The organism is Ornithinimicrobium sp. F0845 (assembly GCF_023015765.1).
GTDB lineage: Bacteria > Actinomycetota > Actinomycetes > Actinomycetales > Dermatophilaceae > Ornithinicoccus.
In genome coordinates this window covers 1-115,343 of the sequence record NZ_JALKAL010000010.1, presented here as the reverse complement: position 1 = coordinate 115,343, position 115,343 = coordinate 1, and the positions used below count along the sequence as shown (strand labels likewise).

Here is a 115,343-nt window from a genome sequence, read left to right as displayed (position 1 = left end):
AAGGAGCTGCTGGCCCATCTGCCGCAGAACAACCTCGAGGAGGCCCCGGTCTTCGAGGCGGACCCGGAGCTGGAGGTGACCGACACCGACCGGGAGCTGGACACCCTGGTGCCGGACTCGGCCAACATGCCCTACGACATACAGACCGTGATCAGGCACGTCCTGGACGACGGCGAGTTCCTGGAGGTCCAGGCGCTGTACGCCCCCAACATCGTCTGCGGGTTCGGTCGCGTCGAGGGCCGCTCGGTCGGCATCGTGGCCAACCAGCCGATCCAGCTGGCTGGGACGCTGGACATCAACGCCTCCGAGAAGGCGGCGCGGTTCGTGCGCACCTGCGACGCGTTCAACGTCCCGATCCTCACCTTCGTCGACGTGCCCGGCTTCCTGCCCGGCACCGACCAGGAGTTCGGCGGCATCATCCGGCGCGGTGCCAAGCTGCTCTACGCCTACGCCGAGGCGACCGTGCCGCTGGTCACCGTGATCACCCGGAAGGCCTACGGCGGGGCGTATGACGTGATGGGGTCCAAGCACCTCGGCGCCGACATCAACCTGGCCTGGCCCACCGCGCAGATCGCCGTGATGGGCGCCCAGGGGGCGGCCAACATCCTCTATCGCAAGCAGCTGGGGGCCGCCGCGGCGGAGGGACGTGACGTGGACGCCGAGCGTGCCCGGCGGATCCAGGAGTATGAGGACACGCTGGCCAACCCGTACATCGCCGCCGAGCGGGGCTACGTGGACGCGGTGATCGCCCCCTCGGAGACGCGGGTCGAGGTCATCAAGGCGCTGCGCACCCTGGCCACCAAGCGGGACACCCGACCCCCGCGCAAGCACGGGAACATCCCGCTGTGAGCACGCCGGAGAAGGATGCGGACACCGGCACGGGTGCCGCGGCAGCCGACGCGGGTGCCGCGGCAGCCGACGCGGGTGCCGCGGCAGCCGACGCGGACGGGACCGCCGCACACCCCGTGCTGCGCGTCGTCTCCGGCAACCCGACCGCCGTGGAGATCGCGGTGCTCACCGCAGTGGTGGCGGCCGTGTCCGGCGGTGGGGACGAGCCGTCACCCCCGGCTCCGACCTCCCTGTGGAGTCGCACCTCCCGCGTCCCCGGTCACCGTCTGCCGCCGGGGCCCGGTGCCTGGCGCGCCTCCGGGCTGCCCCACTGACGAGCTACACGGCCCCTGCGTCACCGCGCCCACGTCATCGCGCCCAGCGCATCCCCCGTCGCCTGCGTCACCGCGCCCACGTCGTCGCGCCCAGCCCATCCCCGTCACCCGCGTCATGCCCGCTCAGCGGAGGCACGCACGCGGCTGGGGCATTGCGTGGGATTGAGTCCCCCAGATGGAACGATTCCCACGCAGTGACACCCGCGCAGCTGGCATTGCGTGGGATCGAGTCCCCCTGGTGGAACGATTCCCACGCAGTGACGGTGGGGCACCGGCCGGCAGGCGACGCCACTGTCCGTCTCGGACTTGACGGTCCAACTCCGGACTTCACGGTCCAACTTCGGACGGTCAAACACCTTCACGGTCCAGCCCCGGACTTCACGGTCCAGCTTCGGCAGGGACGGGCCTGTGGACAGTTCGGGCGGTGCCTGCTCTAAATCGTGCACGCTGGCCCGATGGACCCGACGATCGTGCAGGCAGTGAAGCGCGTGGCCAAGGCACAGCACGGTGTCATCAGCAGAGCGCAGGCGCTGGAGTGCCAGTTGTCACCCAAGCAGATCGCGCACGCCGTCCGCAGCGGACGCTGGAAGAGGATCCACCCTGGCGTCTACCTGACTCACTCGGGCAGTGCCAACTGGAATGCTCGTGCGTGGGCGGCGCTTCTCCGTGCCGGGACCGGAGCAGTACTGTCGCTCGGTGCCGCGGCCTACCTGTGGGGTCTGGAGCCCAAGGCGCCCAGCATGCTGCACGTCGCGATTCCTGAAGAGCGCACGATCGTCCGACCCACGGGCACCCGGGTGACGCGACGACGAGCCATCGAGGTGGTCAAGCGTAAGAACTTTCCAGTCACCAGCGTCCGACAGACGGTTCTCGACCTCACCGCAGAGCCGGGTTTCACCCTTGACGAGACAGCAGCACTTCTGGGGCGAGCCGCGCAGCGGCAGTTGCTCCTGCCGGACCAGTTGCTGGATGCGCTCGATGCCTATTGGAACCACCCGCTGGCCGACGTGCTGCGACGTGCCTGCGCAGATGCGGCCGACGGCGTCGAGAGCTCCCTCGAGTCGAGAATCCTCCGCACCGTCATCCGTGCCCATGGCCTCCCAGGTTTCGCGCTGCAGGTGCCTCACGACGACGAAGGGGTCGCCGCGACCCACGGGGCGGCACCAAACTCGGGCGCGCACACCACGGACGTTGGAGTCATCTCGAGGAACATCACAGGCTCACGACCTCGGGTGGAGCGCAGCGATCTGCGCAACGCTGCCCACGGCATCAGGATCGAGGGAGACGGCCTGGAGTGGCACCGCGACACCTTCCACGAGGACCGACGCCGGGACCTCAAGGCCGCCGCAGCTGGCGATCTCACTCTCAGGATCACCTGGGCCGCGGCAGAACAACCGTGCGAGGTGGCCCTCGACCTCGCCCTGACGATGACACACCGGGGCTGGACCGGGGTGCCGACCGCATGCGGGCCGTCGTGCGATGTCGTCGATCGGTGGGCTGCCGAGACAGGACGGGCGGCCAGCTGAGGAGGAGGCGACCGCGCCGTCCGCACTGTCGGCAGGCACTGTGGGATTCGAGCACTCTGATGGCCAAAACCCCACAGCACCCAAGGGCTTGACGGTCGGGAGATGCGCCCCGCCCGCACGCGGGCTGAGGAGGAGGCTGCGACGGAGTTCAGGGCAGCGTGCGGGCCCGCGCCGACATCCTGCCGGGCACGCACTGCACTGTGGGATTCGAGCACCCTGATGGCCCAAACCCCACAGCACCCAGGGGCTCGACGGTAGCCAGATGGGCCCCGCCCGCCGGTTCGGGCGTGCCCGCACGACGGCTCGGGCGTGCCCCGCACGCGCGTCGGGCCGTGAGGAACGTCGCGTCGCGCGAGCGATCCACAGGAAGATCATCGTCAAACCGGCGCCTCGACAGGAAAAACATCACCATTAGGGCGGTTCGGCAGGATCTGCCGTGCGTTGCGGACCGGTGCTGAGGTACTGTCCGAAGCAGAGCCGTCCACACCCACCCGCACTCACGGAGGAATGACAATGGCGTCCCGCTTCCGGGTCACGTACGCGACCCTGTCCGCCGACAACGAGGACCTGCACACCTGGTACGAGGAGGGGCTGGAGACTGCCCGCGGCTGGTTGGGCCGGCACATCACCCCCTTCGTCAACGGCGAGGAGCGCCCCGGCGGGCAGACCTTCGAGGTGCACAGCCCGGTCGACACCTCGGTGACCCTGTGCACGGTCGCGTCGGCCACCACCGACGACATCGCCGACGCCGTGGCCGCGGCCAAGGCGGGCCGCAGCAGCTGGGGCAACACCGACTGGCAGGAGCGAGTCCGCATCCTCCGTGCGGCCGCCGAGATGATCAGCGACCGGTGCGCCGAGTTCGCCGCGGTGATGACCATGGAGGTCGGCAAGAACCGCCTCGAGGCGCTGGGTGACGTGGAGGAGGCAGCGGACCTGATCCGCTACTACTGCACCCAGATGGAGCAGAACGACGGCTTTGCCAAGGACATGGACAAGCTCCTCGAGAAGGAGAACACCCGCAGCGTCATGCGCCCCTACGGCGTGTGGGGCGTCATCGTGCCCTTCAACTACCCGATGGCCCTGGCCGCAGGTCCCGCCGGCGGCGCCCTCGTCGCGGGCAACACGGTCGTCCTCAAGCCGGCGCCCCAGGGCACCTTCTCATCCGCCCTGCTCACCGACTGCCTGCGCGAGGCCGGTGTGCCCGCCGACGCCTTCCACATGCTCCCCGGCGGCGACGAGGTCGGCCAGGCCATCGTGTCCAACCCGGATGTCGACGGCATCACGTTCACCGGCTCCTACGCGGTCGGCATGTCGATCTACCGCGACTTCGCCAGCGCCTACCCCAAGCCGGTCATCTGCGAGATGGGCGGCAAGAACCCCACGATCGTCACGGCCAAGGCCGACCTGGACCTCGCGGCCCAGGGGATCGCCCGCTCCGCCTTCAGCTTCTCGGGCCAGAAGTGCTCGGCGAACTCCCGCGTCTATGTCGAGAGGGAGGTGTATGACGAGCTGCTGGGCAAGATCGTCGAGCGCGCCCAGTCGCTGGTCCTGGACGACCCGACCAAGCGGGACACCTTCCTCGGCCCGGTGATCGAGGAGGAGTCGGTGCGCCGCTACGAGAAGGCGGTCGCCCACGCCAAGGAGGCGGGCACCGTCGTCCTCGGCGGCGAGGTCATCGGGGCGACCCCCGACGGCACGCAGGGCTACTACGTCTCCCCCACGATCGTCACCGACCTGCCGGTCGATGACCAGCTGTTCCGCGACGAGCTGTTCCTTCCCTTCCTGGCGATCGCGCCGGTCGACTCCCTCGAGCAGGGCCTGGAGCTGGCCAACGACTCCGACCTTGGCCTGACCGCCGGCTTCTTCTCCACCGACGAGGCGGAGATCCAGCAGTTCTTCGACGGCATCGAGGCCGGCGTCGTCTACGTCAACCGCCCTGCCGGGGCCACGACCGGTGCGTGGCCGGGCGTCCAGCCGTTCGGTGGTTGGAAGGGCTCGGGCACCTACGGCAACGCCGGCGGCGGTCTCTACTACCTGCAGCAGTTCATGCGCGAGCAGTCCCGCACCGTGGTCTCCTGACGGCCAGGTGACCACCCCACACACCGTGACCACACCCGACACACCGTGACCACCCGACATACCAATGCAGTGAGCAGAACGAGAGGACCCCTCAGCAGATGAGCGCCACGATCACCGAGACCGACCAGCAGGGCATCGACACCAGCCGTCCCGTGCCGGACATCCGCACGGCCCTGCCCGGTCCGGAGGGGCAGAAGGTGCTGGACCGCGACGGCGCCGTGACCAGCCCGTCCCTGCCCCGGGCCTACCCCCTGGTCCCCCAGCGGGCCCACGGGTCGACGATGGAGGACGTCGACGGCAACCTGTTCCTCGACCTCAACGCCGGCATCGCGGTGAACTCCACCGGGCACACCCACCCGGCCGTGGTTGCGGCGGTCAAGGAGCAGGCGGAGAAGCTGCTGCACTACTCCGCCAGCGACTTCTACCTGCCGATCTACTCGGAGATGTGCGAGGCGCTGGCGCAGACCCTGCCGATCGAGGGCCCGACCCGCGTGTTCCTCACCAACTCCGGCGCCGAGGCGGTCGAGGGCGCGATCAAGCTGGCCCGATACGCCACCGGTCGCCAGCACCTGATCAGCTTCTTCGGTGCCTTCCACGGCCGGACCTACGGCGCGGTCAGCCTGACCGCGTCGAAGGCGAAGTACCACAAGGGCTTCGGCCCGCTGCTGCCCGGCGTGCACCACGTGCCCTACGCCTTCGCCGAGATCGACGAGTCCGGTCACCGCAGCCACGACGAGGAGGCCACGTTCACCGAGCTGGAGCGGCTGTTCGAGACCGAGGTCGCGCCGAGTGAGGTCGCCGCGATCTTCCTGGAGCCGGTGCAGGGCGAGGGCGGCTACATCATCCCGCCGGCGTCCTGGGTGCAGCGGCTGCGCGCGCTCTGCGACGAGCACGGCATCCTCCTCGTCGCCGACGAGGTGCAGTCCGGCATGGGCCGCACCGGCAAGATGTGGGCCATCGAGCTGGCCGACGTCCAGCCCGACATCCTGATCAGCGCCAAGGGTCTGGCCTCCGGGCTCCCGCTCGGCGCGTTCGCGGCCCGCGCCGACCTGATGGAGACGTGGGGCGCGGGCGCCCACGGCTCCACCTACGGCGGCAGCCCGATACCCTGCGCCGCAGGGTTGGCCACGCTGCGCACGATCCAGGAGGAGGGCCTGCTGGCCAACGCCACCACCGTCGGTGAGCAGCTGCTGACCGGGCTGCGCGAGCTGCAGGCCAAGCATCCTGAGGTGATCACCGACGTGCGCGGGGTCGGGCTGATGATCGGCGTGGAGTTCCGCGACGCGGAGACCGCCGCCGAGGCCCAGAACCAGGCCTTCCGCCGCGGTCTGCTGGTGCTCGACTGCGGGGTCCGGACCATTCGCATGTCCCCGCCGCTGGTCTTCACCGCCGACGAGGCGAGCACCGCACTGCGCGTCCTGGGCGAGGCGCTCGCCGCGCTCGAGGCCTGAGCGACGGCGCGTGGGCGGACACGTCTTCGCCCGCGGCCGTGACCTGCCGGTCGCGGTCCGCGGGCAGGGTTGCGAGATCGTCGACGCCGACGGCCGCACCTACCTCGACGGCTCCGGCGGCGCGATCGTGGTCGGCATCGGCCACGGCGTCACCGAGGTCGGCGAGGCGATCGCCGCCCAGTCCGCGCGCCTCGCCTACGCCCACGGCAGCGCCTTCACCACCGACACCCTGGAGCAGTATGCCGACCGGCTGGCCGGCATACTGCCCGTCACCGACGCCCGGGTCTATCCGGTCTCGGGTGGCAGCGAGGCGGTGGAGACGGCGCTGAAGATGGCGCGCGCCTACCACCTGGCTCGCGGCGAGGACCGGCACGTGGTGATCGGGCGGTCCGGTTCCTACCACGGCAACACCCGCGGGGCGCTGGACGTCGGGGCCCGCGACGGACTGCGGGCCCCCTACCTGCCCTGGCTCGGGCAGGCGGCCCACACCGGCACGCCCTACGAGTACCGCTGCGCCGCCCCCGCCCACCCGCACGGCTGCGGGCAGTGGCACGCGGATCGGCTCGACGCGCTGATCGAGCAGATCGGTCCGCAGCAGGTGGCGGCCTTCATCGCCGAGCCGGTGTCGGGTGCCGCGCTGGGTGCGTGCGTGCCGCCGGAGGACTACTGGCCGGCGATGCAGGCAGTATGCCGCCACCACGGCCTGCTCGTCGTGGCGGACGAGGTGATGACCGGCTTCGGCCGCACCGGGGCGTGGTTCGCCAGCGAGCACTTCGGGCTCGTGCCGGACCTGCTGGTCGCGGCCAAGGGCGCCGCCTCGGGCTACTGGCCGCTGGGGCTGGCCGTGGCCAGCGGTCAGGTGCACGACACGATCGGCGAGGCCTCGCTGACGCACGGGTTCACCTACTCCCACCACCACGTCGGAGCTGCTGCCGGCCTAGCGGTGCTGGACTACCTCACCGAGCACGACCTGGTCGCGGCCTCCGCCGAGCGCGGTGTGCAGCTGGGCACGGCGCTCTCCGCGCGGCTGGGTGACCATCAGCACGTCGGCGACGTGCGGGGACTGGGCCTGCTTCAGGCGGTCGAGCTGGTCGCAGACCGCGGCACCAAGGCTCCCTTCCCGCGGGCCGAGCGGGTGACCGAGCGGATCCTCGCCGCCGGCAAGGCCGCAGGCGTCCTGATCTATCCCGGCACCGGCTGCGCCAACGGCACCGACGGTGACCTGCTCGTCCTCGGGCCGCCGCTGGTCATCACACCGAAGCAGGTGGATCGGCTTGCCGACCTCGTCGCCGCTGCCGTGCACGAGGTCCTGCCCGCCTGATCCTGAGGTCCGTTCTCCCCCTCGCTCCCCGCGCGGCCGCCGATACCCATCGCTGGGCCACCGCCCGCCCCGACCACGCAAATCGGGACGGGCGCTCACCCTGCGCACTTGACAACGACCACACGCACTCCGACCCGCGGTGCAATAGTCGCGCCACCAGACGATTGGGGGCACAGTAGTGAGCGTGGTGTCGACCTCGCACGCAGGTCCGTTGACACGGGCGGACCTTGACGCGCTGCGCCCCCTGGAGGGGTCGGAGCGCTATGAACTGTTGGACGGGTCGATCATCGTGACGCCCGGACCTGGCCGGTGGCACCAAGCGGCTGTTGTCGAGCTGACCGTGCTGCTGCGCACGCACAGACCCGAGGGACTGGTGGTCAAGACCGCGCCCTTCGACGTCGCGCTGTCAGAGGACACCGTGCTCCAGCCCGACCTCCTCGTCACCCGCGCCAAGGACCTCACGGACAAGGAGCTGCCGACCGCGCCACTGCTCGCGGTGGAGGTCCTCTCGCCGAGCACCCGGCGCATCGACCTCCTGCTCAAGCGTGATCGCTTCGCCGCTGCGGGGGTCGCCTCCTAGTGGCTCATCGACCCCCTCGAGCCGTCGGTGCAGGTCCTGGAACTCGAGGACGGCGCCTACCGCGAGGTGCAGGTCCGGCGAGGCACCGAACGCGTCAAGGTGACTGCCCCGTTCCCGCTGGACTTCACCCCGGCCGACTTGCTCCTGGAATAGCAGGCGCACATCGTCGACCTGCGCATTGGGCAGACCGTCTATCGCGGCGATCTCCTCACCTGCTGGCACCGGATGGACTCCTGGACCTCCGGCCAACTCACCGGCGGGTCCGACGCGGACGGAGCCTGGCATAGAGGAGGGCCGCGGGCACCTGGATCGCAGCGGCCAGCAGCAGCGCGGTCTGCACTCCTGCCCTGTTGGCGACCAGACCCAGCGCGGGCCCGCCGGCGATCTGTCCGACGGCGTCGGCCTGGCCCATCATCGACAGGGTGGTCGCCCGAGAGCCGGGGTTGGTGATGCTCCGGTTGAGCCAGGCGTGGGCCACCGGCCAGCTCACGGACTGAGCCGCGTCGCGGGTCCACTTGCCGGCCAGGGCGGCCCCGAGGTTGCCGGACAGCGCGAACAGGGCCACCCCGGCCACCTCGACCAGGACGAGCGTCGCCATGACCCTGGTCGGGTGCTCGGCGTTCAGTGCGGCCGGTGCCAGGCGGTTGGCGAGCACGGAGGCCACCAGGCCGACCAGCGCGGCAGCGAGCGCGAACAGCGTGAACCACGTGGCGACGTCGTCACCGGTCCCCAGCTCGGGCAGGCCGATGTGGTTGATGATCCGGTCGACCCAGAGACGGTCCAGGACCTCGCTGGTCAGGCCGGCGAGCAACCCGACCAGGAGGAAGGTGCGGATGACGCGGTGGCGTGTTGCGGCATACAGGCCCTCTCTGGTGGTTGCCCACAGGTGCCCCCAGGTGTCCCGGTCCCCGCGCGGGGTCGGGGCGAAGTTGTCCTCACGCATCAGGACGGCCATGACCGCACCGAGCAGGACGAAGCCGACACCACCGGCGACGATCGGCCAGGCCAGGGCGGCCTGGCCGAGGAAGCCCGCGGCGAGGATGCCCGCGATCGTCATCCCGAGGCTGACCTGGTGACCACGGGTGAACACGGGCTGGACGGCGTCCTGGCCGACCTCGTCGGTGACCCACGCCTCGGCGGCACCGGAGACGAAGGTGTAGCCCAGGCCCCAGACGACCTGTGCGGCCAGGATGACCCAGAACTCGGGAACGGCCATCAGGCACACGCCCGCACCGATCGTGACCAGGCCGATGATGACCGACACCTTGCGTGAGTGGAGGTCGGCGACCACGCCCGTCGGGATCTCACCGAGGAAGCAGGTCGTCTCCAGGACGGTGCCGATGACGATGAGCTGGAAGGGGGTCAGCCCGACGACGTCGACCTGGTAGACGAGCGAGAGGGTGAAGGCCACGGCCCAGAGGAAGGCCCACCCGCCCTTGAGGACGAGGTAGGTCCGGGCGGGGTGTGAGAGACGTCCGGGTGGCAGCACGTGGAGTCCTTTGTGCAGGGCGGCCGTCGGCCGCGGTCATCGGCGAAGGGCTTCGCGACGCGACGGCTCGACACCTCTGTGGTGTGCCGTCGTCATGACCGGTGCCCACGTGGCCGCCCGCGCGAGAGCGACCACACGATCGGGGAGCACCGACCTGCTCAGAACGTGATGTGCATGGCGTGGAGGATACGGGCCAACCCGGTGCTCGACAACCGGTTTGCGGGAGGTGCCGTGCCGACTCCGCGACCACCTGGCCAGGTCAGAGACGCTCGGCGACGCGCCGGGCGGCGACCGAGAGCACCTCCCAGGACGTGGCGAACGGCGGCGCGTAGGCCAGGTCCATCCACGCCAGGTCGTCGACCGTCCCGCCCGACCAGAGCACCGCGGCAGCAGCGTCGACGCGCTTGCCCGCCCCGTGCCCGCCGACGATCTGGACCCCGAGCAACCGGCGGGTGCCGCGCTCGGCGACGACCCGGATCGCGATCGGCTCGGCCTCCGGCATGTAGCCCGAGGCTGTGGTCCCCTCGAGGGTCGAGGCGAGGACGTCCAGCCCGGCCTCGACCGCGACCTCCTCGGTGAGACCGGTCATCGCGATCTCGAGGTACTCCTCGCCCCCGACGAATCGGGTGATCGACGTGCCGAGGGCGCCGTCAAATGTGAGCTGGCTGGCGGGGTCCCCGAGGTTGTCCCCGAGCGCGCGACCCAGCTTGTTGGCGTGCGTGCCCAGCGGCAGGAAGCGCGGCTCGCCCAACAGCCGGTGCCGCACCTCGCAGCAGTCACCGGCGGCCCATACGCTGCGGTCTGCGTCTGCCCGACCCCGGGCGTCGGGCAAGAGCCCGCGGTGCTGGCCGAGGGGCAGTTGGTCGGCCACCATCTCGGTGCGGGGCGACAGGCCGAGTGCGAGCACGACCAGGTCGGCCGGAACTCGCTGGCCGTCCGCGGTCCGTGCTCCGGCGACGCGACCGGCCTCGACGTCCAGCCCGATCACCTCAGCGTCCTCGCGGACGTCAACCCCTGCCCTGCGCATCGCGTCCACGACCCGCCGGCCCATCTCGGGGTCGAGGCTGTGCATGAACCTGCCGCGCGTCAGGAGGGTGCACCGGTGCCCGCGCGCCAGCGCCGCCTCGACCATCTCCAGGCCGATGTAGCCGCCGCCGGCGACGAGCACGTCGCCCCGGGTCTTGAGCCGCTCCACCCACTCCCTGCCCTCGTCGAGCGTCGTCACGGCACCCGACCCGACTATCGGGGCGGAGTCCTCGCCCCGGGCCCAGTCCGGCACGACCGGTGCGGCGCCGGTGGCGATGACGACGTCGTCGTAGCCGAACTCCTCGACACCGGCGGGACCCTCTGCCGTCACGGTCCGAGCCTCCAGGTCGACCGCGGTGACCCGGGTGCCCATCCGCAGCTCGATGCCGGCCGCGCGATGCTCCTCGACGGTCCGGGCGACCAGGTCCTCCGGGGAGTCGACGTGGCCAGCCACCCAGTAGGGCAGGCCGCACGCGCTGTAGGAGGTGTGCGACGTCGCCTCGAAGGCGAGGACCGAGATCTCCCGACCGACCCGGCGCGCGGCCCGCAGCGCCTGGTGCGCCGCGGACATCCCGGCGGCGTCGGCGCCGATCACCACGATCCGGTGCGTCATGGGGTCGACCCTCCCACAGCGGTCCACACCGGGCACCGCGTGGTGGGCACCGCCCCACCGGAGTGTGGTGCCTGAGAGACTGGCTCCATGACTCCCGCACCGAAGGGCGATGCTGAGAAGACCGCGGCCCGGCGGGCCGCGAACAATGCCCGGCTCGCCAGGATGCCACTCGCGTCGGTGTACCCCCACTACGTGACCAAGGTCGAGCGGAAGGGCCGGACCCGCGGCGAGCTGGACGAGGTCATCGGCTGGCTCACCGGCCTGGACGAGACCGAGCTCCGAGGGCACCTTGACGCGGAGACCTCGTTGGAGGACCTCTTCGACCACGTGACCATGAACCCCAACGCCTCCCTGATCTCGGGGGTCGTGTGCGGGATCCGGGTCGAGGACATCCAGGACCCGCTGCTGCAGAAGATCCGGTATCTCGACAAGCTGGTCGACGAGCTGGCCAAGGGCAAGGCGATGGGCAAAATCCTGCGCGCATAGGTCCGCGGCACGCGCGGCCGACCGGTCAGCTAGGTCAGGCCGGCGCGCGGCCGGTGCGGCGCTCGAAGGACTCGGCCAGCTGCGCGAACTCCTCCCCGGCGAGCACGCCGGAGGCGAGCACCCGCTCGACCAGCTCCAGGTCACCGGTGAGCGCCCGGAACATCTGCGGCACGGTCAGCCCATGCGCCGGGACGTCGTGGACGGTCAGCGCGTCGTCGGCGCGGATCGCCCCCGGTGCGGCCACCGCGCAGTATGCACCCGTCAGCCCGCGGTGGGAGAACCGCTTGATCCACTGCCGCTCCCCCAGGTGCCCGGCGAAGGTGCGGCACGGGATCCTCGGTCCAGCCACCCGCAGCACCACGCCGGGTGCCTCAGGGCCGCCGACCGCGATCAGCGAGCCCACGACGAGGTCATCGACGGCGAGACCGGTGGTGGTGAGGTTCTCGCCGAAGATTCCCGAGCGCAGCGGCCGGTCCAGCTCGGTCTCCCACCAGTCGAGTTCCTCGCGGGCGAACAGGTAGACCGCCTTGTTGTCCCCACCGTGGAAGCGCTGGTCACCGACGTGGTCCCCCACCACCCCACTGCCCAGGCCGCCGACCTTCGGGCCGGGCGCGCGCACGCTCAGCGAGCTCACGGCATACTTGTCGATCCCGGTGGTGCCGGTGGGGGCGCTCGTGTGGTCGGTGGGCACCGCCTTCCCGACGTTCACGGACAGGACGCGGGCGGGGTGAGGCATGCGCCTACGGTACGGGGCCGGGTCGGCGGATCAGGAGGGGAGTATGCCGTAGGCGTGCGTGGCCGTCACCGTCAGCACCAGGCGCTGCTCGGCCACCATCGCCGCGCGGTACTCCTCCCAGTCCGGGTGCTCCCCCGCCTGGGTGCGGTAGAGGTCGACGAGGGCGTCGCCGGCGGCGTCGTGCGGGTCGGTGGTGATCTCGCCGAGGGTGGCGTCGCCGTCGACCACGACGTACTCCCAGCGACCGCCCGCCACCAGGAACGTCGCCCGCGGGTCGCGCCGCAGGTTCGTGAACTTGGCCCGGGTGCCCGTGATCGAGACGCGGAAGGTGTCGGTGGCGGGGTCGAAGTGGTAGCCGACCTGGGACAGCTGCGGGCGTCCGTCCCGCTTGATGGTGGCCAGGCTCGCCAGGCCGTGGGCGGACAGGAACTCGCGGTGCGCGTCGGTGAGAGCCATGGCCCCAAGGTAGCCAAAGTCGGTGTCACTCCGGCCGCCTGCTGGGATAGCGTCGCCTCCGTGACTGAGACCACGAGCCGTCCCCAGACCGACATCGACCGCATCGCCGAGGCGCACCTGCAGGCGACGGTCGACCTGAGCCCGATGACCGCCACCTACCTGGGCGTGCCCGGGCGTGAGGACGAGCTCGACGACCTCTCGGTGGAGGGATACCGGGCCTACCTCGCGCTGGATCAGCAGACCCTGGCCGAGCTGGACGGGGCGACCCCGGCCGACGATGTCGACAAGGTCACCGTGGCGGCGATGCGCGAGCGGCTGTCGCTGGAGATCGAGGGGCTGCAGCGCACCCTGGACGGCCGGGACCCGGTGGAGCTCAACGTGATCGCCTGCCCGGTGCAGTCGGTCCGCGACATCTTCGACATCATGACCAAGGAGAGCGCGGAGGACTGGGGCACCATCACCCGTCGCCTCAGGGCGGTGGGTCCGGCGCTGCAGCAGTATGCCGGTGCGCTGGCCTACTCGGCCGAGCGCGGGTCGGTCTCCCCTCGCCGGCAGGTGGAGAAGGTCGCCGAGCAGTGCGCCGACCAGGCGGGCGACGCCTCCACCTACTGGGCGCTGCTGACCGAGGCGCAGGAGCAGCCCGAGGAGGTGCGCCGTGACCTGGCGGCCGCCGTCGAGGAGGCCAAGGCGGCCTTCGGCACCCTCGGTCGCTACCTGACCGAGGAGATCCTGCCGCAGGCGCCGGAGTCCGACGCTTCGGGGGTCGAGCGGTATCGCCTGGCCTCGCGACAGTTCCTGGGGGCGGAGATCGACCTGGCGGAGACCTATGCCTGGGGCCTGGAGGAGGTCGCGCGGATCGATGCCCTGATGCTGGAGACCGCGCAGGCCATCCGGGCCGGATCCACGGTGAAGGAGGCCATCGAGGTCCTGGACGCCGACCCCGCCTATCAGCTCAACGGCACCGACGCGCTGCGCGAGTGGATGCAGGAGAAGGCCGACGAGGTGGTCCGCGACCTGGCCGACAGCCACTTCGACATCCCCGAGCCGGTGCGCCGCATCGAGTGCATGATCGCGCCGAGCCAGACCGGCGGCGTCTACTACACCGGGCCGAGCGAGGACTTCTCCCGCCCCGGTCGCATGTGGTGGTCGGTCCCCAAGGGCGTCACTGAGTTCACCACCTGGCGCGAGCTGACGACCGTCTATCACGAGGGCGTCCCGGGCCACCACCTGCAGATCGGGCAGACGGTCTATCGCGGCGAACTGCTCAACCGGTGGCGCCGGATGGCCTCCTGGACCTCCGGTCACGGCGAGGGCTGGGCGCTGTATGCCGAGTGGCTGATGGCCGACCTGGGCTACATGGACGACCCGGGCAACCGGATGGGGCTGCTGGACGGCCAGGCGCTGCGCGCCACCCGGGTGGTGCTCGACATCGGCATCCACTGCGGCTTCGAGGCGCCGTTGGAGGTCGGGGGCGGCGACTGGACCTACGACAAGGCGTGGGAGTTCCTCAACAACCACACCAACATGGAGGAGGGGTTCGCGCGGTTCGAGCTGGACCGCTATCTCGGCTGGCCGGGCCAGGCGCCGGCCTACAAGATCGGCGAGCGCCTGTGGCTGCAGCTGCGCGACCAGGTGCGCGAGGCCGAGGGCGAGGCCTTCGACCTCAAGGCCTTCCACCGGCGCGCGCTCGACATCGGGGGCGTCGGCCTGGACACGCTCCGCCAGGCGGTGCTCGGCGAGCTCTGAGCGGGCACCGAGGAGCCGTGCGACCAGATGTGCGCCAGGCGAGTGCCATGACGTCGCAGCGCGCCCATCCGGTCGCATGGCTCCGGCTAGCGGTCAGTCCGGCTCAGCCCAGCCAGTGGTTGAGCAGGAATCCCAGCGGCACCAGCACGACCGACGAGGCGCCGATCCCGGCGACGATCAGCGCGCCCTTGGCCTCAGCACCCCAGGCCGGCTTGTCCCAGCCGGCGCGCTGGAGCACGGCCGCCAGGGGACGATCCAGATCCTCGGTGCTGAAGGTGTACTCCACCGCCCTGGTCAGGCCGTCCCGGTCGGTGCCGAGCTCGATGCGCTTCTCGTAGCGCCACACGCGCCCACCCGAGGTCTGTGACCGCACCGAACCGAGCACCGGCACGCCTGCCTGCCAGTCCAGAGAGTGCCAGTGGTCCGTACGGGTGACCTTGCCGGGGCCGGCAAGCACCAGCCGGGTCTCGAAGGCCCGGCGGGTCCCGTTGCGCTGGGCGAGGACCCACCAGGACCTGTCGCCCAGGTCCCACGTCACCCGGATCAGCCGGTCGTTGTGCTCGACGACGTAGGGCGTGCCCTGCAGCTCGTGGGCCAGCGCGCCGGCCAGCACGGGAACCGGCCAGGGCCTGCCGAGGGTGTCGGCACCCGGTTTCGGCTCAGCACGCACCAGGTCGGCGGCGACCTTGCGCCCGGTCTCGCGCCTGGCTCGCGGGGCATACGCCAAGGGAGCGACGCCCACGACGAGGACCAGCACGCCGACCACGATCAGCACCCAGCGCACGAAGGTGTCGTCGACGAGCAACGCCCCCACCAGGACCCCGAGACCGCCCAGGGTGAAGATCACCCCGATGACGATCATGGCGATCCACGTCTGGTGCGCCTTGATCTGCCAGCTCCACACGATGTCCGCTCCTCCGCTCGATCCCCGGGCACGCCGTTCCCCGCCGGTGCCGGTCGATGACACTACCCCGCGCACGCCACCGTGAGAGAGCGGCTGGCCACGGCGCCCTGCGGCCATAACCGGTTGACGCCATCCCTCGCGCAGCGGACCCTCGACGCATGGCCCTCCGACTCGACCGGCACACGGCGTACAGCGACCCCGGCCCGTGGGCCGACCTCCTGACGGCGGTCGAGCCAGACCCGGCGGTGCTGTCCGCGGTGGCCCGCAACGTCATCGTGCACTACCGCGACGACGCGGTGGCCACCCCTCCACACACCCGTGACGACATCCACGCCCGATGGCTCGTCCGGTCCCTCGAGCGGGACCAGCAGCGCCACGGCTCCGCCGCCCTGGACGTGGCACGCGCACCCGAGGAGCGGGTCCAGGGCTGCTGCCGGGACCACACCCTGTTCGCCTGCGCGGTCCTGCGCCAGCACGGCATCGCGGCGCGGGGCCGCCTGGGCTTCGCCGGCTACCTCAACCCCGGTTTCCACCACGACCACGTCGTCGTCGAGGCGCGGCTCGATGGTCCCGACGGCCGGTGGGTGCGTTTCGACCCCGAGCTCAGCGGCCCGCAGGGCGGGCTGGACACGCCGATGGACATGCCGACGGGGCCAGACTCGCCATTCCCGACCGCTGCCGAGGTGTGGCGTTCCTGGCGTGCGGGGCAGATCGACCCCCAGCAGTACGGCGTCGCACCCGGTCATCCTGAGGGTGGGCCCACGATGATCCAGCAGTATGTGCTGCGCGACCTCGCCCACCGCTTCGGGGAGGAGCTGCTCCTGTGGGATGCGTGGGGAGCGATGGCACCCCCTGGACGGGACGTCCCCGAGGACCTGGTGACCCTCACCGACCGGGTCGCTGCCCAGGTGGTGGCGGCGGACGCGGGGAACTCGGTGGCGGAGGAGGCACTGCGGTGCTGGTTCCTGTCCGACCCCCGGCTGCACCCCGGCGACCGCGTGCACAGGTTCGACCCGGACGGCGGCCCGCCCGTGGAGGAGTCACTGGCCCGGGCGGATCACTCCTGAGGGACCTCCTCCTCGAAGGTCATCCCCGCGTCGCGCGCCATCGTCATCGTCGTGTTCTCGCCGTCCAGCTCCTCCCGGATGATGTCCGCGTGCCCGCTGTGGTGGGCCGTCTCGCGGAACATGTGCAGCAGGATCCGCCGCACGCTCTGGTGGCCGGGCTGGGGGTCCCAGGGGGCACGGGGCAGCGGGATCATCGCGTCCAGGTCGGGCACCTCCCGGATGAAGCTGTTGGTCCGCTCGGCCTGCGCCGCGAACTCCTCCAACCACTGCGCGAAGGTCTCATCGGCGGTCAGCTCGTAGGCGTGGGCGACGGCCTCCATGTCGAACTCCGCGTCGGGGTCCGCCCGGGTGATGGTGTCGATCCAGCCGCGTTCGTTGAGCGTGACGTGCTTGAGCAGCCCGCCCAGCGTCAACTGGCTCGCCGTGCTGCGGGTGCGTGCCTGCTCCTCGGTCAACCCGTTCATCGCGATCAGGAGATTGTGTCGCTGGTCGTCATAGATCTCGATGAGCGTCTCTCGCTCGGTCGAACCTGTCGTCGTGGCGGGCCACGCCGCGGCCGTTGACCGTCATCGCCGACGGTTACCGTAGGTCCCGTGCCGACCCGACTCGTCCTCGCCTCCGCCTCCCCGGCCCGACTGTCCACCCTGCGATCGGCGGGCGTCGAGCCGGTCGTCGTCATCTCCACGGTCGACGAGACCGCGGTCCAGGCCGCGGCGGAGACGGCGGCCGACGGTGCCCTGGAGCCGTCCGACATCGCGCTGCTCCTCGCCCGGGCGAAGTGCGAGGACGTCGCCGCCGGCGACCTCGACACCGACCTGGTGCTCGGGTGCGATTCGGTCCTGGAGCTGGACGGTGAGGTCCACGGCAAGCCCGCCGACCCGGCCGAGGCGGTCAGCCGCTGGCGCAGGATGCGGGGGCGCTCCGGCATACTGCACACCGGCCACTGGCTCATCGACCTGCGCGAGGCCGACGAGGGCGGGACCGGCGGCACGGTCGGCGCCACGTCCTCCACACTCGTGCACTTCGCCGACCTGAGCGATGCCGAGATCGAGGACTATGTCGCCACCGGGGAGCCGCTGCGGGTGGCCGGGGCGTTCACCGTCGACGGCCTCGGCGGGCCCTACGTGACCGGGATCGAGGGCGACTTCCACACGGTCGTCGGTCTGTCCCTGCCCGTCCTGCGGACGCTGCTCGGCGACCTCGGGATCCCCTGGCACACCCTGCGATCGGCAGTATGACGACCGGCCGGCCCAGCGGACCGCCCCGGGGAGCACACCCGCGGGTCCTGCTGGCCTCGGCCGCCGAGGTCCTCGGCGAGGACACCGTGGCCGACTGGTGCGTGCGGCTCGTGCTGGGGCAGGAACGCGCCGACGACCCGGACCTGGCGTGGCTGGGCGGCACGGAGGACTGGGCGGCCTACTGGCGGCGCGTGTGGGGAGCGCGAGGACTGCTCTACGTCTGGGACGACAGCGCGCTCGCGGCGGTCTCCGTGGCGCTGCGTGACGAGCACTGGCGGGTGCGTGAGATGGGCCTGAAGGTGGTCCGTGCCCACGGGCTCTCCGAGCTCACCGGTGAGGTGGCCGACCTGCGGAAGGACGACAACGCGCGGGTGCGTGCGGCTGCCGAGCGCGCCCTGCGCTCGACGTAGGTAGCGTGGCGCCATGGACGGTGACCTGCCCGACAACGACCACCGCACCCCTCCCGATGTCGACGAGCTGACCGTGGAGGCGCTGGGCAAGCTGAGTGAGGCGCTGGAGAAGGTCGAGATCGCCCGGGGCGACCTGTACCGGTTCCACCAGATGACCGGGTCGGCGGACTTCGCCCTGGGCGACGCCGTAGGACTGCTCCGCCGGGCAGGGCACGACCGGCTGGCGGACCGCATCGACACCGAGCTCGTGGGCCGCAACGTGCTCCCCGGCCGGTGGACCTTCCAGATCGTGGAGGACTACGACGACACCTACTGGTCGGTGTTCCGAGCCCTGGAGAAGGAGGCTCGCGAGACCCTGGTCGGCGGCACCCGACACCTGCACGAGGCGCGGCTCAAGCAGGAGCGGCGCTCGGCCGGCCTCCCCGGGCACGAGGCGACGCCCGCAGAGACAGCCGCAAGACCGTCACAGAACTCTCAGCAGACTCCCTGAATCCTCCCAGTCCCAAGTGCCTTGATGGCAGTGGTGCACACTCACGCGCACCACGAAGGCAGGGAAGACATCATGGATCGAAGGAGCACCACCACCGCCATCATCGCGACCAGCGCACTCGTCGCGCTGCTGTCAGGCTGTTCGGGAGACAACGACCAGCCCACGCCGACCAGCACCGGCTCCGTGGTGCCGCCGGACGACTCGCAGGCCACCGCCCCCAGCACCCCGGGTGAGACCGCCTCGGGTGACGCTGCCTCGGGGAGCACGAGCGCGCTGCCAACCGTGCCGACGGACTACGCCGACCACTTCGTCCGAGCCTGGGGATCAGACGACCAGACCACCATGGCACGCCTGGCGACCGACGAGGTCGTCCAGAGCCTTGACGACCGGGGCGGCCCCCACTGGGACCAGACCAGCGCAGAAGGAGCCGCCGGGTCCACCATCGTGACCTACACCAACACGGAGACCGGCGACACGCTCGCCCTGCGCCTCGAGAACGAGTTGGTCGGTCAGGGGGCCGGGCAGGCCGTCGTCGAGGCGCAGTACACCACCGCCGATGACAGCCAGGACGCGCTGCCGACCGCGCCGGAGGACTATGCCGACACCCTGGTCGTGGCCTGGGGTGAGGGTGACCGGGCCGCCATGCAGCGTCTGGCCACCGACGAGGTCGTGCACACCCTGGGCGACCGTGGCAGCCCGCACTGGGAGCGGATCAGCACCGAGGGAGCCGCCGGCTCCACGATTGTGACCTACACCGAGACGCAGACCGGCGAGGTCCTGACCCTGCGCGTGGACAACGCCCAGGCCGACCATTGCGCCGAGCACTCGGTCGTCGAGGCACGCTTCGAGGACGACTGACCCGCGTCACCGACCAGGTCTGACGATCGGCTCCGCGACCGCGACTCGGCCTGGCCCGTGGTCACCGGCACCGGCCAGTGGCCAGCAGGGGCCTAGTGTCCGCCGCCCAGCTGTCCGGTCAGCAGGTCGTGACGGGCGGCCGAGGACCAGTTGAGCCCGGTGATCTCGACCTCCTTCCCGAGGCGCTCGTACTTGGTCCGCACGGCGTCCAGTGCCGCCACCGTCGAGGCATCCCAGATGTGGCTGTCCGACAGGTCGATGACGATCCGGGGCGGGTCGCCGGCATAGTCGAACTGGTAGACCAGATCGTTGCTGGTGGCAAAGAACAGCTCGCCCGACACCTTGTAGGTGCGCACGTCAGACTCTCGGACGTCGTCGTCACCGCCGTCACCGTTGACGCTCTCGGTGACGGGCGCGACCGAGGCGAAGTGCGCCACCCGCCGTGCGAAGAGGATGATCGCGGCGTTCACCCCGACGATGACGCCGTAGGCCAGGTTGTCGGTCAGGACCGTCACCAGGACCGTGAGGAGCATCACCAGGTTCTCACTGTGCGGCATGCGCCGCAGGGTCGCCGGGTGGATGCTGTGCCAGTCGAAGGTGGCGGCGGAGACCATGACCATCACCGCGACCAGGGCCGCCATCGGGATCATCCCGACCACCGGTCCCGCGCCGACCACGAGGGCGAGCAGGAAGACGCCGGCCAGGAAGGTCGAGATGCGGGTGCGCGCTCCGGACACCTTCACGTTGATCATGGTCTGGCCGATCATCGCGCAGCCACCCATGCCGCCGAACAGTCCGGAGGCCACGTTGGCGACGCCCTGCCCCCAGCTCTCGCGGGTCTTGTTTGAGTGTGTGTCGGTGATGCCGTCGACGAGCTTGGCGGTCATCAGCGACTCCAACAGCCCGACCAGGGCCATCGCCAGGGCGACGGGCCCGATAATCTGCAGGGTCTCCAGGGTCAGCGGCACGATCGGCACCAGCAGCTCGGGCAGCGACGTCGGCAGCTCGCCCTGGTCGGACACGTCCGGCAGCTCCCAGCCTGCTGCCCACACCAGGGCGGTGATCACGACGATCGCGACGAGCGGAGCCGGCACCACCGTGGTCAGGCGGGGCAGCGCCACCAGGATGAGCAGGCCGAGCGCGACCATCGGGTAGACCAGCCAGGGCACGCCGACCAGATGGGGGAGCTGAGCCATGAAGATGAGGATGGCCAGAGCGTTGACGAAGCCGACCATGACCATGCGCGGGATGAACCGCATCAGCTTGGCCACGCCGAGCACCGCGAGCAGGATCTGCAGGATCCCCGCGAGGATGACCGTGGCGAGGAAGTAGTCGAGCCCGTACTCCCGGGCGACGGGTGCGATGACGAGCGCCACCGCGCCGGTGGCGGCGGAGATCATCGCCGGACGCCCACCGACGACGGCGATCGTGACGGCCATGACGAAGCTGGAGAACAGCCCCACGCGGGGGTCAACGCCGGCGATGATCGAGAAGGAGATCGCCTCCGGGATCAGGGCGAGCGCCACGACCAGGCCGGCAAGGACCTCGGTGCGCAGCCGCCGCGGGTTGCGGAGCGCGGCGCGGGTGGAGGTGTCTCGCTCTCCTGCCTCGGGGACGACAGCGGTCGGACGGTCAGCGGGCACGGTGGTGGTCGGCTCGGCCATCTGGCTCCTTGCAGGCAGGGATGCGGCAACGTGGGACCCGCGGGCTCACGGCGACGTTGTCCGCAGGTGTCGTTGCGCAGCACCGGAGGCCACACAGGCACACGAAAGCGACGGCGGTGCGCCGTCGCTGCGCACGACTCTATCGCAGCCCCGGCTCGACCTCCCCTCAGGCTCAGGCCCTGCTATCGACCCACCCTCACGTCGTGGGCTGGGGAAGGTCGAGGTCGGCCTTGAGCCACTCCACGATCTCGCCGGCCCTGGCCTCCGCGTCGAAGCCCTTCTCGCGGGCCTCGTCGACCAGTTGCCCAGGGGTGTCAGACCCGTCTTCTCGGCACAGCGAAGGGTGGGCCGATCAGACCGGCGGGACCGCCCGGTGCCGGCTCGAGAAGTGCCGGTCCCGCCGCGCGGCATACCTCAGCCGGTGCAGGAGCTCCTCACGCAGCGCGTCCGCCTCGATCACCCCGTCGATCACCAGGTCAGCGGCGAGGCGCTCGAGGTCGACGTCCTCCTCGTACTCCGCACGCCGCGCCGCGATGAACGCCGCCTGCTCGTCGGGGTCGGCGATCTCGGCGATCTTGTTGGCGTAGACCGCGTTGACGGCCGCCTCGGGCCCCATGACCGCGATCTTGGCGGTGGGCAGCGCGAGCGTGGCGTCCGGCATGAAGCCCGGGCCACCCATCGCATAGAGCCCGGCCCCGTAGGCCTTGCGCACCACGACGCAGAACTGCGGGACGGTCGCCTCGGAAACGGCCGAGACCATCTTGGCGCCGTGCCGGATGATGCCGCCGCGCTCGACCTCCGAGCCGATCATGAATCCCGGCACGTCCGCCAGGTAGATCAGCGGGATCCCGAACGCGTCGCACAGCCAGATGAAGCGGGTCGCCTTGTCCGCGGAGTCGGTGAAGAGCACGCCGCCCTTGACCGCGGAGTTGTTCGCGACGATGCCGACGGTCTCCCCCGCCATCCGGCCGAAGCCGACGACCAGCTCGGCGGCGAACAGCGGCTTGATCTCGAAGAAGCTGTCGTCGTCGACCAGCCCGTCGATCACCTCTCGGATGTCGAACGGGAGTGACTCCGCCTCGGGGACGGTATGCCGGGTGAGCGGCACCGCGGGCGCCTCCGCCTCGTAGCGGGGGCCGGGGGTGCGCCAGTTGTCGGGCACGTAGGAGAAGTACAGCTTGGCCAGCTCGATCGCCTCGGTGTCGTCGGTGGCCAGCAGGTCGCCCACCCCGGAGACGGTGCAGTGCATCCGGGCACCGCCCATCTCCTCCAGGGAGACCTTCTCGCCGACGACCATCTCGGCCATCCGGGGGCTGCCCAGATACATCGAGGCGTTGCCCTCGACCATGATGATCAGGTCGGTGAAGCTGGGGATGTAGGCGCCACCGGCGGCCGACGGCCCGAACAGGCAGCAGATCTGCGGGACCTTGCCGGACAGCGCGACCTGGTTGTGGAAGATCCGCCCCGCTCCGCGACGCCCCGGGAAGAGCTCGACCTGGTCGGTGATCCGGGCTCCGGCGGAGTCCACGAACCAGAAGATCGGCAGCTCCTCGCGCAGCGCCATCTCGGTGGCCCGGATGATCTTCTCCACGGTCCGCGCCCCCCACGAGCCGGCCTTCACCGTCGGGTCGTTGGCGACCACGATCGCCGCACGGCCGTCGACCTCGCCGCGACCGGTCACCACGCCGTCGGCGGGCAGCCCGGCCGCCATGGCGTTGGCGTAGCGCCCGTCCTCGACGAAGGTGCCCTCGTCGAAGAGGAGCGCGATCCGCTCGCGGACATAGAGCTTGTTCTGCGAGTCGAGCTTGGCGCGCGCCTTCTCGCTCGGCGCGTCGGAGGCGGAGTATGCCGTGGCGAACCGGCCGCGGAGGTCGCCCACCCGGGCGTCGGTCCCCTCCGAGGGGTCGGCGAACGGGGCCTCGCCGGGAACTGACTGCGGTGTCATGCCGCTCATGGTGTCAGGTGCCGCCGCTCAGGCGGCGGGCAGGCCGAGGCCGCGCGCGATGAGCATGCGCTGCACCTCGGAGGTGCCCTCGCCGATCTCCAGGATCTTGGCGTCGCGATAGAAGCGGGCGACGGGGTACTCCTCCATGAAGCCGTTGCCGCCGAAGACCTGGGTGCCGATGCGCGTCGCGGTGACCGCCGACTCGGTGGCGTAGAGCTTGGCGATCGAGGCCGCCTGCTTGACCTGGGCCATCGAGCGCTTGCCGGCGGCGTGCTGCTCGCGCAGCCACGCGGCCTTGTAGACCAGCGCCCGGGCGGCCTCGGTCATCACCGCGATGTCGGCGACCTGGAACGAGACACCCTGGTAGGTCGCGATCGGCTTGCCGAAGGCCAGACGCTCCTGGCTGTAGCGGGTGGTCTCCTCGAGCATCCGCTGCAGGCAGCCGACGGCGAGCGCGGCGATGGCGATCCGGCCGTCGTCGAGGGTCTTGAGGAACTGCTTGAACCCGTGCCCGCGCTCACCGAGCAGGTTGGCCTCGGGGACCCGGGCACCGTCGAAGGTCAGACCGTGGGTGTCGGAGATGTGCCAGCCGAGCTTGCGGTAGGGCGGCTCGACGGTGAAGCCGTCGGTGCCGGTGGGCACGATGATCGCGCTGATCTCGGGCTTCCCGTCGGCGGTCTCCCCGGTCTTGGCCGTGACGGTGACGACCGAGGTGATGTCGGTGCCGGAGTTGGTGATGAACGACTTGGCGCCGTTGATGACCCACTCGCCGTCCTCGAGCACCGCGCGCGTGCGGGTGGCCCCGGCGTCGGACCCGGCCTCGGGCTCGGTCAGGCCGAAGCCCGCCAGGGCCTTGCCGGCGAGCAGGTCCGGGAGCCAGCGCTCCTTCTGCTCCTGGGAGCCGTAGGTCTGGATCGGGTTGATGCCCAGACCGACGCCGGCCTCCAGGGTGATGCCCATGGCCTGGTCGACCCGGCCGAGCTCCTCGATCGCGACGCACAGGTAGGAGAAGCCCTCGTGGCCCATCCCGGCACCACCGAACTCCTCGGGCGCCTCGAGGCCGAACAGCCCGAGCTCGCCCATCTTGGGCACCAGGTGGACCGGGAAGTGGCTGTCTCTGTCCCACTCCTCCACGTGGGGGCCGATCTCGGCCTCCGCGAAGTCACGGACGAGTCGACGGAAGTCCTCGTGGTCGCTGCTGAGCTCAAACATCGGGGGCTGGCCTCTCGGGTAGGCACGCTCAAGCGTGCTTGACGTTAACGTAAACGTAAAGCATCATGGGGTGCCATGACAAGTGCGCAGGCCGCGACCCCGGAGAACGCGACCACCGACAACGCGACCGACAACGCGACCTGGACGATCGCGGAGGTCGCCGAGGAGTTCGGCGTGACCCACCGGGCGGTCCGTCACTACGAGGACCTCGGCCTGCTCTCCCCCGAGCGACGCGGCACCCAGCGCGTCTTCCACCCCCGCGACCGCATCCGCCTCGCGCTGATCCTCCGGGGTCGCCGGATCGGCTTCCCGCTGGAGGAGATCCGCACGATCATCAACATGTATGACGAGCAGCCCGGCGAGGCCGGACAGCTGCGCTACCTGCTGGCCCAGATCGACGACCGCCGCGCCGACCTGGAGAGCCGCCGCCGCGACATCGAGCAGTCCCTCGCCGAGCTGGACACCCTGGAACGCCGCTGCCACGAGGACCTCGCCCAATTTTCGTAGTGGTTTTGCTGGTCCACCCCGGCTTTTCGTAGTGGTTTTGCTGGTCCGCCCCGGCCGCGTTCTTGGCGAGGTTTTGCACGCCCGCCCGCTCACCCTTGCCGGGGACTACCGATCGGTCCGCCCACCGACGGCAGATCGTCGGGGTAGACCACATCGATCTCGGTGATCGTCTGCGGGAAGTCCTTGCGGTTGTTGGTGAGAAATCGATCGGCTCCCGCAGCGACCGCCGTCGCGAGGTGTGCCGCATCTGCTGCACGCAGGCCGTGCCTGACCGCCAGGGCCAGCGCCAGCCTGCCGGTGGCCTCATCGAGAGCCCTCAGCTCCAGTCGGCTCAACAGACCAAGCAGGCCCGCGACCTCCTCCGACTCCGGGTCATCCCGCATCGGCTTTGCGAGCACCTCCGGCAGCAGCAACACCGATCCGGTGCCCGCCACGCCGGCCTCGTCAGGGTCGGCGAAGAGTGCGGCGACGCGCGATCCCAGCTCATGATCCGCGGCTGCGGCATAGATGAGCACATCGGCGTCGAACGCCGTCAGCGGCGTCATCCCCCAGCCCGACCCTCGCGCACCGCGTCGACCAACGCCTCCGCACGCTCCCGCACTATCGCGGGTCGCCCCAGCGGCTCCCGTCGCGCACTCTCCAGGCGCGCACCGATGGCCTCCGCGTCGGCCCAGGCCTCAGGCGCTCTGCGTGCAGCGAGTGCGTCTGGGTGCACCAGCACAGCGACCACCCGACCGTGTCGGGTGATGGCGACCTCCTCGCCCGCCTGCACCCGGTCGAGCTGGGCGGGCAACGTCTGACGGGCAGTGCTCACGCTAATGCTGGCCATGACGTAAATGTACATCTATGTACATTTACGTACAACTCTCACTACTTTGGCACTTGACCCGGAGTTCAGCCGCCCTCGGTGGCCGCCCGCGTCTGGACGTCCACCCGGTTGAAGCGCGTCAGCTGCGTGACGTGCGCGGGGGTGAGCTCCTCGACGGTGCGGACCTGCAGCAGCTGCATGGTGCGCCGGACCTGGTCGGCCAGGATCGCGATCGCCCGGTCCACGCCCTCGCGACCGCCGGCCATCAGGCCATACAGATAGGCGCGCCCGACGAGCGTGAACCGGGCACCCAGCGCCAGGGAGGCCACCACGTCGGCACCGTTGCGGATGCCGGTGTCCACCATGACCTCGGTGTCCGCGCCGACCTCGCGCACCACCTCGGGCAGCAGGTGGAAGGGGACGGGCGCACGGTCCAGCTGGCGGCCGCCGTGGTTGGACAGCAGGATCGCGTCCACGCCGAGGTCGGTGAGCGTCTTGGCGTCCTGCACCGTCTGCACTCCCTTGACCGCCAGCTTGCCCGGCCACATTGCCCGGATCTCGGCCAGGTCGTCGAAGTTGATCGAGGGGTCCATCGCCGAGTTGAGCAGCTCCCCGACGGTGCCGCCGGTCTCGGACAGGGAGGCGAACTCCAGCTTCGGCGTGGTCAGGAAGTCCCACCACCACCAGGGCCGGAGCGAGGCGTTGGCGACGGTGCGCAGCGCGAGCTGCGGCGGGATCGAGAAGCCGTTGCGGGTGTCCCGCAGCCGGGCCCCGGCCACCGGCGTGTCGACGGTGAAGAACAGGGTGTCGAACCCAGCGGCAGCCGCCCGCTCGACCAGGCCGTAGGAGATCTCCCGCTGCCGCATGACGTACAGCTGGAACCAGTTGCGCCCGTGCGGGTTCGCCGCCCTCACGTCCTCGATCGAGGTCGTCCCCAGCGTGGACAGTGTGAACGGGATCCCCGCCGCCCCGGCCGACCCCGCACCCGCCACCTCTCCCTCGGTCTGCATCAGCCGGGTGAACCCGGTCGGCGCGATCCCGAACGGTAGCGCCGAGGGACCACCGAGCACCGTCGTGGACGTGTCGACCTCCGAGACGTCGTTAAGGATCGCCGGGTGGAACTCCACGTCCTCGAAGGCCTGCACCGCGCGCTGCAGCGAGATCTCCGCCTCGGCCGCGCCGTCGGTGTAGTCGAAGGCCGCCGCCGGCGTGCGGCGCTTGGCGATCCGGCGCAGGTCCTCGATGGTCTGCGCCGACTGGAGGCGCCGTGTCCTCCCGTTGCGCTCGAACCTGCGCAAGCGCATCAGCTCAAAGACCTCGGCCGCCCGGGGCACCTGTCGCTGGACCACGTGGCCTCCTTCGTATGACGTGTCCCCCAAGGATGCCGGGTGGTCCCGTCCCGCGCGGTCCGACCCCCCTGAACCTGACCGGGGGCGACGGGGCAGGATCAGCTCATGCAGTATGACGTGGCCTCCGTCCGTGCCCAGTTCCCCGCCCTCACCGAGGGGGCCGCCCACTTCGACGGCCCGGGCGGCACCCAGACGCCCGAACGGGTGGCGCGGGCCGTCGCGGCCACCCTGACCGCAGCCGTGGCCAACCGCGGCACGGTCACGGCGGCCGAGCGCCGGGCCGAGCAGATCGTGGCCGAGGCCCGGGAGGCGATGGGCGACCTGCTGGCGGCCGACCCACGCGGCATCGTCTTCGGTCGGTCGGCCACCGAGCTGACCTTCCAGTTCAGCCGCACCCTGGCCGCCGACTGGGGTCCGGGCGACGAGATCGTGGTGAGCCGCCTCGACCACGACTGCAACGTGCGGCCGTGGGTCTACGCCGCTGAGCAGTCCGGCGCCACGCTGCGCTGGCTCGACTTCGACCCCGCGACGGGCGAGCTCACGACCGACCACCTCGCGAGGGTGCTCTCGGACCGGACCCGGCTCGTGGCCCTGACGGCCGCCTCGAACCTCATCGGCACCCGCCCGGACCTGCCGGTCCTCGCCGAGATGGTGCACGAGGAGGGTGCCCAGGTCTACGTCGACGGGGTGCACGCGACGGCGCACGTGCTGCCCGATCTGGAGGCCTCGGGCGCGGACTTCTGGGTCAGCTCCCCCTACAAGTTTCTCGGGCCGCACTGCGGTGTGCTGGCAGCCCGGCCCGAGACGCTGGAGCCGCTGCGCCCGGCCAAGCTGCTGCCCTCCCCCGACGTCGTGCCCGAGCGTTTCGAGCTGGGCACCCTCCCCTACGAGCTGATGGCCGGGACCACGGCCGCGGTCGACGTCCTCGCCGACCTGGTCCCGGGACGGACCGGCACGCGCAGGGAGCGGCTCGTGACGTCATACTCCGCGCTGGAGGAGCACGAGGAGGAGCTGCTCGCACGGCTCGAGGGACCGCTCCGCGAGCTGCCGGGGGTCCGGGTCTACAGCAATGCCGTGCGCCGCACCCCCACGGTGCTGTTCACCGTCGACGGCGTCGACAGCCAGGTCGTCCGGCAGCACCTGGCCGACCACGGCGTCAACGCCCCCGCGAGCCACTTCTACGCCTGGGAGACCAGTCAGCGCCTGGGGCTGGGCGCCGAGGGTGGGGTGCGCGTCGGGCTGGCGCCCTACAACGACGCCTCCGATGTCGACCGGCTGCTGGAGGCGCTGCGCACCCTGCCACGGTGAAGGGGCGCTGACCCCTGCCATTACAGTGACCCCATGCCGATCAGCAAGGTCCTTATCGCCAACCGCGGCGAGATCGCCGTCCGCATCGCCCGCGCCTGCAAGGACGCCGGCCTCGGGTCCGTCGCCGTGTATGCCGAGCCCGACCGGGACGCGTTGCACGTCAAGGTGGCTGACGAGGCCTACGCGCTGGGCGGCAGCACCCCCGGCGACTCCTACCTGGTGCAGGAGAAGCTGATCGACGTCGCGCGCCAGGCGGGCGCCGACGCGGTGCACCCCGGCTACGGCTTCCTCGCCGAGAACGCCTCCTTCGCCCAAGCGGTGATCGACGCGGGCCTGACCTGGATCGGGCCCGGCCCCGAGGCGATCGACTCCCTCGGTGACAAGGTCAAGGCGCGGCACATCGCGACCGCGGCCGGCGCGCCGCTGGTGCCCGGCACCAATGACCCGGTCGCCGACGCCGACGAGGTCGTGGCGTTCGCCCAGGAGCACGGTCTGCCGGTCGCGATCAAGGCGGCCTACGGCGGTGGCGGCCGCGGCCTGAAGGTGGCCCGCACCATCGAGGAGATCCCCGAGCTGTTCGACTCGGCGGTCCGCGAGGCGGTCTCCGCCTTCGGGCGCGGCGAGTGCTTCGTGGAGCGCTATCTCGACAAGCCGCGGCACGTGGAGACCCAGTGCCTGGCCGACCAGCACGGCAACGTCGTCGTGGTGTCCACGCGCGACTGCTCCCTGCAGCGCCGCCACCAGAAGCTGGTCGAGGAGGCCCCCGCGCCGTTCCTGTCCTCGGAGCAGCAGGCCGAGCTGGACCGCGCCTCCAAGGCGATCCTGACGGAGGCCGGCTACGTCGGGGCCGGCACCTGCGAGTTCCTCGTCGGCCAGGACGGCACCATCTCCTTCCTCGAGGTCAACACCCGCCTGCAGGTTGAGCACCCGGTCACCGAGGAGGTCACCGGCATCGACCTGGTCCGCGAGCAGTTCCGGATCGCCGACGGCGAGGAGCTGGGATACGACGCCACGCAGGTCCGCGGGCACTCCATCGAGTTCCGCATCAACGGCGAGGACCCGGGCCGTGGCTTCCTGCCGGCGCCGGGCAGCGTGCTGACCTACAAGGTGCCCAGCGGGCCGGGTGTCCGCCTGGACTCCGGCGTCGAGGAGGGTGACGTGGTCGCCGGCGCCTTCGACTCCATGCTGGCCAAGCTGATCGTCACCGGCCGGGACCGCCAGGAGGCGCTGGCCCGCTCCCGCCGCGCGCTCGCCGAGTTCGTCGTGGAGGGGATGCCGACCGCGCTCACCTTCCACCGCGCCGTCGTGGAGGACCCGGCCTTCGCCCCGGAGGACCCCGAGCAGCCGTTCTCGGTTCACACCCGCTGGATGGAGACCGAGTTCGACAACCAGATCGAGCCGTATGCCGGGCCAACGGCAGACGCCGACGACCAGCCCGCGGAGCGCCAGAACCTCGTGGTCGAGGTCGGCGGTAAGCGCATCGAGGTCTCCCTGCCGGGCGGCCTGGCCCTGGGTGGCGGCAGCGGCGGCGGCGCGCGGAAGAAGGCCCCGAAGCGCTCCCGCTCCGGCGGCGGTGCCGCCGCGGCCTCGGGCGACGCCGTGACCGCGCCGATGCAGGGCACGATCGTCAAGATCGCTGTCGAGGAGGGCCAACAGGTCGCCGAGGGTGACCTGGTCGTGGTGCTCGAGGCGATGAAGATGGAGCAGCCGATCAACGCCCACAAGGCCGGCACCGTCACCGGCCTGTCCGCCGAGGTCGGCCAGACCGTCGGCAACGGCGCTGCCATCTGCGAGCTCAAGGACTGACGCCCGCCCGCAGACGGGTAGCGGCCGTGGCCTGACAGTGGTTGGCTCGGACCCACCACTTGAGCGGAGGGCGTGCCATGGTCGACGACTACCCCATCCTGACGGTCCTGCCGCCGGTCATCGCGATCGCGCTGGTGCTCATCACCAAACGGGTCCTGCTCAGCCTGGGCTCCGGCGTGGTGGCCAGCGCGCTGCTGGTGGCCGGCTTCAATCCGCTGGAGACCCTCAGCCTGGTGTGGAACGCCTTCCGCGTGATCTTCTGGGACGAGGGCGCGGTGAACACCTACTACGTCTTCATCCTGGTCTTCACCCTGCTCCTGGGGATCATCGCGGCCCTGATCATGATGTCCGGGGGCACGCGAGCCTTCTCGGACTGGGCGGTCGAGCGCATCCACACGCGGCGCGGCGCCAAGATCCTCCCGGCCGTCCTCGGCATCGTCATCTTCATCGACGACTACTTCAACGCCCTGGCCGTCGGGCAGGTGGCCCGTCCGGTGACCGACAAGCACAACGTGTCCCGGGCCAAGCTCGCCTACGTCGTCGACTCCACCTCGGCGCCGGTCGCCGTGCTGGCACCGTTCTCCAGCTGGGGCGCCAGCATCATCGGCATCATGGCGCCCATCGTCGCCAGCTCCGCGCTGGTGGTCAGCGATGTGGAGGCGTTCCTGGGCGCCGCCGCCATGAACTACTACGCCATCGTGGCCGTCCTGATGGTCTGGGTCACCGTCATGCTGCACGTCGAGATCGGCCCGATGCGCACCGAGGAGCGGCGAGCTATCACCGCCGGCAGGACCTTCAACCCCGACGAGATCATCCCCGGTGAGCTGGCCGAGGACCTGCCCGTGCACCACCCCGGCTCCAAGCGCGCCCTGATCATCCCGTTCGTCCTCCTGGTCGTCGGCGTCCTCGGGGGCATCATCTGGACCGGCTACCAGGGTGGTGGCAGCTGGGACGTGCTCTCGATCTTCGCCAACACCGACGTCAGCCTGTCGCTCCTCTGGGGCGGCGGACTCGGTCTGGCCGCGGCCCTCTACTACTACCTCCGCTACACCACGGCCAACCCGAAGTTCAGCCCCTCAACCCTCGGGCTCGGCTTCTGGGAAGGCATCAAGTCGATGATGCCCGCGGTGTCGATCCTGCTGCTCGCGTGGATGCTCGGCGACCTGATCGGCCAGCTCGGCACCGGCCAGTACCTCGGCGACCTGGTCAACCACGCCGCGGTGCCCCCCGCCTGGCTGATCCCCCTGATGTTCTGCCTGGCCGGGGCGATGGCCTTCTCCACCGGCACCTCGTGGGGCTCGTTCGGTCTGCTGCTGCCCATCGCAGGGCAGATCATGAACAGCGTCGACGGCGGCGCCGAGCTCCTGCTCCCGGCCTTCGGCGCGGTGCTCGCTGGCGCTGTCTTCGGCGACCACTGCTCCCCCATCAGCGACACGACCATCCTGTCCAGCACCGGATCCGGGGCCAACGTCATGACGCACGTGACCACCCAGCTGCCCTATGCCCTCGTCAGCGCAGCCATCGCCCTGCTGGGTTATGTCGTGTTCGCCCTGACAATCAACGGGTTGGTCGGCCTGCTGGCCACGCTCGGCTTCCTGGCGCTGGGAGCCCTCGCGGCCAAGACCCTGCTCACGCCGCTGGAGGAGGAGATCCCGACCGAGGAGCAGGCAGAACGCGTCCAGGCCTAGCCGTTGCCACACCAGTCACACTGCTCACTGCGCGGCATTCGGCCTAGCCGAGCACCAACCCCGCATTCACGCCTCACCGGGCACCAGTCCCGGTGAGCGCCGGGGGGAGACCAGACGCCGCGATCAGTCGGTCTCCGTGCTGTGCAGCTGCCGGGCCGCCTCGGCGATGGAGCCGGACATCGAGGGATACACGGTGAACGTCGAGGCGAACTGGTCGACGTTGAGCCGGTTGGCCACGGCCAGCGTGATCGGGAAGATCAGCTCGCTGGCCCGGGGGGCCACGACGACGCCGCCCAGGATCGTGTCGCTGCCCTTGCGCGCGAAGATCTTGACGAACCCGTGCTTGGTGTTCTGCATCTTGGCGCGCGGGTTGCCGGTCAGCGGCAGCATCACCGAGCGTGCGTCGACCTTGCCGGAGTCCACATCGGCCTGGGAGACACCGACGGTGGCGATCTCGGGGTCGGTGAAGATGTTGGAGCTGACCCGCCCGAGGTTGAGCGGCGCGACCGCGTCGCCCAGGGCGTGCGCGACCGCGATCCGACCCTGCATCGCCGCCACGGAAGCCAGGGGCAGGACGCCCGTGCAGTCCCCTGCGGCATAGATCCCGGGCACCGAGGTCCGCGAGACCCGGTCGACCACGACGTGGCCCGACTCCGAGAGCACGACGCCCGACTCCTCCAGCCCCAGGTCCTGGGTGTTCGGGATGGAACCGACGGCCAGCAGCGCGTGGGAGCCCCGGACCTCGCGCCCGTCCACGAGGGTCACCACCACCTCGTCGCCGTCGCGGACGACCCCACCTGCGCGGGACCGGTTGAGCACCTCCATGCCGCGGCCGCGGAAGACCTCCTCCAGCACGGTCGCGGCGTCTTGGTCCTCGCCGGGCAGGACACGGTCCCGGGAGGAGACCAGCGTGACGCGGCACCCGAGACCGAGATAGGCGTGGGCGAGCTCGGCACCGGTCACACCGGACCCGATGACGATCAGGTGCTCGGGCAGTTCGGTCAGGTCATAGATCTGCTGCCAGGTCAGGATGCGCTCGCCGTCGGGCACCGCCGTGTCCAGCACCCGGGGGCGGGCCCCGGTGGCGACCAGGATCATGTCGGCCTCGAGGCTCCTGGTCTGGCCGGCCCGCTCGGCGCCGGACGGCGCCGGCTCCTCACCCGACTCGACGCTCCCCACGCCGGTCGCCACCTCGACCAGTCCGGGGCGGACGATGCGGCCGGCGCCCTGGACGACCTCGACGCCCGCGGCGACCAGCTTGCCCCGGATGTCCTGGCTCTGCGCCCCGGCCAGGCCCATGATGCGCTCGTTGACCTCGGGCAGGTGCGCGGTCACCCCCTGGTCGCCCGGCGCGTCGTCGAAGTGGACACCGATCCGCTCGGCCGCGCTGAAGCGGTCCATGAAGTCGGCGGTCGCGATCAGCGCCTTGCTGGGAACGCAGTCGGTGAGCACGGCGGCGCCCCCCACACCCTCGCGCTCGACCACGGTGACCCTGGCTCCCAGGTGCGCAGCGGGCAGGGCAGCCTCATATCCGCCCGGGCCGCCTCCGACGATGACCACTGATGTCTGCGTTCCACTCACGGGACCCATCCAACCATCGGTACGCTGCCCCGGTGACCACCGAAACCCCTGCAGAGGTGGCCCGCGCCGCGGCCACCGTCATCGCCGAGCGCACCGGCGCCGCCACCCACGACATCGCCCTGGTCCTCGGATCCGGGTGGGGACCGACCGCCGATCTCATCGGTGAGACGGTCGCCACCGTCGACAACACAGCGGTACCGGGCTTCACCGGCGCAGCCGTCGCCGGCCACACCGGCACCATGCGCTCGGTCGCCGTGTCCGGCAGCCGCAAGCGCGCCCTGGTCTTCGGCACCCGCACCCACTTCTACGAGGGCCGCGGCGTCCGCGCGGTCGTGCACGCCGTGCGCACGGCGGCCGCGGCGGGTTGCCGGACGATCGTGCTCACCAACGGCTGCGGCGGCCTCAACCCGGCCTGGGCTCCCGGCACGCCCGTGCTCATCCGGGACCACATCAACCTGACGGGCGAGTCGCCCGTCGAGGGCGCCAACTTCGTCGACCTCACCGACCTCTACACCCCGCGGCTGCGCGACCTGGCACGCGAGGTCGACCCGAGCCTCGACGAGGGTGTCTACGTCCAGTTCCGCGGGCCGCACTACGAGACACCGGCCGAGGTCCAGATGGCCAAGATCCTGGGTGGCGACCTCGTCGGGATGTCCACGACGCTGGAGGCGATCGCGGCGCGCGAGGCCGGGATGGACGTCCTGGGCGTGTCCCTGGTCACCAACGCCGCGGCCGGCATCAGCGAGACCGCGCTGTCCCACGAGGAGGTCATGCAGGCAGGTCAGGCCGCGGCCCAGCGCTGCGGCGAGCTGCTCTCCCAGATCGTGGCGAGGATCTGAGTATGCCGTCACCCACCGACCTCGTCTCCCTCGCCGAGGCGTGGCTCGCCGACGACCCCGACCCGGACACCCGCGCCGAGCTGTCCGGCGTCCTGGAGGCGGCCCGCTCCTCCGACGAGGAGGCGCTCGCCGACCTGGCGGACCGGTTCTCCGGGTTCCTGGAGTTCGGCACGGCCGGCCTGCGCGGGGCACTGGGTGCCGGGCCCAACCGGATGAACCGGGTGGTGGTGATCCGTGCGGCAGCCGGCCTCACGACATACTTGAGGGAGCGGGTCGATCCCGAGCCGACCGTGGTGATCGGCTTCGACGCGCGCTACAACTCCGACGTGTTCGCCCGGGACACCGCGGCCGTGGTGACCGCGGCCGGCGGGCGGGCGCTGGTGCTGCCCCGCCCGCTGCCGACGCCCGTGCTCGCCTTCGCGATCGGGCACCTGGGCGCCGACGCGGGCGTGATGGTGACGGCCAGCCACAACCCGCCGCAGGACAACGGTTACAAGGTCTATCTCGGCGACGGCTCGCAGATCGTGCCCCCGGTCGACAGCGACATCGCCGCGCACATCGCCGCCGTGACCCGCGCCGCGGACGTGCCTCTGGCCAGGACCGGCTGGGAGACCCTGGACGACCGGCTGCTCGATGAGTATGTCGCGACCGCCGCCTCCGTCGTGGCTCCCGACAGCCCCCGTGACGTCTCGGTGGTCCACACCGCGCTGCACGGGGTGGGCTCAGACACCGTGCTGCGTGCCTTCGCCGCGGCCGGGTTCCCGGAGCCGCAGGCCGTGCTCACCCAGTCCGCTCCGGACCCCGAGTTCCCGACGGTCTCCTTCCCCAACCCCGAGGAGCCGGGCGCGATCGATGCCGCTCTGGCGCAGGCCGAGAAGGTCCGGCCCGATCTCGTGATCGCCAACGACCCGGACGCCGACCGGTGCGCTGTCGCCGTCGAGGACGGCCAGGGGTGGCGCATGCTGCGCGGCGACGAGGTCGGCGCCCTGCTGGGGCAGCACATCATCAACCGCGGCGTGGACCCTGAGGGCGAGCACACCGTCCTGGCGCGGTCCATCGTCTCCTCGCGGTTGCTCGCCGCGATGGCTCGTGCCGCGGGACTGCCCGCGCAGGAGACGCTCACCGGCTTCAAGTGGATCGGCCGCGTCGAGGGTCTGCGGTTCGGTTATGAGGAGGCGCTCGGCTACTGCGTCGACCCCGCCAACGTGCCGGACAAGGACGGGATCACCGCGGCCCTGCTGGTCGCCGAGCTCGCGGCGACACTCAAGGCTGACGGTCGTCGGCTGACGGACGTGCTGGACGACCTGGCCCTGGCCCACGGCGTCCACCAGACCGACGCGTTCTCGGTGCGGGTCACCGACCTCGCGCTCATCGCCCCGGTCATGGACCGGCTCCGCGCCGCGCCGCCGACCGAGCTGGGTGGCTCGGCCGTGACCAGCGTCGAGGACCTCGCCCTGGGCGCCGGCGGCCTGCCGCCTACCGAGGGCCTGCGGTACCTCCTGGCCGACGACACCCGCGTGATCGTGCGACCGAGCGGCACCGAGCCCAAGCTCAAGGTCTACCTCGAGGCGATCGTGCCCGTGGAGGGTGTGGGTCTGGCGGAGCCCGCGGAGGCTGCCCGTGCTCTGGCGAACGCCCGTGCCGAGGCTGCACGCGCTCTCGCGAACGCCCGTGCCGAGGCTGCCCGCCGCCTGGCCGCTGTCCGGGCCACCATGGAGGAGCTCACCCGGGCCTGACCTGCCGCCACGGGCTCTCCCGTGTGGCATCCGTTCCCGTAGTGACGTTCCCGTGTGTGGCATCCGTTCCCGTGTGTGGCTATTGACCCCTCCAGCGGGGTCAGATCCCACACAGGGGCACATTTTCCACACACCCCGCCGGGCCGTGCCACCCCACCGCCCGCGCCACCCACCGCCCGTGCCGCGCCCCGCTCGTGCCCGCGTTCGTCGCCCGCACGCACAGGCCGGGGCTGTGGATAGTTCCTGCGGCCGACCTGGGTCGTCCGGCAGGCTGCGGCGATGGATCACCAGACCGAGCAAACCGTGCGGAGTCTCGCGGGCCAGCAACACTGGGCGATCAGCAGAAAGCAGGCGCTGGCCGCCGGCATGACCGCCAAGGAAGTTGCGTTGCAGGTGCGGACGAAGAAGTGGCAGAACATCCACCCCGGCGTTTACGCGACGCACAATGCGAAGGTCGACTGGTGGACCCGTGCCTGGGCCGCAGTCCTGTACGCCGGCAAGGGTGCAGCACTCTCGCACTACGCTGCGGCCTACGTCTGGGGGCTTGAGAAGTCACAGCCCGCCATGCTCACCGTGTCAGTCCCGGCGGAGCGCACGGTGAAGCGTCAACCAGGCTTTCGCGTCATGCGGAGACGGCGAGTCGAGGTCGTCCGACGAAAGAGGCTTCCGGTGACCAGCATCCGGCAGACCGTGCTCGATCTGACCGCCCAAGCAGGGTTCACGCTCGACGACACCGCGGCCCTCCTCGGTCGTGCAGCCCAGAAGAATCTGCTCGAGCCCTCCGCACTGCTCGAATTGTTGGACGCACAGCATGGGCACCCGATGTCGAACAGACTGCGCGCTGCCTGCGCCGACGCAGCGGAGGGCGTCGAGAGTTCACTGGAGTCCCGGATACTCCGACACGTGATCAGGGCACACGGCCTGCCCGGCTTCCGGTTGCAGGACCCGCTCGACGTGCAGGACCAGCTCGACGACGACAGCCGCACACCCAGCACTTCTACGGACGTCAGGCCCCCCGATGCGACGGAGAACCGCTCCGCCCCTGGAGGTGCACCGGACGATGGCGTCAGCGCTGGTGGACGCCGAGTCCGGCGCTGCGACCTGCGCAACCGGGCACTCGGCATCCGCATCGAGGGTGACGGTGTGGCCTGGCACGGTGGCGACCGCTTCCACGAGGACCGGCGCCGGGACCGGCAAGCGGCTGCGAGGGGCGAGATGACCCTGCGGGTGACCTGGGACGCGGCGGAGGACCCGTGCCAGGTCGCGTTGGACGTAGCCTCCACGATGGCCCACCGGGGCTGGGACGGGGTACCGACACCGTGCAGCCCGGCTTGCGACATCCTCGAGCAGTGGAGTGCACGCACTCAACCTGCAGGGAAGGCTGCCTCCTCATCGGTGACGTCGACGTGAGGAACTCGGCGTGCATCTCCAGGCGCCCGTGCGCCTGGGCCTATCTCACGCTCTCGCGTGTGGACTTTGTTCCCGTGTGTGGGAAAAAGCCCCCAGAGGGGACCAAAAGCCACACACGGGCACAGATCCCACACGCAACGCGCGGATACCCGACGAGAGGCGGCCGCGACCGTCAGACCGAGGTTCTGCGGACAGAGTCACCCGAACGTGAGCACGACCACCAGGAAGACCACCGAGACCAGCAGCGGCAGGATCGCGCTGCGCGCCCAGGTGCGGTGCGCCCCCTCGCCCGGTTCGTCGACCCCGCCCGCCAGCTTCCACCGCTGCACCTCGCGCTCGACGTGACCGGAGATGACCTCGGCGTTGTTGCCCTCGGCGGTCTTGCCGCGGGTCGTCGCCTCCGCATAGCTGTCGATGTCCTTGCGCGGGCGCAGCTCGCGCCGGATCGGGATGGCCCACGAGCTGTGCTTGGTCCCGGCGTTGTCGACCAACTCGAGGGCCCACTTGCGCTCGACGGAGGCCAGCCGGGAGAAGGGCACGACCACGTCGGTCACCAGGTTGCGCAGCTCCACGCGGTCGGGGCCGAGGACCACGCGCGGTCGCAGCAGCAGCACCCAGGCGATCGCAGCGATGACCCCCATGAACGCGATCGGCGACAGCGGGTTGTTGCCGAGGTTGCCCTCGATCGCCCCCATCACGGCCGCGAGGACGAGGGCAGCCACCACGATCGCGGTCCCGGTGATCCGTGCCGGCAGCGTGCGATAGGTCGTCGTCTCAGCGGTAGCCATGGTGCGGTCAGTCTAGAGCGCCGGCCTGTCCGGGCCGGGGCACGCGGACCCTGCGCGACTGGGCACACGGGACCCTGCGCGATTGGTCACGCGGAGCCCCGCGCGACAGGGCACGCGGAACCCTGCGCGACAGGGCACGCCGGGCCCGGGGGCGACACGTAAACTCGGCCCCCATGAGCACCGATCCCTCCCGCCCCGCCCGGGTGCTGGTGCTCGCCGGCCCCAGCGGTGCCGGCAAGTCGCGGCTGGCGAAGCGGCTGCACGCCGCGCACGCCTGGCCGGTGGTGCAGCTCGACGACTTCTATCGCGACGGCGACGACCCCGGCCTGCCGATGAGCCCGCAGGCGGGCCTGCCGGACTGGGACGACGTGCGCTCCTGGCGGCTGGACGACGCGCTCGACGCGCTGGAGACGCTGTGCCGCGAGGGCGCCGTCGAGGTCCCGGTCTACGACATCTCGACCTCCCGCGCGACCGGCACCCAGCAGCTCGAGCGCGGGGGGCACCCGATCGTCATCGCCGAGGGCATCTTCGCCGCCGACACGGTGCCTGGCCTGTCCGAGCGCGGACTGCTGGCCGCGGCCTGGTGCATCCGCAACCACCCGACCAAGACCTTCGCCCGGCGCCTCGTGCGCGATCTCTCCGAGCGCCGCAAGCCGCCCCTGACGCTGGTGCGGCGCGGGCTGGCGTTGCGTCGCCTCGAGCCGGGTATCGTCAGGGCACAGCAGGCACTGGGCGCCGAGCCGATGACCGCGCGCGAGGCCGAGGCCAGGGTCCGGCAACTGACCGTGCACGACGAGCAGGAGGGGTGGCGACGTGGGACAGCCTCCTGACGAGAACCGCTGGTCCGCGCCCGGCGCGGACGACGCTGACTCCTCCGACGGGCAGGACTACTGGCAGCCCGGTCGCTATGTCCGACCCGAGGACGGTGGCCTGCAGCCGCCTGCCGAGGAGACTGATCAGCCGCAGTATGACGTGGGGCAGGCGGGTCAGGTCCCTCCCCCGCCCACGGGGCCGGTTCAGCAGCCGCCGCAGACGTCGCCGATCCCGCAGGCTCCCCAGACCTCGCCGATCCCGCAGCCTCCGCAGACCTCGGCGTTCCCGCCGCCGTACGGCAACCAGCCGCCCGCCTACGGCCAGGGCTACGGCGCTCAGTCCCCGTACGGCGAACAACCGCCCGCCTACGGCCAGCAACCTCCCGCGTACGGCCAGGGCTACGGCCAGCAGCCCCCCGCGTACGGCCAGGGCTACGGCCAGCAGCCCCCCGCCTATGGCCAGGGCTACGGCCAGCAGCCCCCCGCCTATGGCCAACACCCCGCCTACGGACAGCAGACCCCGTGGCACAACCTCCCGCCGGAGGACCTGGTCCGGATGCACCAGCCCGGGGTCATCCCGCTGCGGCGCCTGACGCTGGGCGACATGTTCGAGGGCTCGCTGAAGACGATGCGGCGCAACCCCGAGGCCACGATCGGGATGGCCGTGCTGGTGCTCGCCGTGATGCTCGTGCCCTCGCTCGCGTTCACGATGGTGATCCCCACGCTCTTCCCGAACCTCGGGCTCATCGACCAGATCGCGATCGCCAGCCTGGTCCCGACGCTCCTCAACTCGCTGGCCACGCTGGCGCTCAGCGGCTTCGTGATCTACGTCGTCAGCGAGGCGGCGCTCGGCGACCGGGTCGGGATCGGGCAGACCTGGCAGGCCGTCAAGGGCCGGATCCCGGCGCTCATCGGCATCTCCATCCTGTCCTTCCTGGCGATCTTCGGGCTCGGTCTCGTGGTGATCCTCGGCGGCCTCGCCCTGACCTTCGCCATCGGTCCGATCGGGGCGATCCTGATGGTGCTGGGGATGCTGGCGTTCATCCCGCTGATGCTCTGGCTCTACGCACGGCTCTCCCTGGGCCCGGCCGCGGTCGTCCTGGAGAAGGCCGGGCCGGTCACCGGGTTGAAGCGCAGCTGGGCGCTCACCCAGGGCGGGCAGGCCTGGCGCGTGCTGGGCATCACGCTGCTCGCCGGGATCGTGGCCCTGCTGTTCTCCGCGATGGTCGGCGGGCTCCTGGGGGTGCTGATCGGGATGCTGATCGAGCTGTTCTCCGGCGACGTCAGCACGCAGTACTACCTGCAGGTCATCATCGACCACCTGAGCACCTTCCTGATCGGCGCCATCGTGACCCCGTTCACCGCAGGTGTGACGGCCCTGCTCTACCTCGACCAGCGGATCCGCCGCGAGGGCCTCGACGTCGGTCTGGTCCGGGCCGCGCAGGAGCGCGCCGCCGCCCGACGGGACTGACCGTGCTGGATCCGGACCGGGACGAGGCCCGGGAGCTGCTGCAGCGCGAGCTCGCGGGCGCCGAGTACAACCGCCCCGAGTCCTTCATCGTCAAGGCACTCAACTGGCTGCTCGAACGCCTCAACAGCCTCATCGAGATCATGCCCGGGTCCAATGCCCTGTCCACCCTGCTGCTCGGGGTGGTGCTCGCGCTCGTGGGCGTCGCCATCTACTTCGCGGTCCGGGGCACGCGCCGCACCCGCAAGCTCACTGACCGGTCCTCCGGGCCGGTGCTGGCGGAGACCGGACTGACCGCCGAGGACTACCGCGCCCGGGCTGCGGCGGCCGCACGCGCCGGGCACTGGGACGCGGTGCTGCTCGACTCCTACCGCGCGATCGCGGCCGCCACCGACGAGCGGGCGCTGCTGGACGAGCTGCCCGGCACCACCGCGCACGAGATCGCCGTCGGACTCCGCGCCCCCTTCCCGGGCCACGCCGACCCCCTGCTGGCTGCGGCCGACCGGTTCGACGCGGTCTGCTACGGCGACCAGCACGCCACCCGCGAGGAGGCCGAGCGGGTCCGTGAGCTGGACCGGGTGCTGGCCCGGACCCGACCGGCGCGGGTGCGGGTCGGATGACCGCGCGCACGGCACGGCGGCTGGCCCTGTGGGGTCTGCTCGTGCTCCTCATCGCGGTCGGTGCGGCCGTCCTCAACGGCATGCGCACCGCCAACCAGCTGCCGTTCGACCCGGACAATCCCGAGGACAACGGGATGCAGGCGCTGGCCCGGGTGCTGGAGCAGGAGGGCGTAGACGTCACCGTCGCCCGCGGCCTGCCCCAGCTGCTGCGCACCGACGTCTCCTCCGACACCACGGTCCTCGTCGCGGGGACAGCCCTGATCGGCCAGGACGCTGGTCAGGACCTGATGCAGTATGCCGGGCGCGCCGGTCGGCTGGTCGTCCTCAGTCCCGAGGGCAACAGCGAGGACGTCCTGGGGCTCCCCGTGGAGGGCACCAGCCACCCGCAGGTGGGCGCCGCGGCACCGGGTTGCGAGGCCACCCTGGTCAACTGGCGCGACGGAGACGAGCTCAGCCACGCCAACCGGCTCGTCGAGGTGACCGGCGCGCGCGGCTCGGCCCTGCCGTGCTTCCCCCCGACGCCGGGCTACAACGCGGGCGGCGCCCAGGCCGGGTTCGTCGTCGAGCTCCCCGCCGACGGGAGCCGCCCGGACACGGTGGTGGCCGGCATCGCCGGGTCGCTGACCAACGAGCGCATCCTGGACGACGCCAACGCCGCCGCGGGGCTGCGGCTCCTCGGGGCCCACCCGCGCCTGGTCTGGTATGTCCCAGCCGTGGCCGACGCCGGCGACGACGCCGCGCCGCAGTCCCTCATGGACGTGCTGCCCGACGCCTTCCTGCCCTCGGTGTGGCTGCTGGCGCTGGCCCTGCTAGCCACCATGATCTGGCGCGGCCGGCGGCTGGGGCCGGTCGTGACCGAGCCCCTGCCAGCCGTGATCCGCTCGGTGGAGACGACGCAGAGTCGCAGCCGAATGTACCGCCGTGCAGAGGACCGCGAGCGCGCCCTCGCGGCGCTACAGCTTGCGGCGCGCCGACGGCTCGCGGTCCGGCTCGGCCTGAGCGCCCACGCCCAGCCACAACAGGTCGTGCGGTTGCTCGCGGAGGCGACCGGACGGCATACCGACGAGCTCCACCGGCTGCTGGTCGACCCGGCAGCACCCGATGACGAGACACTGGTCCGGATCGCCCGCGAGGTGCGGTCCCTCGAGGAAGGGATGATCGGATGACGACGCAGGACGAGCAGGGACGCGACGGACAGGGACACGTCGGACAGGGGCACGTAGGGCAGGGCGAGCGCAGCCCGGAGCAGGCCCGGGAGTCGCTGCACCGGGTCCGGGTCGAGGTGGGCAAGGCCCTCGTCGGGCAGGACCAGGCGGTCACCGGGCTGATCGTGGCGCTGCTGGCCCGTGGGCACATCCTGCTCGAGGGGGTGCCCGGTGTGGCCAAGACGCTCATGGTCCGCACCCTCGCCGCGGCGCTGGACGTGGACACCAAGCGGGTGCAGTTCACCCCTGACCTGATGCCCGGCGACGTGACCGGATCCCTGGTCTATGACTCGCGCACCAGCGACTTCGAGTTCCGCGAGGGACCGGTCTTCACCAACCTGCTGCTCGCCGACGAGATCAACCGGACGCCCCCGAAGACCCAGTCCTCGCTGCTGGAGGCGATGGAGGAGCGACAGGTGACGATCGACGGGACGCCGCGGCCGCTGCCCGATCCCTTCCTCGTCGCGGCGACGCAGAACCCGGTGGAGTACGAGGGCACCTATCCCCTCCCCGAGGCCCAGCTGGACCGGTTCCTGCTCAAGGTGGTGCTGCCGATCCCGCCTCGCGAGGACGAGATGCAGGTGCTGCAGCGGCACGCCGCCGGGTTCAACCCGCGCGACCTGGCCGGGGCCGGGGTGCGACCGGTCGCCGGGCCTGCGGACCTGCGCGCCGGGGCCGCGGCGATGCGTCAGGTGCAGGTGGCGCCGGAGGTCGTGGCCTACATCGTGGACATCGCCCGGGCCACCCGGCAGTCCCCCTCGCTGCAGCTGGGCGTCAGCCCCCGTGGCGCGACCGCCCTGATGAGCACGAGCCGGGCCTGGGCCTGGCTCAACGGTCGCTCGTTCGTCACGCCCGACGACGTCAAGGCCCTGGCGCACGGCACGCTGGGCCACCGGCTCGCGCTGCGGCCCGAGGCCGAGCTCGAGGGCGTGTCGGTGACCTCCGTGCTGGACAGCGCGCTGAACTCCGTGCCGGTCCCCCGCTGAGGTGGGCCGATGATCCCCGCTCCCCCGCCCCGGGCGGCAGTATGGCGTTGAGCTGGCGGGCCGTGGCCCTGGTGCTCCTGGGCCTGGTCCCGATCCTGCAGTGGCCGTCGATGACGACGGTCCGCTGGTGGCTGCTCGGCGTCCTGGTCGTCATCGGGCTGGACCTGCTGCTGGCCCCCTCGCCCAGGAGGCTCGGCTGGAGCCGGTCGGAGGACCAGCAGGTCCGCCTCGGCGAGCCCGCCACCTCGACGCTCACGGTGACCAACCCGACCCGCCGCCGGATGCGCGGCCAGGTGCGCGACGCCTGGGTGCCGTCCGCGGGGGCCTCGAGCGCACGGCATACTCTCGACGTGCCGGGCGGCGAGCGACGCCGGCTGACCACGCACCTGCTGCCGACCCGCCGGGGCGACCGGCCGACCGACCGGCTGACCGTGCGGGTGTGGGGACCGCTGGGGGTCGCGGCGCGGCAGCGCTCGGTGCAGGTGGCGGGGTCGGTGCGTGCCCTGCCGCCGTTCAACTCCCGGCGCCACCTGCCCAGCCGTCTGGCGCAGCTGCGGCAGCTCGACGGGCGCTCCGCGGTGCGGACCCGGGGGCAGGGGACGGAGTTCGACTCGCTGCGCGACTACGTCGAGGGTGACGACGTGCGCTCGATCGACTGGCGGGCGACGGCGCGGCGGCAGCACGTCGTGGTGCGGACCTGGCAGCCGGAGCGGGACCGGCGCGTGATCCTGGTGCTGGACACCTCCCGCACCAGCGCCGCCCGGATCGACGACCAGCCGCGGCTGGACGCCGCCATGGACGCGGCGCTGCTGCTGGCGGCACTGGCCTCGCGGGCCGGTGACCGGATCGACCTGATCGCCGGCGACCGTCGGGTCCGGGGGCGGGTCACACCCAACACCGACCGGAAGGCGCTGCTGCACCAGCTGGTGACGGCGATGGCACCGATCGAGCCGGTGCTGGTCGAGGCCGACTGGACGATGCTGGCCGGCAAGGTCACCGGGCTGACCCGGCGCCGCGCGCTCGTGGTGCTGCTCACGGCGATGGAGCCGGCCGCCGTCGAGGAGGGGCTGATCCCGGTCCTGCCGGCGCTGACCGCGCACCACCGCGTCGTGGTCGCCTCCGTGGCCGACCCCGAGCTGGGCAGGATGCGCGAGGACCTCGGGGACCTTGACTCGGTCTACGACGCGGCCGCCGCCGAGCGCACGGTCTCGCTGCGCCAGCGCACCGCCGACGCGCTCGAGCGCATGGGCGTGCACGTCATCGACGCCGACCCCGAGGAGCTGCCGCCGCGGCTGGCCGACCACTACCTGGCGCTGAAGGCCCAGGGGCTTCTGTAGCGGGTGCGCCAGCAGCCGGGCGCCGTCAGGTGACTACGCGCCCGGCCGGATCGGTCCGTGGTGCTGCGTCAGCCGTTGAACGCCCGGTTGAGCGCCCCGAGGAAGTCCCGGTAGTAGGCGTTCGTCACCCGCGCCTCGGCGACCATGTCGTAGGCGTGGTAGCCACCCGGGTAGACGTGCAGCTCGGTGGCTACGCCGGCGGCGATGAGTCGCCGGGCGTAGTCGAGGTCCTCCTCGAGGAAGAGGTCGAGAGCCCCCACGCTGATGAAGGTCGCAGGGAGCCCGGTCACGTCCTCCACGCGCGCGGCCGCGGTGTACGGCGAGACCCCGTCACCACCCGGCTCGTGGCCGAGGATCGAGGCCCAGCCGAAGCGGTTGTCACCGGGGGTCCAGATGAACTCCCCGGCATAGGGGTGGGCGTCCCGCGAGCTGGAGGTGCGGTCGTCCAACATCGGGTAGATGAGCAGTTGGTAGCCGACGGGGAACTCACCGCGGTCCCGGGCCAGGATCGCGAGGCACGCTGCCAGCCCACCACCGGCGCTGGCACCGCCGACCGCGACACGGGCGGGGTCCACGCCCAGCTCGGCGGCGTTTTCGTGCACCCACCGCAGCGCGGCGTAGCAGTCCTCCACGAGACCGGGCGCGCTGGTCTCCGGCGCCAGACGGTAGTCGACCGAGGCGATGACGGCGCCGGTCTCGGTGGCGATCCGCCGGCACAGGATCTCGTCACTGTCGGCCGTCCCGAGGACGTAGCCGCCTCCGTGGATCCACACCAGTGCCGGGCTGGTCGTCGCCCTGTTCTTGGGCTCGTAGTACAGGATCCGCACGTCTGGGTCGCCCACCGCCCCTGGCACGTGGTGCTCGGTGGTGGTCACGTCCGGGTAGAGCTCCTCGGGGTCCGGTGCGCCCTCGACCGGCATCGCCAGCATCTCCCGGACGGTCGCGAGCGACTACGGGCTGAGGTTGAGCGGAGGGAAGACCTCCAGCATGGCCAGCGTCTCCGGGTCGACCAGGTGTCGCGTGCTGACGGAGGGAGGTGCGGTCTGGGTCATGATGTCCTTCTTACGTCTGTCGTGTGATGGGTCGGTGCCCGGTGTGCCACGAAGTATGCCGCCGCCTCCGCCCGTGAGCCCGTGCCGGTCTTGCCGAAGATCGCCGACACGTGCACGCTCACCGTCTTGGGGCTGATGAAGAGTTGCCTGCCGATCTCCGGGTTGGACAGACCCTCTGCCAGCAGCGCGAGGACCTGCTGCTCGCGAGCCGTCAGCGAGTCGATCCCGGTCGGATGACTCGACGTGCCGGCCCTGGTGTGCCCGGCGGGGGTCATCGTCAGGCCCGCACGTGCTGCGAGCTCGCGCGCCCACCGGCTGACGATGGCCACGCCCCGTTCCGCCGGGAACTCTGCCGCGAACTGCAACGAGCCCACCGCGGCGTCACGGTCACCATGTGCGATCAGGGCCTCGGCCAGGCGGTAGTGGGCGTAGGGCAGGTACCAGACCGGCGCCCTGACCTCCTCGAGTGCCGCGACCGCGGCCTGCCACCCGGGCACGGCCTCCGGCGCCGCAGGGTCGGCACCGCCCAGCTCGGCCCCGGCCAGGGCCGTCCACGCCGTGGCGATCGGGTAGTCGGGCAGCGAGGCCAGCAGGTCCGCCAGTCCTGCCTCCAGCGCGGGATCGACGGGGACGTGGTGTCGCCGGCCTGCTCCGACGGCGCGAGCAGCCGCGGGGATGATCGGCAGCAGGTAGAACCACATCTCCGTCTCGGGCCGGGTGAGCAGGGCGACCGCCGACAGCGCCTGCGCGGTCAGCTGGTTGCGGTCCTGGGCCGAGGCAGCGTCGATGGCCTCGCCGAGCAGACGCTCGGCATCGACCCGTGCCCATCCGGCCCGCTCCTCGGCGTCGGCCGCCCGTACCTCGGCCGGGCCGAGCGCCCGCATCTCGGCGGCCCCGTCCACGTTGTCGTTCCAGGCGTGGTGGGCAGCCATCAACCGCCCGAGGTAGGAGATCCAGGGTGCGCCACGGGTCAGCTGGAGCGAGCGCGGCAGCAGCTCCAGTGCTCGCGCCGGACGCCCCGCGGCGATCGTCGCCTCGATCAGGTTCGCGGCCACCTCGGCCCCGATCGACCGTTCCAGCCCCGCCTCCTTCAGTTCCTCGATCGCGGCCTCGCCGCGATCGATCGAGCGGTCGTACTCGCCGAGGTAGCACCAGGAGTCCATCTCGTAGGTGACGGCCGTGAACTTGGCGAGCGGACCCACCGGCAGGCTCGCCACCTGGGACTGCACCTCCACCCCCTCGAGGACGCGGCCCTCCTGGATCAGGTTGCTGGCGTGCGCCATGATCACGCGCACCACGTCGTCGGCGGAGCCGGACCGGTGCACCATCTCCAGGGCTCGTTGCATGACGGCGGCGGCATCCTGCCCAGTGCCCTCCCCGAAGGCGATGGTGTGTGACAGCACCTGGGCCAGCAGCGCTTCATCCGCCTGCTCGTCGCTGTCGGCCAGCAGGTCCGCGGCCTCCCGGAGGAGTGCCGGGTCACCCTCGATCCCTGCGTTGTACTGCTGCATCCGTTTCAGCAGGAGCAGCCGTGCCCTCGTCCTGCGCGCCGTCACAGGGCAGAGCGCCAACCCCTCGTCGGCCAGCCTGACGCCCCGCACAGGATCATCCCCGCGCAGACTGGCGGCAGTGGCCTCCGCAAGCACCTCCCACAGGCCCCGCCCCGCGACGTCGTCGGCGTCCGGCACCTGGGGCCACAGGTCAGCGAGGCTGTCTGCCAGCTTCAGGATCGTGAAGACGTCGTCCCGGGCACGAGCCTCGTCGAAGGCGGCCACCGTGGCCGCGAGGGCACGGCGCGGATCCCTGGCCAGACGCCAGTGGAAGGCGATCTCCGCGGACTCCACCGAGCCGCCCCCTGACCGGCTCCGCTCGAGCGCTTCGCCGTAGGCCGTGTGGAACCTGATCCGCTCGCTGGCGAGCAGGTCGTCGTGGACACCCTCCTGGGTGAGCGCGTGCCGGAAGGCGTAGCCGTCGCCGTCGCTCACCAGCACCCGCGCCTCGATGGCCTCGCGCAGCGCGTCGTCGAGGACCTCGGCCGACTCCCCGGAGACCTCGAGCAGCACGTCGTGTTCCACATGGACACCACCGGCTGAGGCGACCCGCACCACGGTCCGGGCGGCGTCGGAGAGCCGTTCGTAGCGCGAGAGCAGCAGGTCGCGCAGCGTGTCTGGCAGCTCGCCGTCACCGAGGCCCAGGAGTTCCTCGACCAGGAACGGGATGCCGCCGCTGCGGTCGGCCAGATCCGGGCCGACCTGCGAGGAGGCTGAGCTGGCGATCCCCCCGGCGAGCTCCATCACCTCTGCGGGGTTGAGTCGCTCCAGCTCCACCCGGAGCACGGCGCGGTTGCGCTCGAGCTCGGCGATGACCGGGCGCAGGGGGTGGAACCGGTCGACGTCGTCGCTGCGATAGGTCAGCACGACGATGACGTCACCACCACGCAGGGTCGTCGCCAGGGTCTTCAGCAGCGCCAGGGTGGAGGCATCCGCCCAGTGCAGGTCCTCGAGCACCAGCACGAGCTGGTGGTCTGCGCTGAGGTTCTCCACCAGCGTCTCGATGGCCTCGGTCACGAACTCGGACCCGCCGGTCACCGCTCCGTCCGGGACCACGACCTCGGGCACCAGCGTGCCGAGCGTGGCCAGGATCGCCGGCGACTGCGCCGCAGCGACGAAGGCGTCCGGCCCCACCTCGGCCCACACGTCCCGCAGGAGGCGGCGCACCGGTCCGAACGCCGCGCCCACCGGGCCGAGGTCCAGGCACTGCCCCGTCGCGGTCACCACCGGCTTGTCCCAGGAACGCTCGGCGACCGCCGCGTGGAACTCCTGCAGCAGGCGGGTCTTGCCGATCCCCGCCTCACCGCGCACGAGGATCGTCACCGGCTGACCGTTGCTGCTGGACTCCAGGGCCGCGAGCATCGCAGCAAGGTCGTGATCTCGACCCACCATCCTCGGACTGCTGGCCACGGTCGCCATGCGGGCATCCTGCCAGTCCGGACCAGCAGGGGAAAGGGTCTCCCCAGGGGCGACCGGACGATCGAAGACCGCCTCACCTGGTGGCGGGGCGGTCAACGACGGTGGCCGGCGGGTGTGCCCGGTGGGGGTGGCCAGCGGGTCTGCCGGGCAAGACTCACGCCGACGGGACCATGCGAGCGGGACCGGCCGACAGGTGGGTGACGCGCGCCAGCAGCGTCGGCACGCGGCGGGTGCGGCCATCCAGCCGGAGGCCGGGACCACGCAGCGCTGCGCGCCGGTCGATCTCCAGGTTGCGGACCAGAGCAGCCTCACGCTCGGCGGCCACGGACTGTGCGACGGTGATGTTCTGGAAAGTCATGGTTCCTGCTCCCTCGTGGTGTCGGTGCCCTGCTGGGCTGATGACACCAACAGTCGTCCCTAAGGACGGGTGAGCACATCGGGCAGGTGCCCTAACTTTCGGTCCGGCCTCGCCTTAGTGCACAGGGCTGCGCCTTACCCCACAGGGCAACGCCTTAGACGGCAGGCACGCGGGCACGAGGCAGTCCGGGGCAACGCTCAGCCGCGCAGGCGGGCCATCCAGGCCTCCACGTCGCGTCGGCTCGTGAGCCGCACACCGGCCAGCTGCGGATGCTCCGCCAGGACAGCCGGCACGCGCCGGTCCAGGTTGTGCCGGCCGGAGATGGCCCAGCGCACCACGTGCTCGCGGTCGGTGAGCACGGTGTGCAGCGGCGGCTCCACGTTGCCGTTCCAGAGCACCTCCCGGCGCACGCGGCGCCGCACCGTGCGCCGCACCACCCGGCTGAGGGTCAGGGGGAAGGGCAGGTCCAACCAGACCAGCAGCTCCGCCCGCGCGGCCAGGAGGGGGCGCGCCCCGGCATACTGCCACTCGGTCACCCACGTCTCACGGGCGGCCAGCGACCTGACGTCGTCCAGGAACTCCGGCCTGGGGATCCAGCCGGCGCCGTGGTGCAACCCGTCGAGCTCGGTGTGCGGGATGTCGAGTTCCTCCGCGATGCGCCCCGCGAGCGTGGTCTTGCCGCTGCCGCTGATGCCGGCCACGAGGACCCGGCGCGGCCGGTGCGGCAACGGGTCCCTGGCGGTGAGCACCGGCAGAGTCTAGGGGTCGGAGCTCAGCCCGCCGTCGGGGCCGAGGCCGCCGTCAGGCTCTCGTCCACGTCACCGCTGATGCCGCGCCGGACCGCGGAGCGGCCGAGGGTGAAGACGTAGAGCACGAACAGCCCCAGCGCGAGCACGCCGATGCCCACGCGCGCCCAGGTCGGCAGCGGCGAGGGCGTCACGAACGCCTCGATGAGCCCCGAGATGAGCAGCACCACGATGAGCCCGAGCGACACGCCGGCCGCGGTCCGCCCCTCCTGCGCCAGCGACGACAGCCGGGTGCGCGGCCCGGGCGCCACCCACGCCCAGAACAGCCGGAGCCCCACCCCACCGGCGACGAACACCGCGGTCAGCTCGAGCAGCCCGTGCGGGGTGATCAGCCCCCAGAACACGTCCGCCCGACCGTGCTGGTGCATCAGCGACCCGATCACAGCGACGTTGGAGATGTTCTGCCAGAGGACATAGATCACCGGCAGCCCGAGCGCGCCGAAGACGATGCACTGCGCCGCGACCCACGCGTTGTTGATCCACACCAGGGTCGCGAAGCTGCTGGCGGCGTTCTCGGAGTAGTAGGACTCGAAGTCGCTCTGCACCAGCTGCTGGACCTGCGCCGAGGAGAGCAGCGAGTTCTCCACGACGGGGTTGTGATAGAGCCAGATGCCGAGCGCGAACCCCACGACGACGTTGGCCAGCGCCGTGAGGATCCACCACCACCGCAGCCGGTAGAGCGCGGCCGGGAAGTCCTCGACGAAGAAGCGCCCGACCATGTCCCAGGAGAACGTCCGGGTGCCCGCGGACCGCAGCCGGGCCCCGGCCAGCAGCCCGGACAGGTGGGTGACCAGGGAGGGGTCCGGCGCGGTCGAGCGCACGGTCGACAGGTCGGTCGCCACCCGCTGGTATCCGTCCAGCAGCTCATCCGCCTCCGCGCCCCCGAGCCGCCGCTGCCTGGACAGCACGCGCAGGCGCTCCCACCCCGGCCGGCGCCGGGTCACCAGTGCGTCAAGGTCCACGCGGCAAGGATAGGCGCAGGCAGTATGCCGTGTGCTCACCGCAGCGTGCCCGGCCAGTAGTCTGGCGGCACCATGGCGACCCGGGGCATCTTCGACAGCGACGGCTTCGTCACGTCCGAGGCCGTGCAGATCGACCTGCCGGCCGCCAGCCTGCCGATGCGGATGGCGTCCGGGGCCATCGACCTCGCGGTCGTGGTGATCATCCTGCTGGTGGCCCTGTGGGCCGCGCCGTGGAGCCTGGTCGGCGAGGACTTCGCGCTCGTCCAGGCGCTGGTGATCCTGCTGCTGGTCGGCGCGCTCGTGGCGGTCCCGGTCGCGAGCGAGACCTTCAGCCAGGGCCGCACCCTCGGCAAGCTGATCTTCGGGCTGCGGACGGTCCGCGACGACACCGGACCGATCGGCTTCCGGCACGCCCTGATCCGCGGCCTGACCGCCTGGTTCGAGGTCTGGCTGACCGCGGGCAGCCTGGCGCTGCTCATCGCCGCGACCAACGAGAAGGCCAAGCGGCTGGGCGACTTCCTCGCCGGCACCTACGTGGTCCGCGAGCGGGTCCGCCTCACGCTGCCCGAGCCGCCGGCGATGCCCGTCGAGCTCGCCCCCTGGGCCATCGGCACGGACATCGGCGTGATCCCCGACGGGCTCGCGGTGGCGATCCGGCAGTTCCTGGCCCGCAGGGACGAGCTGACCCCGCCGAGCCGGGGCGCGACCGGGTCATCGCTCTACGCCGACCTGATGGCCTACGTGTCGCCCGCGCCGCCGCCCTTCGCCCACCCGGAGGCCGTGATGTCTGCCGTGATGGCCGAGCGCCGCCGCCGCGACCTGCTCCGCCTCGAGCGCGACGACCGCCTGCGCGCCCGGGTCCTCGGCCCGGACCCACTCGGTCGCTGACCGGGGACAGCCCGCGGGCCATGCGACAAAAGCCCGCGGGCCATGCGACAAAAGGTGCGCCGCGCCGCCAAGACGTCCCTCGGCGCACATTTTGTCGCATGGCCGGGAGGTGTCGCGTGGCCGGGCGGCGTGGCATGGCCCGGCCGCGTGGCATGGCCCCCAGCATGGCCGGGGCGTGAGGATCAGTCGTCATAGAAGGGTTTGATGACGCCCTCGATGATCTCCAGCCGCTCATCGAACGGCAGGAAGGCCGACTTCATCGCGTTGACGGTGACCCGGCGCAGCTGGCGCCAGCCCCAGCCGGCCTCGTCGACCAGCAGCTGCATCTCCCGTGACATCGAGGTGCCGCTCATCAGCCGGTTGTCGGTGTTGAGCGTGACCCGGAAGCGCAGCCGGTCCAGCAGGGTGATCGGGTGCGCCGCGATTGTCGGGGAGGCCCCGGTCTGCAGGTTGCTCGACGGACACATCTCCAGCGGGATCCGCCGGTCCCTGACGTATGCCGCGAGTCGCCCCAGGTGCACCGAGCCCAGTTGATCCTCGGACCAGTCGGCGTAGGGCACCTGGTCGTCCAGCTGCGCCACCGGCACCCCGTGCAGGGTGAGGTCGTCGACCAGTCGCACGCCGTGGCCCAGCCGCTCGGCGCCGCACCACTGGATCGCCTCCCAGATCGAGGGCAGCCCGAAGGCCTCACCGGCGTGGATGGTGAAGTGGAAGTTCTCGCGACGGAGGTACTCGAAGGCGTCCAGGTGCCGCGTCGGGGGGAAGCCTGCCTCCGCACCGGCGATGTCGAAGCCGGCCACCCCGTCGTCCCGGTGCCGCACCGCGAGCTCGGCGATCTCCCGGGACTTGGCGGCGTGGCGCATCGCGGTGACCAGGGTGTCGACCCGGATGGTCCGGCCGGCCTCGGCGGCGAGGGCCTCACCCTCCCGGATCCCCTCCTCGACGGCGGACACCACCTCGTCGAGGCGCAGTCCGGCCGTCAGGTGCTGCTCGGGGGCGTAGCGCGACTCGGCGTAGACCACCCCGTCGGCCGCCAGGTCCTCCACGCACTCCCGCGCGACCCGGCGCAGCCCCTCGGCGGTCTGCATCACCGCGATCGTGTGGTCGAAGGTCTCCAGGTAGCGCACCAGGGAGCCGGAGTCCGCACTCGCGCGGAACCACTCGGCCAGCCCGTCCACGTCATCGGCGGGCAGCTCGTGGCCGATCTCCCGCGACAGCTCCAGCACGGTCGACGCACGCAGCCCGCCGTCGAGGTGGTCGTGCAGGAGCGCCTTGGGGGCGGCGCGGATCAGCTCGGGCGTCGGCGTGGCGCCCTGCTCGGGCACGCCGCGCGACTCGGACCCGCCGGTCTGCTCAGGCACGTCGGGCCCCCTCCTCGGAGAAGGCCGGCACGCAGACGGCGACGTAGTCGGCGCCCTCCGGACCGGCCTCGTAGCGGACCCGCTCCCCCGCCCGGGTGAGGATCCCGGCACCGGCGCTCACCCGCTGCTCACCGTCCTCGGTGTGCACGATGATCTCGCCGGAGATCACATAGGTCACCTCGTCGAAGACCGGGGTCTGCGCGGGCTCGTCCCACCCAGCGGGCGCACTCATGCGGGCCACCGAGTAGTTGTTGTGCCCGGTGGCGACGCGGCCGGCGAACTCCTCGATGACCTTGCCGCCGGGGACGGGGATGCGGACCGGTTCCAGGTGTAGTGCCATCCCCCGATCCTAGGTGTCCCGGCGGGGCGCCGGGCTAGACTCGACGGGTGAGCACAGACACCGCCGTCCCTGCGACGACAGCGACCGACGCGGCCGAGCGGGCCCGCGAGATCCTCGGCGTGTCGCGCCTGACGAACCGGGCCCTGACCTCCTGGCTGCACGGTCTGCCGGGCGTGGACCAGGTCGGTGCCGAGGCCCGCGCCGCGTCCCTGGGCACCCGGTCGATCAAGACCACCTCCAAGGCCTGGGCCATCGACACGGCCATCTCGATGATCGACCTGACCACGCTCGAGGGTGCTGACACCCCGGGGCGGGTCCGCGGCCTGGCCACCAGGGCGCTGACCCCCGACCCGAGCGACCTGAGCACGCCCCGCCCCGCCGCGGTCTGCGTCTACGGCGACATGGTCGGCCACGCCAAGGACGTCCTGGGTGACAGCGGGGTCAAGGTGGCCGCGGTCGCCACCGCGTTCCCGTCAGGACGAGCCAGTATGGCGGTCAAGCTGGCCGACACGGCCGATGCGGTGAGTGCTGGGGCCGACGAGATCGACATGGTGATCGACCGCGGCGCGTTCCTGTCCGGTGACTACCTCACCGTGTTCGACCAGATCGTGGCGGTCAAGGAGGCCTGCGGCGGGGCACGGCTGAAGGTGATCATGGAGACCGGTGAGCTGGTCACCTACGACAACGTCCGGCGCGCGTCCTACCTGTCGATGCTCGCCGGCGGTGACTTCATCAAGACCTCCACCGGCAAGGTCCAGCCCGCGGCGACGCTGCCGGTGACACTGATCATGCTGCAGGCCGTGCGCGACTGGCGGGCGCTGACCGGCCAGATGGTGGGGGTCAAGCCGGCTGGCGGGATCCGCACCAGCAAGGACGCGATCAAGTTCCTGGTGACCGTGCACGAGGTGGCCGGTGAGGACTGGCTCGACAACCACTGGTTCCGGTTCGGCGCCTCCAGCCTGCTCAACGACCTGCTGCTGCAGCGCCAGAAGGTCAGCACCGGCGCCTACTCCGGCGCCGACTACATCGCCGACGACTCCCCCAGCCTCTACTAGGACACCCGGGGGCTCCGCCCCCGTGCACCCCCGGAACGACAAGGACGAGATATGCCGACCTTCGAGTACGCACCGGCGCCGGAGTCCCGCTCCGTCGTCGACATCAAGAGCTCCTACGGGCTCTTCATCGACGGGGAGTTCGTCGACTCCCGCGGCGGCACGCCGTTCAAGACGATCAGCCCCGCCACCGAGGAGGTCCTGGCCGAGGTCTCGGAGGCGAGCGAGGACGACGTGGACCGGGCCGTCGCCGCCGCGCGCACGGCATACCGCTCCTGGTCCCGCCTCACCGGTGCGGACCGCGGCAAGTACCTCTTCCGGATCGCCCGCATCATGCAGGAGCGAGCCCGGGAGTTCGCGGTGCTGGAGTCCCTGGACAACGGCAAGCCGATCAAGGAGTCCCGTGACGTCGACGTGCCGATCGCGGCGGCGCACTTCTTCTACCACGCGGGGTGGGCCGACAAGCTGGCCTACGCCTCGCTCGGGGACAACCCGCGTCCGCACGGTGTGGTCGGGCAGGTCATCCCGTGGAACTTCCCGCTGCTGATGCTGGCCTGGAAGATCGCCCCGGCCCTGGCGACCGGCAACACCGTGGTGCTCAAGCCGGCCGAGACCACACCGCTGACCGCGCTGCTGTTCGCCGAGGTCTGCCAGCAGGCCGACCTGCCGCCCGGCGTGGTCAACATCATCACCGGTGCCGGGACGACGGGGCAGGCGCTGGTCGGGCACGAGGGCGTGGACAAGGTGGCCTTCACGGGCTCCACGGCCGTCGGCAAGGCCATCGCCCGCACCATCGCCGGCAGCCGCAAGAAGGCCACCCTGGAGCTGGGCGGCAAGGCCGCCAACATCGTCTTCGACGACGCCCCGCTCGACCAGGCGGTCGAGGGCATCGTCAACGGCATCTTCTTCAACCAGGGCCACGTCTGCTGCGCCGGGTCGCGACTGCTGGTGCAGGAGTCGATCGCCGAGGAGGTCGAGGCCAAGCTCAAGGCCCGCCTGGCCACGCTGCGCGTCGGCGACCCGCTCGACAAGAACACCGACATCGGCGCCATCAACTCCCGTGAGCAGCTGGACCGCATCAACACCCTGGTCAAGGTCGGCGAGGAGGAGGGCGCGGTGCGCTGGGCCCCGGAGTGCGAGCTGCCGGCCAACGGTTTCTGGTTCCGCCCCACCGTCTTCACCGGCGTCAGCCAGACCCACCGGATCGCCCAGGAGGAGATCTTCGGGCCGGTCCTGTCGGTGCTGACCTTCCGCACCCCCGGTGAGGCCGTCGCCAAGGCCAACAACACGCCATACGGCCTCTCGGCGGGGATCTGGACCGAGAAGGGTTCGCGCATCCTCTGGATGGCCGACCAGCTCAAGGCCGGCGTGGTCTGGGCCAACACGTTCAACAAGTTCGACCCGGCCAGCCCGTTCGGGGGCTACAAGGAGTCGGGCTACGGTCGCGAGGGCGGTCGGCACGGTCTGTCCGCCTACGTCACGACGGGAGCCACGAAGTGAGCACCACGACCCGCAAGCCGGCCAAGTCCGCCGCCCCCTCCCGGGTGGACGTCCGCAAGACCTACAAGCTCTACATCGGCGGCAAGTTCCCCCGCTCGGAGTCCGGCCGCTCCTACGAGGTCTTCTCCACCGGCCGGTCGCCGAAGTTCCTGGCCAACGCCGCCCAGGGGTCCCGCAAGGACGCCCGCGACGCCGTCGTCGCAGCCCGGAAGGCGCAGTCCGGCTGGGCCGGCGCGACCGCCTACAACCGCGGGCAGGTGCTCTATCGCGTCGCGGAGGTGATGGAGTCCCGCCGGTCCCAGTTCGTCGCCGAGGTGCAGGCCGCGGAGGGACTGACCGCGGCGCGGGCCGAGGCCAACGTCTCCGCCGCCATCGACCGGTGGGTCTGGTATGCCGGGTGGTCCGACAAGTTCGCGCAGGTCCTGGGCGGTGCCAACCCGGTCGCGGGGCCTTTCTTCAACCTCTCCTCACCCGAGCCGACCGGGGTGGTCGCCGCCCTGGCCCCGCAGGGCTCCTCGCTGCTCGGCCTGGTCTCGGTGGTCGCGCCGATCATCGTCTCGGGCAACACCGCTGTGGTGCTCGCCTCGCAGGAGCGACCGGTCCCGGCCATCACCCTCGCCGAGGCGCTGGCCACCTCCGACGTGCCCGGTGGCGTGGTCAACCTGATCACCGGGGTCACCTCCGAGGTCGCGCCGTGGCTCGCCTCGCACCGCGACGTCAACGCGATCGATCTCACCGGCGCCGCCGACGCGCCCGACGTGGTCTGGGGCGACCTGGAGAGGGCCGCGGCCGACAACCTCAAGCGGGTGCTGCGCCCGGCCGGCTCCGGTGTGACGGCCGTCGAGCCCGACTTCACGGCCGAGCCCGGCCTGGAGCGCCTCGAGGCCTTCCTGGAGACCAAGACCGTCTGGCACCCCAAGGGCATCTGAGGGATGCGCAACCCGCTGAGCCGATCCCGCCTGCGCAGACTCCGCCCCACCCGCCTGCGCGCGTCGCTGCGCAAGCGCGAGACCCTCGACCTGTTCGCCATGCCCGTGCCCGGGCCGGGTCCGACGGCCGACCCCGCGCGGTCCCTGGAGGACGCGACGGCCGAGGTGTTGCGGCAGATGCGCCGGGACTACCCCAAGGACCTCAACGAGCGCAAGATCGGGATCCTGCTGGCCCGGCTCGACGACCCTGCCGACCAGACGCTGATCATCCGGGACGAGCACGGCGAGCCGTGCGGCTACTGCCACATCACCAGGGGTGACACGGTGAACGCCCGGATCCGCTTCCCGCTCCGGGTCAGGCCCCACCAGGCCTACCTGTGGGATGACCATGTGTTCATCGCGCACCGACGCCGCGGACTCCACGCCTTCTCCATCGCCCGACGTATCGAGTTGCTGGAGCAGGAGGGGCGCACCGAGGCGCTGACCATCATCTCCCGGCCGAACGTGGCCTCGCGGACGTCCTACGCGGCGTTCGGGATGGTGCGCCGACGCGAGCTGGTCTACGTGCCGGATCTGAAGCGCACCTTCGCCCTGCCGACCTCCCGGAAGGTGCCCGGGGTCTGATGGACGTCGCGGTCGTCACCGGTTCGGAGGGGCTCGCGGGCCTGCGGACGGAGTGGGAGGAGCTGGAGCGCGCCCCCGGCACCCCCTACTACGTGACGCACCGGTTCGTCACCGCCTGGTGGGAGAGCTACCGCTCGGCCGACGGGTATCGACTCCACGTGGTGACCGTCCGGCAGGACGGCCGGCTGGTCGCGATCGCGCCGTGCTCGATCCGTCCGGAACAACGCGCCGGCAAGGATGTCCGGGTGCTGAGGTGGGCGAGCCACGGCGACTATCTGGCCGTGCTGTATGCCGAGGCGCAGGACGGCGCGACCGCCCGGCCCGAGACCCTGACCAGGCTGGTGATGGAGCACCTCAGCGGGTTGGTCGAGGAGGGCGCGGTCGCCAGCGTGCACCTGACCGGGATCCCCTCGGAGTCGCAGTTCGCCTGGCAGGTCCGCAAGTCCCAGGACCACCACCGGCACCTGGCCTTCCTCATCGAGAACCCGTACCTGGATCTCGGCAGCGGGTACTCCCGCCCCTCGCACACCACCAAGTACCGCAACAAGCTGCTGCGCGACCACCAGCTGAGGTTTGCCGTCTTCCAGGGTGCCGAGCACGACATCCTCGACCGGATCGCTGCGGTCCACGTCGCCGAGAAGGAGCACCTCCATGCGCAGGGGCGCCCCGAGCGGCACTCATTGTTCGAGGACGACCGGCGCGTGGCACACATCCGGGGTGTCTTCGAGCACACCGACGACGCGATCACCTTCGCGCTGGTCGAGGGCGACGACCCGCACAGCGGCAGGATCGCTGCCTACCGCACGGTGTTCAACGACGGTGGGCGGCTCCTCTCGTGGAACAGCGCCTACCTGCCGGCCTACGAGCCCTACCGGATGGGCAAGGTGCTGCAGCTGCAGATCCTCGAACACCTCGAGTCGCCCGAGGGGCGAGGCATCGGAGCCACCGAGTTCGACTTCGGCGCGGGCAAGTACCCCTGGAAGTTCGAGTGGACGCCCACGATGCGGCCGACCTACCGGTTGCTGATCAAGGCCACGGAACAGCCGGCCGCCGCCAGACCCGCGGAGCCGCGGGCCACCGAGCCCGCACCCGCCCCGAAGCCAGCTGCCCCCGCGACGGCCACCGCACAGGCCACCCCGACGGCACGGAAGCCAGCCAGTCTGACCACCCGGGTGAGGCGACGCGCCGTGCGCCTGGCCCGCGACGTCGCCCCGCACCTGCCGGCGGTCATCGTCGAGCCGGCACGCCGCGCGGTGCGGGCGCGGCGGGACCGCACCACGCCTGTCGTGATCTGGTACATCCCGCACCCGGACGACGAGACCATCTTCATGGGCGGTTCCATCGCGAGCCAACGGGAGCGGCGCAACGTCGTCGTGCTCCTCACGGACGGCGAGGCCTCCCAGGCCATCATCGGCACCAACCGCAAGCTGGAGGAGCCGATCACGCTCCAGGAGTTCGTCGCGTCCCGCGGGCGCGAGCTGGCGGCGGCGGTCGTTCAGCTCGGGGTCCGCGAGCGCGACATCATCCGGGTGGGTCTGCCGGACGGCTCCGTGACCAGCGACGAGGTGCTGCGCGTGGTCCGGGACCAGGCCAGACGGTTCCCGCTCGCTGCGCACCGGACGATGAGCTACCTCGACGTCCACGGCGACCACGCCGCCGCCGGTGCGGGACTGCGCGAGGCGCACCGCCGAGGCATCGTCCAGGACGTGCAGTTCCACCTGCCCGTCCCCCAGGTGATCGACGAGCGAGCCACCTGGGTGGCCTTCGAGCGGCCGGCGGTGGAGGCCAAGCTCGCGGCGCTGCGGGAGTACTGCGTCTGGGATCCGGAGCAGGGTCGCTACGCCGTGGGCCGCCGGAGCGTCAGCGAGCTGATTGCCCACTACCGCCGTCGGCCGGACGAGCTCGTGCACGGACCCGACCTCGACCCGCTGGCCGAGTAGTCGCCCGCGATCGGGCGGGATCAGCGACGCACGGCCTTGGCGACGAAGCACTGCGCCAGCAGATTCCTGACGTGCACCTGCGTCACGTCCGGGTCGGCGAAGATCGCCTCCAGCGCTCCCGCGACACCTTCTCCCGCTGCGACCACGCGGTTCGCCGGGTGATGCATCGCGGGCTCGCTGGTGTAGGCCCGCAGGACCCGAGGCGCATCATCGAACCACTCCGGGACGGCAGCCGAAGGCGTCCACCCCGCGCAGCGCGCCGCGTGGACGTAGACGGGACCCACCTCGCGCCAGGGGTTGTGCGCGGACAACGGCGCGTGGGCGATGAGGACGATCCGCCCACCCGGCCGACTCAGCCGCAGGCAGCAGCGCAGCTGCTCGCGCCCGGTGGTGTCGTCGAAGGCGGCGACGTGGTTGCCGAGGACCTCCACGCCGTCGCGGTGCACTGACGCGAGGGCTTCTGGGCGGATGGACTCGATGCGGTAGGAGGTCATGCCTGGTAGACGCGGCCAGCGCGCTGAGCGTGAGGTCTGAGGAAACGGCGTTGCTGAGTCCTGACCGCGACCCGTAGACTTGGACCCATGTGGATCTCCTGAAGCCGCCCTACCGCGCCCTCGCTCTCCTGACGGCCGCGGCCCGCTTCCCTCCCGGAGATCCCATGACCCAACCGCTACACACTCCCACGCTGTCCGGCACCGACCACGTGCGCGTCGACGGCGTCTCGCGCTCGTTCCCGGACCGTCGGGTGCTGACCGACGTGACCTTCACCGTGTCCTCCGGGGAGGTCGCCGCCCTGATCGGTGAGAACGGCTCCGGCAAGTCGACCCTGCTGCGCCTCGTCGCTGGGCTCGACACGCCCGACGCCGGGTCGGTCAGCACCCCCGGCGCCGTCGGGCTGTTCCACCAGGAGCCGCCGTTCTCCCTCGACCTGACCATCGACGGCGTGCTGACGGACGCCACGGACCCGGTCCGGGACCTGACCCGCCAGGTCGAGGCGGCGGGTCAGGCGATGGCCGAGGGAGCCGTCGGGGCAACGACCCGCCTGCACGCAGCCATCGATGCCGCCGAGCGCCACCACGCCTGGGAGTTGGACCACCGGGTCGATCGGGTGGTCGATGGTCTCGGACTCGACCACCTGCCGCGCGACCGACGGGCCCGCGAGCTGTCGGGTGGGCAGGTCTCCCGGCTGTCGCTGGCGTGGCTGTTGCTGCGCTGCCCCGACACGCTGCTGCTGGACGAGCCCACCAACCACCTCGACGACGCGGCCACCGCGACCCTCGTCGACCTGCTGCGGGGCTGGTCCGGTCCGGTGCTCCTGGCCAGTCACGACCGGGCGTTCCTGGACGAGGTCGGCACGACCCTGCTGGACCTGGATCCCGCACCACGCCCCTTCACCGCGGTGCGGCACGACACGGACACCCCCGGTTCCGGGTTCGGCGTCACGAAGTTCACCGGCAGCTACACCGCCTACCTGCGGCGGCGGAGGGAGGAGCGAGAGCGGTGGGTGCATCGGTTCCGCGAGGAGCAGGGCGAGCTGTCCCGGCTTCGCGCCAGAGTTCGTGACGACCACACCGTCGGGCGCGCCGACCGGCCTCCTCGGACCGAGGCACGTGCGGCCAAGAAGTTCTATGCCGACCGCAACGCCAAGGTGGTGGCCCGCAGGGTCAACGACGCGACCACGGCGCTCGAACGCCTCGAGCGCGACCAGGTGCGCAAGCCGCCCGCCCGGCTGCGGTTCATCGGCCTTGGTGACGTCGGCGCAGGCACGGCAGGGGCTGGTGTGCCGACCGGGGCCGGCCCGACAGCCGGGCCGGTGATGACCGCCACGGGCCTGGCGGTGAGCGGGCGCCTGGCTCCCACGACGCTGAGCCTCGGCTCCCGGAGCCGGCTGCTGGTCACCGGCGCCAACGGCTCCGGCAAGTCCACGCTGCTGAGCGTCCTGGCCGGCGACCTGGTGCCCGACGAGGGCTCGCTGACCCGTCCCGCGCGGCTGCGGGTCGCCCTGCTGAGCCAGGAGCCGCTCCCCCGCGAGCCGTCGATCACGGCCCGCACGGCATACTCCCGTGCCGTGGGCGCGGAGCGCGCCGAGCGGACGCCGCTGGCGACGTTCGGGCTGATCGCCGGGCGCGACGCCGACCGGCCGGTGGGAGCCCTCAGCGTCGGGCAGCGCCGCCGCCTGGACCTCGCGGTGCTGCTCGCCGACCCTCCCGACGTGCTGCTGCTCGACGAGCCCACCAACCACCTGTCGCTGCTCCTGGTCACCGAGCTGGAGCAGACCCTGCCGGATTACCCCGGTGCCGTCGTCGTCGCCAGCCACGACCGCTGGCTGCGCGAGGGCTGGACCGGCGAACGACTCCACCTGGAAGGACACGCATGAGCATCACGATCACCCGGGCCCAGGACCCGCCCGCAACCCACCGGATCCTGGCCGCCCTGCCCAGCTGGTTCGGGATCCCCGCGGCGAACGAGCACTACGTCACGGCGGCCGGCGAGAAGGACTCCTACCTCGCGCAGGTCGACGGTGTCACCGTGGGCGTCGCGCTCGTGGACCGGCACTTCGCCGAGACCGCCGAGATCCACCTCATCGCCGTCGCCCCCGAGCACCACGGCGGTGGAGTCGGCTCCGCGCTGGTCGCCGCCATCGAGGACGCTGTGCGGGCGGACGGTGCGCAGCTTCTGGAGGTCAAGACGGTCGGTGCCTCCCACGCGGACGAGGGGTATGCGGCGACCCGAGCCTTCTATCGGGCGCGGGGCTTCCTGCGGCTCGAGGAGTTCGAGGGCCTGGACTGGGAGGGCCCGACCGTGATCCTGGTCAAGCCGCTCTGACGCCCACCCACGGCTGGGACGGCGCGCTCAGGATCGGGGCACCAGCCCGCGTCATGGCACAGGTCTGGCGATGACCACGATGTTGTCCGTGTGGGTCCAGCGGCCGTCGCTGGTGCGGATGATCGGTCCCCCGCAGGTCACGAGCGTCAGCATGCGGGTCCCGGTGTCCGCGAAGATCTCCGGCGGCAGCGAGGTCTTGCGATAGTTGCGCACCGAGGTGACCGCCCACGTGGTGTGCGCACCCTCTGCATCCACCGTGGTCACCGAGGCGCCAGGCCGCAGACGCCCCAGGAAGTAGAGGGCGCCGTGGTTGCCCTGCTGCGTGACGTGACCCGCGACCAGGGTTGACCCCTCGTCAGCGCCAAGTGGGCTAGTGGTGTCCAGCAGACCGACCTGTCGCAGGTCAGTGGGCAGGGACATCTCGTTGCTTGAGGTGACGCCTTGGGGCACAACTGGTGCAGAGACGTAGATCGAGGGGATGTACAGGTGGTTGGCGGGATCGAGCTCCGGCGCCGTCCCCTGGCCCGAGCCCGGGCCGGAACCGTCGCCCGCATCGCCGCCCGGGCGACCGTCACCGGCGTCCGGCGCGGGCGGCACGGTGACCGGCTCGGTGTTGACGTAGGGCCCCAGGTCGATCCCCTCGGGGATCACGATCGGCTCGTCGGCGGTCGCACGGTCGGTCTCCAGCGCCTCCTCCAAGGAGATGGAGAACTCCTGGTCCGGCGTCGGGGTGGGCGCCGGAGGCTCCTCCTGCAGTCCGCGATAGACCAGCACCCCTCCGGCGGCGAAGAGCGCGAGGCAGGCCAGCAGCGCGACCGCGCGCACCACCGCCCTGCTCCTCATCACACTCCTCCGTCCTCGTCCCGGGTCGTCACTTGTCGCTCGTCCCGCTCGTCGCTCGTCCCGCTCGTCGCTCGTCCCGCTCGTCGCTCGTCCCGGTCGTCGCTCGCCGTTCGTCCACGCGCCACGGCCGGGAGCCCAGGATCGTGTCCTGGTCTCCCGGCCGTGAGGCTACTCACCTGGTGCTCGTCCTACTGCTCCCGACGGCGCCAGAGCATGGCTCCGGCTCCGAGCAGGGCCAGGATCATCGCCGTGATGCCCGCGACGATCAGCGCCCACTGCGAACCACCCGAGACCGGGTCACCCGTCGGGATGACGGGCGGCTCCGGCGGAGCCGGCTTCGGCACCGTGACCTCGACGGTGACGTCGTCCGTGTCACCGGTCTCGACGATCACCGCGGTGTTCGTGTAGTAGGTCGTCTCACCGACCTCACCACCGAAGGACAGGCTGTAGGTGAACTCGGTCGGGGTGCCGTCGGCGTTCCAGACCGCCGTGCCCAGCAGCTCGCCGGGAGCCTCCTGCGTGACCAGGTCGTCGGAGACCTGCACCTCGAGGTTGGTCTCCTCGTCCAGCTCGAAGGCCACGTCCACCGGGTCGCTGGCCGTCGACCGGTCGACGCCGTCGGCGTCGGTCCAGGCCACGTGGGCCGTGTTGCTGCCCTCGTACGCCGGCTGCTCGGTGAAGCTGCAGGTGTAGTCGAGGACCACGGTCGCACCGGCCGCGATGACAGCCTCCTGGCCACCGGCCACCTCACAGGTGCCGCCGACGTCCGCCAGGTCGGTGACCGTGACGGTCATCTCCTGGAAGTCGTTGGGGTTGGTCACCGTGATCTGACCGGACATCGCCCAGCCGGAGTCCGCGAACCCGTCCGGCGTCGCCGTGACCGTGTAGTTGAACTCGGCCAGGGCACCGTCCTCGACGACGGCCTCGGTCCGGTCGACCTCCTTGGTCAGCTGCCAGAAGTACTCACGGTCGAAGTCGGCCACGGCGGTCTTGCTGACCTCCGGGGCGAGCTCGACACAGACCGTGACGGTCTCCTCGGCCTCGTCCCCGACGGCGAGCGGCGCGACGCCACCCGTCGGCGCGACCGACGCCAGGATCACCGCGGTGTTGGTGTAGTCGACGCACTGCCCGGGCACACCCTCGAACTCCATCGAGTAGGCGAACTCGGTCGTGCCGTCGTGCCAGTCCGCGGTGCCGAGCAGCTCGCCCGGGGCCACGCCGGTCACCTTGTCGTCGTGGACGTCGACGCTGAGGTTGGTCTCGCCGTCCAGCTCGAAGAGCACGTCGACCGGGTCGGTCGTGATAGTGCGCTCGGTGCCGTCCGGCCCGGTCCACATCACCGTGGCGACGTTGCTGCCCTCGTAGTCCGGCTGCTCCTCGAACGTGCAGACGTAGTCGAAGACCTGGGTCGCGCCCGGCGCGAGGACGACGCCCTCGCCGTCGACGACCTCACAGGTCCCGCCGACGTCGGTGGTGTCGGTGACCTCCACGGTCACGGTCCCCTCGTCATACTCGTTGGGGTTGGTGACCGTGATCTGACCGGACATCGCCCAGTTGGAGTCCTCGAAGCCGTCGGCGATCGCCGAGACCACGTAGTTGAACTCCGCCGTGTCACCCTCACCGATGGTGACCTGGGTCCGGTCCGCCTCCTTGTCGATGGCCCAGAAGTACTCGCGGTCGAAGTCGGCCTGGGCAGTCTTGGTGATGACCAGCTCGTCCTCGACACAGATCGTGACGGTCTGCTCCGCGTCGTCACCCGTGGCCGGGATCACCGCGGTGTTGGTGTGGTCGACGCACTGGCCCTCCACACCCGGCAGAGTCAGGTCGTAGGTGAACGCCGTCGGCGCGCTCTCGGCGTTCCAGGTGGCGGTGCCGAGCAACTCGCCCGGGGCCACCCCGGTGACCTTGTCGTCATACACCTCGACCGTCAGGTCGGTCTCCTCGTCGATCTCGAAGAGCACGTCGACCGGGTCGCTGGTCGTCGACTGCGGCATGTCGGCAGCGTCGGTCCAGGCGACGTAGGCAGTGTTGGTGCCTTCGTAGTCCGGCTCCTCCGTGAAGGTGCAGACGTAGTCGAAGACCTCCGTCGCGCCAGCCCCGATGACCACGGCCTCGCCGTCCGCCACCGTGCAGGTGCCACCGACCGTGGCGACGTCCGTCACCGTGACGCTCAGCTCGGAGAAGTCGTTCGGGTTGGTCACCGTGATCTGACCGCCCATCGCCCAGCCCGAGTCCTCGAACCCGTCCGGGGTCGCGGTCACGGTGTAGCTGAACGTCGCCTCGGTGTCGGTGATCTCCACCGACGTCTCGTCGACGTCCTTGTCGAGCATCCAGAAGTACTGCCGGTCGAAGTCCGCCTCGGCAGTCTTGGAGACCTCCGGGGCCGCCTCGACACAGACCGTGACGGTCTCTTCCGTCTCGTCGCCGGTCGCCGGGATCACCGCGGTGTTGGTGTAGCCCGTGCAGGTGCCGGCCACGCCGTCGAACTCCAGGGAGTACTCGAACTCGGTGACACCGTCCTGCCAGGTCGCGGTGCCGAGCAGCTCGCCGGGGGCGACCCCGGTGACCTTGTCGTCATACACCTCGACCGTCGCGTCGGTCTCCTCGTCGATCTCGAAGACCACGTCCACGGGCCCGCTGTCCGTGGACTGCTCGGCGCCTGCAGCGTCGGTCCAGGTCGCGGTCGCGGTGTTGGTGCCCTGGTAATCCGGCTCCTCGGTGAACGAGCAGTCGTAGTCCAGGTCGACCGATCCACCAGCCGGGACAACGACGTCCTCACCGTCGACCACCGTGCAGGTGCCACCGACCGTGGCGACATCGGTCACGGTGACCGTCAGGTCGGAGAAGTCGTTCGGGTTGGTCACGGTGATCTGCCCCGACATCGCCCAGCCGGAGTCCGCGAAGCCGTCAGGGATGGCGGAGACCACGTAGTCGAACTCGGCGCTGCCGCCCTCGGTGATCGTCACCTCAGTCTGGTCGGCCTCCTTCTGGATGTCCCAGAAGTACTGCCGGTCGTAGTCGGCGTTGACGATCTTGGAGACCTCCGGGCCGAGCTCGACGCAGACCGTGACGGTCTCACTGGCCTCGTCGCCCGTCATCGGGATCACCGCGGTGTTGGTGTAATCGGTGCACTCCCCGGCCACGCCCTCGAACTCCAGGGAGTACTCGAACTTGGTGACGCCGTCGTGCCAGTCGGCGGTGCCGAGCAGGTCACCGGGCGCCTCGCCGGTCACCTTGTCGTCCCACACCTGGACCTCGACGTTCGTCTCCTCATCGACGGTGAACTCCACCGGCTCGGCCGCGCTTGAGGCTGTCTGGAGCACGCCGTCGACGGTCCACGACGCGGTGGCCGTGTTGGTGCCACCGGTGTAGGTGGGCTGACCGTCGATGGTGCAGGTGTAGGTCGTGCTGACGCTGCCGCCGGCGGGCACCACGACCTGAGCGTCGGCGACCTCACAGGTGACGTCGGTGCCGAGCCCGGCCGGGTCGTCGGTGAGGTCGGCCGTCACCGCGGTGGAGTTGGGGTTGTCCACCGTGATGGTGCCGGACATCGTCCAGCCGGAGTCCTCGTAGCCGTTGGGCGTCGCCGACACCACGTAGTTGAACTCGGCGCTGCCGCCGTCGGTGATCGTGACCTCGGTCTGGTCGGCCTCCTTGTCCAGGAGCCAGAAGTACTCGCGGTCGAAGTCGGCGTCCACCGTCTTCTCCACGGTCAGGTCGAGCGGCCAGCAGACCGTGACCTCCTGCTCGGCGCTGACGTCGGACAGCTCCTGCAGCCACGCGGTGTTGGTGAAGTCCACACACTCACCGGGCTCGCCAGCGAGAGTGAGGTTGTAGGTGAAGTCCTCCGTGTTGCCCTCACCGGTCCAGGTGTGTTCGCCCAGGACGACCGGGTTGGCCGGGTCGGTCTTGTCGTCGACGATCGTGACGGTGTCATTGATCGGGGTGACGGACCAGTCTCCGGCCGCAAACGCCGCAGTTCCCGTGGCCGAGCCGCTGGGCGAGAAGTACTCGTCGGCGTCCCAGGTCACGGTGGCGGTGTTGGTGCCGTCGTAGGCCGGCTGCGTGTCAAAGGTGCAGCTGTAGTCAAGCACCGCGCTGTCGTTGGCGGGGATCGTCGCGTCCTCGCCGCCGGTGACCGTGCACACGCCGCCGTTGTCGACGGTGTCGGTGACGTCAGCCATCACCGGCCAGTCGTTGCCGTTGGTGACGGTGATCTCACCGGTCATCTGCCAGTTGCTGTCAGCAGAGGGTCCGTCGGTGACGGTCACGGTGTAGGCGAAGGTCGCCTCTCCGGTGGTCGGGTCGACGTTCAGTTGCGTCTGGTCGACGTCCTTGTCCAGGTCGTAGGAGTAGCTCCGGTCCATGGACACCACGACGTTCTTGGCGACCGTCAGGTCCGTGCCGACGCACACTTGCACGTCGGCCTCGCCGCTCTGGTCCGTCTCGACGATCGTCGCGACGTTGGGGTATGTCGTGCACGTCCCAGCCACACCGGCGATCTCGCGCTCGTAGCTGAAGGTGTAGGACCCGCCGTCAGCCGTCACGTCGACCCAGTCCAGCTCCACCGGGTCACCGTCCAGCGGCAACAGCTCGGCCGCGGCACCGTCGAACGCGTCGTTGACGGTGACAACCCGGTCGGTCTCGCTGTCCGGATCCCCGAACGCAACGCTTCCAGTGCCGGTGGCTGTGCCCGTGGTGCCCGGATAGCTAGCCGCGTCCCAGGTGGCCTCAGCCGTGTTGGTGTCGCCGACGGCAGCAATGGTCTCGGCGGTGCACTCGTAGTTCAGGACGACCTCGCCGTCGGCCGGCACCGTGACGCCGGTGCCGTTGGTGACGGTGCACTCGGCACCCGGCAGGCTGTCCGAGACATCCACCCCGGTGAAGGCCATAGCGTTCTCGTTGGTCACGGTGATCGTCCCAGAGACCGTGACGTTCGAGTCGGTCATGTCCTCGGCGGTGACGGTCACGTCATACTCGACCGTGACCTGTTGGCCCTCCGGGGTGTTGACCGTGACCGGGTCGGCCACCTTGTCGATGCTCCAGGTGTAGGTGCGGTCGTAGCTGGTGTCGACGGTCTTGCTGACCTCCAGGTCCACCAGCTCCTGACTGTTGGTGAAGGTGCACAGCACGTTGCCGTCGGGCATGGTGAAGGACCCGCTGAGGTCACCCTCGGTGTAGGTCGGGTTCACCCCGTCACAGGACAGATCGGTCGCGTAGGCGCCCGCGCCCGCCAGCACCTCGGCGACAGTCACGGACTCACCTGCGGTGACGGGGACGGTCACGACGTTGTCGGTATCCACGAAGGTGGGGGTGTCCCCGACCTCGGAGACGACCGGCGGATCGGTCGGCTGACCGTTGATGGTCAGTGTGGCGGAGTCGCCGGTCAGACCGTCGACCCATGACTTCTGCAGGGTGACGGTGGGGTGCACGTTGTTGATCACCCGGCACGAGATGGCGCCGTCGCTCGGGACCGGCACGGTGAAGCCGAGTGCTCCCGAGTTGGTCGAGGCGACGGGCTGACCGGTGGCGGTGTTGCTGCAGACTGCGTTGAAGCCGTTCTGCTGCTCCAGGCTGAAGCCCGGCTGCTGCGTCTCGGTGACCGTGATGTCGCGGGTGGTGACGGTGTCGGAGTAGCCGTCGACCTCGAAGTTGATGGCACCATCCTGATTGGTCTCACCACTGGCGGGGGTGACCTCGTCGTCTGCCGTGCTGAAGGTCCAGTCCTCACCCGGGCTGAGCGTGCCGTCCAGCGCCCGCTCCTGCTTGACCACGGTCAGGGTGCCCAGGCAGTTCGCCAGCGCCAAGCTGCGAAGGAACTCCTCAAGCTCGTCGAAGTCACTGGTGTAGGAGGTGGACGACAGCAGGGACAGGCGCTTCTGAATTGTGTCACCCGTGACACCGGCACCGATCCCCACCACGATCAAGGACGTCGCGGCCTTGATCTTGTTGGCTGAGTGGATGGCCTCTTCGACCTCGCGGATAGTGCTGGTGTTGCCCGGGCCGCTCCCGTCGCGGTGGAAGGTGGGCGTGCCGTCGGTGAGGAAGATCACGGCATCATAGGCAGCCGCGTCAACCTGCGCCAGGCCCATGTCCCAGTTGGTGCCGCCCTGGGCATTTTGCGGTGTCGCGCCGAATGCGTTGATGTGGTTGCGCACCGCATCGCCGCTGGTGGCGACCGAGGTCAGCGGTAGCGATCCGTTGTTGAAACCGTCTGCGGGTGCGTTGGTCGCGAAGGTGTACAGGGCGATGCTCGACGGGGTGCCCTCCAGCGCGTCCACGAAGCCGACACCGGCTGCCTTGTACTGCTCCAGCAACGAGTCACTGTCCGTCACGGAGTTCGACAGGTCGTAGACGAGGGCGACCTTGAGCCCGCACTGCGCTGGAGGCTCTGGGTTGTCGCGAACGTCCGGGAAGGTGCGGTTGGTCCCGGGCAGGGTCACGATGCGGGAGTCGACGCCGCCGCCACGGGTGATCTCTCCGGTGTTGTAGCGCATGTACTGGGTGTCACTTCCCCAGGTGAGCGGTGCGGTCCAGCCGCTCGGAGCGGACGTCTCGACGACGTAGAAGTAGTTGTCGTCGTAGTTCGGCAGGTTGACCTGGATGCCGCACACGCCGTTATCACCGGGCGCCGTGGTGCACGTGCCGACAGACGTGCCGCCGGTCAGCTCGTCGTCGTCGCCCACCCGGAAGAACTCGAAGGACGCGCCCGCAAGCGGGGTCACGGTGGTGCTGGTGCCGACCCGGTCACCGCCCTTGCGGACCAGGATGTTCGCCTGGTCACTTGCGGGCGGCCCCGGCGGGAGAGCTGCCGGCGTCGCGACCACGTCAGCCTCGGCGTCCGTGCCCAGGGGACCGTCGGCCTCGACCTCGGTGCTCTCCTCGGCCGAAGCCTCGGCACCGTCCTCCACGACAGCGTCGTCCTCGGTCGCCTGTGCCTCAGCCGGCTCGTCTGCCCCCTCCTCGGGCACCTCGGCCTCTGGAGCGTCGCTCTCCCCACCCTCGCGTGCGCCCTCGTCGGCAGCCCCGTCCTCGGCCTCCCCCTCGTCGGCGCCCTCATCACCACTCTCGTCCTCGGCCCCGACGGCCGCGTTCACGAACGTGATCGGCACCGCGGGCTGCTGGCCCTGCTCGGTCACGACGACCTGCTGCGGCTCCGCGCCGAACTCGTAGCCCTCGGGCGCGGCGACCTGAGTGATGGTGTAGTCCCCCACCGGCAGCCCATCCAGGGTGATGGTGCCGGCCGTGGTGTTGCTGTCCTGGCCGTCGTTGTCCACGACGGGTCGTTCCATGCCGTCGGGCCCAGCGACCTCAAAGGTCGTCTCCGCAACGGCGCTCCCCGCGTCGTCGGCCGCGAACCAGGTCAGGCTGCCGGTCGCCTGTTCATCGGTCGTGGTCTCAGCGATCGCCCCGGGCGCGGCGATGGCACCGCTCAGGACAACAGCGAGGGCAGCGACACCGACGGCTGCCTTCCGGACGGGGGTCGGGGCAATGGGCCGTGATCGGCGGTGACGCATGGGCTCTCCTCATCGGGGTGGCCCAACGCAAGGACTGGCGTCCCCACACCGAGCCTGCATAACTGGGGTATCCCGGTGACGGACAGAAGCGCTCACACACAGGGAAACTCCGGCGGCGCTGCCTGTGCGCCACGCGAGCAGGCTATTGGCTTTACGTCGAAAAAGTCTAGAAATGGTAAAGTCGTAACCAACTTGTTATAACGTCCGCCCTGACCATCGAAGCCACGACAGTGGCACGAGCGTCGCTACTCCGCCGCGACGCGATCGATCACCAGGGGCCCCGGGGAGTATGCCGTGTGCTCGGCCTCGATCTGCCAGGCCCCCTTGAGCGCGTCGAGGGCTCGGTCGAACCGCTCCGGGGTGTCGGTGTGCAGCGTCAGCAACGGCTGGCCCGCGCGTACCGTGTCGCCGGGGCGGGCGTGCCACTCGACTCCCGCGCCTGCCTGGACCGGGTCCTCCTTGCGGGCTCGGCCCGCGCCGAGACGCCAGGCAGCGACACCGACCTGGAACGCATCCAGACGGGTGAGGACCCCGTCCGCGTCGGCCACCACCTGCTGGGTCTCCCTCGCGCGGGGCAGCGCCGCATCGGGGTCACCGCCCTGGGCCGAGATCATGGCCCGCCACGTGTCCATGGCACGACCGCCCGCGAGCGCCTCGGCGGGGTCGACGTCGTCCTTGCCCGCGCCGGCGAGCATCTCGCGAGCCAGGGCCACGGTCAGCTCGACGACATCGGGCGGACCCCCGCCCGCGAGCACCTCGACGCTCTCGCGGACCTCCAGCGCGTTGCCGGCCGTCAGGCCGAGCGGGACGGACATGTCGGTGAGCAGCGCCACCGTGTGCACACCGGCGTCCGTCCCCAGCTCGACCATCGTGCGCGCGAGCTCGGTGGCCTGCTCCTGGTCCTTCATGAAGGCGCCGGAGCCGACCTTGACGTCGAGCACGAGGGCTCCGGTGCCCTCGGCGATCTTCTTGCTCATGATCGAGGAGGCGATGAGCGGGATCGCCTCGACGGTGCCGGTGACGTCGCGCAGGGCGTAGAGCCGCTTGTCGGCCGGGGCCAGACCGGACCCAGCAGCGCAGATCACCGCGCCGACCTCCTCAAGCTGGGCCAGCATCTCCTCGTTGGACAGATCCGCGCGCCAGCCCGGGATGGACTCCAGCTTGTCGAGCGTGCCGCCGGTGTGGCCGAGCCCGCGCCCGGAGAGTTGCGGCACCGCGACGCCGCAGGCCGCCACGAGCGGGGCCAGAGGAAGAGTGATCTTGTCACCCACGCCGCCGGTCGAGTGCTTGTCCGCCGTCGGACGACTGAGGGAGCTGAAGTCCATCCGCTCCCCCGAGGCGATCATCGCGGCCGTCCAGTCACTGATCTCGCGGCGGTCCATCCCGTTGAGCAGGATCGCCATCGCGAGGGCAGACATCTGCTCGTCCGCGACCACCCCGCGGGTGTAGGCATCGATCGTCCAGGCGATCTGCTCGCTGGTCAGCTGCTGCCCGTCCCGCTTGGCCCGGATGATGTCGACGGTGTCGAAGGATTCGCTCACCACCCCATCCAACCTCACCGGGAGGGAAATCGGCAGGGTGAGCGACGGCATACGACAGCGTGCCGCCGCCCCGGAGGACGACGGCACGCGGCGGTGAGGACGGTCAGGCGGCGACGCCGAAGCCGCCGGTCCAGGAGATGCGCTCGCTCGCGGCGAGGGTCAGCTGCAGGAAGCCAAGGGCCTCCATCTCCCGCGCACGCTTGAGGGCGCCTGCGTCGACGGCCTTCACGCCACCGGCGCTGACGATCCCGGACAGGGTGGCCTTGGCGTCGCTGTCGTCACCGGCGATGAGCACGGTCGTGGGCAGCGGACCGACCGCCCCGGAGGCGAGAGTCCCGGCGAACGTGGTGTTGAACGCCTTGAGCACCGTGGAGTTCGGCAGCTTCTCGGCGATGACCTGAGCCGCGGACCCCTCCGCCGGGACGACGAGGGAGTCGAAGGTCTCGAAGTTCAGCGGATTCGTGATGTCGACGACGATCTTCCCGTCGAACTGGCCGGGACGCTCGGCGATGACCTGGTCCACCGCGGGGTACGGAACGGCGAGCACCACGATGTCGCCGGTGATCGACCGCGCGGCGTCGGACTGGCCGAGCAGCTCGACGGTGTTGCCACCCTTGGTGACGATGCCGGAGATCGCCTGAGCCATCGCGCCGGTGCCGATGATGGAGATGTGTGTCATGTGGGGACTTCCTCTCGTATTAGTTGTTCTATCAATTAATACACTGGACGGGAGTTGGTTGTTCCCACAACCTCTGCGCTAGGGTGTGATCATGGCCACACACGGATCCGACCGATGACCACCCGTTGGCTGGACGACCAGGACCTACGGGTCTGGGTGCGCATGGTCGCCGTCCTGGAGCTGCTGCCCGCCCAGCTCGACTCCCACCTGCGACGGGTGGCAGACCTGACCTACTTCGAGTACTACGTGCTGGCGATGCTGTCGGAGGCGCCCGAGCGTTCCCTACGGATGAGCGAGCTCGCGGTGCGCACCAACGCGACCCTCCCTCGCCTCTCACACGTGGCACGGCGTCTGGAGGCGCGCGGGCTCCTGCAGCGCACGACAGCCCACGACGACCGGCGGGTGACGATGGCCCGTCTCACCGAGGTCGGCTGGGACAAGGTCCTCGTCACCGCCCCGGAGCACGTCGAGCAGGTCCGCAGCCTGGTCTTCGACGCGCTCACGCCCGAACAGGTGACCCAGCTGGGCGAGATCACCGAGGCGCTCCTGGGCGTGCTCGATCCGGAGGGTCACATGAGCGTGCCCTACTCCCGGCACGCGCTAGACGATCTCTAGCGGCGCGACGATCGCGTCCGCCGCCTGGGGGTGTGCGATCCTGTGCCCGTGAAACTCGCCCAGGCCATGAAGCAGATCGTCCCCGCGGTGCAGGACCTCAAGCGCCGTTCCCTCCACCAGCCGGGTGGAGAGACCACGATGCCGGTGTCGCTGATCGCGCTCCGCGACGACCGCGTTCTCGCCGTCGTGACCGCGCCACGCATGGCCGCCGCGCTCACCTTCGCCCCCACGCTGGCCATCGGGCTCGCCCCGCAGATGCTGGTCATCGCCGCCCAGGCCAACCTCCCGGCACGCGCGGAGACGGCGGACGTGCCGGGTCAGGAGGAGGGTGAGGCCATCGCCTACACCACCTTCAACCGGGACAAGGAGGCGAGCCTCGCCGTCCAGCGTTATCAGGTCCGCGACGGGGAAGTGATCTTCGCGGCGCCCGAACGTGGCCGGGCGGACGACCGCACGATCATGGACGAGCTGGCCCGCGCGATGAGCCACGAGCCGCTGGACCCGGCCCGGGTCGCACGCAAGAGCGCCGCGGACGGACCCGAAACGACCCCGGTCGGCGCCACGGCACCGGACGACACCCCACCAGCGAACGGCGCCACGGCCCCGAACGCCACCCCGCCCGCGAACGCCACCCCGCCCGCCGAGCAGACGTTCATCCCGCCGGCCGAGGGCCGGATGGCCATCGACGCCGGGACGGTCAAGGCGGTCCACGAGAAGGTCCGGGGCATCGGAGGGACCGCACTGTTCATCGCCGCAGACGGCGTCCAGGCGACCAGGATGCTGGCGGCCGGCCTGCCGCAGGAGTGCCTGCTCAGCGGCAGCTGATCACTGTGCCAGCGCCTCCGGCCCGAACGCCTGGGGCAGCACCTGCGACATCGGGAGCACACCCTCGGGCGTCGCAAGCAGACACTCGGCGCCGCCGTGCTCCCAGATGAGCTGGCGGCACCGCCCGCACGGCATGATCGTCGCGCCCGCATGGTTGACGCACGACACGGCCACCAGGCGTCCGCCGCCCGTGGCGACCAGCTCCGAAACCATGCCGCACTCCGCGCAGAGCGTCACGCCGTAGCCGGCGTTCTCGACGTTGCAACCGCCGACCACCCGCCCGTCGTCGACCAGACCGGCCACGCCCACGGGATAGCCGGAGTAGGGCGCGTAGGCGCGCTCCATCAACTCGATCGCACGAGCCCGCAGCGCGTCCCAGTCGACCCCGGGGGTCTCCATCAGCACGACCTCACTTGGTGTAGGGGATGCCCTCGGCGGCAGGTGCCCGCACCCGGCCGACGAGCCCCGCGACCGCGAAGATCGTGATGACGTAGGGCAGCATGGCCAGGAGCTGGGACGGCATCGGCGAGCCGATGGTGCCCAGGACGTTGCCGAGGTTCTTGGAGAAGCCGAATAGCAGGGCCGCCACCAGCGCCCCCGTCGGGTTCCACTTGCCCAGGATCATCGCGGCGAGGGCGATGAAGCCGTTGCCGGCGGACATCTCCCGGCCGAAGGCCAGCCCGCTGCCGACCGTGAAGAAGGCACCGCCCAGACCGGCGACCGCACCTCCGAGGATCGTGTTCCACACCCGTCGCTTGTTGACGTGGATGCCCACCGTGTCGGCGGCCTTGGGGTGCTCGCCCACGGCCCGGGTGCGCAGTCCCCAGCGGCTGCGGAACAGCATGATCTGCAGGACGATGACCGTGACATACATCAGGTAGACCAGGATGGTCTGCCGGAACAGCACCGGACCCAGGATGGGGATCTGGCTCAGCAGGGGGATCTCGATCACCCCGAGCGGCTGGCGCGCGTTCCACGTCGAGGCGTTGTCAGCGAGCAGCGTGGAGAAGAAGAAGCTGGTCAGGCCCAGCACCAGCGTGTTGAGCACCACACCGATGATGATCTGGTTGACCTGGTAGGACACCGCGAACCAGGCCAGCAGCGCGCCGACCAGGCCACCGGCGATGGGGGCCGCGATGAGACCGAGGTAGGGGGCGGTGAGGAGCGAGGCGACGACGGCGGCCGCGAAGGCACCGAAGAGGAGCTGCCCCTCGATGGCGATGTTGATGATGCCCGAACGCTCGCAAATCACGCCGGACATGGCGCCGAAGATCAGCGGCACCGACAGGGCCAGTGCACCCGCCAGCAGCGAGGTCACCGGGATCACCGAGGTCTTGCCCGCGCCGGCCCAGGTGAGGAACGCGAGCACGAAGGCCAGGCCCACGACGATGTGCAGCCACAGTGGCGCCGTCCGACGGTCACGGGTCAGCAGGTAGCCGTAGACCGCCGCCGCGATCAGGACGACGGTCAGCACGATCACGGTCAGCATCGAGGGCACGCTGAAGTTGGGGATCGTGAACCACTGGTCGCCGTACCTGGACTGGAACTCGGTCTCCTGGCTCCACACGCCCTCCCGCCCGATCATGGTCCCCACCAGTCCCAGGAGGGCGGCGAGGGCCAGGACGGCGTAGGTGATCGGGATCCGGTAGGAGATCTTCCCGAGCACGGCGGCGCCGGGAAGCTCGTCGCCGGGGGTGCCCGCGGTCACCGGGATGACTGGCGTGCTCACGCTGCGGCCTCCTTCGTTGTGGCCCGGACCTTCTTGGGCGATGCGTCGGGGTCAGGGAGTCGGAAGATCGCCCGGACCAGGGGCGGGGCGGCGATCAGCAGGACGATGACGGACTGGACGACGAAGACGATGTCGATCGGCGTCGAGGTCACTGACTGCATGAGGGTGCCGCCGGCCTGGAAGGCCCCGAAGAGGAGCCCGGCGATGAAGGTGCCCAGGGGTTTGGACCGCCCCAGCAGGGCCACCGTGATCGCGTCGAAGCCGTAGGTCGCGGCGACGCCGGCTGTCAGGGACCCTCCGTCGACCAGTACCTGTGAGGTGGCGGCGAGGCCAGCCAGGGTTCCGGCGATCACCATCGTCAGCACGGTGATGCGCCCCACCGACATCCCCGCGGTGCGGGCGGCGTGCGGGTTGGCTCCCGCCGCCCGGATCTCGAAGCCGATCGTCGAGCGCTCCAGCAGCCACCAGACGAAGACGGTGGCCAGGATCGCCACCACGAAGCCCCAGTGCAGGCGGAAGGTGTTGCCCGGCACCAGGAAGTCGGGGATCAGTGACGGGTAGCCGGCGTTGGGGCCGATCTGAGGGCTGCGCAGTCCCGTGCCGCTCGCGTTGAACTTGCCCAACGTGAGGACGTAGGCGACGAGGTAGACCGCGATCCAGTTGAGCATGATCGTCACGATCACCTCGTTGGCGCCGGTGCGGGCCTTCAGGATGCCCGGGATGAAACCCCACAGCGCGCCGCCGAGGGCGCCACCGAGGACGCAGAGCAGCACGTGCAGCACCGGCGGCAGGTCGAAGGCGAAGCCGAGGTAGGCGGCCACGATGGCGCCCACGATGATCTGGCCCTGCGCACCGATGTTGAACAGCCCGGCGCGGAAGCCCACCGCGATGCCCAGCCCGGCGAGGATCAGCGGCGTCGCGAAGGTCATCGACTCGGTGATCGGGCGGACGGCGCGGTTGAACGTGTCGGCCTGGAAGTCGAAGATGGCACCCCGGAACAGGGCGATGTAGGCGTCGGACACCGCGCTCCAGGCGGAGCCGAGGAAATCGCTGGGGCGGGCGAAGACGTAGCTGATCGAGTCGGCGACGTCCTCGTCCGCGAAGGCGATCAGCACGGCCCCGATCACGAGGGCGATGATGATCGCCAGGATGGAGATCACCACGTCGCCCCCGACGATCTGGCGCAGGATGGCCGAGCCGGAGCGCGGGTCCTCTCCCCGGTCGGCCGTGGGCGACGAGGCGGGCTGCTCCGGCGTGGATTCGGGAGCCGGGGTGTTCGACTCGGTCACGTCAGGTCCTTTCCGTCAGCCAGTGCATCGGCGCCGGCCAGCGTCGACTGGTGGCTGGCCGCCTGCTGGACCGCATCCTCCAGCGGGACGCCCGCCATCATCAGGCCGAGCACGTCGCGGTTGATCCCGGCGGGACCGGCTTCCCGGGCATCGACGATGCCGATGATGCGGCCGCGGTACATCACGGCCACGCGGTCCGCCAGGGCCAGCACCTCGTCGAGCTCGGTGGAGACGATGAGGACCGGCGTGCCGTGGTCCCGCTCGGCCACGATCCGCTTGTGCACGAACTCGATGGACCCGACGTCCAGGCCACGCGTGGGCTGCGAGGCCACCAGCAGGCGCAGGGGTCGGGACATCTCGCGAGCCAGCACCACCTTCTGCGCGTTGCCGCCCGACAGGGTGGAGATGGGGTCCTGGATGTCGGTGAGGCGGACGTCGAACTCCTGGGTGCGCACCTCGGCGTTCTCCGCGACCCTCGCCGGATACATCGACACACCCTTGGCGAAGGGCTCCGTGTCATAGAGGTCGAGAACGAGGTTCTCGGCGATCGAGAAGCTCGACACGACACCGTCGGTCGACCGGTCCTCCGGGACGAACCCGATGCCGGCCCGCAGTCGCTGCCGGACGGTCAGACCGAGGAGCTCCTTGCCGTCCAGGGTGATCGAGCCCGCCGCCGCCTCGTCGATGCCGAGGATGACCTCGGCGAGCTCGGTCTGCCCGTTGCCCTGCACGCCGGCGATCGCCAGGATCTCGCCGCCCTGCACCGTGAAGCTCACGTGGTCGACCACAGGGGTGCTGCCGTTCAGGACGGTCAGGTCGGAGACCACCAGCGAGTTGTCGTGCACCTCGGCGGGCGTCTTGTCCACGGCCAGGCTCACCGAGCGGCCGACCATGAGCGAGGCCAGCTCGGTCTCGGTCGACTCCGGGCTCGCCTCGCCGACCACCTTGCCGCGCCGGATGACGGTGATCCGGTCCGCGATGGCGCGGACCTCGCGCAGCTTGTGGGTGATGAACACGATGGAGGTGCCGGCGTCCTGGAGCTCACCCATGATCTTGATCAGCTCGTCGGTCTCCTGGGGCGTCAGCACCGCGGTGGGCTCGTCCAGGATGAGGACCTTGGCGTCGCGGGAGAGCGCCTTGATGATCTCGACCCGCTGCTGCACACCGACCGGGAGCTCCTCGATCAGGGCGTCCGGGTCGACGTGGAATCCGAACCGCTCGGAGATCTCCTCGACCTTGCGCCGGGCGGCCTGCAGATCGAGTATGCCGCCCGGTCCGGCGGGCTCGTAGCCCAGCGCGACCGACTCCGCCACCGTGAAGACGGGCACCAGCATGAAGTGCTGGTGCACCATGCCGATCCCCGCGCGCACGGCATCACCCGGGCCGTCGAAGGTGACCGGTCGGTCCTCGAGCAGGATCTGCCCGCCGTCGGGGTCGTAGAGGCCGTACAGCACGTTCATCAACGTGCTCTTGCCCGCGCCGTTCTCCCCCAGCAGGGCATGGATCTCACCCGGCTCGACCACCAGGTCGATGTGGTCGTTGGCCACCAGCGGACCAAAGGTCTTGGTGATCCCACGCAGTTCGAGCTTCATCGCTCCTGACTCCATCGCTAGTCGGTCGGGGACAGCGTAGCGGCCCAGCCGTGACCGGCTGGGCCGCTACACCGGAGAGTTGTCAGCCTCCGCGCTCAGTGGGTCAGGGAGCGTTCGGGGACTCAATCACGAGCTCGCCGGAGATGATCATCTCCTCGTACTCGGCGAGCTTGTCCTTCAGCTCCTGCGGGACGGCGTCCTCGAAGTCGTGGAACGGCGCCAGGGCGACGCCGCCGTTCTCCAGGGTGCCGACGAAAGGCTCGTTGGTGAAGGAGCCCTCGACCGTCTCGGTGATCGCGCCCTCGACAGCGGAGCCGATCTCCTTCAGGACCGAGGTGAGGATGAGGTCGCCGTACTCGGTGGTCTCGAAGCCGTCCAGGTCGACCCAGATCAGCTTGGTGTCGGTGCCCTCGGCGACCGAGGCGGTGCCCAGGCCGACCGGGCCGGCGACCGGCATGATGATGTCCGCCCCCTGGGAGATGAACTGCTCACCCAGCGCCGCACCCTGCGACTGGTCGTCGAAGCTGTTGGCGAAGGAGCCGTTCTGCGCCTCCTTGTCCCAGCCGAGCAGCTCGACGGCGGTGCCGTTGTCCTCGTTGTACTTGTTGATGCCGTCGGAGAAGCCGTCCATGAAGATCTGCACCGACGGGATCGGCAGACCACCGAAGGTGGCCACCTTGTCGGTCTCGGTCATGCCCGCGGCGAGGTAGCCGGCGAGGAACGCTGCCTCGGAGGTGTTGAAGAGGATCGGCTTGGCGTTCTCGATCTCGACCGGCGCGAAGTTCTCGTCCGAGAAGCCGGAGTCGACGAGACCGAAGTTGGTGTCCGGGTTGGCCTCGGCCGCGGCCTGGATGGCGTCCTCGAGCAGGAAGCCGGCACCGATGACGAAGTTGCAGTCCTGCTGGACCATCGCGTCGATGTTGGGGGCGAACTCGGCGTCGGAGTTGGACTCGGCGTCGGCGATGGTGATGCCCAGGGAGTCCCTGGCAGCGGTCAGGCCCGAGTGGGCGGCCTGGTTGAACGACTGGTCGTCGAAGCCACCGGCGTCGGAGATCATGCACGCCTTGAAGTCGGAGTTGTCCGGGCCTGCGGCCTCGGTGTCCTCGGCGACGTCGTCGGTCTCGGTGGCGGCGTTGTCGCCGCCTTCGGTGGTTTCCTCGTCCGGGGCCTCGCCACACGCTGCGAGAACCATGACGGCGGCCGCACTGACAGCGGCGATCTTAAGGACCCGCACGGGGGACTCCTTCGGGTATGGGGACGTGATCACGGGAATGCTAACGCGGCGACTGTGGACGCGAGGTCCACCAGGCCGCCGGTCGACACTTTGGTGTCGAATTCGTGACCTTAGAGTAACGATGGGGTTCCTGTCACCCCCGCCGGGGTGGCGACACCCGAGGGGGTCGCACCAGGCAGGGTCACACGAGGCCGTCTGGCCCCACCGAGCTGAGGGTCGCGGCCGCCAGGAACTTGGCGGCGATCAGCACCGACTCCTCGTCGACGACCAGGTCGCCCTGGTGCAGCTCGTGCGTCTCACCCCCGGGTGTGCGCGTCCCCAACCGCGCCATCGCCCCCGGCGCGTCGGTGAGGAGCCAGCCCAGGTCCTCACCGCCCAGCGACTGCTTGGTCGGCACGACCGCGGCCGGCCCGAGCACGGCGCCGGCTGCGGCGGTCATCGCCGAGATCGTGGCCGGGTCGTTGTCCACGGGCGGGACTCCGCGGACGTGGCGCACCTCCGCGCGCACGCCGTAGGGGCTGACGACCGCGTGCACGATCTCCTCGATCAGGGGCCCGGTGGTGGCCCAGGTCTCGGAGTCCAGCATCCGCAGGGTCCCGACGCACTCACCGCGCGAGGGGATCACGTTGGCGACGGTGCCCGCCCGGACCGCGCCCCAGACCAGTGCGTTGCCCGACCGCGGATCGAGCCGCCGCGACAGGGCGGCCGGGACGTCGGTCATCACCTTGCCGAGGGCGAAGGTCAGGTCCTGGGTCAGGTGGGGGCGGGAGGTGTGGCCCCCGCGCCCGGTCAGGGTGACGTGCACCGAGTCCGAGGCCGCCGTGATGGGGCCGACCTTCAGGCCGATCGTGCCCACGTCGATGGAGGGATCGCAGTGGACCGCCAGGATGCGGTCCACTCCCTCGATCCACCCCGCCTCGCGCACCTTGAGGGCTCCCCCCGGGATGGACTCCTCGGCGGGCTGGAAGATCAACCGGATGCCGAGCGACATACTCTCCAGGCGATCCTGCAGGGACCTGAGCGCCAGGCCCGCGGCGAGCACCGCCACGGTGTGCACGTCGTGGCCGCAGGCGTGACAGACCCCCTGCTCGCGCGAGGCGAACGGGAGACCGGTCTCCTCCTCGATCGGCAGGGCGTCGAGATCGGCGCGCAGCGCGATCCGGACCCGCGGGTTCGGTGCTCCGAGGTCGGCGACGGCCCCGCTGCCCGCCATGGCCCGCACCTCGACACCGGCGGCCTCGAGCCGCTCCATGACGACCGCGGTGGTGCGGTGCTCCTGCCAGGAGACCTCCGGGTGGCTGTGCACGTCGCGGCGCAGGGCCAGGATCTCCTCACGGCGGGACTCCACGGCGGCCACGGCACGATCGATGAGGTCGTCCGTCGCGGGAACGGGGGCGGTGGTGTGGGGAAGGTCGTGCAACGTCACGCGAGTCAGGGTCCTGGGTCGGGTCGGGAAGTCGGCCGTTGGTCAGGTTACCTCGCCGGTGCGCCGGCACCGTGCACACGGTCCGTCGCAGCCAGGGCGCGCACCCCCATCTCGAAGGCGCCCTCCAGCCCGAGATCGGAGCCACCGGCCGCGAGAACCTCCCACCGCGGCCCGAGTCTGGCCCTGCTGTCGGCGAGCAGCGTCTCGAGCCGCTCCAGGTCCGGACCCAGACGGGGCAGGACGGCGGCGCGCCGGCCCTCGGCTGCCGCGCCGATCATGCGCGCGCAGTTCTCGTCCAGACCCTCGGCGGCGCAGACACACGCCAGGTTCTCCACGATCTCCAGGGAGAGGTCGGTGTCTCCCAGCCCGAGCCCGCCCGGACCGTGCTGCAGGAGCACCCGGCCCGCCTCGGCGGCGTCACCGAGCACGAGCAGGGCCGTGCTGATGTTGACATGGTCGGCGAAGACGCCCCAGGGGTCCCCGAGCCGGGTGTCCAGGGCGAGCGTCTCGCGCATCAGCCCCAGGGCCTCGCTCGGACTGCCGCGGTCGAGCTCGAGCAGGGCCAGGTTGGACATGGCGTTGACCTGCAGCTTGTCGCTCTCCGACGCGCGCGCCCGCTGGATCGCCTCGCGGAACAGCTCCCCCGCCTCGTCCATGTCACCCTGCATGCGGCGGGCCAGGGCCAGACTGTTGAGCGTGATGCAGGAGCGGTCGTCCTCGCCGAGCGCGGTCCAGGTGGCCAACAGCCGCCGCAGCAGCGTCTCGGCCTCCGCCACCTGTCCCTGCTGCATCAGGATGATCGCCAGTCCGTGGAGGGTCTTGCTCACCACCACGTCCTCCAGGCCCTCCGAGGCCTGCTGGGCGCGTGACAGCCACTTCGCACCTTCGGCGGCGTAGCCGCAGGAGTACCAGTAGAAGGTCAGGTCCGCACACAGCTCCAGACCCACGACGGCATCCGGGCTGCCGGGTCGAAGGGACTCCTCGAGCACCCGCCGGATCAGCTCCTGGCGCCGGCCGAGGCGGTCCCGGGTGGCGAGGTGGGCCTGGCTGCGCAGCCCCGTGACGACGTCCTGGGCCCACTCGTGGGCCCAGCCCGCCAGACGTGACCGGACCGCGACCAGCTCCTTCTCGTCCTGCTCCAGCAGGCGCAGCGCATAGGTGCCGACCACACGCAGCAGTCGGAACTCCGGCGCGCCGCCCGGCGCCTCCACGGCCATCACCAGGCTGGCCTCGACCAGGTCGAGCAGCGCCTCCAGCGCGTCATCCTCCTCGACCCCCAGGACGGCGCAGGCGTCGGCGAGACCGAACGTGCCGGCGAGTGCCCCGAGCTGGCGGAAGGCGGTGCCGGTCGGCGGGTCCAGCAGCCGGTAGCTCCAGTCGAGCACTGCCCGCAGGGAGCGCTGCCGGTCCGGCCGGTCCATCGACCGGCTGCGGAGGTCGAGGCCGTCGGTGAGCCGGTCCAGCATCGCCTCCGGGCCGAGCAGCTGACCTCGCGCGGCGAGCAGCTCGATCGCCAGTGGCATGCCGTCCACGCGGGCGCAGAGCTCGCGCACCACGGCACGGTCCGGGGGCTCACCGGGCCGGACCGCTGCCAACCGCTCGACGAAGAGCTCGACGGCGTCGTCCGGGTCGAGGGGTGGCACGGGGATGAGGCGCTCCCCCAGGACATGGAGCGGCCGTCGTGAGGTCAGCAGGACCTCGGGCTCGGTGGTCCCGGCAATCAGCTGCGAGACCACCTCATGGATCTGCGGCAGCTGCTCGACGTTGTCGAGCACCAGGAGCACGCTGCGGTCACGCAGCCACCGCAGGAGGTCGGCGGGGCTCCGCTCGGTGGCAGGGGCACCGGTCACGTCGGCGATCGCGGTCCACACGTCGTCGTTGCTGCGGACGTCTGCGAGCCCGACGAAGAACACGCCATCGGTGACCCAGTCGGCGCACCTCTGCGCGGCGGCGATCGCCACCCGGGTCTTGCCGACACCACCGGGTCCGACCAGGCTCGCCAGCCGCACCTCACGGTGCCGCAGGAGCGTGTCCACGGAGGCGACCAGCCCCTCTCGGGCCACGAGGGAGTTCGGCGGCGTGGGCAGGCTCGCGGTCGCTCCGACCGTGCGCAACGGGCGGTCCTCGTCCTCCAGTCCGGCGGGCACGAGCCGGAGCAGGTGCTCCGGTGTGCTGATGTCCTTGAGCCGGTGTCTCCCCAGGTCCTTGGCGGTGCCGGCGACCTTGCCCCGGACCAGGGCCCACGTCTGGGCGGTCAGCACGATCTGCCCACCGTTGGCGGCCGCGGCGACCCGCGCGGCGCGGTGCACGTCGAGGCCGACATAGCCGTCCTCGTGACGATCCGGCTCACCGGTGTGCAGCCCGATCCGGACCCGTAGGTGGTCGGCACCGGTGGCGACCCTGACGAGCTCCGCCTGGGCCTGGACGGCTGCCCGCACGGCGTCGACGGCCGAGGAGAAGACCACGTAGAAGCTGTCCCCCTCGGTACCCATCTCGTGTCCACGGTGGGCCGCGACCGCGGCCCTCATGATGCGGCGCTGGTCGCTGAGCACCTCGCGATACCGCGGCCCGAGCTCCTGGAGCAGTTTCGTGGAGCCCTCGATGTCGCTGAACATCATGGTGATGGTGCCCTCGGGCAGGGCGCGCAGGGTCGTCACGGACACCTGGTCACTCCCCCGGCGTCGCCTCGGACTGCTCGTCCTCCCGGTGATGCCCCAGCGACAGCTCGTGCAGGCTCGAGCTGTCGAGGTCCGTCCCCAGGACGCGTCCCACCCGGGCGCGGGTCCGGGCCCGGACGGTCGCCGTGCGCAGGCCGTCCCCGAGCACGGCCCGCTCGCCGACCACGGCTCCCGGACCGACCTCCGCGACCAGCTCGTCGTCGACCAGCACGTCCAGGACACCGTCGAGGACCAGGAACACGTGTTCACCCGGCTCTCCCTGCCGGGTCAGCAGATATCCCTCCGGCACGGTTCGGACCTCGGGACGCACGCTCCGGCGCCGGCCGCCGGCCATGATGTCGCCCGACAGCCTCCGCTCGATGGCCGTCTCGGCCGCCACGACGAGCGCGGTGGAGTCCTGGTTGCCCCACGGCGTGCGGGGCCCGAACGAGTGGTCCAGCCAGTCCTGCAGCAGGGCGACCCCGCTCTTGGCGGTCAGCGCGCCCGTCTCGTCATAGACCCAGTGCCGCGGGAAGGCGCTGGCCCCGACCAGCTCGACCTGCGTGGTGCCGTCCCGGCGCAACGTCAGGGTCAGGGTCGTCCACACGATCGGCGCCTGCCACCGGACGAACGGGGGGTGCCGCACCGTGCGCGGCAGCGGCACTCCCGTGCGCCCACCCACCGTCTGGGTGAGCACGAAGGTGTCGTCGTCGGGCCGAGCGATCTCGCGCAGCACGGGCAGGGAGTAGCCCAGGAAGGTGGCGCTGCCCAGGGCGAGTCGGACGGTGGTGGATCCCATCAGCAGCCCCGACTCCTCCGACCACCCGGCCGTGGGACGTGCGCCGGTGAAGTCCGCCCAGCCGCTGATGACGTTGGCGAACCGGAACCGGTCGTCGGCTCGCATCTGCTCGACCTGCTCGACCCCGCTCAAGAAGTCCGCGGGTGGCTTGTCGTAGTGGGACAGGTGCAGGTCAAAGCCGCCCTTGAGCCAGCCCGAGACCGACTCCGAGGGGATCCACGACAGCGACGTTCCGCGCCCGAGGACGTGCACGAGGACCATGGTGGCACCTTTACACGCTCCTGACGAGGACTTTGCGCCACAAATACCTGGAGATGGGGGTCGAACTCGGCTGACAAGCGGGGTCCCCCGGGTCTACCGTTGGACGATGACCACCGAATCTGGGTCCGACTCCGCCGTCGACGGCGTGCTCGGACTGTCCCCGGATGGTGCAGGAACCGACGTGGAGAACCTCTCGACTCCGCTGACAGCGTCGTTTGCTGGACCCGTGCTCGAGCCGACCAAGACCAGGCACTCGGCTCTCGTGAACCCCCTCAAGACCCGCCACTCGGCTGGACTGCCTCTCGGCGACGACCCCCTCTGAGTCCTCGCCGCGAGCCCACGCACGCCTTCCTCAGCGCGCCGCGAGCCCACGCACGCCTTCCTCAGCGCGCCGCGAGCCCACGCACGCCTTCCTCAGCGCGCCCGCGAGCCCACGCACCTTCCTCACAGCGCTGCCAGCCGCCTCACGAGGGCTGGTCCGGCGTAGATCACCCCTGTGTAGACCTGCACGAGGTCCGCCCCGGCGTCGAGCATCGCGACACCGTCATCCGCGGTCATCACACCGCCGACGCCGATCAGCGGCAGGTCCGTCGCCACGCGGATCCGCCTGACGACCTCGCGGGCGCGGCGGGTCAGCGGGGCGCCCGAGAGGCCCCCTGCCTCCCGGTCGGCCACGGCCCGGTCGACGGGCGCCACGTGCCGCCTGCTGATCGTGGTGTTGGTGGCAATCAAGCCGGAGGCCCCCGCCCCGACGGCCACCTCGAGGGCCTGGTCGAGCGCGGCATCGGACAGGTCCGGGGCGAGCTTGACCAGCACCGGTGTCGCCGAGGAGTTCCCCGCCAGTCGGCGTGTCTCGTCCACGACCGCACCCAGGAGCTCGGCGAGGGGACCGGCGTCCTGCAGCCCCCGCAGGCCCGGCGTGTTGGGTGATGAGACATTGACGGCCAGGTAGTCCGCCAGCCCGTGCAGGACCCGCACCGAGGTCAGGTAGTCCTCGACCGCGTGCTCCAGCGGCGTCGCCTTGGTCTTGCCGATCGACACCCCGACCGGTATGTCGATCGCTGCCTCCGCGCGGGCCTCCCGGAGCCGTTCGGCCAGGGAGTGCACCCCGGCGTTGTTGAACCCCATGCGGTTGATCACGGCCCGGCTGGCGGGGAGTCGGAAGAGCCGGGGTCGGTCGTTGCCCGGCTGGGGGTGGGCAGTGACGGTGCCGAGCTCCACGTGGCCGAAGCCGAGGGCGCCCCAGGCTCGCACCCCCCGCCCGTCCTTGTCCATGCCGGCGGCCAGCCCCACCCGGTTGGGGAAGGTGAGCCCCAGCAGGTGCACCGGCGTGCCCGGGCTCGTGAGGGTGCGCGCCAGCCCGGCCCGCACCCGGGGGCGTGCCCCGAGCGCCTGGACCAGGTCGACCGTGCGGTGGTGGACGTCCTCGGCGTCCCCGCCGAGCCGGAACAGGAGGGGGCGCGCACCCCGTCGGTAGGCCAGATCGAGCGCGCGGGTGCGGACGTCGGTGTCGGACGGGGTCACGCCGGTCACCCTATGCTGGCGGGGTGAGTGAGTCCGACCAGCAGCTGGAGCACTTCTGGGGCGTGATCCCCGCCGGCGGCGCGGGGACCAGGCTGTGGCCGCTCTCGCGTCGCGCCGTCCCCAAGTTCCTGCACGACCTGACCGGCAGCGGACGCTCGCTGCTGCAGGACACCGTGTCGCGGCTGACCCCGCTGACCGGCGAGCGGCTGATGGTGGTCACCGGGGTCCGCCACGCGGAGGCGGTCCGCGAGCAACTGCCGGACCTGCCCGCCGACCAGGTTCTGGTGGAGCCGAGCCAGCGCGACTCCATGCCAGCGATCGGGCTGGCCGCCGCTGTCCTGGAGGCCCGCGACCCCGAGGCGGTGATCGGGTCGTTCGCGGCCGACCACGTCATCGGGGACCCAGCGGCCTTCCACGACTGCGTCAGGGAGGCCGTGGCCACGGCGGCCTCAGGGGCACTGGTGACACTCGGTATCACCCCGACCTACCCGGCCACCGGGTTCGGCTACATCCGGATGGGAGAGCCGTGGCCGGGCGCACGCAAGGCCCGGCGTGCCGAGCAGTTCGTCGAGAAGCCGGACCGTGCCACCGCGGAGGCCTACGTCGCCTCCGGGGCCTTTCGCTGGAACGCCGGGATGTTCGTGGTGCGCGCCTCGACGCTGCTGGAGCTCCTCGGTGCCTGGCACCCGGCACTCACCGAGTCGCTGCGTCAGCTCGCGGCGGAGCCGGCCCTGATCGAGCAGACCTGGTCGTCGCTGACCAAGATCGCCATCGACCACGCCGTCGCCGAGCCCGCCGCGGACGCCGGCCGCGTGGCCGTCGTCCCGGCCGACTTCCCCTGGGACGACGTGGGCGACTTCGCCGCCCTGATGTCGCTGCTGGAGGTCGATCCTGACGGGCTGCACGTCCTGGGTCCACGCGATGACGTCATCTCCCGTGACAGCACCGGCCTGGTGGCCGCCCACGCGGGGCGAACCGTGGTCACCCTGGGGGTGGAGGACGTGGTGGTCATCGACACCCCCGACGCCCTGCTGGTGACCACCCGGGAGCGTGTGCAGGACGTCAAGGGCATCGTGCAGACGCTGCAGGAGTCGGGGCGGGAGGACCTCACGTGAGCCACGCCCCGCGTCACCGGGAACCACGCCTGCACCTGCGCGACGCGCTGGGTCACCCGCTCGTCACCTCCCGCTCACCGGACACCTCCCCCGACGTCGCCGGTCCACCACCCGGGGCGGCCACGCTGGGTCACGTGCGAGTCGCCATCGTCACCGAGTCCTTCCTCCCCGCCCTCAACGGCGTGACCACCAGCGTCTGCAAGGTCCTGGAGTCCCTGAGTGCAGGTGGCCACGAGGCGCTGGTCGTCGCCCCCGGCACGACCCCGTGGGCGGAGACCGCTGCCCCCGAGCGCTATGCCGGCTTCCCCGTCCACACCGTCAGCAGCCTGCCGGTGCGCCAGTTCCGGGTGGGCCTGCCGTCCTACGAGATGGAGACCGTGCTGCACCGTTTCCGCCCCGACGTGGTCCACGTCGCCTCCCCGTTCGTCCTGGGCGTCCGCGGCCTCATCGCAGCCCGGGCCCTGGGCATCCCGTCCGTGGCGGTCTACCAGACGGACATGCCCAGCTACATCCGTCAGCACTCGGGGCCGATCGGTGACCTGACCGCCCGCGCCGCCTGGCGCTGGATCCGCCGGATCCACTCGCAGGCCGATCTCACGCTCGCCCCGTCCACGGCGGCCCAGCAGGACCTCGCGGCACACGACGTGCCCCGCGTCGCCCTCTGGGGCCGCGGCGTGGACTCCGCGTTGTTCCATCCCGACCGGAAGGCCGACCCGGAGACCGCCGCGCTCCGCCGACGGCTCGCTCCCGGCGGCGAATTGCTCATCGGGTATGTCGGCCGGCTGGCCCCGGAGAAGGAGCTGCACCGGCTGGCCGAGCTCAACGGGCTGCCCAGCGCCCGCGTGGTCCTGGTGGGGGACGGGCCGAGTGCCGACCTGCTCCGCGAGCAGCTCCCGGGGGCCGCGCTCCTCGGCCGCCAGGAGGGCGTCGACCTGGCCCGCAGCTATGCCGCCTTCGACCTGTTCGTCCACACGGGCACCAGGGAGACGTTCGGGCAGACTCTGCAGGAGGCTGCGGCCGCCGGCCTCCCGGTGGTCGCGCCCGCCCGTGGCGGCCCGCTCGACCTGATCGACCCGGACCGCACCGGGCTGCTGTTCGACCCGGACCGTCCCGGCGCACTGCGCGAGGCCGTGGCCTCCCTGGTCGGTGCGGAACAGGCCGGGACCCGTCGCGCCATGGGACTCGCGGGACGGGCACGCGTGGAGGAGCGTTCCTGGCCGGCGCTCACCGAGCAGCTGCTCGGCTACTACGCCTACGCCATGGGCAACCACCGCCCCGCCGTGGCCTGAACGGTCGCGGGAACCACACGGCATACTGCAGGCTGCGACCCAGGCAACGCCTGGGTGGCTCAGACACCGGGGCGGGCGGCGTCCTCCGCCGGCGTGCCGGCCAGCTCGTAGGTCACCAGCGGACGCCAGACCTCGTCCCCGTGGTGGATGTAGACCACGAAGTTGCGCGCCTCGAACTCCGCGACGAGGTCGCCGAACTCGGCGAACGCCCGGTCCAGGACGCCGTGCGGCAGGTCGTGCGCCAGCGTGACGTGGGGGTGGTAGGGGAAGTCCAGCGGACGCCAGACCGGTCCGTTGCGCACCCCGAGCTGCAGCTGCTCACAGGAGGAGACCCCGCGCGCGACCTGGATGTAGACCACGTCCGAGACCGGCCGGAAGGTCCCGGTCCCCCGCAGCACGACCGGGAAGGGCGGGCTGTGCCGGGCCAGCTCGGACAGGTGCACCAGCAGTTCCTCGAGCAGCTCGGTCGAGGTCTCGGTCGGCGGGAGCAGGGTGATGTGCGTCGGGATGTGCTGGGCGCGGGCCTCGCCGTAGCCGATGCGGGCCTCCCGCACCAGGCTCCCCCACGGCTCCGGCACCGGCAGGGCGATGCCAACCGTCACGGGCCCGGACCGTTGGAGACTCACGACCACTGACCCTACCCCCGCCCCTGCGTTTAAGGTCAGGGCATGGCCCCTACCGACGACACCACCACGCCCAGTTCCGGCACCACGAACTCCGGGACGCCCGACTCCAGCGACTCGCCGGAGCAGCCGGACGTGTCCACCACCCCCGCCGAGCCCAAGGACGACCTGGTCACCAGCCAGCACACCCTGAAGGCCGGCCGGTCGACGCTGTCCTACACCGCCACGACGGGACGCATCGTGCTGCGGGAGGAGGTCTACGAGGACGACGTCTTCACCGGCACCAAGGCGAAGGCGGAGGTCTTCCTGACCTCCTACGTCGTGGAGCGGGCCGAGGGTGACCCCGAGCGCCCGGTCACCTTCGCCTTCAACGGCGGCCCGGGCTCGTCCTCGGTCTGGCTGCATCTCGGGCTCCTCGGTCCGCGTCGCGTCGAGATGGGCGACGTGGGTGCGCTGCAGCCCCCGCCCTACGGCCTCGTGGACAACCCGGAGTCGCTGCTGACCGTCTCCGACCTGGTCTTCATCGACCCCGTCTCCACCGGCTTCTCCCGGGCCGTGGAGGGCGGCAAGGCCAAGGGTTACCACGGCTTCAGCGGAGACATCGAGTCGGTCGGGGAGATCATCCGGCTGTGGACCGCCCGCAACCAGCGCTGGATGGCCCCGAAGTTCCTGGCCGGTGAGTCCTACGGCACGCTGCGGGCGGCCGCCCTGGCCGACCACCTGCAGACCCGCTACGGCATGTACCTCAACGGCGTCATGCTGATCTCCTCCGTGCTGGACCTCGGCTCCATCGGACTGCAGGAGCCGGACACCGACCGGGCCTTCGCGGGCTTCCTCCCGACGTATGCCGCGGTCGCCCACTACCACGGCAAGCACGGGCGCAAGTCGCTGTCGACGGTGGTTCGGGCCGCCGAGGAGTATGCCGCCAGGGACTATCCCTACGCCCTCAGCCGGGGCGTGCGGCTGGCCGGGCAGGAGCGCGCCGAGCACGTGACCCGGCTCGCCGAGCTGACCGGGCTCGACCCCCACTGGGTCGACCGCGCCGACCTGCGGATCGAGCACATCAGGTTCTTCACCGAGCTGCTCCGCGACGAGCGCAAGGTGGTCGGGCGGCTGGACTCACGGTTCACCGGCCCGGCCGCTGCCGGCAACGCGGAGATGATGGACGCAGATCCCAGCCACGACGCGATCGCCGGACCCTACGCCGCCGCCTGGAACCACCACGTGCGGGCGGACCTGGGCTACGAGTCGGACCTGCACTACGAGCAGATCTCGGCCCGCGTCCACCCCTGGTCCTACGCGGACTTCGAGGGCAAGTCGGTCGACGTCACGCCGCGGCTGGCCCGGGCCATGCGGGCCAACCCGCACCTGTTGGTCCACGTCGCCTACGGGTGGTACGACGGGGCGACCCCGTTCTTCGCCGCGCGGGAGGTGCTCGAGCAGCTGGACATCCCGGCAGCGCTGCACGAGAACATCGAGCACCGCTACTACGAGGCCGGCCACATGATGTATGTCCACGAGCCGTCACGGACCAAGCAGTCCCAGGACCTCGCCGACTTCGTCACCAGAGCCAGTCAGCCCTGAGTCACCAGAGCCAGTCAGCCCTGACCCGTCCCGCCCCCATCTCTTGCGAGTCGTCGCACGGAGGGGCAGCCTAGGTACTCCCGGGTCTGGCGCAGAGAGGAACAGGCATGAGTGGCGAGCACTACCTCACAGCCGGTCGCGCGATCGACCTCCTGGCAGAGGCCGACGCGGCACTGGCCAAGACCATCAGCACCTTCACCCAGGACGACCTACGCCATCCGTCGTTGTGCGACGGGTGGACCCGGGCTCACGTCCTCGGTCACCTCGCCCGCAACGCCGACGGGCTGCGGCACCTGGCGCAGTGGGCGGTCAGCGGTCACGAGACACCGATGTATGCCTCGATCGAGCAGCGCAACGCCGACATCGAGGAGGCCGCGACCCAGCCTGTCGCACGGCTGCGGGCCGATGTGCTCTCGGCGAGCGACGCTATCCGCACTCGTCTGGAGCAGCTGCGCGGGCGCAGCGACCTCAACGACGTCGCGCTTAGCACGGGCAAGCGCCTCGCCGGGGACCAGCTCCCGTGGGCGCGGCTGCGTGAGGTCACCTTCCACCACGTCGACCTCGACGCCGGCTACACCTTCCACGACGCACCGCCCGAGGTGGTCCGCGCCGGCCTGGCCGAGGCTGTGGACCGGTTGGGACACGGCAGCTGCCCGCCGCTGTCACTCACCGGGTCGGACAACCGCCACTGGCACATCCACGGGGGCGGGCACGAGGTCAAGGGCCGCCCCGGAGACCTGCTGCTCTGGCTGGCCCGCGGGGTCGAGCACGGGCTGACACACCAGCACCCGTTGCCGACCATGCCGCGCTGGGGCTGACGCACCAGCACCCGTTGCCGACCATGCCGCGCTGGGGCTGAGCAGAGCCTCAGGCAGCCATCGCCTTCTGCAGGTTCTCGTCGATCGCGGCGAGGAACTCCTCGGTCGTGAGCCAGGCCTGGTCCGGGCCGATGAGCAGCGCCAGGTCCTTGGTCATCTTCCCCTCCTCGACGGTCTCCACGCAGACCCGCTCGAGGGTCTCGGCGAACTCGGTGACCTCGGGGGTGTTGTCCATCTTGCCGCGGTAGGACAGTCCGCGGGTCCACGCGAAGATCGAGGCGATCGGGTTGGTGGAGGTCGGCTTGCCCTGCTGGTGCTGACGGTAGTGCCGGGTCACCGTGCCGTGCGCGGCCTCGGCCTCCACGGTCTTGCCGTCCGGGGTCATCAGCACCGAGGTCATCAGACCCAGCGAGCCGAAGCCCTGCGCGACGGTGTCGGACTGGACGTCACCGTCGTAGTTCTTGCAGGCCCAGACGTAGCCGCCCTCCCACTTCATCGCGGCAGCGACCATGTCGTCGATCAGGCGGTGCTCGTAGGTGAGGCCGGCGGCGTCGAACTTCTCCTTGAACTCGGCGTCGAAGACCTCCTGGAAGATGTCCTTGAACGCACCGTCGTAGGCCTTCAGGATCGTGTTCTTGGTCGACAGGTAGCACGGGACGCCGCGATCCAGGGCGTAGTTCATGCTCGCCCGGGCGAAGTCGCGGATCGAGTCGTTGTAGTTGAACATCCCCATCGCGACACCACCGTCGTCGCCGTAGGAGGCCACCTCGTGGACCTCCGGCTCGCCGCCGTCGGCCGGGGTGTAGGTGATGGTCACGGTGCCGGCGCCGGGCACCTTGAAGTTCTGCGCCTTGTACTGGTCGCCGTGGGCGTGACGGCCGATGATGATCGGCTTGGTCCAGCCCGGCACCAGGCGCGGCACGTTGGAGATGATGATCGGCTCGCGGAAGATCACGCCGCCGAGGATGTTGCGGATCGTGCCGTTGGGGCTCTTCCACATCTCCTTGAGTCCGAACTCCTCGACCCGGGCCTCGTCCGGGGTGATGGTGGCGCACTTCACGCCGACCCCGTGCTCCTTGATGGCGTTGGCGGCGTCGACGGTGATCTGGTCGTTGGTCTCGTCGCGCTTCTCGACCCCCAGGTCGAAGTACTTGAGCTCGACATCCAGGTACGGGTGGATCAGTCGGTCCTTGATGAACTGCCAGATGATGCGGGTCATCTCGTCGCCGTCGAGCTCGACGATCGGGTTGGCGACCTTGATCTTCTCCATGCCTGGGGACTCCTGTTGTCGGTCGGGGTGGCCGCCTGTCGCGGCCGACGTGACATGCGGAAGCCTGGGCTTCCGCCGGCCCTCAGGTTATCCGACCCCGGTCCGCCGGCCTTACCTAGCCGTTTCCAGGAGGCCCCGCGAGCGGTGCTAACGTCGCGGATGCACACCTCCCCGAGCTGAAGGAAGAGCACCGTGAACCCCACTCCCGTCAAGGTTGCAGTGACCGGCGCCGCCGGCCAGATCGGCTACAGCCTGCTGTTCCGGATCGCCAGCGGTGACCTGCTCGGCAAGGACACCCCCGTGCAGCTGCGGCTGCTGGAGATCACCCCGGCGCTGAAGGCACTCGAAGGGGTCGTGATGGAGCTCGACGACTGTGCGTTCCCGGCGCTCGCCGGCGTGGAGATCGGCGACGACCCGGCCGTCATCTTCGACGGGGCCAACGTCGCGCTGCTCGTCGGTGCCCGCCCGCGCACCAAGGGCATGGAGCGCGGTGACCTGCTCGAGGCCAACGGCGCGATCTTCACCGGCCAGGGCAAGGCGCTCAACGACCACGCCGCGGACGACATCCGCATCACCGTCACGGGCAACCCCGCCAACACCAACGCGCTCATCGCGATGAGCAACGCCAAGGACATCCCGACCGAGCGGTTCTCCGCGCTGACCCGCCTGGACCACAACCGGGCGCTGGCGCAGGTGTCCGCCAAGGCGGGCGTGCCGGTCACCAAGATCTCCAACATGACGATCTGGGGCAACCACTCGGCGACCCAGTACCCCGACCTGTTCCACGCCCAGATCGGTGGGCGCTCGGCCGCGGACGTCATCAACGACCAGGCCTGGCTGGAGGACACCTTCATCCCGACGGTCGCCAAGCGCGGAGCGGCGATCATCGAGGCTCGCGGGTCCAGCTCCGCCGCCTCCGCCGCCTCCGCGACCATCGACCACACCCGTGACTGGCTGCAGGGCAGCCCCGAGGGCAACTGGCTGTCGATGGCGGTGCGCTCGGACGGTTCCTACGGCGTGGCCGAGGGGCTGATCTCCTCCTTCCCGGTGACCACCTCCGGCGGAAACTGGGAGATCGTCCAGGGTCTGGAGATCGACGACTTCTCGCGCGGCAAGATCGACGCCTCGGTCGCCGAGCTCGCCGAGGAGCGCCAGGCGGTCAGCGAGCTCGGGCTGATCTAGGGCCACCCGCGTACACACCACGACCCGCCGAGTATGCCGTCAGGCAGCTCGGCGGGTCGCTCGCTCTCCCCACCAGGTCCACCGCCCTCCACCCGCTCACTCGCGGGTCAACCTGGCGCACCCTGGCGACACCCGCCCTCCCCACGAGATCCACCGAGCTCGATCCCCTCGCGGGTCAATCTGGGGCACCCTGGCGACACCCACCCTCCCCACGAGCGTGGTTCTGGCGCGAGGCTCGTCAGCGGATGACCAGCGTGGCGCTGACCACGGTCACGGCGGCAGCCAGGGCCAGCAACGTCAGGACGTCCCAGGCCTTGGACCGGACGAGAAGGCCGCCCACGGCCCCGCGCGGGAGGGCGAGCCGCACGAGCGCGCACACGGTCAGCGTGCCGGCGATCACGTAGCCCGCCGCCTGCACCCCCGAGGAGAACAGCACGACCATCGCCACCGTCAGCCCGACCGGCAGGAGCCACCACAGACCGAGCGGCTGGCTCCCCCAGTTCGCCGGCCGCCGGGAGGGGGGACTGACCCGGCCGGTGTCCGGCTCGCTCACCTGGCCGGCTCGCCGGCAGCACGCTCGGCGGCCTGGACGACGTTGCTCAGCAGCATGGCCCGGGTCATCGGCCCCACGCCGCCCGGGTTGGGCGAGATCCACCCGGCGACCTCGGCGACCTCGGACGCCACGTCACCGGCGATCTTTCCGTCACGTCGGGCCACGCCGACATCGAGGACGGCGGCTCCCGGACGGACCATGTCGGCGGTGATCAGGTCGGGCACGCCGGCGGCGGCGACGACGATGTCGGCGCGCCGCGTGTGGGCCGCCAGATCCCGGGTCCCTGTGTGGCACAGGGTGACGGTGGCGTTCTCGGACCGACGGGTCAGGATCAGGCCAAGCGGACGGCCCACGGTAAGACCCCGCCCCACCACGACCACCTCGGCCCCGGCGATCTCCACCTCGTGTCGTCGCAGCAGCTCCACCACGCCGTAGGGCGTGCAGGGCAGCGGTGCAGGCTCCCCCAGGACCAGGGAGCCGAGGTTGACCGGGTGCAGGCCGTCGACGTCCTTGACCGGGTCGATCCGCGACAGGATTGCGAACTCGTCCAGACCGGTGGGCTGCTGCACCAGGAAGGCGGTGCAGTCGGGGTCCGCGTTGAGCTCGTCGACCACCGCCTCGACCTCCTCCTGCGTAGACCCGGCGGGCAGGTCACGACGGATCGAGCGGATCCCGATCTCGGCGCAGTCCCGGTGCTTAGCGTTGACATACCAGGTGCTCGCCGGGTCGTTCCCCACCAGCACGGTGCCCAGTCCCGGGACGACTCCCTGCTGCGCCAGTGCTGCGACGCGCGCCCTGAGGTCTGTCTTGATCTCGGCCAGGGCCGTCTTGCCATCAAGGATGCGCGCCGTCATAGCGGTCAGTCTATGGACGTGCCTCACCCCTGCTCACCGCCGGGCAGCTCACCCTGGCCCGGCGCACCGCCGGGCCACTCACCACCGCCAGGGAAGCCTCCCTGGCCGGGTCCGCCGAAGCCGCCCTCGGCATACTCCCCCGCCGTGGCCGTGGCAACCTCGCTGCCATCGACGCTGACGGTGTAGGAGCTTCCGGTCACCAGGGCGGCGTCCGAAAGCACCAGCGACTGAGCTGTCTTGGCAGTGGTCACCTCGGCCACGACCGTGCCCTCGGCATCGGTGACGGTCAGCACCGCACCCGCCGGGACGGTCTCGGTGAGGGTGACGACCAACGCGGCCTGACCAGTGTCGGTGGAGGGTCCGACGAGCATGTCGGCGGTGCCGACCGCCACCAGGGTGCCCCCGGAGACGACGAACTCACCGCCCACGTCCAGCGAGCCGTTGCCACCGCGGGTCGGCCCGTAGACGGTGACCTCTCCACCGGTCATCTCGACCGTGCCGTTGGAGTCCAGCCCGTCACCCTCGGCGTCCAGGGTGATCACCCCGCCGCTGATCTCCACCGACGGTGTGGTGACGTCCGAGGCGGCGTTGACCGCGTCGTCAGAGCTGGTCACCATCGCGACGCCACCCTCGATGATGATGCGGGCGGCCTCAAGGCCCTCGACGGATGAGTCAACGGTGAGGGTCCCGTCGACGAGGTCCACGACGTTCTCCCCCTTCACCGCGTCATCACCGGAAGCCACCGTCACGACGGTCCCGGCGCCGGAGATCAGCACGATGCCAGTGCCGTCGTCGGTGTTGTCCGAGGTCAGCCCGTCACCACCCGCCTCGACGGCGACGGTGCCGCCCTCGATCGCGAGGAAGTCTTTGCCCCGGATGCCGTCGTCGGTGGCGGTGACCTCCAGTGTCCCGGAGAGAATGACCAGGCCGTCCTTGCTGGTGATGCCGTCGTTGGCAGACCCGGTCACGGTCAGCGCCCCGTCGCCGGCGATGGTCAGATCCGCGGTCGAGTAGAGCGCGGCGTTGGGCGCGTCCACGGCCGCACCGGTCTCCGCGTCGACGGTGTCCTCGGTCAGGACATAGGTGGCAGCGTCGGTCAGGTGGTTGACCGAGTCTTCGGCGAGGACGACGGTCGCGTCCTCGGCGGAGACGATGTGCACCGCGGGACCGCTGGTGCTGGTGATCACCGCACCATCGAGCACGAGCGTGACGTCGTCGTCCTCGACGACGTCCACGACGACCTGTCCGGCGGACAGCGTCCCCGAGAGCACGTAGGTCCCCGCCTGGGTGATGAGCACGGTCTCCCCGGTGTCGTCGCGGCTGACCTCCACCCCCTCACCGTCGGCGCTGCTGGACCCGTCGGCGAGGGTGATCGCCACCGCGGCGTCAGCGTCGTAGTCGCCCTCGTCGCCGTCCGCGTGGGTCGACAGACCGATCAGCCCGAGGCCGTCGGCGGATCCGGTCTGCTGCCCGGTGTCTGCCCCCGAGGAGGTGTCGCCAGCCTGGTCGGCCGACGCCCCGGTCGAGGTCGAGGTCGAGTCCGTCGCGGCACCGGCACCGGCGTCGGTGGAGGGTGCGCTGCTGCCGCAGGCTGCCAGGACGAGGGCCAGGCTGCCGGCCGCCGCGATGGCGCGGACGGCTCGGGTGAGTCCGTGGGTGGTTCGTTCGGTGGACATGGTCGTGCTCCTTTGCTGCAGTGGTGGTCAGGATGTGAGGACGCCGTCGTCCGCGAAGAGTCGGTGCCAGCGGTTGGCGGGCACGGTGGGATCGAGCAGCGCCAGGCCCGTGCCGAACTTGCTGATGCGCGTGGGCCGGTGCCCGGCCCGCCACAGCGCCCGGTCGAAGGCCGAGGGCGTGCCGGTCGTCTTGGTCTCGATCACCACCGCGTCGCGCGGTGCGGTGGTCGTGCCGTCGGGCAGCAGCCAGGTCAGGTCGGTGTCGATCGTGGCGCGGGCTCCACCCTCGGGGAGCAGGATGGTGCTGCGGGAGTATGTCGTGCTCAGGACCGGTAGGCCGAGCCAGGGCCGGTGGTAGGCACGGGCGGCGCGGAGCCGCTCCTCGACCCAGGTCACGGCGGCGCCGGTGATCCGCTGGCTGGCCTCGGGCGGGTGCGGCGCACGCTCCTTGACGGTCAGGCCGCGCGGGCCCCGGGTCTTCACCTCGACCCAGCAGTCCCCCGAGTCCAGGTAGCTGCGGGTGCGGACCTTCCAGCGGCGCCGGCGCGCGGTCGCCGTGGAGCGGAAGCTGTCGCGCTCCGGGGTGTCGAAGTAGGTCGAGGCGTAGTCGGAACGGGTCCGTCCCTCGATCTCCAGCACCCGGCTGCCCTCCCCCAGCCCGGCGAGTGCCCGGGTGGCCTCGGGCAGGGGGAGCAGGTACTTGCGGTCGACGCGGGTGAGCAGCTCGGCCTCGGACTGCAGCGCAGCCAACGAGATCGTCGCCAGCGGTGGCAGCAGGCTCATCGCACAGGCACCTCCGCCCGTGGACCGACCGGGTGCGCCGCCACCGGGCCGCGCAGCTCTCCCCGTCGGAAGGTCACCTCGACGTGGGTGCTGTCGTTGACCAGGTCGAGGCGGATCACGTCCACCGCGACCACCGTGGCCCCCAGCAGCGCCTCCAGCTGTGCCCGCAGGCGGGTCTCGTCGGGCACCGCGCGGTCCAGGATGACCAGCTCGCGACGGACGCCGCGCCCCACCAGGCGCGGGTGGTCGGCGACCACCAGGGAGAGCACGATCAGCGCCATCAGGCCGGCGCCCAGGGCCGGGTCGGCGACCCCGATGCCGCCGAGGAGACCGAGTGCGAGGCTCGCAAAGTAATAGGCGATCTCGCGCTGGGACAGCTCCGCCGAGCGGAGCCGGATGATGGACAGGACACCGAACAGCCCCAGCCCCAGACCGATCGACGCGGCGGCCGAGCCCAACGCCATACTGACCGCGAGGACACCCACGTTGACCCCGACGAAGGCGGGGACCAGCTCCGTGCGGCGGTGCCGCGGCAGATAGACCACGGCGGTCAGGACGATGATGGCGACCAGGTCGGCGGCGGGCATGACCAGGGTGTTCATAGGAGGCTCCTGCGGTCGGGACGGATACGATGCGATCCATTCCGCCGGAGGGGACTGTGCATCGGCTGTGACGATCCGCAGCCGCGGATGTGAGCTTCCAACGGGTGCACGGCCCCGCACAGCCGGCGCACAGGAACAGCACAGAGTCACCCCAGTCCGACAGGCTGTGATAGGAGCATGACGATGAACGCTCCCGGCACCGCGCGCCCCGTCCTCACCCGGCAGGACGGCAGCCCGCTGCGGGTCCTCGTGGTGGACGACGAGGAGTCGATCGCCGAACTGTTGTCCATGGCGCTGCGCTACGAGGGCTGGACGGTGCGCACCGCCGGCACGGGGATGGCCGCGGTGCGTGCGGCCCGTGAGTTCTCCCCCGACGCCGTGGCGCTGGACATCATGCTGCCCGACCTCGACGGGCTGGAGGTCCTGGGCAAACTGCGCAAGATCGACGAGTCCGTCCCGGTTCTGTTCCTCACGGCGCGTGACGCCGTCGAGGACCGCGTGGCCGGGCTGACCGCCGGCGGGGACGACTACGTGACCAAGCCGTTCTCGCTGGAGGAGGTGGTCGCCCGCCTGCGGTCGCTGATGCGCCGCACCGCCCTGGCGCAGCAGGACCAGGACGCAGTGCTCACCGTCGGCGATCTCACCCTGGACGAGGACTCCCACGAGGTGACGCGCGACGGTGAGGAGATCCAGCTGACCGCCACGGAGTTCGAGCTGCTCCGCTTCCTGATGCGCAACCCCCGGCGGGTCCTGTCCAAGGCCCAGATCCTGGACCGGGTGTGGGACTACGACTTCGGGGGGCAGGCCAACATCGTCGAGCTCTACATCTCCTACCTGCGCAAGAAGATCGACGCCGGCCGGGCGCCGATGATCCATACGCTGCGGGGCGCGGGCTACGTCCTGAAGCCGGCCCCGCCCGGATGATCCGGCCACGGCGGCTCTCCACGACGCTGGTCCTGGTCCTGGTCGCCCTCTTCCTCGTCGTCACGGCCGCGACCGCGGTCACCACGGTGCTGCTGACCCGGCAGCAGCTCGTGGAGCAGCTGGACACGCAACTGACCGACCAGGCCCGCTTCATCAACGCACCGCAGGGCGGTGGACCCGGTGACCGCCCGGCCGGCGACGTTCCAGCCAGTGACGTTCCCGAGAATGACCTTCCGGACGGCCCGGGTGGTCCACCGCCCGGGGGCATCTCGTGCTCGACACCCCGGCCCGGGGTCGGGGAGGGCATGCTCCAGGCCTGCTTCACCGACACGACCACGACGGGCCACGTGGTCTCCGAGGGTGCCTACCAGGAGCTCGGCGAGGCCCAACTGGCGGCGCTGCTCGAGGCGGGTGGCCCCACGCCGACCTCTGTTGACCTGGAGGGTGCCGGCACCTTCCGCGTGATCGCCGCGCACGCCGAGGGGGCCACCATCGTGACCGGCGTGCCGATGACGACCGTGGACAAGGCCGTCGCCAACCTGGTGCGCACGGTGGTGCTGGTCTCCCTCGCGGGGACGGTGCTGACCGCCCTGGGTGGCGCCCTGCTCATCTCCCGCTCGCTGCGTCCGCTGGTCGCCGTCGCGTCCACGGCACGGGACGTGTCCGCGATGGACCTCTCCCGGGGCGAGGTGCACCTGCCCGACCGGGTGCCGCCGGCGCTATCGGACGGGAGGACCGAGGTGGGGCAGGTCGGTCGGGCCCTGAACTCCCTGCTGGACAACGTCGGGGGCGCCCTGACCACCCGACAGCGGTCGGAGACCCGGCTGCGGACCTTCGTGGCCGACGCCTCCCACGAGCTGCGCACCCCCCTGGCCAGCATCCGGGGGTATGCCGAACTGTCCCGCCGCCAGGACGAGCCCGTCCCCACCCAGGTGGGTCACGCCCTGGAGCGGATCGAGTCTGAGGCGACGCGGATGACCGACCTCGTCGAGGACCTTCTGCTCCTCGCCCGCCTCGACGCCGGGCGAGCGCTCGAGCGCACCGAGGTCGACCTGTCGGCCATGGTCGTCGAGTCGGTCGCCGACGCGCACGCGGCGGACACCCGCGGCGGCGGGCCGCAGCACCACTGGGAGCTAGCCCTGCCCGACAAGCCGGTCACCGTCATCGGCGACGCCGCGCGGCTCAAGCAGGTCCTGAGCAACCTGCTCGGCAACGCCCGCACGCACACCCCACCGGGGACCCGTGTGGTGGTCAGCCTGGCCGAGACCCCCGATGCCGTGCTGCTCTCGGTCGTCGACGACGGGCCGGGCATCCCCCTGCACCAGCAGGACGAGCTGTTCGAGCGCTTCACCCGTGGGGACACCTCCCGGCACCGGGCCACCGGATCCACGGGCCTGGGGCTCTCGATCGTGCGAGCCGTCGTGGAGGCCCACGGCGGCACCGTCGACCTCCACCCGCAAGCGGTCGGGACGGCCTTGCGGGTGTGGCTGCCGCGCGGCAGCACCGACCACACCCCCGGTTAGGGCAACGCTGGGCTGATCGCACCCCGCGCGGCCCGGTTCAGGGGGCAGCACCGAGCGGGCGGGCCGCTCCCCCGCCCCGGCGTGCCCGGGCGCGGGCCATCGCGGCGACCACGGCCGCGATCACGGTCAGCGCGACCCCCAGCAGCATCTGGGTGCCGACCTGGTCCCGGGTGCTCGGCTCGATGAGGTCCAGGACGACCCCGGTGCCGAGCTGACTGGTCACCGTGACCAGGCCGAAGAGCAGGACGCCGCTGTGCATGACGGCCCACGCGGCGCCCAGGATGAAGACGACCCCGATGAGACCACCCGACCAGGACCACCAGGGTGCGGTCGAGACGTCGGGCATACCGGCCGGCAGCACGGTCCAGCAGCCGACCAGGACCAGGACGACCGTGCCGACGGCGAAGTTGACGAAGCCGGTCACCGCGGCATCACCGCCCGTCGCGGTGATCAGGGCGTTGGTCGCCTGTTGGACGGAGGTGCCCATCCCGACCAGGAAGGCCAGCAGCACCGGCAGCCAGGCCAGGCCCGAGGTCAGTTCGGGTCCCACCGCGGTGAGGACGCCCAGGACGGCCAGGACACTAGCGGCCACCCGCCCGAACGTGACCCGCTCTGGCGCAGCCGGCCCCACTCCGAGCCGGTCCACGACCAGCGCGCTGACCATCTGACCGCCGACGATGGCGATCAGGAAGGTGGCGACGCCCACCAGCGGCACGGCATACGTCTGTGTGCCGACGAGCAGCCCGCCCGCAACCCCGCCGAGCAGGTGCCACGGCCGCAGCCGCCCCTGCCGGAGGGCCTCCCGGACCCGGGCCGAGGCGGCCCGGAAGCGCGGGGTGAGCCACAGCAGGCTGAGCGCGACCAGGCCCGAGCCGAAGCTGATCCAGGCCGCCTGCATCGCGCCCACATGGGTGCCGAGCTCGCCGTTGACGCGGGACTGGATCGCCAGCAGGGCACCGCAGGCGAGTGCGGCGAGCAGCGCGAGCTCCAAGTTCCTGGAGCGTGGCCGGGGGTCAGTGGGCAAAGTGGCGAGTGCCGGTGAAGTAGAGCGTCACCCCAGCTGCCTCCGCCGCGGCGACAACCTCCTCGTCGCGGATGGACCCGCCCGGTGAGACGACCGCCCGCACGCCCGCGTCGAGCAGGATCTGCAGCCCGTCGGCGAACGGGAAGAAGGCGTCGGAGGCCGCGACCGACCCGGCCGCCCGCTCCGCGCCGGCGCGCTCCACCGCCAGACGGCAGGAGTCGACGCGGTTGACCTGCCCCATCCCGATGCCGACGCTGGCGCCGTCGCGGGCCAGCAGGATGGCGTTGGACTTCACGGCCCGGACCGAGCGCCAGGCGAAGGCCAGGTCGGCCAGCACCGCGTCGTCGGCGGAGGGTCCGGTGGCCAGTTGCCACGCCGCCGGGTCGTCGCCCTCCGCGTCGATCACGTCGAGGGACTGGAGCAGGGCTCCCCCGCCGATGTTGCGCAGGTCACCGCCTCCGCGCTGGAAGGCTGCCGCGCGGACCACCCGCAGGTTCTTCTTGGCCTGCAGGAGCTCCAGGGCGTCCGGCGCGAAGTCCGGGGCGATGATCACCTCGGTGAAGATCTCGGCCACCTGCGTGGCAAGCTCCGCGGTCACCGCACGGTTGGTGGCGATGATCCCGCCGTAGGCCGACACCGGGTCGCACGCGTGGGCCTTGCGGTGCGCCTCGGCGATGTCCTGCCCGGTCGCGATGCCGCACGGGTTGGCGTGCTTGATGATCGCGACCGTCGGCACGTCGCCGTGGTCGTGCGCGGCCCTTCGGGCGGCGTCGGCGTCGACGTAGTTGTTGAACGACATCGCCTTGCCGTGCAGCACCTCCGCCTGGGCGAGCGAGGGCACGGGCTGGAAGCCGTTGCGGTAGAGGGCGGCCCGCTGGTGCGGGTTCTCGCCGTAGCGCAGGACGTCCGCCCGTTCCCAGGTCGCCCCCATCCAGGCCGGGAAACCCGTGCCGTCGGAGGTGTCGGTGAGCACGTTGCCCATCCAGGAGGCGACGTGCACGTCATACGTCGCGGTGTGGATGAACGCCCTGGCCGCCAGGGTCTTGCGCTGGTCGAGGGAGAACCCGCCGGCCGCCACCGCGGCCACGACCTCGGAGTATGCCGTGGGGTCCACCACCACGGCGACCGACGCGTGGTTCTTGGCCGCGGCCCGCACCATCGAGGGGCCGCCGATGTCGATCTGCTCGACACACTCCTCCTGGGAGGCGCCGGATCCGACGGTCTCGGTGAACGGGTAGAGGTTGACGACGACCAGGTCGAACGGCTCGATGTCGAGGTCGGCGAGCTGGGCCAGGTGGTCGGGGTTGCGGGTGTCGGCCAGCAGCCCGGCATGGACCCGCGGGTGCAGGGTCTTGACCCGTCCGTCGAGGCACTCGGGGAAGCCGGTGAGCTCCTCCACCCGGGTCACCGGGACCCCGGTCGACTCGATCCGAGCCGCGGTCGATCCGGTCGACACGAGCTGGGCGCCGGCCTCGTGCAGGCCGGTGGCGAGCTCCTCCAGCCCGGTCTTGTCGTAGACCGAGATGAGCGCCCGGCGGATCGGACGGCGGCCCTCGTCGGGGCTGCTCTGGGCGTCCTGCGGGGTGGCGTTCACGGAATGGTGACCTTCCTGTCGGTGAGGGTGTGGCCGTGCCGGGCCAGGCGGCCGACCACGTCCACGAGCATGGGTCGCTCGACGGACTTGATGCGTTCGTGGAGCGACTCCTCGGTGTCCCCGTCCTCGACCGGGACGGCGACCTGGGCGAGGATCGGGCCGGTGTCGACGCCGCTGTCGACGAGGTGAGCGGTGCACCCGGTCACCCGCACACCGTAGGCCAGTGCGTCGGCCACGGCGTGCGCGCCCGGGAACGCGGGCAGCAGCGCGGGGTGGGTGTTGACGACCGTGTGCGCCGCCAGGACCCGCTCGCCGAGGATCTTCATGAACCCTGCGGAGACGACCAGGTCCGGCTCGTGGGCCGCGATCTCGGTCGCGAGCGCCGCGTCCCACGCGCTCCGGTCCGGGTGGTCGGCCACCCGGCACACGAAGGTCGGGATGCAGTGCCGCTCGGCGCGTTCCAGACCGAGGATCCCGTCGCGGTCAGCTCCGACGGCGACCACCTGGACCCCGTAGAGCGGATCGGCCGCGGCGTCGATGAGCGCCTGCAGGTTGCTGCCGGTGCCGGAGACGAGGACGACGACGGGGTGGGGCACCCGATGACGATAACCCCCCAGCCATTCTTGGGGAGGATCGGTACGCCTCCCACCGCACACTCCCCGGGGGGACGTCAATTGGGACGATCCTGCCCGGGCGCGCCAGCTTGGCACAGAGGGAGGCGTACAAAACCTGCCCAAGAATGCAGGGCAGGCGTACAAAACCTCCCCAAAAATAGTCAGAGACGGCGACGGAACAGGTGCAGCACCGTGAGGGTGACCAACGCGCCACCCAGGAGCTCGGCACCGAGCAGGCCGGCCACCCGCAGCGGCTCCGTGCCGACGGTGGCCAGCAGGCCGGGGGTCATCCCGCCGAGCGCGAGCCAGCTCAGCAGCAGCACGATCACCGTGACGCACACGCAGGCCGAGAGCGCGATCTGGGCCTTGGCCCACCAGGACGCCAGCCGCGGGGCTGCGCGGGAGCTCTGGAAGCCGAGCCAGGCTCCGGCCAGCACCGGCAGCAGCGCGGCCAGCCAGAGCCCGGGCGGCAGGGCTCCCGGCTCAGGCAGAGCGGCCAGCACGGGCAGCAGCGGCAGGTCTCCACCGGTGGACTCGGCCCAACCGACGTGGACCGTGCCCACCGACACCTGGCCGCCACTGGTCCACCCCAGCGCCCAGACCAGCACGTTGGGCAGGGCGAGGGCCTGCCCGAGCGTCAGCACCGTCGTGCCGACCGCGCCTGCATCCAGTGCCTCGTAGAGGGTGAGCACCCGGTCGAACCGGACCACGAGGAGTGCGACGACGGCCAGGAGAGCCCCCGTCAGGAGGATCCCCAGAGCCTGGAAGGCGGGGCGCAGGCCACGCCGGAAGAGGACCGGGGTGTGCAGCTCGAGCCAGCTCAGCCCGCGGTCGAAGGTGGGGTGTCGCTGACGCCGGTGCTCCCGCCACAGGCTGAGCCCGATGGCGACCAGCGGCACGAGGACCAGACCCGGGACGGCGCTGGAGACGTCCACCGGCGCCTGTCCCAGCCCGGCCAGCGAGCAGAGCAGCAGGCCGGACCCGAGATAACCGAGCAGGAAGGCGAGCAGCTCCCCGGCGCCGAGCGCGGCCCACGCGGACCGCCAACCCTGGACGTCGTGGACCTCGCCACGGACCTCCGGGCGGTCGACCACGACCTGCCCCACGGCATACCAGCAGGCCAGCAGTGGCACCAGGGTGAGCAGGAGCGGAGCCAGCACGACCGCGGTGTCCCCCACCTCGACGGTCGCGCGGTGCGCCATGGCCCACAGGTCGACGCCGATGCCGGCGGTCTGCCAGAGGGAGGTGGTGCTGCGCTCGTCGGCGAGCCAGGCGACGACAACCGGCACGGTCACCGCGACCCAGGAGATCAGGGCGGCCAGCAGACCGGCCAGGGCCGCGAGCACGATCGCACGCAGGCGACCACCGAGGGTCGCCGCGTCGGCGGGTCGGGTGGTGGTGCGCTCCAGGAGTGTCATGGCGCCCTCATCGTCACCCGTCTCGGGCGTGGAGGCGCGGAGGCTCACCGGGATGGAGGAAACAGCCGGGCCCCCGACCGACACCAGGGTCGTGGTCGAGGGCCCGGGACCTGTGGCCCGCGGTCGCAGCCGCAGGTGGGTCGCCTCCGATCAGGCGCCGTGACCCTGCAGGATCTGTCGCATCAGCTCGGCGGTCTCCGACGGCGTCTTGCCGACCTTGACACCAGCGGCCTCGAGGGCCTCCTTCTTGGCCGCCGCCGTGCCGGAGGAGCCGGAGACGATGGCGCCGGCGTGGCCCATCGTCTTGCCCTCCGGCGCGGTGAAGCCGGCGACGTAGCCGACGACGGGCTTGGTCACGTGCGCCTGGATGTACTCGGCGGCGCGCTCCTCCGCGTCGCCCCCGATCTCACCGATCATCACGATGGCCCGGGTGTCCGGGTCGTTCTCGAAGGCCTCGAGGGCGTCGATGTGGGTGGTGCCGATGACCGGGTCACCACCGATGCCGATCGCCGTGGTGAAGCCGAAGTCGCGCAGCTCGTACATCATCTGGTAGGTCAGCGTGCCGGATTTGGAGACCAGTCCGATCGGGCCCTTGCCCGCGATGGTGTGCGGCGTGATGCCGGCCAGGGACTCCCCGGGCGAGATGACACCCGGGCAGTTCGGGCCGATCATCCGGGTCTGCTTGCCCTCCAGGTAGGCGAAGACCTCGGCGGTGTCCTTGACGGGCACACCCTCGGTGATGACCACGATGAGGGGCATCCCTGCGTCGATGGCCTCGACGCAGGCGTCCTTGGCGAAGGCCGGGGGCACGAACAGCACCGACACGTCAGCACCGGTGGCGTCCATGGCCTCCTTGACCGTGCCGTAGACGTGCAGCTCCTGGTCGTTGAGCGTCACGGTCGTCCCGGCCTTGCGCGCGTTGACGCCGCCGACGATGTTGGAGCCGGCCAGGAGCATGAGCTCGGTGTGCTTGGAGCCCATGCCACCGGTGATGCCCTGGACGATGATCTTGGAGTCCTTGTTGAGGTAGATCGTCATGGTTCGTTGTCTCCCGGTCTCAGGCGTTCGCCAGCTCAGCGGCCTTGTCGGCCGCGCCGTCCATGGTGTCGACCTGGGTCACGAGCGGGTGGTTCAGCTCGTCCAGGATTGCGCGGCCCTTCTCGACGTTGTTGCCGTCGAGACGGACCACGAGCGGCTTGGTGGCGCTGTCACCGAGGATCTCCAAGGCTCCCCTGATGCCGTTGGCGACCTCGTCGCAGGCGGTGATGCCACCGAAGACATTGACGAAGACGGCCTTGACCTGCTCGTCGTTCAGGATGACGTCGAGGCCGTTGGCCATGACCTTGGCGTTGGCGCCGCCCCCGATGTCGAGGAAGTTGGCGGGCTTGACGCCGCCGTGCTTCTCGCCGGCGTAGGCGACGACGTCGAGGGTGCTCATGACCAGCCCCGCGCCGTTGCCGATGATGCCGACCTGGCCGTCCAGCTTGACGTAGTTGAGGCCGAGCTCCTTGGCCTTGGCCTCCAGGGGGTCGGTCGCGGCCTTGTCCTCCAGCTCCGCGTGGGCCGGGTGACGGAACTCGGCGTTCTCGTCCAGGGACACCTTGCCGTCCAGGGCGATGATCTGCCCGTCAGTGGTCTTCACGAGGGGGTTGACCTCGACGAGAGTGGCGTCCTCCTCGCGGTAGACGTCCCACAGCTTGACCAGCACCTCGGCGATGGCGTCCTGGTCCTCGGTGAACCCGGCCGCCTCGACGATCTCGGCGGCCTTCGCCGCGTCGATGCCGGTCAGGGCGCTCACCGGCACCTTGGCCAGCGCCTCGGGACGCTCCACCGCAAGCTGCTCGATCTCCATGCCGCCCTCCTTGCTGCACATGGCCAGCAGGGTGCGGTTGGCGCGGTCCAGCAGCAGGGAGAAGTAGTACTCCTCGGCGATGCTGGCGCCCTGGGCGATCATCACGGCGTTGACGGTGTGGCCCTTGATGTCCATGCCGAGGATCTGCTCGGCGGCGGCCGTGGCCTCCTCCGGGGACTTGGCCAGCTTCACCCCGCCGGCCTTGCCGCGGCCGCCGGTCTTGACCTGGGCCTTCACGACGACGACACCACCGCTGTTTGCGCCGATGCGTTCAGCCGCCGCCGCCGCGTCACCGGCGTCGGTGATCACCTCGGCGGACAGCACGGGCACGCCGTGTGCCTCGAACATGTCCCGTGCTTGGTACTCGAAAAGGTCCACGAGTCAGCTTCCCATCTGTGTTGTTGCGGGGGTCGTGCCTCTGGTGAGGTCCGCCAGCAAGGGTAAATCAGTCGCGGCCGAGGGTTTCGTGCACCCACCCGGTGATCTCGCTGGTGGTCGCGCCGGGAGTGAAGATCCGCGAGACCCCCAGCTCGTGCAGCACCGGGATGTCGGCCTCGGGGATGATCCCGCCGCCGAAGACGACGATGTCGCCGGCGTCGCGCTCGCCCAGCAGCTCGATGACCCGCTTGAACAGGGTCATGTGCGCGCCCGAGAGGACCGACAGCCCCACCGCGTCAGCGTCCTCCTGGATGGCGGCCTCGACGATCTGCTCCGGCGTCTGGTGCAGCCCGGTGTAGATCACCTCGACCCCCGCGTCACGGAGTGCGCGAGCGACGACCTTGGCGCCCCTGTCATGGCCGTCGAGCCCCGGTTTGGCGACGACGACTCGCAGGGGAGGACCGCTTGGTGTGGAGGACATGGGATGCAGATTAGCGCACCGTCGACAAGGTGATCAGGGCCACATTGGCGTCCCTCCCCAGCCACGCTAGAGTGCTGGGCGTCCGCATCGCCCCGGTAACCCCCGCCCGGTGTGCGAAGCCCCCGTCGCGGACCGCTGACACCGTCATCGGAGTTGATGAGCCTTGCATTCTGCTGGCCGCTCACGGTCTGCGCCCCACCCTGGGGAGCGGTGGGTTCCGGTCGAGGATGCCCCGCGCAGCCGCCGAGAGGCGCGCGAGCGCGCGGCCCAGGACTCCGGGCGCAGCCGTCGGCGGCGGCGCACGTCAGCGGAGGCACCGCGGTCGGCCCGCCCGCAAGCACGCGCCGAAGTCACGCGGGGCTACCTCCCCGAGCCCCCGACGGTCCCGGCTCCACGCTCCCGCCGAGAGGCCCAGGCCACCGCCGGCGCACGGTCCCGTCAGACCGCTGACGACACGCCGCTGCGCGTGGCCCGGGCAGCACTGGCCACGTCCGACCCGCAGCCCCGGCGCTACGTCCCCGCGACACAGGCCGCACCAGCTCCGCGAACACGTCGCGAGGCCAGAGCGCTCACCGAGGCGACCCCGCGCTCCCGTCGCGACGCGAGGACCGTGGCCACGACGACCCCACAGTCCCGCCGCGAGGCCAAGGCTCTCGCCGCGACGACCCCGCGCTCGCGCCGCGAGGCCAGGGCCCTCGCGGAGCTCTCCCGCCGCACCAGCCCCTCCCCCGTCCGTGCGCTGACGCACCGGGTCGTGGCACCCGTGGTGGTGACCGCCCTCGTCGCAGCCGGCGGCGCCACCGCAGTCGTGGGTCTGCCCACCAAGGTTGCTGCAGGCCTCCCGGGGCAGTCCCTGTCCGCCGGCACCAGCCCGCACCTCACCAGTTCCACCACCAGCGGGACGCCGGTCAGTGGTTCCCTCGCCGATGGTCCGCTCGCAGGCAGCGGCGCCGTCCTCACCGACCTTCGCCAGTCATCGACGTCGGCGTCCCGGGGGTCGATGCACCGGCTGACTCTCGCGTGGGGCACGGCCGCCGTCGTGGAGGGGCGGCGGCTCATGACCGCCCGGGTGCAGACGATGGAGTCCTCGATCACCGCCGGTGTGACCGCCACCGACGAGGCCTGCGCCGAGGCGCGGGGCCTCGCGCACGACCTCGCCTTCCACGAGCCGATCCTCGAGGGTCGCAAGACCTCCGGCTACGGGTGGCGCTGGGGGCGGATGCACAACGGCACCGACTTCGGTGCCGACGTCGGGACCGAGCTGTATGCCGTCGGGCGGGGCACCGTCTCTGCCGCCGGCTGGAACTCCGGGCTGGGTTATCACGTGAAGATCACCCTGGACACGGGCGAGCTCATCGTCTACGGGCACATGTCGCGGATCACCGCCACGCTCGGCGACCGGGTCGTGCCCGGCACGACGATCGGCGCCGTGGGCAGCACCGGCAACTCAACCGGCGCTCACCTGCACCTGGAGGTGCGGACCAGCGACGGTCCGATCGATCCGCTGCCCTGGCTGAACGCTCGGCGAGCCTGACCGGGACCGCGTCACAGCACCTGACCGAGACCGCGTCACAGCGCCTGACCGAGACCGCGTCACAGCGCCTGCCCCAGGCCGGGTCACAGCGCCTGCCCGAGACCGCGTCACAGGGCCTGCCCGAGACCGCGCGGGAGTGGCTCGCCCGTGGACGACCGTGCGCTCAGAGCTTCTCCAGGGGGGCGTAGCGGAGCAGCAGCCGCTTGACCCCGGCACCGCCGAAGTCGACGTGCGCCATGGTGTTGTCGCCGCTGCCCTCGACCCGGATCACGGTGCCCAGCCCGAAGGAGTCGTGACTGACCCGGTCGCCGGCCGCGACGGACACCGGGGTCGTGGGCTTGCGGACGCCCGCCCCGCCGGGGTTGAGCCGGACCACCCCACCTGTCCGGCTGGTGGTGCGGCCGCCCCAGCCCTGCTGGACCGAGGCGCTGGGTCGACCGGCAGCGCTCATCCGGTCCCGGTCCGAGCGCTCCCAGTCGATGACATCGATCGGGATCTCGTCGATGAAGCGCGAGGGCGGGTGGTACTGCGGGGCGCCGAACGAGGCCCGTGTGCCAGCCCGGCTGAGATAGAGGCGCTCCCGGGCGCGGGTGATGCCCACGTAGGCGAGGCGCCGCTCCTCCTCCAGCTCGTCGGGGTCGTCCATCGAGCGCTGGTGCGGGAAGGTCCCGTCCTCCAGGCCGGTGAGGAAGACGACGGGGAACTCCAGCCCCTTGGCCGTGTGCAGCGTCATCAGGGTCACCACACCGGCGTCGGTGCCCTCGCCGCCCTGCGGGATCTCGTCGGCGTCGGCGACGAGCGAAACCTGCTCGAGGAAGTCGACGAGCGAGCCCTCCGGATAGTTCTCGTCGAACTCGCCGGCCACGGCCACGAGCTCGGCGAGGTTCTCCAGGCGGGTCTCGTCCTGCGGGTCGTGGCTGGCCCGCAGCTCCTGGGAGTAGCCGGACCGGTCCAGGATCGCCTCGAGCAGGTCAGCGACACCGAACCTCTCGTCCGCGGCCATCGCGCCGAGGCCTTCCAGGATGGCCGTGAACGCCTGCACCGCTGCCACGGACCGGGTCGCGATGCCAGGGGCGTCCTCGACCCGCCCCAGGGCGGCGACGAACGGGATGCGCTCCCGGGCCGCCAGCGCCGCCACCGCAGCCTGGGCTCGGTCGCCGATGCCCCGCTTGGGCACGTTGAGGATGCGCCGCAGATTGACGTCGTCGGCGGGATTGGCCACGACCCGCAGGTAGGCGAGCGCGTCCTTGACCTCACGCCGCTCGTAGAAGCGGGTGCCCCCGACCACCTTGTAGGGCATCCCGGTCCGGACGAACACCTCCTCCAGTGCCCGGGACTGCGCGTTGGTGCGGTAGAAGACCGCGACGTCCTTGGGCTGGACGCCGTGCTCGTCCCCCAGCTTGTCGATGGTCTGCGCCACGAAGGACGCCTCGTCGTGCTCGTCGTCGGCGACGTAGCCGACGATCATGGAGCCCTCGCCCAGCTCGGACCAGAGCTTCTTGTCGCGACGACCGGGATTGCGGGCGATCACCGAGTTGGCGGCGCGCAGGATGCGCTCGCTGGAGCGGTAGTTCTGCTCCAGCAGGATGGTCCGGGCCTGGGGGTAGTCCTTCTCGAACTCCACGATGTTGCGGATCGTGGCCCCGCGGAAGGCGTAGATCGACTGGTCGGCGTCACCGACGACGCAGAGCTCTGCGGGGGGCACCTGCTCGTCCTCGGTGCCGACCAGCTCACGGACCAGGGTGTACTGCGCGTGGTTGGTGTCCTGGTACTCGTCGACCAGGACGTGCCGGAAGCGGCGCCGGTAGTGCTCCCGGACGGCCGGGAACGCCTGCAGGATGTTGACCGTCATCGAGATGATGTCGTCGAAGTCCAGCGCGTTGGCCTGGCGCAGCCGGCGCTGGTAGTCGGTGTAGGCCGCCGCCACGTGCGCCTCGTAGGGGTTGTTGCCCACCTGCGCGGCGAAGGTCTCCTCGTCGATCAGCTCGTTCTTGGCCGCCGACACCTTGTGGCAGAAGACGCGCGCGGGATAGCGCTTGGGGTCCAGGTCAAGATCGCGGATCACCATCGCCATCAGCCGCCTGCTATCGGCGGCGTCGTAGATGGAGAAGGTCGACTTGAGGCCGACGGTCGCGGCCTCACGACGCAGGATTCGCACGCACGCCGAGTGGAAGGTCGACACCCACATGGCCTTGGCGCGGGGGCCGATTAGGGACTCCACCCGCTCCCGCATCTCGGCGGCCGCCTTGTTGGTGAAGGTGATGGCCAGGACCTGTCCCGGCTGGACTCCGCGCTGGGCCAGCAGGTAGGCGATCCGGTGGGTCAGCACCCGGGTCTTACCCGACCCCGCCCCCGCGACGATGAGCAGCGGGCTGCCCTCATGGACCACGGCCTCGCGCTGGGGACCGTTGAGCCCTTCCAGGAGCAGCTCGGGGTCGGCCGTCGCCGTGGGCTCGCGGTCGGGGGCGAAGTCCGGTGCCGGCTCCTCCTCCAGCGCCCAGAGCGGCACCCCCGCGTGGTCCACCGGCACGCTCCCGCTGGCCTGCGCAGGGGTCATCGGGGGCAGCGGGACGTTGTCGAAGAGGGTGCTCATGGTGGCGCTCAGTCTAGGTCGCCGGTCCGACAGCAGGACCGACTTATCCACCGACGTACCCTGGTCTGCGTGATCCGCGAAGCGACCGAGCAGGACATCCCTGCGATTCTCGCCCTGGTGCAGGAGCTGGCCGACTACGAGAAGGCACCCGAGGAGGCCGTCGGCACCGTCGACGCCTACCGTGCCGTGCTCTTCCCCGAGCACGGCACCCCCACGGCCTGGGCCCACGTCGCGGAGGTCGACGGTGCGGTCGTGGGGATCGCCGTCTGGTTCCTCACCTTCTCGACCTGGACCGGCCGCAACGGACTGTGGCTGGAGGACCTCTACGTCTCCCCCGCCCACCGGGGCAGCGGCCTCGGCCGGCAGCTCATGGCGACCCTGGCCCGGGTGTGCACCGAGCGGGGCTACCCACGGATGGAGTGGACCGTGCTCAACTGGAACACCCCGGCGATCGAGGTCTACCGCCACATCGGCGCCACGCCCCAGGAGGAGTGGACCACCCAACGCCTCACCGGTGACGCCCTCGCGACGCTGGGAGCCGCCGCGCGATGACCTCGGCCACCCTCCTGACCGGCACCACCGCGCTCCCCGGCGTGACCACACCACCCAGCACCACGTCATACTTGGATGGCTGGACCAGCGCCCTGCTGCTCACCGGCTTCCTGGCGATGGGGGTCTGCGTCGTCTCCGGCCTGCGCGGCCACGGGCCGGGGCGGGTCACGCTGGGCGTCACGGGCCTGCTGCAGCTCGTGGTCACCGCGGTCTTCGGGGTCTACCTGGCGCGGACGATCGGCGGTGAGCACCCGGTCGGGCCGCCGTGGGAGCTGTGGGCCTACCTGGTGACGGTGCTCATGGTGCCAGCCGTCGCCTGGCTGTGGACCCGCAGCGACTCCTCGCGCTGGGGCACCTTCGTGCTCGCGCTGGCCGGCTTCGTCGTCGCCGTGATGGGCGCACGCGCCGCACAGATCTGGCACGGGGTCGGTTTCTCGTGACCGACGCCGAGGGGATCAACCCCCGCACCTCGGGCCCCGGCCGGCTGATCATCGCGCTGTATGCCGTGTTCGTCGTGGGATCCCTGTCCCGGGCCGCCGTCCAGATCGCGAGCCGGTTCGACGAGGCTCCTCTGGCCTACACGCTCTCCGCGGTGGCCGGGGTGGTGTATGTCGTGGCGGCCGTCTCCCTGTCCATCCGCGGCCCACGGGCCTGGTGGGTGTCGCTGGTCGCCATCAGCACCGAGCTGCTGGGGGTGCTGACCGTCGGTCTGTGGAGCGTCCTGGACCCCGCGGCCTTCCCGGACGCCACGGTGTGGTCGGGCTTCGGCCGGGGCTACCTCTACATCCCGCTGGTGCTGCCGGTCCTCGGCCTGTGGTGGCTGTGGCGCACCCGGCCGATGCGCGGCGCGGCCGTCGCCTCCTGAAAGCGGCCCTCTCCCACGGTCACCGGGTCTGTCGGTGCCTGCTGGGAGTATGTCGTCAGTTGGCACTTCGTTCCCGTCGGCTCGGTCTGTGGCCGGGTGTGACCGACACGCCGGGTGTGGACAAACCGGACGGCGTGTCGAACATGTGTGCTAGGTTGGTTGGTAGCAGGGAAAGTTGTCGTCAACGGGGACTCGGGGAGGAGGGGTGAGGATGGCACCGCAGGCGAAGTCGGCCCAGACACAGGCACCAGGGTCGCCTTCTTCATCGCCCTGCGGACCGACGGTCCAGGCGTCCAGTGCGTGGGAGACCCGGTTGGAGGAGCTCGTCCCTGCCGACGTGCTCGCCGAGTTGAAGGCTCAGGTCGCCTCCCGGGCTGCGTCCTACGAGCGGACCGGGGTGATGCCGCCGGCGCCGGTGCGGATGCGGGTGCACCACCCCGAGGCGAGTGTCCCGGTGGTTGTCGTCGAGCTGGGTGATGAGCACACCGAGAAGGTCGAGGCGTTGCAGGCAGCGATGGCCGCCCTCGGGGTCGGTGACCTGGCCGGTCCGTTGACGCAGGTGACCCTGGCCTGCGCGGCCTTGGCCACCCCGGACCAGTCCAGCGACGCCGACAGCCAGTCCACCGAGGCCGGCAGCCAGCCTGCGGTGCTGGCTCGGTCCCAGGAGCTGCTGGGCGTGGTGGAGTCGGTGACCACGGTGTCCCGGCAGCTCGACGGGGTCCTGGTCAGGGCGGTGCGGGACCTGACCGCGGGCCGGGCCCAACTGCTGCTGGGCCAGAAGGGCGTCAGCGACCCC

At 71.0% G+C, this 115,343-nt stretch carries 101 protein-coding genes (1 of these 101 running past the window's edge); 51 read left to right on the top strand and 50 right to left on the bottom strand.

Translation table 11 applies throughout. The features are described from left to right. The 8 genes from MWU75_RS14635 to MWU75_RS20350 all read left to right on the top strand — a co-directional run. A protein-coding gene (locus tag MWU75_RS14635) for an acyl-CoA carboxylase subunit beta (protein WP_247092106.1) crosses the window boundary here: on the top strand, positions 1-849 show its 3' portion. It extends 768 nt beyond the left edge of the window; the window shows 849 of its 1,617 coding nt (coding positions 769-1,617); the start codon falls outside the window, past its left edge; its stop codon occupies positions 847-849. Further along, positions 846-1,163 (top strand): acyl-CoA carboxylase subunit epsilon, encoded by a 318-nt coding sequence (locus MWU75_RS20355; protein ID WP_247092104.1) that lies wholly within the window; start codon positions 846-848, stop codon positions 1,161-1,163. Before MWU75_RS14635 ends, MWU75_RS20355 begins: the two co-directional genes overlap by 4 nt. A gap of 455 nt (positions 1,164-1,618) precedes the next feature. Then, positions 1,619-2,689: a type IV toxin-antitoxin system AbiEi family antitoxin domain-containing protein gene (locus MWU75_RS14625; RefSeq protein WP_247092102.1), complete on the top strand. Its 1,071-nt coding sequence runs from the start codon at positions 1,619-1,621 to the stop codon at positions 2,687-2,689. A 513-nt stretch (positions 2,690-3,202) separates the two neighbouring features. After that, positions 3,203-4,768 (top strand): aldehyde dehydrogenase family protein, encoded by a 1,566-nt coding sequence (locus MWU75_RS14620; protein ID WP_247092100.1) that lies wholly within the window; start codon positions 3,203-3,205, stop codon positions 4,766-4,768. 98 nt (positions 4,769-4,866) lie between these two features. Next, the gene (locus tag MWU75_RS14615) at positions 4,867-6,219 is read left to right on the top strand and encodes an aminotransferase class III-fold pyridoxal phosphate-dependent enzyme (RefSeq protein WP_247092098.1); all 1,353 of its coding nucleotides are present in this window, start codon (positions 4,867-4,869) and stop codon (positions 6,217-6,219) included. A 10-nt stretch (positions 6,220-6,229) separates the two neighbouring features. Beyond that, positions 6,230-7,540 (top strand): aspartate aminotransferase family protein, encoded by a 1,311-nt coding sequence (locus MWU75_RS14610; RefSeq protein ID WP_247092096.1) that lies wholly within the window; start codon positions 6,230-6,232, stop codon positions 7,538-7,540. 211 nt (positions 7,541-7,751) lie between these two features. Beyond that, complete coding sequence (locus MWU75_RS14605; protein ID WP_348647784.1) at positions 7,752-8,120, top strand: Uma2 family endonuclease; 369 nt, start codon at positions 7,752-7,754, stop codon at positions 8,118-8,120. Positions 8,121-8,147: 27 nt separating this feature from the next. Next, positions 8,148-8,273, top strand: a complete 126-nt coding sequence (locus MWU75_RS20350) for a hypothetical protein (protein ID WP_348647783.1) — start codon at positions 8,148-8,150, stop codon at positions 8,271-8,273. A 97-nt stretch (positions 8,274-8,370) separates the two neighbouring features. Here the strand turns inward: MWU75_RS20350 and MWU75_RS14600 are convergent, their stop codons facing one another. Next, the gene (locus tag MWU75_RS14600) at positions 8,371-9,609 is read right to left on the bottom strand and encodes an MFS transporter (protein ID WP_247092094.1); all 1,239 of its coding nucleotides are present in this window, start codon (positions 9,607-9,609) and stop codon (positions 8,371-8,373) included. Between the two features lie 259 nt (positions 9,610-9,868). Further along, a complete protein-coding gene (locus MWU75_RS14595; protein ID WP_247092092.1) occupies positions 9,869-11,248 on the bottom strand; it encodes an FAD-dependent oxidoreductase in 1,380 nt (459 codons plus the stop codon). 162 nt (positions 11,249-11,410) lie between these two features. Here MWU75_RS14595 and MWU75_RS14590 point away from each other — a divergent pair, with 162 nt between their 5' ends. Next, positions 11,411-11,734 (top strand): DUF2200 domain-containing protein, encoded by a 324-nt coding sequence (locus tag MWU75_RS14590; RefSeq protein ID WP_247092168.1) that lies wholly within the window; start codon positions 11,411-11,413, stop codon positions 11,732-11,734. A gap of 34 nt (positions 11,735-11,768) precedes the next feature. Here MWU75_RS14590 and MWU75_RS14585 read toward each other — a convergent pair whose 3' ends face one another. Further along, positions 11,769-12,470 (bottom strand): MOSC domain-containing protein, encoded by a 702-nt coding sequence (locus MWU75_RS14585; RefSeq protein WP_247092089.1) that lies wholly within the window; start codon positions 12,468-12,470, stop codon positions 11,769-11,771. A 30-nt stretch (positions 12,471-12,500) separates the two neighbouring features. Next, positions 12,501-12,926, bottom strand: coding sequence for a PPOX class F420-dependent oxidoreductase (locus MWU75_RS14580; protein WP_247092087.1), 426 nt, complete (start codon positions 12,924-12,926; stop codon positions 12,501-12,503). Positions 12,927-12,986: 60 nt separating this feature from the next. Between MWU75_RS14580 and MWU75_RS14575 the strand changes: the two genes are divergently transcribed. After that, complete coding sequence (locus MWU75_RS14575) at positions 12,987-14,672, top strand: DUF885 domain-containing protein (protein WP_247092085.1); 1,686 nt, start codon at positions 12,987-12,989, stop codon at positions 14,670-14,672. Positions 14,673-14,775: 103 nt separating this feature from the next. Here the strand turns inward: MWU75_RS14575 and MWU75_RS14570 are convergent, their stop codons facing one another. Continuing rightward, on the bottom strand, positions 14,776-15,576 hold the full coding sequence (locus MWU75_RS14570) for a hypothetical protein (RefSeq protein ID WP_247092083.1): 801 nt from the start codon (positions 15,574-15,576) through the stop codon (positions 14,776-14,778). 158 nt (positions 15,577-15,734) lie between these two features. On the opposite strand from MWU75_RS14570, the gene MWU75_RS14565 reads away from it, so the two are divergent. Beyond that, entirely contained in the window at positions 15,735-16,643 is a 909-nt protein-coding gene (locus MWU75_RS14565; protein ID WP_247092081.1) for a transglutaminase-like domain-containing protein, read from the top strand. On the opposite strand, the gene MWU75_RS14560 is transcribed toward MWU75_RS14565, so the two are convergent. Next, a complete protein-coding gene (locus MWU75_RS14560; protein WP_348647786.1) occupies positions 16,634-17,143 on the bottom strand; it encodes a DinB family protein in 510 nt (169 codons plus the stop codon). The two genes, MWU75_RS14565 and MWU75_RS14560, sit on opposite strands and share 10 nt — an antisense overlap. A 93-nt stretch (positions 17,144-17,236) precedes the next feature. On the opposite strand from MWU75_RS14560, the gene MWU75_RS14555 reads away from it, so the two are divergent. From MWU75_RS14555 to MWU75_RS14540, 4 genes are all read left to right on the top strand, one after another. Further along, complete coding sequence (locus MWU75_RS14555) at positions 17,237-17,881, top strand: Maf family protein (RefSeq protein WP_247092077.1); 645 nt, start codon at positions 17,237-17,239, stop codon at positions 17,879-17,881. Further along, entirely contained in the window at positions 17,878-18,291 is a 414-nt protein-coding gene (locus MWU75_RS14550) for a hypothetical protein (protein ID WP_247092075.1), read from the top strand. Before MWU75_RS14555 ends, MWU75_RS14550 begins: the two co-directional genes overlap by 4 nt. Positions 18,292-18,304: 13 nt before the next feature. Beyond that, positions 18,305-18,781 (top strand): hypothetical protein, encoded by a 477-nt coding sequence (locus MWU75_RS14545; RefSeq protein WP_247092073.1) that lies wholly within the window; start codon positions 18,305-18,307, stop codon positions 18,779-18,781. 72 nt (positions 18,782-18,853) lie between these two features. Beyond that, complete coding sequence (locus tag MWU75_RS14540; RefSeq protein ID WP_247092070.1) at positions 18,854-19,639, top strand: hypothetical protein; 786 nt, start codon at positions 18,854-18,856, stop codon at positions 19,637-19,639. Positions 19,640-19,731: 92 nt separating this feature from the next. On the opposite strand, the gene MWU75_RS14535 is transcribed toward MWU75_RS14540, so the two are convergent. From MWU75_RS14535 to MWU75_RS14525, 3 genes are all read right to left on the bottom strand, one after another. Continuing rightward, a complete protein-coding gene (locus MWU75_RS14535) occupies positions 19,732-21,303 on the bottom strand; it encodes a SulP family inorganic anion transporter (protein WP_247092069.1) in 1,572 nt (523 codons plus the stop codon). A gap of 352 nt (positions 21,304-21,655) precedes the next feature. After that, complete coding sequence (locus MWU75_RS14530; RefSeq protein WP_247092067.1) at positions 21,656-23,248, bottom strand: acyl-CoA carboxylase subunit beta; 1,593 nt, start codon at positions 23,246-23,248, stop codon at positions 21,656-21,658. Between the two features lie 27 nt (positions 23,249-23,275). Next, a complete protein-coding gene (locus tag MWU75_RS14525) occupies positions 23,276-24,460 on the bottom strand; it encodes an acyl-CoA dehydrogenase family protein (protein ID WP_247092065.1) in 1,185 nt (394 codons plus the stop codon). A gap of 75 nt (positions 24,461-24,535) precedes the next feature. Here MWU75_RS14525 and MWU75_RS14520 point away from each other — a divergent pair, with 75 nt between their 5' ends. Continuing rightward, positions 24,536-24,967, top strand: a complete 432-nt coding sequence (locus MWU75_RS14520) for a MerR family DNA-binding transcriptional regulator (RefSeq protein ID WP_247092063.1) — start codon at positions 24,536-24,538, stop codon at positions 24,965-24,967. An 89-nt stretch (positions 24,968-25,056) separates the two neighbouring features. Here MWU75_RS14520 and MWU75_RS14515 read toward each other — a convergent pair whose 3' ends face one another. From MWU75_RS14515 to MWU75_RS14505, 3 genes are all read right to left on the bottom strand, one after another. Further along, a complete protein-coding gene (locus tag MWU75_RS14515) occupies positions 25,057-25,512 on the bottom strand; it encodes a PIN domain-containing protein (RefSeq protein WP_247092061.1) in 456 nt (151 codons plus the stop codon). Next, positions 25,509-25,796: a type II toxin-antitoxin system Phd/YefM family antitoxin gene (locus MWU75_RS14510; protein WP_247092059.1), complete on the bottom strand. Its 288-nt coding sequence runs from the start codon at positions 25,794-25,796 to the stop codon at positions 25,509-25,511. The genes MWU75_RS14515 and MWU75_RS14510 overlap by 4 nt, the downstream gene beginning before the upstream one ends. A gap of 65 nt (positions 25,797-25,861) precedes the next feature. Next, positions 25,862-27,124: an alpha-hydroxy acid oxidase gene (locus tag MWU75_RS14505; protein ID WP_247092057.1), complete on the bottom strand. Its 1,263-nt coding sequence runs from the start codon at positions 27,122-27,124 to the stop codon at positions 25,862-25,864. Between the two features lie 105 nt (positions 27,125-27,229). Here MWU75_RS14505 and MWU75_RS14500 point away from each other — a divergent pair, with 105 nt between their 5' ends. The 3 genes from MWU75_RS14500 to MWU75_RS14490 all read left to right on the top strand — a co-directional run bounded on the left by MWU75_RS14500 (position 27,230) and on the right by MWU75_RS14490 (position 31,926). Then, the gene (locus MWU75_RS14500; protein ID WP_247092055.1) at positions 27,230-28,432 is read left to right on the top strand and encodes a cysteine desulfurase-like protein; all 1,203 of its coding nucleotides are present in this window, start codon (positions 27,230-27,232) and stop codon (positions 28,430-28,432) included. Between the two features lie 33 nt (positions 28,433-28,465). Next, a complete protein-coding gene (locus MWU75_RS14495) occupies positions 28,466-30,238 on the top strand; it encodes a biotin carboxylase N-terminal domain-containing protein (protein WP_247092053.1) in 1,773 nt (590 codons plus the stop codon). A 77-nt stretch (positions 30,239-30,315) separates the two neighbouring features. Beyond that, positions 30,316-31,926: a Na+/H+ antiporter NhaC family protein gene (locus MWU75_RS14490; RefSeq protein WP_247092051.1), complete on the top strand. Its 1,611-nt coding sequence runs from the start codon at positions 30,316-30,318 to the stop codon at positions 31,924-31,926. A 123-nt stretch (positions 31,927-32,049) separates the two neighbouring features. Here the strand turns inward: MWU75_RS14490 and MWU75_RS14485 are convergent, their stop codons facing one another. Next, complete coding sequence (locus tag MWU75_RS14485) at positions 32,050-33,516, bottom strand: NAD(P)H-quinone dehydrogenase (RefSeq protein ID WP_247092048.1); 1,467 nt, start codon at positions 33,514-33,516, stop codon at positions 32,050-32,052. Between MWU75_RS14485 and MWU75_RS14480 the strand changes: the two genes are divergently transcribed. From MWU75_RS14480 to MWU75_RS14470, 3 genes are all read left to right on the top strand, one after another. Further along, the gene (locus tag MWU75_RS14480) at positions 33,489-34,346 is read left to right on the top strand and encodes a purine-nucleoside phosphorylase (RefSeq protein ID WP_247092046.1); all 858 of its coding nucleotides are present in this window, start codon (positions 33,489-33,491) and stop codon (positions 34,344-34,346) included. The two genes, MWU75_RS14485 and MWU75_RS14480, sit on opposite strands and share 28 nt — an antisense overlap. Before the next feature lie 2 nt (positions 34,347-34,348). Continuing rightward, positions 34,349-36,082, top strand: a complete 1,734-nt coding sequence (locus MWU75_RS14475; protein WP_247092044.1) for a phospho-sugar mutase — start codon at positions 34,349-34,351, stop codon at positions 36,080-36,082. A 279-nt stretch (positions 36,083-36,361) separates the two neighbouring features. Beyond that, a complete protein-coding gene (locus MWU75_RS14470; RefSeq protein WP_247092042.1) occupies positions 36,362-37,492 on the top strand; it encodes a type IV toxin-antitoxin system AbiEi family antitoxin domain-containing protein in 1,131 nt (376 codons plus the stop codon). Positions 37,493-37,689: 197 nt separating this feature from the next. Here MWU75_RS14470 and MWU75_RS14465 read toward each other — a convergent pair whose 3' ends face one another. Continuing rightward, the gene (locus tag MWU75_RS14465; RefSeq protein WP_247092040.1) at positions 37,690-38,280 is read right to left on the bottom strand and encodes a hypothetical protein; all 591 of its coding nucleotides are present in this window, start codon (positions 38,278-38,280) and stop codon (positions 37,690-37,692) included. A gap of 173 nt (positions 38,281-38,453) precedes the next feature. Between MWU75_RS14465 and MWU75_RS14460 the strand changes: the two genes are divergently transcribed. The 6 genes from MWU75_RS14460 to MWU75_RS14435 are packed head-to-tail and all read left to right on the top strand — an operon-like array spanning position 38,454 to position 44,708. After that, complete coding sequence (locus tag MWU75_RS14460) at positions 38,454-39,110, top strand: ATP-binding protein (RefSeq protein WP_247092038.1); 657 nt, start codon at positions 38,454-38,456, stop codon at positions 39,108-39,110. Beyond that, entirely contained in the window at positions 39,094-40,563 is a 1,470-nt protein-coding gene (locus MWU75_RS14455; RefSeq protein WP_247092037.1) for a hypothetical protein, read from the top strand. The genes MWU75_RS14460 and MWU75_RS14455 overlap by 17 nt, the downstream gene beginning before the upstream one ends. A gap of 2 nt (positions 40,564-40,565) precedes the next feature. Beyond that, positions 40,566-41,180 carry a DUF4129 domain-containing protein gene (locus MWU75_RS14450; RefSeq protein ID WP_247092035.1) on the top strand — a complete coding sequence of 205 codons (615 nt, stop codon included), beginning with the start codon at positions 40,566-40,568 and terminating at the stop codon, positions 41,178-41,180. Then, entirely contained in the window at positions 41,177-42,346 is a 1,170-nt protein-coding gene (locus MWU75_RS14445) for a DUF4350 domain-containing protein (RefSeq protein ID WP_247092033.1), read from the top strand. The genes MWU75_RS14450 and MWU75_RS14445 overlap by 4 nt, the downstream gene beginning before the upstream one ends. Further along, complete coding sequence (locus tag MWU75_RS14440; protein ID WP_247092031.1) at positions 42,343-43,371, top strand: MoxR family ATPase; 1,029 nt, start codon at positions 42,343-42,345, stop codon at positions 43,369-43,371. The genes MWU75_RS14445 and MWU75_RS14440 overlap by 4 nt, the downstream gene beginning before the upstream one ends. Before the next feature lie 41 nt (positions 43,372-43,412). Beyond that, positions 43,413-44,708, top strand: coding sequence for a DUF58 domain-containing protein (locus MWU75_RS14435; protein WP_247092029.1), 1,296 nt, complete (start codon positions 43,413-43,415; stop codon positions 44,706-44,708). Between the two features lie 68 nt (positions 44,709-44,776). On the opposite strand, the gene MWU75_RS14430 is transcribed toward MWU75_RS14435, so the two are convergent. From MWU75_RS14430 to MWU75_RS14410, 5 genes are all read right to left on the bottom strand, one after another. Continuing rightward, on the bottom strand, positions 44,777-45,637 hold the full coding sequence (locus MWU75_RS14430; protein ID WP_247092027.1) for an alpha/beta hydrolase: 861 nt from the start codon (positions 45,635-45,637) through the stop codon (positions 44,777-44,779). Positions 45,638-45,756: 119 nt separating this feature from the next. Next, complete coding sequence (locus MWU75_RS14425) at positions 45,757-48,729, bottom strand: LuxR family transcriptional regulator (protein ID WP_247092026.1); 2,973 nt, start codon at positions 48,727-48,729, stop codon at positions 45,757-45,759. A gap of 154 nt (positions 48,730-48,883) precedes the next feature. Beyond that, positions 48,884-49,087 (bottom strand): hypothetical protein, encoded by a 204-nt coding sequence (locus MWU75_RS14420; RefSeq protein ID WP_247092024.1) that lies wholly within the window; start codon positions 49,085-49,087, stop codon positions 48,884-48,886. Positions 49,088-49,284: 197 nt separating this feature from the next. Next, entirely contained in the window at positions 49,285-49,836 is a 552-nt protein-coding gene (locus MWU75_RS14415; protein WP_247092022.1) for an AAA family ATPase, read from the bottom strand. A gap of 23 nt (positions 49,837-49,859) precedes the next feature. Further along, positions 49,860-50,855 carry a stage II sporulation protein M gene (locus tag MWU75_RS14410; RefSeq protein WP_247092020.1) on the bottom strand — a complete coding sequence of 332 codons (996 nt, stop codon included), beginning with the start codon at positions 50,853-50,855 and terminating at the stop codon, positions 49,860-49,862. 72 nt (positions 50,856-50,927) lie between these two features. Here MWU75_RS14410 and MWU75_RS14405 point away from each other — a divergent pair, with 72 nt between their 5' ends. Further along, positions 50,928-51,743: an RDD family protein gene (locus MWU75_RS14405; protein WP_247092018.1), complete on the top strand. Its 816-nt coding sequence runs from the start codon at positions 50,928-50,930 to the stop codon at positions 51,741-51,743. Between the two features lie 182 nt (positions 51,744-51,925). On the opposite strand, the gene MWU75_RS14400 is transcribed toward MWU75_RS14405, so the two are convergent. Together MWU75_RS14400 and MWU75_RS14395 are read right to left on the bottom strand one after the other, a co-directional pair. After that, the gene (locus MWU75_RS14400; protein ID WP_247092166.1) at positions 51,926-53,068 is read right to left on the bottom strand and encodes an adenosine deaminase; all 1,143 of its coding nucleotides are present in this window, start codon (positions 53,066-53,068) and stop codon (positions 51,926-51,928) included. A 28-nt stretch (positions 53,069-53,096) separates the two neighbouring features. After that, positions 53,097-53,444 (bottom strand): AraC family ligand binding domain-containing protein, encoded by a 348-nt coding sequence (locus MWU75_RS14395; protein ID WP_247092016.1) that lies wholly within the window; start codon positions 53,442-53,444, stop codon positions 53,097-53,099. A gap of 47 nt (positions 53,445-53,491) precedes the next feature. On the opposite strand from MWU75_RS14395, the gene deoC reads away from it, so the two are divergent. The 5 genes from deoC to MWU75_RS14370 are packed head-to-tail and all read left to right on the top strand — an operon-like array spanning position 53,492 to position 59,489. Then, the gene (deoC, locus tag MWU75_RS14390; protein ID WP_247092014.1) at positions 53,492-54,499 is read left to right on the top strand and encodes a deoxyribose-phosphate aldolase; all 1,008 of its coding nucleotides are present in this window, start codon (positions 53,492-53,494) and stop codon (positions 54,497-54,499) included. A gap of 51 nt (positions 54,500-54,550) precedes the next feature. Further along, positions 54,551-55,996: an aldehyde dehydrogenase family protein gene (locus MWU75_RS14385; protein WP_247092012.1), complete on the top strand. Its 1,446-nt coding sequence runs from the start codon at positions 54,551-54,553 to the stop codon at positions 55,994-55,996. Then, entirely contained in the window at positions 55,993-56,925 is a 933-nt protein-coding gene (locus MWU75_RS14380) for an aldehyde dehydrogenase family protein (protein WP_247092010.1), read from the top strand. The genes MWU75_RS14385 and MWU75_RS14380 overlap by 4 nt, the downstream gene beginning before the upstream one ends. 3 nt (positions 56,926-56,928) lie before the next feature. Further along, positions 56,929-57,549 (top strand): hypothetical protein, encoded by a 621-nt coding sequence (locus MWU75_RS14375; RefSeq protein ID WP_247092008.1) that lies wholly within the window; start codon positions 56,929-56,931, stop codon positions 57,547-57,549. Then, positions 57,549-59,489, top strand: a complete 1,941-nt coding sequence (locus tag MWU75_RS14370) for a GNAT family N-acetyltransferase (RefSeq protein ID WP_247092006.1) — start codon at positions 57,549-57,551, stop codon at positions 59,487-59,489. Before MWU75_RS14375 ends, MWU75_RS14370 begins: the two co-directional genes overlap by 1 nt. 20 nt (positions 59,490-59,509) lie before the next feature. Here MWU75_RS14370 and MWU75_RS14365 read toward each other — a convergent pair whose 3' ends face one another. Further along, the gene (locus MWU75_RS14365; RefSeq protein ID WP_247092004.1) at positions 59,510-59,983 is read right to left on the bottom strand and encodes a DUF1203 domain-containing protein; all 474 of its coding nucleotides are present in this window, start codon (positions 59,981-59,983) and stop codon (positions 59,510-59,512) included. A gap of 89 nt (positions 59,984-60,072) precedes the next feature. Here MWU75_RS14365 and MWU75_RS14360 point away from each other — a divergent pair, with 89 nt between their 5' ends. Both MWU75_RS14360 and MWU75_RS14355 read left to right on the top strand, forming a co-directional pair. After that, the gene (locus tag MWU75_RS14360) at positions 60,073-61,866 is read left to right on the top strand and encodes an ABC-F family ATP-binding cassette domain-containing protein (RefSeq protein ID WP_348647781.1); all 1,794 of its coding nucleotides are present in this window, start codon (positions 60,073-60,075) and stop codon (positions 61,864-61,866) included. Then, entirely contained in the window at positions 61,863-62,315 is a 453-nt protein-coding gene (locus tag MWU75_RS14355) for a GNAT family N-acetyltransferase (protein WP_247092002.1), read from the top strand. The genes MWU75_RS14360 and MWU75_RS14355 overlap by 4 nt, the downstream gene beginning before the upstream one ends. A 51-nt stretch (positions 62,316-62,366) precedes the next feature. Here the strand turns inward: MWU75_RS14355 and MWU75_RS14350 are convergent, their stop codons facing one another. From MWU75_RS14350 to MWU75_RS14335, 4 genes are all read right to left on the bottom strand, one after another. Then, positions 62,367-63,158: a class F sortase gene (locus tag MWU75_RS14350; protein WP_247092000.1), complete on the bottom strand. Its 792-nt coding sequence runs from the start codon at positions 63,156-63,158 to the stop codon at positions 62,367-62,369. A gap of 188 nt (positions 63,159-63,346) precedes the next feature. Next, positions 63,347-70,675 (bottom strand): SpaA isopeptide-forming pilin-related protein, encoded by a 7,329-nt coding sequence (locus MWU75_RS14345; RefSeq protein WP_247091998.1) that lies wholly within the window; start codon positions 70,673-70,675, stop codon positions 63,347-63,349. Between the two features lie 245 nt (positions 70,676-70,920). Beyond that, complete coding sequence (locus MWU75_RS14340) at positions 70,921-72,216, bottom strand: thymidine phosphorylase (protein ID WP_247091996.1); 1,296 nt, start codon at positions 72,214-72,216, stop codon at positions 70,921-70,923. A gap of 103 nt (positions 72,217-72,319) precedes the next feature. Further along, entirely contained in the window at positions 72,320-72,895 is a 576-nt protein-coding gene (locus MWU75_RS14335) for an NADPH-dependent F420 reductase (protein WP_247091994.1), read from the bottom strand. A 114-nt stretch (positions 72,896-73,009) separates the two neighbouring features. Between MWU75_RS14335 and MWU75_RS14330 the strand changes: the two genes are divergently transcribed. Both MWU75_RS14330 and MWU75_RS14325 read left to right on the top strand, forming a co-directional pair. Further along, positions 73,010-73,510: a MarR family transcriptional regulator gene (locus MWU75_RS14330; protein WP_247091992.1), complete on the top strand. Its 501-nt coding sequence runs from the start codon at positions 73,010-73,012 to the stop codon at positions 73,508-73,510. A gap of 48 nt (positions 73,511-73,558) precedes the next feature. Continuing rightward, the gene (locus MWU75_RS14325; RefSeq protein WP_247091990.1) at positions 73,559-74,335 is read left to right on the top strand and encodes a hypothetical protein; all 777 of its coding nucleotides are present in this window, start codon (positions 73,559-73,561) and stop codon (positions 74,333-74,335) included. Here MWU75_RS14325 and MWU75_RS14320 read toward each other — a convergent pair whose 3' ends face one another. From MWU75_RS14320 to MWU75_RS14285, 8 genes are all read right to left on the bottom strand, one after another. Further along, positions 74,336-74,734: a cytidine deaminase gene (locus MWU75_RS14320; protein ID WP_247091988.1), complete on the bottom strand. Its 399-nt coding sequence runs from the start codon at positions 74,732-74,734 to the stop codon at positions 74,336-74,338. It abuts the gene before it with no gap. Positions 74,735-74,744: 10 nt separating this feature from the next. After that, the gene (locus MWU75_RS14315) at positions 74,745-76,064 is read right to left on the bottom strand and encodes an ABC transporter permease (RefSeq protein ID WP_247091986.1); all 1,320 of its coding nucleotides are present in this window, start codon (positions 76,062-76,064) and stop codon (positions 74,745-74,747) included. Further along, on the bottom strand, positions 76,061-77,353 hold the full coding sequence (locus MWU75_RS14310; RefSeq protein ID WP_247091984.1) for an ABC transporter permease: 1,293 nt from the start codon (positions 77,351-77,353) through the stop codon (positions 76,061-76,063). The genes MWU75_RS14315 and MWU75_RS14310 overlap by 4 nt, the downstream gene beginning before the upstream one ends. Further along, a complete protein-coding gene (locus MWU75_RS14305; protein ID WP_247091982.1) occupies positions 77,350-78,945 on the bottom strand; it encodes an ABC transporter ATP-binding protein in 1,596 nt (531 codons plus the stop codon). The genes MWU75_RS14310 and MWU75_RS14305 overlap by 4 nt, the downstream gene beginning before the upstream one ends. A 103-nt stretch (positions 78,946-79,048) precedes the next feature. After that, positions 79,049-80,179, bottom strand: coding sequence for a BMP family ABC transporter substrate-binding protein (locus MWU75_RS14300; protein WP_348647780.1), 1,131 nt, complete (start codon positions 80,177-80,179; stop codon positions 79,049-79,051). 181 nt (positions 80,180-80,360) lie between these two features. After that, positions 80,361-81,605, bottom strand: a complete 1,245-nt coding sequence (locus tag MWU75_RS14295) for an amidohydrolase (RefSeq protein ID WP_247091980.1) — start codon at positions 81,603-81,605, stop codon at positions 80,361-80,363. A gap of 47 nt (positions 81,606-81,652) precedes the next feature. After that, on the bottom strand, positions 81,653-84,268 hold the full coding sequence (locus MWU75_RS14290; protein ID WP_247091978.1) for a tetratricopeptide repeat protein: 2,616 nt from the start codon (positions 84,266-84,268) through the stop codon (positions 81,653-81,655). 4 nt (positions 84,269-84,272) lie between these two features. After that, entirely contained in the window at positions 84,273-85,322 is a 1,050-nt protein-coding gene (locus MWU75_RS14285) for a cyclic nucleotide-binding domain-containing protein (RefSeq protein ID WP_247091976.1), read from the bottom strand. Between the two features lie 106 nt (positions 85,323-85,428). Here MWU75_RS14285 and MWU75_RS14280 point away from each other — a divergent pair, with 106 nt between their 5' ends. Continuing rightward, complete coding sequence (locus tag MWU75_RS14280; RefSeq protein ID WP_247091969.1) at positions 85,429-85,644, top strand: hypothetical protein; 216 nt, start codon at positions 85,429-85,431, stop codon at positions 85,642-85,644. A 122-nt stretch (positions 85,645-85,766) separates the two neighbouring features. Here MWU75_RS14280 and MWU75_RS14275 read toward each other — a convergent pair whose 3' ends face one another. After that, entirely contained in the window at positions 85,767-86,846 is a 1,080-nt protein-coding gene (locus tag MWU75_RS14275) for a quinone-dependent dihydroorotate dehydrogenase (protein WP_247091967.1), read from the bottom strand. 23 nt (positions 86,847-86,869) lie between these two features. Between MWU75_RS14275 and MWU75_RS14270 the strand changes: the two genes are divergently transcribed. Next, entirely contained in the window at positions 86,870-87,961 is a 1,092-nt protein-coding gene (locus MWU75_RS14270; protein WP_247091965.1) for a mannose-1-phosphate guanylyltransferase, read from the top strand. Then, positions 87,958-89,250, top strand: coding sequence for a glycosyltransferase family 1 protein (locus tag MWU75_RS14265; protein ID WP_348647779.1), 1,293 nt, complete (start codon positions 87,958-87,960; stop codon positions 89,248-89,250). The genes MWU75_RS14270 and MWU75_RS14265 overlap by 4 nt, the downstream gene beginning before the upstream one ends. A 59-nt stretch (positions 89,251-89,309) precedes the next feature. Here the strand turns inward: MWU75_RS14265 and MWU75_RS14260 are convergent, their stop codons facing one another. Continuing rightward, positions 89,310-89,852 (bottom strand): 2'-5' RNA ligase family protein, encoded by a 543-nt coding sequence (locus MWU75_RS14260; protein WP_247091963.1) that lies wholly within the window; start codon positions 89,850-89,852, stop codon positions 89,310-89,312. A gap of 66 nt (positions 89,853-89,918) precedes the next feature. Between MWU75_RS14260 and MWU75_RS14255 the strand changes: the two genes are divergently transcribed. Both MWU75_RS14255 and MWU75_RS14250 read left to right on the top strand, forming a co-directional pair. Beyond that, complete coding sequence (locus MWU75_RS14255) at positions 89,919-91,457, top strand: peptidase S10 (protein WP_247091961.1); 1,539 nt, start codon at positions 89,919-89,921, stop codon at positions 91,455-91,457. Between the two features lie 107 nt (positions 91,458-91,564). Then, positions 91,565-92,275: a maleylpyruvate isomerase family mycothiol-dependent enzyme gene (locus MWU75_RS14250; RefSeq protein WP_247091958.1), complete on the top strand. Its 711-nt coding sequence runs from the start codon at positions 91,565-91,567 to the stop codon at positions 92,273-92,275. 49 nt (positions 92,276-92,324) lie between these two features. Here the strand turns inward: MWU75_RS14250 and MWU75_RS14245 are convergent, their stop codons facing one another. Continuing rightward, complete coding sequence (locus tag MWU75_RS14245) at positions 92,325-93,545, bottom strand: NADP-dependent isocitrate dehydrogenase (protein ID WP_247091956.1); 1,221 nt, start codon at positions 93,543-93,545, stop codon at positions 92,325-92,327. 192 nt (positions 93,546-93,737) lie between these two features. Between MWU75_RS14245 and MWU75_RS14240 the strand changes: the two genes are divergently transcribed. Beyond that, complete coding sequence (locus tag MWU75_RS14240; RefSeq protein WP_247091954.1) at positions 93,738-94,727, top strand: malate dehydrogenase; 990 nt, start codon at positions 93,738-93,740, stop codon at positions 94,725-94,727. Between the two features lie 238 nt (positions 94,728-94,965). Here MWU75_RS14240 and MWU75_RS14235 read toward each other — a convergent pair whose 3' ends face one another. Genes MWU75_RS14235 through MWU75_RS14215 form a run of 5 tightly spaced genes read right to left on the bottom strand, consistent with a single transcriptional unit; the run spans position 94,966 to position 99,195 of the window. Then, entirely contained in the window at positions 94,966-95,280 is a 315-nt protein-coding gene (locus MWU75_RS14235; protein ID WP_247091945.1) for a DUF3017 domain-containing protein, read from the bottom strand. Further along, positions 95,277-96,134 (bottom strand): bifunctional methylenetetrahydrofolate dehydrogenase/methenyltetrahydrofolate cyclohydrolase, encoded by an 858-nt coding sequence (locus MWU75_RS14230; protein WP_247091943.1) that lies wholly within the window; start codon positions 96,132-96,134, stop codon positions 95,277-95,279. The genes MWU75_RS14235 and MWU75_RS14230 overlap by 4 nt, the downstream gene beginning before the upstream one ends. A 23-nt stretch (positions 96,135-96,157) precedes the next feature. Then, complete coding sequence (locus tag MWU75_RS14225) at positions 96,158-97,810, bottom strand: carbohydrate-binding domain-containing protein (protein ID WP_247091941.1); 1,653 nt, start codon at positions 97,808-97,810, stop codon at positions 96,158-96,160. Positions 97,811-97,837: 27 nt separating this feature from the next. Next, on the bottom strand, positions 97,838-98,593 hold the full coding sequence (locus MWU75_RS14220; RefSeq protein ID WP_247091933.1) for a polyphosphate polymerase domain-containing protein: 756 nt from the start codon (positions 98,591-98,593) through the stop codon (positions 97,838-97,840). Next, a complete protein-coding gene (locus MWU75_RS14215) occupies positions 98,590-99,195 on the bottom strand; it encodes a DUF4956 domain-containing protein (protein ID WP_247091931.1) in 606 nt (201 codons plus the stop codon). The genes MWU75_RS14220 and MWU75_RS14215 overlap by 4 nt, the downstream gene beginning before the upstream one ends. 177 nt (positions 99,196-99,372) lie before the next feature. On the opposite strand from MWU75_RS14215, the gene MWU75_RS14210 reads away from it, so the two are divergent. Beyond that, positions 99,373-100,119: a response regulator transcription factor gene (locus MWU75_RS14210; protein WP_281497287.1), complete on the top strand. Its 747-nt coding sequence runs from the start codon at positions 99,373-99,375 to the stop codon at positions 100,117-100,119. Then, the gene (locus tag MWU75_RS14205) at positions 100,116-101,642 is read left to right on the top strand and encodes a HAMP domain-containing sensor histidine kinase (RefSeq protein WP_247091929.1); all 1,527 of its coding nucleotides are present in this window, start codon (positions 100,116-100,118) and stop codon (positions 101,640-101,642) included. The genes MWU75_RS14210 and MWU75_RS14205 overlap by 4 nt, the downstream gene beginning before the upstream one ends. Before the next feature lie 37 nt (positions 101,643-101,679). Here MWU75_RS14205 and MWU75_RS14200 read toward each other — a convergent pair whose 3' ends face one another. The 7 genes from MWU75_RS14200 to MWU75_RS14170 form a co-directional block, all read right to left on the bottom strand. Then, positions 101,680-102,633, bottom strand: a complete 954-nt coding sequence (locus MWU75_RS14200; RefSeq protein ID WP_247091927.1) for a DMT family transporter — start codon at positions 102,631-102,633, stop codon at positions 101,680-101,682. Positions 102,634-102,655: 22 nt separating this feature from the next. Further along, on the bottom strand, positions 102,656-104,260 hold the full coding sequence (gene purH, locus MWU75_RS14195) for a bifunctional phosphoribosylaminoimidazolecarboxamide formyltransferase/IMP cyclohydrolase (protein WP_247091925.1): 1,605 nt from the start codon (positions 104,258-104,260) through the stop codon (positions 102,656-102,658). After that, positions 104,257-104,856, bottom strand: coding sequence for a phosphoribosylglycinamide formyltransferase (gene purN / locus MWU75_RS14190; RefSeq protein ID WP_247091923.1), 600 nt, complete (start codon positions 104,854-104,856; stop codon positions 104,257-104,259). The genes purH and purN overlap by 4 nt, the downstream gene beginning before the upstream one ends. A 179-nt stretch (positions 104,857-105,035) precedes the next feature. Further along, a complete protein-coding gene (locus tag MWU75_RS14185; protein WP_247091921.1) occupies positions 105,036-106,292 on the bottom strand; it encodes a DUF6350 family protein in 1,257 nt (418 codons plus the stop codon). Positions 106,293-106,442: 150 nt separating this feature from the next. After that, positions 106,443-107,330: a succinate--CoA ligase subunit alpha gene (sucD, locus tag MWU75_RS14180; RefSeq protein WP_247091919.1), complete on the bottom strand. Its 888-nt coding sequence runs from the start codon at positions 107,328-107,330 to the stop codon at positions 106,443-106,445. Positions 107,331-107,349: 19 nt separating this feature from the next. After that, positions 107,350-108,522, bottom strand: coding sequence for an ADP-forming succinate--CoA ligase subunit beta (gene sucC, locus MWU75_RS14175; protein WP_247091917.1), 1,173 nt, complete (start codon positions 108,520-108,522; stop codon positions 107,350-107,352). Between the two features lie 67 nt (positions 108,523-108,589). Then, a complete protein-coding gene (locus MWU75_RS14170) occupies positions 108,590-109,003 on the bottom strand; it encodes a cobalamin B12-binding domain-containing protein (RefSeq protein ID WP_247091915.1) in 414 nt (137 codons plus the stop codon). A 610-nt stretch (positions 109,004-109,613) separates the two neighbouring features. Between MWU75_RS14170 and MWU75_RS20345 the strand changes: the two genes are divergently transcribed. After that, entirely contained in the window at positions 109,614-110,537 is a 924-nt protein-coding gene (locus MWU75_RS20345) for a M23 family metallopeptidase (RefSeq protein WP_247091913.1), read from the top strand. A 163-nt stretch (positions 110,538-110,700) separates the two neighbouring features. Here MWU75_RS20345 and pcrA read toward each other — a convergent pair whose 3' ends face one another. Next, positions 110,701-113,130, bottom strand: a complete 2,430-nt coding sequence (gene pcrA / locus MWU75_RS14160) for a DNA helicase PcrA (protein ID WP_247091911.1) — start codon at positions 113,128-113,130, stop codon at positions 110,701-110,703. On the opposite strand from pcrA, the gene MWU75_RS14155 reads away from it, so the two are divergent. From MWU75_RS14155 to MWU75_RS14140, 4 genes are all read left to right on the top strand, one after another. Then, positions 113,053-113,682, top strand: coding sequence for a GNAT family N-acetyltransferase (locus tag MWU75_RS14155; protein ID WP_348647777.1), 630 nt, complete (start codon positions 113,053-113,055; stop codon positions 113,680-113,682). The two genes, pcrA and MWU75_RS14155, sit on opposite strands and share 78 nt — an antisense overlap. Then, positions 113,679-114,122, top strand: a complete 444-nt coding sequence (locus MWU75_RS14150; protein WP_247091907.1) for a hypothetical protein — start codon at positions 113,679-113,681, stop codon at positions 114,120-114,122. Before MWU75_RS14155 ends, MWU75_RS14150 begins: the two co-directional genes overlap by 4 nt. Then, positions 114,119-114,547: a hypothetical protein gene (locus MWU75_RS14145; protein ID WP_247091905.1), complete on the top strand. Its 429-nt coding sequence runs from the start codon at positions 114,119-114,121 to the stop codon at positions 114,545-114,547. The genes MWU75_RS14150 and MWU75_RS14145 overlap by 4 nt, the downstream gene beginning before the upstream one ends. A 313-nt stretch (positions 114,548-114,860) precedes the next feature. After that, positions 114,861-115,343 (top strand): hypothetical protein (locus MWU75_RS14140; protein ID WP_247091903.1); only part of this gene is annotated, 483 nt, incomplete at its 3' end.

What these genes read in the sequence shown, in the direction of transcription:
- MWU75_RS14210 (WP_281497287.1), top strand. Translation starts at nt 99,373, where the DNA reads ATGACGATGAACGCTCCCGGCACCGCGCGCCCCGTCCTCACCCGGCAG.
- MWU75_RS14330 (WP_247091992.1), top strand. Translation starts at nt 73,010, where the DNA reads ATGACCACCCGTTGGCTGGACGACCAGGACCTACGGGTCTGGGTGCGC.
- MWU75_RS14170 (WP_247091915.1), bottom strand. Translation starts at nt 109,003, where the DNA reads ATGTCCTCCACACCAAGCGGTCCTCCCCTGCGAGTCGTCGTCGCCAAA.
- MWU75_RS14230 (WP_247091943.1), bottom strand. Translation starts at nt 96,134, where the DNA reads ATGACGGCGCGCATCCTTGATGGCAAGACGGCCCTGGCCGAGATCAAG.
- sucD (WP_247091919.1), bottom strand. Translation starts at nt 107,330, where the DNA reads ATGACGATCTACCTCAACAAGGACTCCAAGATCATCGTCCAGGGCATC.
- MWU75_RS14185 (WP_247091921.1), bottom strand. Translation starts at nt 106,292, where the DNA reads ATGACACTCCTGGAGCGCACCACCACCCGACCCGCCGACGCGGCGACC.
- MWU75_RS14425 (WP_247092026.1), bottom strand. Translation starts at nt 48,729, where the DNA reads ATGGCGACCGTGGCCAGCAGTCCGAGGATGGTGGGTCGAGATCACGAC.
- MWU75_RS14625 (WP_247092102.1), top strand. Translation starts at nt 1,619, where the DNA reads ATGGACCCGACGATCGTGCAGGCAGTGAAGCGCGTGGCCAAGGCACAG.
- MWU75_RS14255 (WP_247091961.1), top strand. Translation starts at nt 89,919, where the DNA reads ATGGCCCCTACCGACGACACCACCACGCCCAGTTCCGGCACCACGAAC.
- MWU75_RS14485 (WP_247092048.1), bottom strand. Translation starts at nt 33,516, where the DNA reads ATGGGTCCCGTGAGTGGAACGCAGACATCAGTGGTCATCGTCGGAGGC.
- MWU75_RS14395 (WP_247092016.1), bottom strand. Translation starts at nt 53,444, where the DNA reads ATGGCACTACACCTGGAACCGGTCCGCATCCCCGTCCCCGGCGGCAAG.
- MWU75_RS14350 (WP_247092000.1), bottom strand. Translation starts at nt 63,158, where the DNA reads ATGAGGAGCAGGGCGGTGGTGCGCGCGGTCGCGCTGCTGGCCTGCCTC.
- MWU75_RS14285 (WP_247091976.1), bottom strand. Translation starts at nt 85,322, where the DNA reads ATGGTCCTCGTGCACGTCCTCGGGCGCGGAACGTCGCTGTCGTGGATC.
- MWU75_RS14245 (WP_247091956.1), bottom strand. Translation starts at nt 93,545, where the DNA reads ATGGAGAAGATCAAGGTCGCCAACCCGATCGTCGAGCTCGACGGCGAC.
- pcrA (WP_247091911.1), bottom strand. Translation starts at nt 113,130, where the DNA reads ATGAGCACCCTCTTCGACAACGTCCCGCTGCCCCCGATGACCCCTGCG.
- MWU75_RS14475 (WP_247092044.1), top strand. Translation starts at nt 34,349, where the DNA reads ATGCCGTCACCCACCGACCTCGTCTCCCTCGCCGAGGCGTGGCTCGCC.
- MWU75_RS14320 (WP_247091988.1), bottom strand. Translation starts at nt 74,734, where the DNA reads ATGGAGACCCCCGGGGTCGACTGGGACGCGCTGCGGGCTCGTGCGATC.
- MWU75_RS14540 (WP_247092070.1), top strand. Translation starts at nt 18,854, where the DNA reads ATGGATCGAAGGAGCACCACCACCGCCATCATCGCGACCAGCGCACTC.
- MWU75_RS14480 (WP_247092046.1), top strand. Translation starts at nt 33,489, where the DNA reads ATGTCTGCGTTCCACTCACGGGACCCATCCAACCATCGGTACGCTGCC.
- MWU75_RS14305 (WP_247091982.1), bottom strand. Translation starts at nt 78,945, where the DNA reads ATGAAGCTCGAACTGCGTGGGATCACCAAGACCTTTGGTCCGCTGGTG.
- MWU75_RS14420 (WP_247092024.1), bottom strand. Translation starts at nt 49,087, where the DNA reads ATGACTTTCCAGAACATCACCGTCGCACAGTCCGTGGCCGCCGAGCGT.
- MWU75_RS14460 (WP_247092038.1), top strand. Translation starts at nt 38,454, where the DNA reads ATGAGCACCGATCCCTCCCGCCCCGCCCGGGTGCTGGTGCTCGCCGGC.
- MWU75_RS14530 (WP_247092067.1), bottom strand. Translation starts at nt 23,248, where the DNA reads ATGACACCGCAGTCAGTTCCCGGCGAGGCCCCGTTCGCCGACCCCTCG.
- MWU75_RS14365 (WP_247092004.1), bottom strand. Translation starts at nt 59,983, where the DNA reads ATGACCTCCTACCGCATCGAGTCCATCCGCCCAGAAGCCCTCGCGTCA.
- MWU75_RS14520 (WP_247092063.1), top strand. Translation starts at nt 24,536, where the DNA reads ATGACAAGTGCGCAGGCCGCGACCCCGGAGAACGCGACCACCGACAAC.
- MWU75_RS14355 (WP_247092002.1), top strand. Translation starts at nt 61,863, where the DNA reads ATGAGCATCACGATCACCCGGGCCCAGGACCCGCCCGCAACCCACCGG.
- MWU75_RS14370 (WP_247092006.1), top strand. Translation starts at nt 57,549, where the DNA reads ATGGACGTCGCGGTCGTCACCGGTTCGGAGGGGCTCGCGGGCCTGCGG.
- MWU75_RS14565 (WP_247092081.1), top strand. Translation starts at nt 15,735, where the DNA reads ATGGCCCTCCGACTCGACCGGCACACGGCGTACAGCGACCCCGGCCCG.
- MWU75_RS14495 (WP_247092053.1), top strand. Translation starts at nt 28,466, where the DNA reads ATGCCGATCAGCAAGGTCCTTATCGCCAACCGCGGCGAGATCGCCGTC.
- MWU75_RS14580 (WP_247092087.1), bottom strand. Translation starts at nt 12,926, where the DNA reads ATGGCTCTCACCGACGCGCACCGCGAGTTCCTGTCCGCCCACGGCCTG.
- MWU75_RS14590 (WP_247092168.1), top strand. Translation starts at nt 11,411, where the DNA reads ATGCCACTCGCGTCGGTGTACCCCCACTACGTGACCAAGGTCGAGCGG.
- MWU75_RS14385 (WP_247092012.1), top strand. Translation starts at nt 54,551, where the DNA reads ATGCCGACCTTCGAGTACGCACCGGCGCCGGAGTCCCGCTCCGTCGTC.
- MWU75_RS14250 (WP_247091958.1), top strand. Translation starts at nt 91,565, where the DNA reads ATGAGTGGCGAGCACTACCTCACAGCCGGTCGCGCGATCGACCTCCTG.
- MWU75_RS14445 (WP_247092033.1), top strand. Translation starts at nt 41,177, where the DNA reads ATGACCGCGCGCACGGCACGGCGGCTGGCCCTGTGGGGTCTGCTCGTG.
- MWU75_RS14545 (WP_247092073.1), top strand. Translation starts at nt 18,305, where the DNA reads ATGGACGGTGACCTGCCCGACAACGACCACCGCACCCCTCCCGATGTC.
- MWU75_RS14510 (WP_247092059.1), bottom strand. Translation starts at nt 25,796, where the DNA reads ATGGCCAGCATTAGCGTGAGCACTGCCCGTCAGACGTTGCCCGCCCAG.
- MWU75_RS14335 (WP_247091994.1), bottom strand. Translation starts at nt 72,895, where the DNA reads ATGACACACATCTCCATCATCGGCACCGGCGCGATGGCTCAGGCGATC.
- MWU75_RS14525 (WP_247092065.1), bottom strand. Translation starts at nt 24,460, where the DNA reads ATGTTTGAGCTCAGCAGCGACCACGAGGACTTCCGTCGACTCGTCCGT.
- MWU75_RS14585 (WP_247092089.1), bottom strand. Translation starts at nt 12,470, where the DNA reads ATGCCTCACCCCGCCCGCGTCCTGTCCGTGAACGTCGGGAAGGCGGTG.
- MWU75_RS14205 (WP_247091929.1), top strand. Translation starts at nt 100,116, where the DNA reads ATGATCCGGCCACGGCGGCTCTCCACGACGCTGGTCCTGGTCCTGGTC.
- MWU75_RS14150 (WP_247091907.1), top strand. Translation starts at nt 113,679, where the DNA reads ATGACCTCGGCCACCCTCCTGACCGGCACCACCGCGCTCCCCGGCGTG.
- MWU75_RS14215 (WP_247091931.1), bottom strand. Translation starts at nt 99,195, where the DNA reads ATGAACACCCTGGTCATGCCCGCCGCCGACCTGGTCGCCATCATCGTC.
- MWU75_RS14550 (WP_247092075.1), top strand. Translation starts at nt 17,878, where the DNA reads ATGACGACCGGCCGGCCCAGCGGACCGCCCCGGGGAGCACACCCGCGG.
- MWU75_RS14470 (WP_247092042.1), top strand. Translation starts at nt 36,362, where the DNA reads ATGGATCACCAGACCGAGCAAACCGTGCGGAGTCTCGCGGGCCAGCAA.
- MWU75_RS14500 (WP_247092055.1), top strand. Translation starts at nt 27,230, where the DNA reads ATGCAGTATGACGTGGCCTCCGTCCGTGCCCAGTTCCCCGCCCTCACC.
- MWU75_RS14225 (WP_247091941.1), bottom strand. Translation starts at nt 97,810, where the DNA reads ATGTCCACCGAACGAACCACCCACGGACTCACCCGAGCCGTCCGCGCC.
- MWU75_RS14490 (WP_247092051.1), top strand. Translation starts at nt 30,316, where the DNA reads ATGGTCGACGACTACCCCATCCTGACGGTCCTGCCGCCGGTCATCGCG.
- MWU75_RS14220 (WP_247091933.1), bottom strand. Translation starts at nt 98,593, where the DNA reads ATGAGCCTGCTGCCACCGCTGGCGACGATCTCGTTGGCTGCGCTGCAG.
- MWU75_RS14375 (WP_247092008.1), top strand. Translation starts at nt 56,929, where the DNA reads ATGCGCAACCCGCTGAGCCGATCCCGCCTGCGCAGACTCCGCCCCACC.
- MWU75_RS14535 (WP_247092069.1), bottom strand. Translation starts at nt 21,303, where the DNA reads ATGGCCGAGCCGACCACCACCGTGCCCGCTGACCGTCCGACCGCTGTC.
- MWU75_RS14435 (WP_247092029.1), top strand. Translation starts at nt 43,413, where the DNA reads ATGGCGTTGAGCTGGCGGGCCGTGGCCCTGGTGCTCCTGGGCCTGGTC.
- MWU75_RS14515 (WP_247092061.1), bottom strand. Translation starts at nt 25,512, where the DNA reads ATGACGCCGCTGACGGCGTTCGACGCCGATGTGCTCATCTATGCCGCA.
- MWU75_RS14595 (WP_247092092.1), bottom strand. Translation starts at nt 11,248, where the DNA reads ATGACGCACCGGATCGTGGTGATCGGCGCCGACGCCGCCGGGATGTCC.
- MWU75_RS14440 (WP_247092031.1), top strand. Translation starts at nt 42,343, where the DNA reads ATGACGACGCAGGACGAGCAGGGACGCGACGGACAGGGACACGTCGGA.
- MWU75_RS14405 (WP_247092018.1), top strand. Translation starts at nt 50,928, where the DNA reads ATGGCGACCCGGGGCATCTTCGACAGCGACGGCTTCGTCACGTCCGAG.
- MWU75_RS14620 (WP_247092100.1), top strand. Translation starts at nt 3,203, where the DNA reads ATGGCGTCCCGCTTCCGGGTCACGTACGCGACCCTGTCCGCCGACAAC.
- MWU75_RS14465 (WP_247092040.1), bottom strand. Translation starts at nt 38,280, where the DNA reads ATGGCTACCGCTGAGACGACGACCTATCGCACGCTGCCGGCACGGATC.
- MWU75_RS14345 (WP_247091998.1), bottom strand. Translation starts at nt 70,675, where the DNA reads ATGCGTCACCGCCGATCACGGCCCATTGCCCCGACCCCCGTCCGGAAG.
- MWU75_RS14430 (WP_247092027.1), bottom strand. Translation starts at nt 45,637, where the DNA reads ATGCTGGCGATGCCGGTCGAGGGCGCACCGGACCCCGAGGAGCTCTAC.
- MWU75_RS14280 (WP_247091969.1), top strand. Translation starts at nt 85,429, where the DNA reads ATGACCACCGAATCTGGGTCCGACTCCGCCGTCGACGGCGTGCTCGGA.
- MWU75_RS14615 (WP_247092098.1), top strand. Translation starts at nt 4,867, where the DNA reads ATGAGCGCCACGATCACCGAGACCGACCAGCAGGGCATCGACACCAGC.